Below are 113,642 nucleotides of genomic sequence, written 5' to 3'. Positions count from 1 at the left end.
GTCAGGCCGGGCAGGCTGTAAGGCGCAACGGTGAAGTCGGCCTCGACGCCCTTGATCTCCGCATTGGCCGCATTGGCCGAGAAGAACAGGTTCGTGATCGACGGATCGAAGATCGTCGTCTGGAGGTTGGTAATGTCGACATAGAACGCGCTACCATTGAAGCGCAGTTGACCGTCGAGCAGGTCCATCTTCCAGCCGAGTTCGTAATTCACCACTTCGTCGGTTTGCAGTTCGAACGGAACCGTGAAGCCAGCGCCATTCGTGGCACCGCCCGGACGGTTCAGCAGACCCGGACGGAAACCTTCCGAATAGGTTGCATAGAAGAGCAGGTCTTCGGTCGGGGTGACGTTCAGCGTACCCTTGTAGATGACGCCCTCGGCCTTGGCTTCATCGGGTGCGCGCACCGAATTGAAAACCTGCCGTGCCTGTGTCGCGCTGAGACCGGCGGCCTGGATGTCGGCAAGCGAATCGTCGAGCGTGAATGTCTGGCGGAGGTCCGAGTTGCACGACCCGATGAAAGTGAAGCTTCCATCGCCGTCATACAGATCGTTGATGTTGGTGCCGAACGCGTTCGCGTCTTCAGCCGCGCCGCTGTTGCAGAACGAGCCGTTGGCACTGCCTTCGATATCCACGCGGACATTGTAATAGCGGATGCCGCCCGTGATCGAGAATAGGTCCGGCACGATGTCGACGGTGGTTTCACCGAAGATCCCGAACTGCTTGTCCGTCCGGCGAATGTCGTTGCGGAAGATTGTCTCGGCCGGGAACGGACCCGCATCGGTGTTGAAGCCGGGGTACGGGAAGTTGGGTGCAAACGCGCCAAACGGGTTGGCCAGGGTGTTGCCCGGATACGCGAAATCGTTGCGCTCTTCCAGTTCGAGATCGGAGAAGAACAGGCCGCCCGTGGTCCGGACGCGCGCATCTGCATCGGTGCTGAAGCGGAATTCGTTGGTGAATACCTTGGTGTTGCTCAGCGAGCTGACATACAGGTTCGGGGCCTGGCAGGTTCCGCTAGGGTCGGATGCGCCCGGATAGGATACGCCGCCGTCGCAGATGTAGTATGGCAGGTACTGACCCACGAACAGGTAATCGGTGTAATCGACGCGCTGTTCGGTCGAACGGTCGGTATAGGCGCCGGTGTAGACAACATCGAGCATCGCGAGACGACCCTCGATGGTCCAGCTCGTGTTCGAGAAATCATCTTCGAGGCGATCTTCTTCGAAGCGCTGAATTTCAAGATCGTCGAGGCCGCCGAGTTCCGGATCGGCGAAGAACACACCGTCGCTTTCGACGCTCTGACGCGAATGGGCGAGGGTTACGGTCCAGTCCGGGTTGAATTCATAAAGGCCGGTAAGCCGGAAGCCGGAATAGGTGGTGTCGTTGAAATCTTCTTCGACCAGTGCGGAGTTTTCCGCTTCGAGGAAGGTGACGTCGGAAAGGTCTGCGCCGGCCTGGAAGCCGCCGCGAAGCGGGCTGACCGGGACGCCGTTCGAGCGGACGGTTCCCGCAGGACGGAAGCGAGCGCTTTCGCTGGCATCACGCGTGCCGAGCACATTGTCGACATAGCCGCCCTGATCGTCCCAGAATGCCACGCCGCGTAAGGCAAAGCTGTCGGTCACGGGCAGGTTGACCATGACCTCGCCCTTGTAGCTGGCTTCGCCGCCCTTGGTGAAGGACAGACCGCCAGCCGCACGAGCGCCATATCCGGCGAGGTCGGGCTTGGCTGTGATGAGGCGAACCACGCCTGCCTGCGAACTCGCGCCGAACAGGGTACCCTGCGGCCCTGACAGGACTTCGATACGCTCAAGATCGGCTGCATAAACGTCGAGGTTACGGCCGGGCTGTGCCAGCGGCTGTTCGTCGAGGTAGAGCGCGACGTTGGGGGCGAGGCCGGCAACGCCAGCAGTCGTAAGGTTGGGCGTGGTCGAGGCGAGGCCGCGAATGTAAATCGTGCTCTGCCCGGGACCGCTGCCGCCCGCCGTGACGGTGGGGAGCTGTTCGAGATAATCTTCGAACGTGTCGATGTTGAGTTCATCGAGGGCTTCCGCGCCGATCGCGGACACCGATACCGGCACGTCCTGCAGATCTTCGCTGCGCTTCTGCGCTGTAACGATGATGACGCCAACACCGCCTTCACGCTGTGCCGCGGGTGCCTGTGCTGCGCCGTCTTGTGCATGCGCCGGTGCTGCGATGGCAATGGCGATGGCGCCGACAGATGCGCCGGCTACAAACTTATTCATGACTGGATAGCCCCTCTTGGATTGCGAAATCCGGTTATCTCGATTGAACACCAAAGGTGGCGTCAAAACATTCGCGCTTCGGTTTTACGTATAGCGCGCGTTGCGCACGCCCTAGCGACCGAACTGGTCGATCACCACAGCGCACACCGTAAGATACAAGGGAAACGTTTTTCACTGTTGCATTAGAACAACACCGAGAGATGCTGATTTAATTTATATTGGAAGGTATCACGTATATTCAAATATATACCGGAATTTATGAGAGTATACTCAAAAGAAGCGGTTTTATCGTAATCTAAAGCCAAGTACGGTCAAGAAGTAACGTCGGCGGGTCATGCCGCCTGAGATGATTACATAAACCTATGCTTGCTTCGTTACTTGGCTGGTGCGTGCTCTGCGCATGCCTCGGCAGTAGTGGGCACGCCGTACCGCTTGCGCACGATATCAAACGCAATTGCCTTGAGGATGCTGACTGCCATCAGGGCCACCACGAAGGAGAAGGGCAGCGCCCCGATAATCATGGTGATCCGGATGGCATCGATACCCCCAAGGATCAGCATGCTGCCGACGACGAAGGCCAGTGCCGCGCCCCAGAAGACAATGTGGCGATTGCGTTCGCCAGTAGTTTCGCCTGCGCCGTTGATCGTGTTCACGATCAGGATTGCGCTGTCCGCAGAGGTTACGAGATACGTCATCAGCAGGATCACGACGAGGCCGGAAACCAGAGAGGCGACCCCGGGACTGAGCATGACCGCCAGCGTCGCGTAAAGCTGGTCCGAAATGCCTGTCTCGACGATTGCGCCCTGTGCGACGCCGCTCAGTTCCAGGTCGATCGCTGTTCCCCCGACGATAGTCATCCAGACAAAGCACATCAGCGAAGGGACAAGAACCACACCAAGCACATATTCGCGCACGGTCCGGCCGCGAGAAATGCGGGCGATGAACATGCCGACAAAGGGCGCAAAGGCGATCCACCACGCCCAATAAAACACCGACCAGTCGAGTTGCCACTGCACTAATGCAGCGCTGACTTCAGTGCCAGTGTCCGAGAACAGCGAAAGCGAGTTCGGGATCAGAGTCCGGAAGTAATCGTATAGCCCCACGCCAAGCAGCTTCAGGCCGAAGATGCCTGAACCGACAATCGCGAACAGAGCAACCAGCATGATTGAAAGAGCCATGTTGATGTTCGACAGCCACTTGATCCCGCGGCCCACGCCGGACAGCGCGCTGATTGTCGAAGCGCCGACGAGGATCACGAGCGCGAGGACAATCGCGATTGCGGAGGATGAGCCATCCGTATCAAGCAGCCATTCGCCCATGCCCAGCCTTGCGAGACCGGCGATGAACTGTTCGACCCCCAGACCCATAGTCACGGCGACCCCCAGAATGGTTGCCACGACAGCGACGATGTCCACGATATGGCCAGCAAAGCCGGACATCCATTTGCCGAACAGCGGTGCCAATGCTGACCGAATGGTCAGCGGAAGACCGCGCCGATAGGAAACATAGCCGATCGACAGACCAACCAGGGCATAGGTGCCCCATGCTGCAAAACCCCAGTGCAGGAATGTATACTCGTAAGCGGGCCGGACGGCCTCGGCAGTAAGCGGCGCGATCGTGCCGCGGATGATGTCCGGATTGTTGGCGAAATGCGCCATTGGTTCGCCGGTAGAGTACGTCAGCATCCCGATGCCGATGCCGGCACCGAAGAGCATCGCGAACCACGAGAAGCGGGAAAATTCAGGACCCTCTTCCGCCGCTCCGATCCTAAGGCGCCCTGTTTGCGGCAACACTGCCACGACCAGGCAACACAGCATCAGGAATGCCACGAGATAGACGTACCAGCCGGAGAAAGACGAAATGATGCTGGAGTTGGCAGCTGTCAGTGTCTTGTTGGCGCTCACCGGGAAGAAGATCGCCCACATGATGATCAGCGATACAATGATCTTGGACGGTATGGTGACCGCTCGGCTGAACCCGTCGTAAAAGCCTTTGTCGTGAGTGTTGATTGGCAGGTCGACGAGTGGAGGCGCTATCGGTGCGTCTGTAGGATTCATTGTGATGGAGATGCTCTCAGGCTTGGTTTGCGACCCGGATTTTCGGCCCTAGTGTGCGCCGCGTTCGGCGGCGTCAGAAGCGGCCAAGCATAGGTAGAGCGCCAGACAATGCAAATCGGGCGGCTGGAACTGTCTCGTTCCAGCCGCCCGCGCAGCCTTTGAAAATCAAAGAACTTGCCGTAATTTATCCCAGCGCGGCGCGTGCCTCGCCAAAGACCGTGAGGGCCTGATCAATTTGATCACGCGAAACAGCCGAAGACATCTGCGTGCGGATGCGCGCCTGTTCTTTGGGGACCACCGGGAAAGAAAACGCGGTGACGAACACGCCTGCTGCGCGTGAATGCGCGGCAAATTGCGATGCGACCTTGGCATCATAGAGCATGATCGGGATGATCGGATGTTCGCCGGGCAGGACGTCGAACCCTTCTTCTTCCAAACGCTCGCGGAAATAGCGCGTGTTATCCCACAGCTTGGCGCGCTGTTCGCCACGGCGGGCCAGTTCGAGCGCCTTGATGGATCCGGCAACCACGGGCGGTGCGACCGAATTCGAGAACAGGTAGGGCCGCGAACGCTGGCGCAGGATGGAAACGATTTCGGGACGCGCGCTGGTATAGCCGCCGCTGGCTCCGCCAAGCGCTTTGCCAAGCGTGCCGGTGGTGATGTCGACCCGGTCCATGCAGCCGCGATATTCATGCGTGCCGCGTCCGTTTTCGCCAAGGAAGCCGGTGGCGTGGCAATCGTCGAAATGGACGAGAGCGTCATACTTTTCTGCCAGGTCGCAGATCTCGTCGAGGCGCGAGATGAAGCCGTCCATCGAGAACACGCCGTCGGTGGTGATGAGCTTGAAGCGCGCACCAGCGGCGTCGGCTTCTTTCAGCCGCTCTTCCAGCTCGCCCATGTCATTATTGGCGTAGCGGTAACGCTTGGCCTTGCAGAGGCGAACGCCGTCGATGATGCTGGCGTGGTTGAGAGCATCGGAAATGACCGCGTCTTCTGCCGTCAGCAGTGTTTCGAACAGGCCTGCATTGGCATCGAAACATGACGGGTAGAGGATGGTGTCCTCAAAACCGACGAAATCCGAAATGCTCTGTTCCAGCTGCTTGTGAATGTCCTGAGTGCCGCAGATGAAGCGGACAGACGCCATGCCGAAACCATGCGTGTCGATGCCTTCGCGCGCCGCCGCGCAGATTTCCTCGTTATCGGCCAGGCCAAGGTAATTGTTCGCGCACAGGTTGATTACAGTGCGATCGCCCAGCTCGACAGTGCCGCTTTGCGCGGAGGTGATGTTCTGTTCTGACTTGAGCAGGCCCTGTTCCTCAATGGAATCCAGTTCATGCGCGAGATGTTCGTAAAAACGCTGGTTCATCAGTAGTCTCTCAGCTTTCCCAGTTCAGCACGACCTTGCACGCTTCGCCCGAGGCCATGGCGGCGAAGCCTTCCTCGAAGCGGTCGACCGGCAGGCGGTGAGTGATAATCGGCGAGAGATCGAGGCCGGACTGGATGAAAACGGACATCTTGTACCAAGTCTCGAAAATCTCGCGGCCATAGACGCCCTTCAGCGTCAGCATGTTGAAGATGACCTTGTCCATGTCGATCGTCGGGGCTTCAGCCGGAAGGCCAAGAATGGCGACCTTGCCGCCATGCGCCATGTTGTCGATCAGCGAAGCAAAGCCGGGGTGCGAGCCCGACATCTCGAGGCCGACATCGAAGCCCTCGTTCATGCCGAGCTCTTTCTGCACGTCTTCGATCTTACGCTTGGTCGGATTGACCGTGGCTGTCGCGCCCATCTGGGCGGCCAGCTTCAGGCGGTCTTCGTTGAGGTCGCTCACCACGACGTGGCGCGCACCGGCATGGCGGCAGACGGCGGCGGCCATAATGCCGATGGGGCCCGCGCCGACCACCAGAACATCTTCGCCAAGCACATCGAATTGCAGTGCCGTATGGACAGCGTTGCCATAGGGGTCGAAGATCGAGGCGATGTCGAGGTCGATGTCTTGATCATGCACCCAGATATTGGCCGCGGGCAGGACGAGGTATTCGGCAAATGCACCTGACCGATTAACGCCGATCCCCTGGGCGTCGGCGCACATGTGGCGGCGGCCTGCCATGCAATTGCGGCAGCGACCGCATACGACGTGGCCTTCGCCCGATACGATCTGGCCAACTTCGAAGCCTGAGACATTGTCGCCGAATTCCACGATCCGGCCGGCAAATTCGTGGCCCACGGTCATCGGCACGGGAATGGTGCGCTGGGCCCATTCGTCCCAGTTCCAGATGTGCATGTCGGTGCCGCAGATTGCCGTGCGGAGGATTTTCACCTTCACATCATTGGGACCGACCTCGGGCTCGGCTACATCCTTGAGCCAGAGGCCCTTTTCCGCTTTCGCTTTGACCAGCGCCTTCACTTGCATGCTCCGATGAATTGAGTTGCGCGCCGCTATAGTGAAAGGCACGCCTCGCGCAAGGAAAGCCTATGCCGTAGCGTCGCGTTTGGGACCGAGATAGCCGAACAGGTAAGCCGCGACCTTGCGCATCTGGATTTCCTCCGCGCCTTCGGTGATCCGGTAGCGGCGGTGATGACGATAGATATGCTCGAACGGCTTGTGCCGTGAATACCCGATGCCCCCGTGCACCTGCATCGCCCTGTCTGCAGCTTCGCACACCAGCCGGTTCGCCCAGTAATTGCACATGCTCACCTTGTCGGAGATCGTTCGCTCGATCTGCTCATGCGGCATATTGTCCATTTCCCATGCCGTCTTGTAGATCAACAGGCGCAGCATTTCGCACTGGGTGGCAAGCTCGACGAGCGGGAACTGGATTGCCTGGTTGCGCGCCAGTTCTTCGCCAAACGGCTTGCGCTGGCGGGCGTATTTGACGCTCTCCTCGATGCAGTATTGCGCTGCGCCGAGGCTTGATGCCGCCTGCCGGATGCGGTTCTGGTGGACAAAACTCTGCGCCAGAGAGAGACCCTTGCCTTTCTGGCCCAGTACTGCGCTGTCAGGCACCCAGACATTGGTGAACGACAGGCGGGGGTGATCTGTGGGCATGTTGAAAGTCCACATCCACTCTTCGATTTTCAGACCGTCGGTCGGATTGGGCACGAGGAAGCAGGTGATGCCGCGCGCATTGCCGTCTTCTCCGTCTGTGCGGGCGAAGAGCGCGCAATGAGTGGCCACATGCATGCCGGTGATCCACATTTTCTCGCCGTCGATCCGCCAGCCTTCGACGCCATCGCGCGTTTCGCGCACCGCGCGCGTTTCCATATGTGTCGCGTCGCTGCCATGGTCAGGTTCGGTCAGGCCGAAGGCGACCCGGCGCGTGCCCTCAAATCCGCCGAGGATAAACTCCTGCTTCTGTTCTTCGGTGCCGAAAGTTTCGAACATGGCGACAAACGGGAAATTGCCGACAATCGAGTGTTCGTTCTGGAGGTCATTGTGGAGGCCAAGACCGCGCTGGGCAAACCGGTCACGGATCACTGCCATCCAGAGGTTCGACCCATCCTTGCCGCCAAATTTCTTCGGGGCGGAGAACCGCCAGTGCCCGGCCTCGTCCGCTGCCTTGCGCGCTTGGCGAAGCAGGTCTTCCCATTCATGGTTGGGCAGTCCTTCGCGGTCCCAATCTGTTCGTGCGTTCTCGCGCCGGTGATCGAAGAACCGGATGTTGTCGTCCTTGGCCACTAGCGGCTCTATCGCGGCTTCGATGAAGCGCTCGAGCTCGGCGTAATATTCTTCCAGCGGCTGCGGAATAGTGAAGTCCATCAGTGTTCTCCGATCCATTTCTGACGAGCGGCCCGAAGCGCGGGGTACTTCGGGACGTCAGCGCTGAGTTTCTCGATCGCCATCGCCTTGAGTTCGGCCAACAGTTGCGGCGACGCCAAAGACTTTTCTCCTGCCAGCAAGGCTTCTGCGAGCAAGAGATCACGCGATGCAGGCAGCAGGTCCGCCTCTCTCGCGATCATCCCGAGCGCATTGCGGGCGACGGCTAGCTGGAAGCGATCATGCCCGGTCAGCTTGTCCTTGAGGGTATCGAGCCATTCGGCGATTGCCGTCGCCATTTCCGGCTGGCTGGCCTCGCCCAGATAAATGCAGGACATGTCTGGCAGGATTACCCTGCGCGCGCGCTCTTCCTCGGGGGCATCTTGCTCCAGCAGCATCAGCAGGTCGAGTTCCTGTTCACTGGTCCGGCGGGAAATCACCACCCGTTCCAGCATCCGGTCCTCACCGCTGCGCCAATATGCCGCCATTTTCAGGCAACCGAGGGCCCACCAAATTGTCCTGTAGATGGTCCAGAATCGGAAGCGCGCCGGGTCGACTTTGCGCCCGCTTTCAGTTTCATAAGCGGCGAAATAATCATCAAGGCTTCCCAGCCCCAATGCCGGGCGGTCGTAGCGCGCAAAGCGCCACACAGCCATGCAGCCGAACGCCAGATCTTCGTGGGGATCGCCGAAATGCGCCAGCTCCCAATCGAGAACGCCGGTCAGGTGGCTGTCTTCGCACAGGATGTTGCCGAGCCGGTAGTCTCCGTGATTGAGGACAGGCTCTTCCCGCTGCGGAATATTGTCCAGCAACCAGCGTAGACCCAGGGCAATGATCGGGCGGTCACCGCCCGCTTCCTCGAACTGTAGACGCAGGGCATTTACGCCTTCGCGATAGTCGATTTCCGGCACATCCGGCGGAACATCGCCACGTCCTAGCGAATGGATGCGGGCCAAATCGCGCGCCACCTCGGTCAGAATGCGGCCGGGCTGCTCCATCGCAAGAATTGCTCGCGGATCGGGTGTCCCTGGAAGGGCGCGCATGACAAAGCCGCTGCCGATCCCGTCAGACGCCTCAAGGTTCAGGATCACTTCCGGAGCGGTGACGCCGGCTTGGCGTGCAGCCCGGATTATTGCGGCCTCGGTGCCATGACCGAATGGCCGGTCTTTCATGAAATCGAGGCTCGGTGCACGGCGAAGGACGAACACTTCACCAGCGGTTGAAAACCGCCAGCTTTCCATCGTCGCGCCGCCCGTCAGCCGCGTGATCTCTTCGGGTCCGGGCAAGCCAATTCGTGCCAGCGCCCTGGCCAAGCCCTGCTCGATGCTTCCTGCCTTGTCTCCATCACCCATAAGGGTGAGTTGTGAACCAACTGGCATGCACCCTCAAGCCTGACCGAACAAATACGGAAAATTGTATAGAACCGGCAGAAATTCTTTCGGGAAATGAGAACGTTATCCAAAGGCAACGACTCGGCGGCAGACTTCCTCAAAAATTTTACATTTACCGAGAAATTGCTGTCCCATTTTGGGACGAGCGCGGCCCTCGGCGCGAATTTTGATTATAAAAAAACCTCATATTAACCAACGGTTTGATGCAGTATTCGCGGGCCGTTGGGCTGAAGGGGATTCGACAAGATTGCAGGCCGGTGGTATCAAAATGGGGAAGCGCGACCGAGTTGGATCAACCGCCGGCGTCGTTTCATATACAAAATGATAAATAGGTCGCATTGTCCAAAACTCTATTGGGGGGTGCTGACAATGCACGTCGAACTGCCGATCAATATTTCACTTGTTTGTGCGAATTCCATAGTAAGCCAAGGCCTTAAAAGAATTCTCGACGAAGATAACTTCGTTGTTGAAGGCCTGCATCACGATACGCGAGCGTTTCTCGCCTCGTCTCCGCATGATAAGCCCGACGAATGTGAACTCATCCTCATCGATGTAAGCGCTGCGCGCAACTTGACTGAAGAGGTCACAGAGCTGCGCGAACTGCTGCCGCATTCACGGCTCGTACTGCTTCACGACGACCTCGAGATGGAATGCCTGATCGAGGCGTTTCAAGCCGGTGCGGATGGCTACATCCTGAAAGAAATCGCCTGCGAATCGCTGCTCAGCAGCCTGCGTCTGGTGGCGCTCGGCGAGAAGGTGGTGCCCGGCAAGCTGGTCGAACAATTGTCCAGCGTGGCGATGGCCGCAAACAATCATGCGCGCGCCGAAACCGAGATCAGCAAAATCCTGTCCGAGCGCGAGATCGAGACGTTGCATTGCCTGGTGAAGGGTTATCCAAACAAGATCATCGCCCGCCGCCTTGAAATCGGCGAAGCCACCGTGAAGGTTCACGTGAAGGCGATCTTGCGTAAGCTGATGGTCCAGAACCGCACGCAAGCAGCGATCTGGGCCGTCAACAGAGGTGTTTCGGCCACGGGAACAGCAAACTCGCCAATCATTGCGGCATCAAGCGCCGAGGAATCGTCCCGCGCGTCGAACAAGCCGCAGGCCGTGCTCGTAGGCTCGCAGGCGGCCTGACCAAGGCTTATCCGATGGCCCGGGCGATTACCTCCCGCCCGGGCCGACCGGCCCCTCTTCCCGCTAGCTGCTGCTTGCGTCCACCCGATCTCCTGTGACATCACCGAAGCTTGTGAGAGCCACGGCGAGGATTGATGATGAGCGATGCACACGGCCACGATGAATGGGTCGTCCGCCCGGCAAGTGCGCAGGACGGCGCTAACTGCAGCGCAGAGGATTACGCTGCTCTTTATTCCAGGAGCCTGGACGATACCGACGCCTTCTGGGCCGAGCAGGCCGAGCGTCTCGACTGGATCACCGTTCCCTCCACTATCGCCGACTGGAGCTTTGACCCGGTCCGGATCAAGTGGTTCGAAGATGGCGCTCTCAACATCTGTCACAATGCAGTCGATCGTCATGTCGAGGCCGGGCGCGGTGATGCGCTGGCGCTGATATTCGAGCCGGACGATCCTGCGGGCGAGGTAAGGCGCATCACCTATGCCGAGCTGAAGGCCGAAGTCATCCGCATGGCGAATACGCTGAAAAAGCTCGGCGTGGGCAAGGGCGACCGGGTTACCATCTATATGCCGATGGTGCCTGAAGGTGCCTATGCCATGCTCGCCTGCGCCCGTATCGGCGCGATCCATTCGGTCATCTTCGGTGGGTTCTCACCCGAAGCGATTGCCGGCCGGGTCGAAGATTGCCGCAGCGACTGGATTGTCACGGCCGACGAGGGCCTGCGCGGCGGCAAGCGCATACCGCTCAAGGCGAATGTCGATGCTGCCCTGGAGAAAGTGCCGGCGAAAGGCGTGCTCGTCCTGCGGCATACCGGCGGCGACATCACCATGCGCGAAGGACGCGACCATTGGTATCACGAGCTTTCGGACGGCGTTTCAGCCGAATGCCCGTGCGAGGAAATGAATGCGGAAGACCCGCTTTTCATCCTTTATACTTCGGGATCGACCGGCAAGCCAAAGGGCGTGCTGCACACGACCGGCGGCTATGCCGTGTGGACGGAAACAACGTTCCGCTACGTCTTCGATTACCGGCCCGGCGAAGTCTATTGGTGCACCGCCGATATCGGCTGGGTCACAGGCCACAGCTATATCGTCTACGGCCCCCTGCTGAACGGGGCGACGGCGCTGATGTTCGAAGGGGTGCCGAACTACCCCGACCATGACCGCTTCTGGGCCGTGTGCGAGAAGCACAAGGTCAACATCTTCTACACTGCACCCACCGCGATCCGGGCGCTCATGCGCGAGGGCGACAGCCATGTGACCAAGCATGATCTGTCCAGTTTGCGCCTGCTCGGCAGCGTGGGCGAGCCGATCAATCCCGAGGCGTGGCGCTGGTATCATGACACGGTCGGCAAGGGTGCGATTCCCGTGATCGACACCTGGTGGCAGACTGAAACGGGCGGAGTGATGATCACTACGCTTCCCGGCGCGCACGATATGAAACCGGGTAGCGCCGGCAAGCCGTTCTTCGGCGTCTGCCCTCAGCTGGTCGGCAATGAGGGAGAGGTTCTGGAAGGCGCAGCAGCTGGCAATTTGTGCATCACGCGCAGCTGGCCCGGGCAGGCTCGCACGGTTTACGGCGATCATGACCGGTTCGTGCAAACCTATTTCAGCACCTACAAGGGCAAGTATTTCACCGGCGATGGCTGCCGCCGCGATAGCGATGGCTACTACTGGATCACCGGGCGAGTGGACGATGTCATCAATGTCTCGGGTCACCGGATGGGCACCGCAGAAGTCGAAAGCGCACTCGTGCTGCACCCTAAGGTGAGCGAGGCGGCCGTGGTCGGCTATCCGCACGACATCAAGGGGCAGGGCATCTACTGCTACGTCACGCTGATGGAAGGTGATGAGCCCTCCGACGATCTCTACTCCGAACTGCGCCAATGGGTGCGCAAGGAAATTGGCCCGATTGCCACGCCCGACCATCTGCATTTCACGCCTGCCCTGCCCAAGACGCGCAGCGGCAAGATCATGCGCCGCATCCTGCGCAAGATTGCAGAGGACGATTACGGCGCGCTGGGCGATACCTCGACGCTGGCCGACCCCGGCGTGGTCGAAAGCCTGATCGATGGCCGCCAGAACCGCTAGCAGTGTGATCACTTTCGACGAGGCAAGCGCGATATTGCGCGGCGCGGCGCGGCCGCTGGAAGCGGTGGAGATATCGCTGGCAGAGGCGTCTGGCCACCGGTTGGCGGGGGATGTGGCGGCCCGCATCGATGCGCCGCGAAGCGATGTTTCCGCGATGGACGGCTATGCGGTTCGGAACGGTGATCTGCACGCACCCCTGTCAGTTGTAGGCACATCCTATGCCGGGTCACCGCCCGGACTATCCGTCGAGGAAGGCGAGGCCGTTCGTATCTTCACTGGCGCGCCCGTACCCCAAGGTGCCGACTGGGTCATCGTGCAGGAAATTGTCGAGCGGGAAGGCGATATCATGCGCCTCACGGGAGAGTTCAGTGAGGCGCGGCACATCAGGCCGCGCGGTTCCGATTTCAGCGAAGGTGATATCCTGCTCGAACGGGGCGCCATGCTCGGTCCGCGCCAGATGGTCGCGGCCGCAGCAGCGGGGCAGGCCAGCCTGAGCGTGTGGGGAAAACCGCGCGTCGCTATCCTTGCCACCGGAGACGAGCTGGTTGCGCCGGGGAAGTCCCCCGACATCGAGGGCAGCATCCCCGACAGCATCTCACTGGCTCTTGCCGCGCTTTCCAGGAACTATGGTGCAGAGATCGCGGGGCATGAAATCTGCGCCGACGACCCGGCAAAAATTGCGCAGGCGGCTGGCAGTTTGCTGTCCTCATGCGATGTGCTGGTCATGGTTGGCGGCGCGTCTGTCGGCGAACGTGACTTTGCTTCGTCCAGCATCGCGGGCGGAGGTTTTGAAACGCTGTTTGCCAAGGTGGCAATGCGTCCTGGCAAGCCGGTCTGGTGCGCAAAGGACGCGAAGGGCCGGTTTGTACTGGGCCTGCCGGGAAATCCGACGTCTGCAATGGTCACAGCGCGCCTGTTCCTGGCTCCCCTGCTGACTGCCCTGGCAGGTGGGGAATATGATGACGCGCTGGTCTGGAAGGAACTTGAGCTCCTGTCTTCGATGCCCGCGCCCGGGCCGCGCGAACATTTTGGCAGGGGCAGGCTCGTCGACCGCAAAGCCGAACCCTTTGCGAACCAGCAATCGGGTGCGCAGGCGGCACTGGCAGCGGCGGACGTGTTGCTGCGTCAGCCGGGCGGATCGGTGGAAGCGGGCAAGGGAGAGACGATCGCTGCGCTCGACTTTTGAAGCGGCGTCATTAAAGGTCGGGGTATGTCCGAAACCGCCCCGATGATCGACGCCCATGGCCGCACGATCGACTATGTCCGGATTTCGGTAACGGACCGCTGCAATCTTCGCTGCACCTATTGCATGGCCGAGGATATGCAGTTCCTTCCGCGCCGCGATTTGCTGACGCTGGAAGAAATTGCCGACCTTGCCCGCCACCTTGTCGCGCGCGGGGTCAGGCGCATCCGCCTGACGGGGGGCGAGCCGCTGGTCAGGCGAGGGTTTGCAGGTCTGGCGCATATGCTCGGATCGCTGCGAAGCGAGGGGTTGGGCGAACTCACGCTGACGACCAACGGTGTCTTGCTGCCGGGCATGGCAGGCGAACTGCGCCGCGCCGGTATCGAACGCATCAATGTCAGCATGGACACGCTCGACGCGGAAAAATTTGCGGCCATCACTCGCGGCGGGAATGTGGGCAAAGTGATCGCCGGGATCGATGCGGCCCGCGCTGCCGGCATGTCAGTGAAGATCAACATGGTCGCCATGCGCGGTGTGAATGATGGCGAGTTTGCCGATATGGCGCGCTGGTGCGGTGCGCGAGGGTGTGATCTTTCGCTGATCGAGACCATGCCGCTTGGCCAGGTCGAGGGCGACCGGGCCGATACCTATCTCCCACTGGCCGCCGCACGCGATGTGCTTGAGCGTGAGCTGACACTGCTGCCTTCGCTGCACCGCACAGGCGGACCTTCACGCTACTTCGATATTGCCGAAACCGGCGCGCGCGTTGGCTTCATCACCCCTCTCAGCGACAATTTCTGTGCGTCCTGCAACCGCATCCGGATTGCCGCGACGGGCACGGTTTATGGCTGCCTGGGCCACGACCAGAAGGTCGAACTGCGCGATGTCATGCGCACCGGTACGCCCGGTGCTCTCGATGAAGCCTTGGACCAGCTGCTTGGCGGCAAGCCCAAACGGCACGATTTCGACATCGCCCGCGCAGAGCCAGCCACCGCCCGCCACATGAGCGTAACCGGCGGCTGAGCCAAAAAGCGTTGCAATTGCGAACCGTTTCCCCTTGTTTCGCGGGCGAGAAACAGGAGAGAGAATCATGGGCCATCAGGCTGCAAACGGACCGCTGACAGGGCTCAAGGTCGTCGAATTTCAAGGTATCGGCCCCGGACCGCACGTCGCGATGATGCTGGCCGACCTCGGCGCCGAGGTGGTGCGTATCGAACGCCCCGGCCATCAGCCGATGAACCCCGTAGTCGAACGCGCCCGTCACCGCGCGGCAGTCGACCTGAAAAGCGACGAGGGGAAGAAGTTCGTCCTCGAAGCGCTGAAGCACGCCGATGTGCTGGTCGAAGGCTTTCGGCCCGGTGTGATGGAGCGGCTTGGGCTGGGGCCTGACGACGTACTCGCTGCCAATCCGCGGCTGATCTATGCGCGCATGACCGGCTGGGGGCAGGACGGCCCGCTGGCGCAGGCTGCCGGCCACGATCTCAATTATATCGCCATCACCGGCGCGCTCGATTCCATTGGCGCAAAGGGCGAATTGCCTATCCCGCCGCAAAATCTCGTGGGCGATTTCGGCGGCGGCTCGATGTATTGCGCGATGGGTATCCTCGCCGCGCTGTTCGAGCGTCAGTCGAGCGGTAAGGGGCAGGTGGTCGACGCCGCAATCGTTGACGGCGTCACCAGCCTGATGAGCTTTTTCTACGGACAGCCGCACAGCGCCTTGCGCACTACCCAGCGCGGCGCGGGCCTGCTTGGCGGCGCAGCGCATTTCTACCGCTGTTACGCCTGCAAGGACGGCAAGGACATCAGCGTCGGCGCAATCGAGCCGCAGTTCTATGCCGAGCTTCTGGAGCGGGCTGACGCTCCCGCCGAACTGCGCGAGGGTCAGATGAACCCTGCGAACTGGGACGATTATACCGAGCGTCTGGCCAAGCTGTTTGCCACGAAAACGCAGGCCGAATGGACCGAATTGCTCGAAGGCACCGATGCCTGTTACGCGCCCGTCGTCCCGCTCGACGAAGCGAAGGATCACCCGCACATGAAGGCGCGCGAAGCCTTCGTCGAACATGGCGGCAGGTGGCACACTGCACCTGCTCCGCGTTTCGACCGCACACCGGGCGTAATCCGTGACAGTGCACAGGACGGTGAAGAGGTGGTGGCGCGCTGGGCCGAAGGGAGTTAATGGCTTCGCGCAAAGGAGAGATACCGATGCGCGATTGCACCAAATTTTACATCGACGGCCAGTGGGTCGATCCGGTCGAAGCCAATACGGTCGAGGTCGAGAACCCCGCGACCGAGGAAACGATCGGCCACATTAGCTTCGGCACCAAGGCCGATGTCGACAAGGCGGTGGTGGCTGCTCGCCGCGCATTCGAAACCTTCAGCCAGACCAGCAAGGAAGAGCGGCTGACCCTGCTGCGCGCTATCCAGGCGGAAATCGAAAACCGCAAGGAGGACCTCGCCCTGGCCGTCAGCGATGAAATGGGCGCGCCGATGAGCCTGGCAAACGGCCCCCATGTCGGGCTGCTGGCTGGTCATTGCCAGAAGGCTATCGAAGTTCTCGAAGCTTTCGATTTCGAACGTCAGGACGGTCCGACACTGCACGTGTGGGAGCCGATCGGCGTGGTGGGAATGATCACCCCGTGGAACTGGCCGCTCAACCAGATTGCCTGCAAGGTTTTCCCGGCGCTGGCGACTGGCTGTACGATGGTGCTCAAGCCTTCGGAAATCGCGCCGTTCGATGCTTATATTTTTGCCGAGATCATGGATGCCGCAGGCGTGCCCGCGGGTGTCTTCAATCTCATCAACGGCGATGGTCCGGGCGTGGGTGAGGCAATTTCGGGCCATCCCGATATCGACATGGTCAGCTTCACCGGATCGACGCGTGCCGGTATCGCAATTGCGCAGAATGCCGCGCCCACGGTCAAGCGTGTGGCGCAGGAACTGGGCGGCAAGAGCCCGAACATCGTGCTCGACGACAGCGTGTTCACGCAGTCGGTAATGAAGGGCACTACCGCGATGATGGGCAATTCGGGCCAGACCTGCACCGCGCCCAGCCGGATGCTGGTGCCCCATGCCCGCATGGAAGAAGCCAAGGCAGCGGCGAAAGAAGCCGCCGAAGGCGTCATCCCCGGCGATCCCAAGGGCAATGCCACGATCGGTCCGGTCGTATCGAAGGCGCAGTGGGACAAGATCCAGGGCCTGATCGAGAAGGGTATCGAAGAAGGTGCCACGCTGGTCGCTGGCGGACCCGGAAAGCCGGACGGGCTGGAAACCGGACACTATGTGAAGCCGACGGTATTTGCCGATGTCGACAACGACATGACCATCGCCCGCGAAGAGATCTTCGGCCCCGTGCTCTGCATCCTTGGCTATGATGATTATGACGATGCAATCCGCATCGCGAACGACACTCCATATGGTCTGGCCAGTGCGATCACCGGCGAAGACATCGAGCTTGCCCGCGGCCTTGCCAAGCGCATTCGAGCTGGCCGGGTCGCGATCAACGGCGGCTATGATCTCAACGCGGCATTCGGCGGTTACAAGCAATCGGGCAATGGCCGCGAATGGGGCGAATGGGGCTTCCACGACTTCCTCGAAGTGAAAGCGGTCATGGGGCACGGCTGATGGCAGGCAGACATTTCGACGAATGGGAAATCGGCGACAAGCTGACCCATGAAATCCGCCGCACGGTGACAGAAGCGGACAATTTGTTCTTCACCGTGATGACCCACAACCCCCAGCCGCTCCACCTCGACGTGGAAGCGGCGAAGGCAAGCGAGTTCGGCCAGATCCTGGTCAACGGGACCTTCACGTTTTCGCTGATGGTGGGGCTTAGCGTCGGGGACACCACGCTCGGTACGCTCGTGGCCAATCTCGGCTATGACAAGCTGGTGATGCCCAAGCCGGTTTTCATCGGCGATACGCTGCATGCGACAAGCGAGGTGATCGGCCTGCGTGAAAGCAAATCGCGGCCCGATACCGGCATCGTCACCTTCCTTCATGAAGCTGTGAACCAGCGCGGCGAAGTGGTGTGCCGGTGCGAGCGTTCTGCCCTGCTGAAGAAGGCAACTGCTTCCGCCGCATAGCCTTTTTTCGCTTCCGTGCGTTGATCCCGATTGGGGAGAAGGCATGCGCAATCACGAACCCGAAGGCGTTGAAGACGTACTTGGCGAGCTCGACGATCTGGCCGCAAAGGGCGACCACGTCCGGATTGGCGATGTTCTCGACGATTTCGGCGGGCGCAGCTTCGGGCCGTTCATCATGCTTCCCGCGCTGCTGGAGATAACCCCGGTCGGCGGGATTCCCGGCGTGCCGACCTTTCTCGCAGTCGTCATCGCGCTGGTCGCAGTGCAACTCCTGTTCGGCACGGACCACATCTGGATGCCGCAGTTCCTCCAGAACCGCGCCGTCACGAGCAAGAAGCTGCACAAGGGTATCGCCAAGCTACGCGGCCTTGCGCACTGGCTGGATGAACACAGCCATGGGCGTCTTGAGTTCATTACAGAAGGCGTGTGGGTCAAGGTCGCTGCAGCAGTGGTGATCCTGCTGTGCTGCACCGTGCCGCCGCTGGAAGTGCTGCCTTTTGCCAGCAGCGCGCCGATGCTGGCGATCGCTGCCATCGGACTTGCGCTGATCGTGCGCGACGGGTTCGTGATGCTGGCGGCTTTCGTGCTGGCCATGGCCGCGCTGGGCGGGGGCACATATTACTATTATTCGTCCGGTGAAGAAGGCGGCTCGGGCGGTATGGCTGCCATCGGAACCATTCATTATCGAGCAGTAGCTTGACCTGATCGGAGTTTGTCCGGCACATCTCCCGCAGAGGCGAGGGGAAATGCCATGGATTACCGGATCGGACTGATTGCCGCGGCATTTGCATTGGCGGGCTGCGACGTGGCCGGAGCGGGCGACGCTAGCGAGGCGCAGCGCGGTGATGGCGCCGATACGATCGAACTCGCTGAATTTCCTGATCGGCCGTACTGGGGCGATACGCACCTCCACACTGATGTCTCGGTAGATGCGTTTGGTTTCGGCGTCCGCCTGGGTCCGGAAGATGCGTTGAAATTCGCTCGGGGTGAGGAGGTAACCGCAACCACCGGGATGAGCGCGAAGCTCGCCCGGCCGCTCGACTTTCTCGTAATCGCCGATCACTCCGACGCGATGGGCGCCACCCGGCGGCTATATGACGCGCCGCGCATGATGGTGCGCGATCCCACGTTGCGGCGCTGGCGCGACATGATGCACGAAAGCCCGGACCAGTCGACGCGGGCGGTTGGCGAACTGATTACCGCCGCTGCGAATAACGAAATACCCGAAGCATTTCGCGACCCGGTCCGGCAGGCAAAAGCCACGCGCGACCTGTGGGATCGGCATCTTGGCCTGCTCGACCGTTATAACGAGCCAGGCACCTTCACCGCTTTCGCAGGATTTGAATGGACCCTCATGCCGGGCGGCAACAATCTGCACCGCGTCGTGATGTTCCGCGATGGCAGTGCCAAGACCGGAAAGGTGCTTCCCTATCCTGGCATCGACAATGATGTGTCCTCGCTATGGGATTACATGGACGGCTACGAAGAAAGCACGGGCGGAAAAGTGCTCGCCATTCCGCATAATTCCAACCTGTCGAACGGCATGATGTTCGAGCTGACCGGACCCGATGGCGGCGCGATGAGCGCGGAGTATGCGCGGCGCCGTGCGCGCCTCGAGCCGGTGGTGGAGGCCACCCAGATCAAGGGTGACAGTGAAACGCACCCCTTCCTCTCGCCGAACGATGAATTTGCCGGATACGGGGATGCTGGCTGGGATCTGGGCAATCTTCCGCTCACCGCGAAAACGAGCCCTGATATGTTTGCCGGAAGTTACGTGCGTTCTGCCCTGCTTCGCGGGCTTACGCTGGAACAGCAATTGGGCGTGAATCCCTATGCGTTCGGCATGATCGGCTCGACTGACAGCCACACTGCCCTGGCCACGGGCGACGAAGATAACTTCTTCGGCAAGCACACTGGCAATGAACCCCGCGCTGATCGCGCAATGAGGCCGCAAAACCTCGGCACGCGTGAAGGACGTTTCGGCTGGCACTACCTTGCCGGCGGCTACGCGGCAGCATGGGCGCGCGGCAACACTCGGGCGGAAATCTTCGATGCCTTCATGCGGCGAGAAGTCTATGCAACCACCGGGCCGCGCATGACCGTGCGCCTGTTCGCCGGCTTCGACTTTTCCGATGGCGATTGGGCAGGTGACTGGGTGCGTGCCGGCTATGGCCGGGGCGTGCCCATGGGCGGCGAGCTGGAAGATCAGGGCACGGCGCCCACTTTCCTCGTCAGCGCCTTGAAGGATCCTGACGGGGCGAACCTCGACCGGGTGCAAATCGTCAAAGGCTGGGTCGATGGCAGCGGCAACGCCCAGGAAAAAGTCTACGACATCGCCTGGAGCGAGCGCGAGATGGACGGTGCGTCCAATTCGCCGGTCCCATTCGTTGGCGATACGGTAAACCGCGCCGAAGCGACGTATGAAAATTCGATCGGTGCGGCCGAGCTGCGCAAAGCCTGGACCGATCCCGATTATCGCCCCGGACAGCGCGCTTTCTATTATGTCAGGGTGCTCGAAATCCCGACTCCGACCTGGGTGCTTTACGATGCGAAGCGTTTCGGCCTGAGCCTGCCTGATGACGTGATCGAGGCCAATGTGGTGCAGGAACGCGCCTATTCCTCGCCCGTGTGGCTGCGGCCACGCAGCGAAGCGGGCGGCGGGCCTGCAACCATGCAGTGATGCGAAAAATACTGCGCGATCCGCTCGCGCATTTCCTTCTGGCAGGGGCCGCGATCTGGGCCGCGTTTGCCGCCATGGGCGATCCTGTTGACCCGGCGAACCGCTCGATTGTCCTGACTCAGGAACAGCAAGCGGCGCTGGCGCTCGGTTTCGAACGGACAATGAGCCGCCCACCCACCGATGCGGAACTGGACGCACAGATTGACCGCTGGGTGCGCGAAGAGGTGCTCTACCGCGAGGCGCTGAGGCTTGGCCTCGACCAGAGTGATCCGGTGGTCCGCCGCCGCCTAGCCAGCAAGATGGATGAACTGGCGAGTGCCCAGGCCGAGGTTGCACAGCCATCCGAAGAAATCCTGCGCAAATGGCTGTCTGATCATCCCGGCCACTTCGAGACGGGCGGTGTCCTGAATTTCGAACAGGTCTATTTCGAGGATGAACAGGCCGCCCTTGCAGCGTCCGCCAAGTCTGATCCTCGCGGTCAGCCGATCAGCCTGCCCGGCAATGCCGAGCGGATGCCAGTGGCGGAAGTCGAGAAAGTGTTCGGCAGGCAGTTCGCCGATGAGATCGCCTCATTAGCCGCTGGCCCGGGATGGCAGGGTCCTGTCCCATCCGGATTTGGCTGGCATCTGGTGCGCCTCACGCTGCGGGAAGAGGGATCGGCGCCGCCCTTCGAGGAGATCCGCGAAAAGGTGGAAGCAGACTGGCGCAGCACCACGATGCAGGCGCGCCGCGAACAGGCATTCCAGGTCTTGAGGGACGCCTACTCGGTCGAAATCGAATGATGCGCCTGCTGGCGTTGGCGCTATTTGCGTTGTGGGCGTCGCCGGCACTGGCTGACGAACTACGTCCGGTATCGATCCAGTTTGAGCAGGTCGATGAAAGCCGCTGGTCGCTTGGTTGGCGCCAACCGCTCAGCTCGCCGGCAGCGGACCGTACAGACATTCCGCAAATCCCTGACAGCTGCGAAATCCTCGGCCAGCCCAGCTTCGACAACGCACCGCTTGCAGTCACCGGCAGGGCGCAGGTTCAGTGCAGCGGCAATGTCGCCGGCCAATCGATCGGATGGCCCATGCTGACCGGACAGGGCGATGCGATTGTGCGCATCGTGCCCCTTGGCCGGCCGTTGCAGGTTTACCGCGTCACAGCCGCCGACCCATCCGTTATCATCGCTGCAAAGCCGCAAAGTGCGCAGGTCTGGCGCAGCTATTTCGTGATCGGCACCGAACATATCCTGATGGGCTGGGACCACCTGCTGTTCGTGATTGCACTGGTCTTGCTGGTCAGGCGCAGCTGGGGCGTGGTGAAAGCGGCGACAGCGTTTACGGCCGCGCATTCCATTACACTCGCCACGACGACCTTGGGGTTCGCCGGTCTGCCGCAGCGTCCCGTCGAAGCCTTGATCGCGCTTTCAATCGTGTTCCTGGCCGTGGAAATAGCGCGCGGCACACGGGAAACGCTGACCCGCCGCCTGCCGTGGCTGGTCGCATTCCTGTTCGGCCTGCTTCACGGGTTCGGATTTGCCGGAGCCTTGGTCGAAATCGGCCTGCCCGAAGGCGAGGTTCCGGCAGCTCTCATAAGCTTCAATCTGGGCGTCGAGGCAGGTCAGTTGCTGGTCATTGCGGCGGTGATGGCGGCCTTGGCCCTGCTCCGGCGGATACGTGCTGGCGCTGAAACGCCGACGATACGTTTCGCATCCTATTTCATCGGCATCACCGGGGCCTATTGGCTGGTCGACCGCATGATCGGCTGAGTATCGCCGCCTAGCGCCTGCCACAGCAGCACCCGTGCACGTTTGGCGCGGCCGAGCGCAGCGGCAGCGCGCTCTCCGCTTGCATCAGCGGCCCGGCGCGCTTCGAGAACGGTGAGGAAGTCGGCAAGCCCGGCACGCTGGCGCGTTTCGGCAAGCGATGCCGCACGTTGCAGGCTGGCGGCTTCGGCTGCTGCTGCTGCGGCTTCGCGGTAAGCTGCCGCTACGAGGCCGTATGCGCCCTCGGCATCGCCCAGCGCGGTGAAGACTGCGCCGCGATAGGCCTCGAAGGCCGCGCGCTTACCCGCAGCCGCCGCGCCGATTTCCGCCTCTATCCTTCCGAAATCCAGCAGCGGGCCGGCGACGGTAGCGGCCAGCGTTCCGACGATGGAATCCTCGTCGAACAGATCGCCTGGACTGAATGCCAGAAGTCCCACGATCCCCGAAAGGCTGAAGTTGGGAAAGCGGCTGCGCGCAGCGGCGGCGAGTTCCGCGTCCTGCGCTGCAAGGTTTGCCGCTGCGGCGGCAACGTCTGGCCGGTTGGCGAGCAATGCGCTGGGCAGGGTCGTTGGCGGCACTGGCAGGCCATCGTCTGCCGTCCCGAGCGCCAAGGCTGAACGCACCTGCGCTCCGCCCTGCGCGGTAAGGGTGACCAGCCTGCCGATCAGCCGTGCGCGCTCGCTTTCCAGGGCGGCGAGGCGGCTGCGTGATGCGTTGGCAGCACCTTCCGCGCGCACGCGGTCGAAGCCGGGCGCGATCCCGGCTTCTTCGCGCACCTTTGCCAGCCGGGCGAGTTCTTCGGCAGCGGTAATGTCGTTTTCGATCGCACTGCGCCGGGCATCGAGAGTGCGCCAGTCAATGACGCTGGCGGCGATCTCGGCCAGCAGAGCATTGCGAACCCCACGAGCGGAAGCGGTGGCGGCATCGACCCGCGCCAGTGCGGCACGTTCCTGCGCGCGCAAAGTGCCGAAGATGTCGGGATCCCAGCGAGCTGTCAGATTGGCCGAATAAGCGATCTGCTCGGTGTCGAAGGATGCGCCGGGCGGGAGCGCGCCGCCAAATTGCGCAGGGTTGGTTCGCTGGCCTGTGACGGAGCCATTCGCACCGATATTCGGCAGTCTCTCCGCGCCCGCGCGGTCGGCACCTGCACGGGCCTGATCAATGCGCGCCAGCGCTTCGCCCAATGTCGGGGAGCCGGCGAGAGCCTGGGCGGCTAGCGTTTCGTAGGCAGGGTCGGATGCAGGCAGCAATGCGGCCAATGCGTTTCCAGTCTGGGCACTTGGCGCAAACAGGAACTCGTCGGGCAACACCGGTACCGGGGTGGCAATTTCGGGCGGCGGACCGGCGGCGCAGCCTGCCAGTGCCAGCGCGCAGCTGGAGGTCAGGAGCAGGCGCATCATTCGCTGCCCTTGGCAGGGATATAGGCGTCAACTTGCTGGCCGACACGGAACATGGCCTCGTTCTGCGAGGGCGCTTCGGGAAGCTCGTAAAGCACCTGCAGCACGCGCACATCGACTCGTTCTGCTGCCGAATTGGTCAGCGACCTCTTCGGCACTACGAGGGGTTCAGCGCGTACGAAGCTCGCCTCCACGCGCTGATTTGCTGCGCCGCGCGGGCTGACCGTGGCGGGTGCGCCCATGTCGAGGCGCGGTGCCTGTTCTTCGTCGATATCGATCCGCACATAGAGTGGCTGGGTCTGGCCCATCTCGATGAACGGCTGCGACCCGCCTCCGCCCATCGTGCTGACATATTCGCCCTTCCGGATATTCACGGAAAGGATTTCGCCCGCAATCGGCGCGCGCACTGTCAGGCGGCCGATTTCAGTCCTCGCGCTGGCGGCGCGGGCTTGCGCGGCCTGCAAACGGGCGCGGGCGAGCGAAAGGCGCTGGTTCGCTGCACTGGCTTCGCCTTCGGCGCGGATGACTTCGGCGCGGCTGACAGCAGCGGGATCGTCAACATTGCGGTACAGCGCCAATTGCTGCGCTGCGATGGAGCGTGCGGTTTCTGCTTCCGCAATCGCTGCACGCGCTTCGCCGATGGCTGCCTCTGCTTCGCGCAGCCCTGATTGGGCAGCGCGGGCGTCGACCGTGAACAGTGTCTGTCCTTCAGTAACGCGGTCGCCCGGCTGGACGAACAGTCCGGTGACCAGCCCCGACAGTGCCGAGCCGATCTGGACCACCTCACTGGAAGGTTCGACCACGCCTGACCCGGCAACGCGCGGCGCGTCGGCCAGTTGTTCGGGCGCACGCGGAGGTTCGTTCTCAGGCGCGGAAAGCTCGCGGTCCGGAAGGCCGGTGACGATAAAGATCACCGCCAGGATCAGCGCGGCACCCGCGATGACGGGCAGGATTTGCCGGGAGAAACTGAAATTACGTAGATTGAAAGCCATGTCAGTGGTCCTCGGGCATGGTGGCGCCGTCATGGATAATCCTGCCGTCCTCGAGCACGAGGATGCGGTCGGCGAGATCGAAAATGCGGTTGTCGTGGGTAACGATGATGCAGGCACGGTCTTCTGCCACGGCGACATCACGCAGCAGGTCCATGACCCGGCGGCCGGATGCGGCATCAAGCGCGGCGGTGGGTTCATCACACACTACCAGGCGGGGTTCGTGGACGAGGGCGCGCGCAATCGCGACACGTTGCTGCTGGCCCCCCGAAAGCTGGTTGGGCAGTTTATCCGCCTGGTCACGGATATTGAGCTTGGCCATCATTTCGACCGCCCGTTCGCGTGCTTCATGCCGATCCATCCCCTGCGCTATAAGCGGGACGGCGGCATTGCTGGCGGCATCGATCGAAGGAATCAGATTGTACTGCTGGAAAATGAAGCCGATGTTCTTGAGACGAAACTCAACCAGCGCGGTATCCTGCAGGTCATAGATGTCGGTTCCGAAGACCTCCACGTCGCCTTCGGTCGGCCAGAGGATGCCGCACATGATCGAGATCAGCGTCGTCTTGCCCGATCCGCTTTCGCCGACGAGATAGGTGAGTTCACCAGCTCGAATGTCGAGATCGATCCCGTGGAGCACGGTTATCGTCTGCTGGCCGGCAGTGAAATCGCGCGTAACACCGCGCGTGCAGATGGCAGGGCTACCGCTCACCGGAACACCGCCGCCGGTTCTGTCTTCAGAACATTGCGCAGCGCCAGCCAGCCGGTGAGCGCCAGGATCAACGTCACAGCGACCAGGCTGAATACGGGTATCTCCCACGGAATATAGAAGCCCTTGAAGGTGGGATTGGCGGCAAAGCTCCAGATAAAGGCTAGCGTGCCGAGGATACCCAGCCCGTAACCGATGAAGCCGACGAGCGCCGCCTGTGCGGCGACCATCTTGCGGATTTTTCCATTGGTCACGCCAATCGCCTTGAGGGCGCCGAACTGCTTGATGTTGTCACGGATGAAAAGGCTGAAGGTCAGCCCGACGATGGCCACGCCCACGATGAAACCCAGCGCCACGGTGATCCCGAAATTGAACGGGATGCCGGTGTTTTCGATGATGAAATCCACCCCGTCACGGGCAAATTCGTCGCGTGTCCGGGCCCTGAGGCCGGTCTGCTCCGAAATCCGGGTTGCAAGCGCCTTGGCTTCCTCGGGGTTTTCCGCACCGACCAGCACGAAGGAAAGGCGGTTTCGCGTGCCGGGCACGTAATTCAGGGCCTGGCTGTACTTGGTATAGAGCACCACCGTACTCGTGAAACTGGGCGTTGCATCGGCGATGCCGCGGATGACTGCGCGCTGGTCATTAAGTTCGAGCCGTTCGCCAAGAGGGGACTGATCGGGAAACATTCTCTGGGCCCCAACATCGTCGATAATCACGCTGTCAGGTGTGTTGAGAATGTCGGGCGCGCCTTCGAGCATGGTCTTGGGCAGGCCGATAAGCGTGGCATCGTCCACCCCGATCACGGCCACGCCTTCGAGGTCGCCCGTCTTGGTGCGCACGCTGGCCTGTGCCCGGATGTGGGGGACGGCCCATTCGACCCCAGGGACGCCGCGCACCTTGTCGAGCGCGGTCGACGGCATGGCATAGGCCACGTCGGTCGTCCGGCTGACCGGATCCATTACCCAGACATCGGCGCTGGAGACATTGTAGACACCGCTGGCCCCGCGTTCGAGCAGGTTCACGAAAATCGTCAGCTGCTGCGTTATGAGCAGGGTGGAGAACGCGATGCCGAAAACCAGCCCGTAAAACTTCTGGGCGTCCCCTGTCAGCATGCGGATTGCGATCCAGATCACGGCGCTTGCTTGCCTTCCTGCTGCGATTCGTCCATTAATGAACGCTGGCGTTCAACTGAACGGGACCGTTCACTTTGTCAACCGACACCGAAAAAAAGGCTGGTCGTCCGGTCAACACGGCCAAGCGCGAGGCGATCCTCGCCGCTGCGACGCGCGCGTTTTTCGAGCATGGTTTTGCCTCGACCGCGATCGAGCAGGTGGCCGCCGATGCGGGCGTGTCCAAGGTCACGGTGTACAACCATTTTGGCGGCAAGCGCGACCTGTTCACGGCAACGGTTGAGGCCGAATGCGCCCGGATGCGCGAACATTTCGAAGTGCGCCCAGAGCTCGGCGGCACCTTGCGCCAGCGTCTGACTGCTATCGGCGAGGCCATGATGGCATTCCTGTCGCGACCTGAAATGGTGCAGTTTGAACGCCGGATCGCCGCTGAAACCGAACATGAGCCCGCAATCGGCGCAGCATTCCTGGCTGCCGGTCCGCACCGTATGAAAAAGGCGTTCTCTGCCTTGTTGCAGGCGATGAAAGATGCCGGAGAAGTCGACATCGAGGATGTCGATCTGGCGGTCGAACAGTTCGCTTCCATGTGCAAGGGAATGGGCGATCTGGAACGGCGTTTCGGACATCCCGCCGACCCCAAACGCGACCGCGAACGGATCGAGGGCGCTGTCGACGTTTTCTGCAGTGCTTACGCCGTCGAAGAGTGTGATCGAAAATAGACGCCATCTGCGCGCCGTCTAAACTTGCCATTCACCTGCGCGACCCTACATTCTGGACATATTGAAAGGAATGCCCGCCAATGCGCGATCAGAATCAAGACCAGCAGCCCGAACCTGAAGGTGGCGGCCCCAATCCGTGGATGAAAACTCTGCTCGTATGGGGCGGTATTTTCCTCGGTTTGCTTCTGGTCGTCTCCATGTTCGGGAATTCGGGTCAGGGCGCGGGCACACCGCTGCTCTATTCCGACTTCAAGGAACGTGTCGCTGCAGGTGATGTAAAGTCGGTCGAGATTTCCGAAGAACAGATCATCGGGATGACGAATGACAACGAGGCGTTCTCTACCATTCCGGTGGCCAACGACACTTCGCTGCCCAAGCTGCTCGAAGAAAACGGCGTGAAGTATTCAGGCAAGGATGCAGGCAGTCAGAACATCCTGCTTTATGCCCTGATCCAGATGCTGCCATTCGTGCTGATCCTTGGCATTGCGATCTTCGCCCTGCGCCAGGTCCAGAAGGGCGGCGGAGCAGGCGGTGCGATGGGCTTCGGCAAATCCAAGGCCAAGATGCTCACCGAAAAGCAGGGCCGCGTGACGTTCGAAGACGTCGCCGGTATCGACGAAGCCCGCGAAGAGCTGGAGGAAATCGTCGAATTCCTCAAAGACCCCTCACGCTTCTCCAAGCTTGGCGGCCAGATCCCCAAGGGTGCACTGCTCGTCGGCTCGCCCGGTACCGGTAAAACGCTGCTTGCCCGCGCTATTGCGGGCGAGGCGGGCGTGCCGTTCTTCACCATTTCAGGCTCGGATTTTGTCGAAATGTTCGTCGGCGTTGGCGCAAGCCGCGTGCGCGACATGTTCGAACAGGCCAAGAAGAACGCGCCTTGCATCGTCTTCATCGACGAAATCGACGCCGTCGGACGTAGCCGTGGCCACGGCCTCGGCAATTCCAACGACGAACGCGAGCAGACGCTGAACCAGCTGCTGGTGGAAATGGACGGCTTCGAAGCCAATGAAGGAATCATTATCATCGCGGCGACAAACCGCCCCGATGTGCTTGACCCTGCCTTGCTGCGCCCGGGTCGTTTCGACCGCCAGGTCGTGGTGCCGATCCCCGACATCGATGGCCGCGAGAAGATTCTTGCCGTCCACATGAAGAAGCTCCCGCTCGCACCCGATGTGAACCCGCGCACTATTGCGCGCGGCACGCCGGGCTTCTCGGGCGCGGATCTTGCGAACTTGTGCAACGAAGCGGCATTGCTTGCGGCCCGCCGTAACAAGCGTCTCGTGGCGATGCAGGAGTTCGAGGACGCCAAGGACAAGGTCATGATGGGCGCGGAACGCCGCTCCATGGTCATGACGGACGACGAGAAGAAGATGACCGCCTATCACGAGGCTGGCCATGCGCTGGTTTCGATCAATGAACCGGCATCGGACCCCATTCACAAGGCAACGATCATCCCGCGCGGCCGTGCGCTGGGCATGGTGATGCGCCTGCCGGAGCGGGACAATTACTCGTATCACCGCGACAAGATGCACGCGAACCTTGCTGTCGCCATGGGCGGCCGCGTGGCGGAAGAAATCATCTTCGGCCATGACAAGGTTTCGAGCGGCGCATCGGGCGACATCCAGTATGCCACCGATCTTGCACGGAACATGGTCACCAAGTGGGGCATGAGCGACAAGCTTGGCCCGCTGCAATACGAGGAAAGCCAGGAAGGCTATCTGGGTATGGGCCAGACCGCGCGCACGATGGGCGGTGCCGAGACAAACAAGTTGATCGACGCCGAAATCAAGGAACTCGTCGAAGGCGGCCTGAAGCGTGCAACCGAAGTGCTGACCGATCAACAAGACAAGCTCCACCTGCTTGCCCAGGCTCTGCTTGAATTCGAAACCCTGACGGGTGAAGAAATCGATACGCTTATGAAGGACGGGAAGATTGATCGTCCCGATGCGCCCAGCGGCCCCGTAACCGTCCAGCCGGTGGGGGGCAGTACCGTGCCCAAGTCCGGCAAGAAGTTCGGTGGCAGCGGCGAAGGTGCTCCGGCCGGAGCCTGAGGCCTGTCTTGAATGATGTCATCAGGGGCGCCGCCGGGAAACCGTCGGCGCCCTTTATGCATTGTAGTGACGAGTGACCCGGACCGGGGTCCGGCTGTTCAAGGACTTGTTGATATGAAACGTTCGTTTGCCACCGCGCTAATCGCTGTCTCGGCTGTCGCGCTGGGCGCGTGTTCCGAGCAGACGCAGAGCGACGCATCGCAGACTGCCGAACTGGCCGGCGATGACATCGAGGCGAATGCCGCCGTCGTGGGCGAGGTCATCGAAGAGGGTGCGAAGAATGCAGCCGGCGCCATCAGCGAAGGTGCTTCTAACATCGAAAGCCATATCGAGGAAAACGACAAGACCGCGCCCGACAGCGCGCCGATCCTCGGCGACAATCTCAACAAGGATCAGGAAAATCCCGTCGACTGACCCTGCGCCTTGCGCCTAGAATGCTCCAAGCACCAGTAGCAGTTGCAGGAACAGCACCAGGATCACCACGATGAATACGGCCATGATCGCGAGACGCCAGATGGCCGAGAAGCGTGACAGGCCGTAAGCCCCGCGCAAATGCTTGTAGAGGTGGATAGGCGGTATGACGAGGCTCGTCAGAACCACGAGGTCCGTAGTCATTCCCAGTAGCCCTGCGACTGTGACGGTCAGGGTGAGTAAAGTCATGAAGCTGAGCGAGTAGGTTACGAATATCGCGTGGTCGTAGGCTTTGAAGCGCCGCTTCCACGCGAACAACAGCCATACGAACGGAATCGATAGCGGGATCAGCAGCCAGCTGAATTTGTAGAAATTGGTCTGCAGTTTGTAGAGCATGAGGCCGGGGTTCTTGCGCCACTTGTCTATCGCGGTATCGACCCATTCGATGTTGGAGCTGCCGACCTTCATTGTCGCACCGTCAGAACCCTCGAGTGGGATGACCACGTCACCGTCCCCGTCCGCCTGCGCATCGGCTTCACCTTCCCGCAGGAACGGTATGTTCTCCTGAGCCTGACGCAGCGCCGTGACCTGGTCCGCTAGCTCGCGCTGGCGGGTTTCGAGAACCTCTCTCCTGTCGGACCCAAGATCGGGTTCGGCGAGCGCTTCTTCCGTTTCCCGAAGGCGCTTCTCGGTCCGGTCGAGCTCGGTCGCTGCGAGTTCAACAAGTCCCTCGCCGGCGTCACCTCGAATATCGGTGGGCGCGCTGATGCCTGCCAGCTGGAACACTGCGAACATCAGGAAGATCGAGAACAGGAACAGCGCCATCGGGGAAACGAACCGCGCGCGCTCCCCTGCAATATAGCGGCGCGTCAATTCACCTGGTTTGCCCACCAACATCGGCAAAGTGCGCCAGGTCTTTCCGTCAAAATGGAGCGCACCATGCAGCAGATCGTGAAGGAAAGCGCCGATCGTGCGGTGGAGATGCGCCTGCTGGCCGCAGGCGTGGCAGTGCGCGCCGACCAGTTCAGTCCCGCAGTTAAGGCAGGTGCTCTCGGCAAAATGCCCTTTGTCGAGCGGCTGGTTGTCCTGCAGCCCGCCGCCTTTTTCGCCGCTGACCGCGCGCGCGATCAGTCCGCCCTCAACGGCCGTCCCCATGGCTTCGCCAAATTCGCTCATGTACCCTCCTGCCGAGAGGATTCTATGCCTCGATTGTCTAAGCCGCAACGCAAAAGGCCGCCCAGCAGGGCGGCCTTTCAACCAATATCAGCGATTTTGAGGCGCTTAGCCTTCGTAATCGCCACCGATCGATGTCGAACGGGTCGGAGCAGATGCGGTGATCCGCAGCGCTTCGGCCGACTGGCTGAGCGAACCGATTTCGTCCATCTCGTCATCGTCGTCGGGCAGGATTTTCTGCAGGTTGGTAACCGCAGCTTCCTTCAGATCCTTGGGCTTGACCGTCTGTTCGGCGATTTCGCGCAGGGCCACAACCGGGTTCTTGTCGCGATCGCGTTCGATAGTGAGTTCCGCACCGCCCGAAATTTCACGTGCGCGCTGGGCAGCCAGTAACACGAGATCGAAACGATTGGGGATCTTGTCTACGCAGTCTTCGACGGTAACGCGCGCCATTGGGCACTCCGATTTAAATCAAGTGATTCCGGGAAAGCGCGCTAAATAGGATACCGGACGCAAAAGGTCAAGAATTTGCGCTTGCCGCGCAGCGCGCTAAGGCTGTTCCTGAATGGCCGACGCTCAAACACAGCCAGAACCGCCCGGATATGCCGATCCGCCCCCTTTTTCGTGCGAGGCGCAGGGCCAGTCTCTGACCTTTTATCCGGCAGGCGAAGACCGGCGGCAGGCGCTGCTGGACCTCGTGGCGTCTGCACAAAAGACGCTGGATGTGTGTTTCTATATTTTCAGCGAAGACGGGATCAGCACGGCCCTGCGGGATGCGCTTTGCGAAGCTGCCGGGCGGGGGGTCGATGTCACGCTGATCATCGACCGGTTCGGCGCTTCGGCTGGAGACGAATTCCTCAAGCCGCTGGTCGAAGGCGGCGGACGCTATCTCTTCTTTAGCCCGCGGCTGGGCTTTCGCTATCTTATCCGCAACCATCAAAAGATGGTCATCGCCGATGGCGAGCGCGCGATGTTTGGCGGTTTCAATATCGAAGACGACTACTTCGCTCCGCCGGAAAGCAATGGTTGGAACGACCTCGCCATCCTTCTCGAAGGGGACGCGGTGACCGGCCTGTGCGAATGGTTCGCCAAACTGCGGGCCTGGACAGAAGATGACCGCGCGCGTTTCAAGGCAATTCGCAAGGCGGTCCAGGATTGGTCCTGGAATTCCGAACATGGGGAGGCCCGGTGGCTGGTTGGGGGCCCGACGCGCGGCCTGTCGAGCTGGGCGCGCTGCGTGACGCGCGACCTGAAGGAAGGAGAGAAACTGGACATCTTCATGGCCTATTTCTCGCCGCCCTATACCTTGTTGCGGCGTATCGCGCGGGTGGCGCGCAAGGGACAGACGCGGTTGTTGATGGCGGCGAAAAGCGACAATGGCGCAACGATCGGCGCGACCCGCTCGCTGTATAATTACCTGCTCAAGCGCGGCGCGAAGATCTGGGAATTTTCACCCTGCAAGCTGCACACCAAGCTGCTGGTGCTGGACGATGCCGTTTATGTGGGTAGTGCCAATTTCGACATGCGCAGCCTTTACCTCAATCTCGAGATCATGCTGCGCATCGAAGACAAGGCACTGGCCGACCGGATGCGCGAATTCATGGACACGCACATCGCCGCCTCGCTCGAAATTACGCCGGAACTCCACGCCAAGCGTGCGACGGTGTGGAACCGCATACGCTGGTACGCGGGATGGGTGCTCGTATCCGTTCTGGACTATACGGTTTCCCGCCGCCTCAACCTCGGCATCTGAAGCCTATTCGTAATCCTCGTATCCGCCGCGCATTTCAGGCGAGGTGAACTTCGTGAACTCGCTCTGGAAGAGCAGCGGGACGTTACCGGTCGAGCCGTGACGCTGCTTGGCCACGATCAGCGTGGCACGGTTGACCAATTCCAGGTGGCGCGCTTCCCAATCGGCATATTTCTGCCGCACATCCTCGCTGCTGGTTTCGTCCGGCGTGTCCGGCTTGAGCGAGTTGTGATAATATTCGCCGCGGAAAATGAACCACACCATGTCGGCGTCCTGCTCGATCGAGCCGGATTCGCGCAAATCGGATAGCTGGGGACGCTTGTCCTCGCGCTGCTCCACCGCACGGCTGAGCTGCGAGAGCGCGATCACCGGCACGTTCAGTTCCTTCGCCAGCGTCTTCAGGCCGCGGCTGATTTCCGAAATTTCGTTCACGCGGTTGTCGCTTGCGCGGCCCGATCCCTGCAGCAACTGCAGGTAATCGACGATGACGAGCCCGATATCGTGCCGCCGCTTGAGCCGCCGTGCACGGGTGCGCAGCGCGCCGATCGTGAGACCCGGCGTGTCGTCGATATACAGCGGAAGCTCGTTCAATTCCTGACTGGCAAACGACAGGCGCTGGAATTCTTCGCGGCTCAGTTTGCCCGAACGCAGCTTCTCGCTCGAAATTTCTGCCGTTTCGGCAAGAATACGCGTGGCGAGCTGGTCCGCGCTCATTTCCAGGCTGAAGAAGGCAGTGCCTGCTCCGGGAGATTCGCTGCGGTCGATGCCGATCTTCTGGTCGTCCATCAGGCGGCGTGCCGCGTTGAAGGCGATATTGGTCGCCAGCGAGGTCTTACCCATGCCCGGGCGGCCCGCGAGGATGATAAGGTCGGAATTGTGCAGGCCGGACGTCTTGTCGTTGATCGTATCGAGCCCGGTCGTCTTGCCCGAGAAGCGGCCGCCCGAATTGATCGCGGCTTCCACCATCTTGAGAGCGCCGAGTGCAGCGGTCCGGAAATCCTGCGCTTCATTGCCCGATGTCGCGCCTTCGGCGACCTTGTAGAGATCGGCCTCGGCCTGGCTGATCCGGTCCATCGGCGCGACTTCGTCTGATGTGTCGAGCGCGCCTTCCACCAGGTTGCGGCCCACGGTGACGAGTTCGCGCAGCAGGGCGAGGTCGTAGATTTGCTCGGCCAGCTTGCCAACCGCCAGAAGGCCTTGCCCGTCCTGCGTCAGCTTGGCGAGATAGGTTACGCCGCCCAGTTCCTTGAGCGCTTCGTCAGTCTCGAAATACGGCTTGAGCGTAACCGGCGTCGCAATCGAATTGCGATCGAGCAGCTTGTGGACCCGTTCATAAATGCGCTGGTGCACCGGTTCATAGAAATGGTGCGCCATCAGCGGCGTATTCAGTTCCTGCACGACCTGGTTGTCGATCAGCACCGCGCCAAGGAATGCGGCCTCGGCTTCGATATTGCTGGGCAGGGTCTGACCCTGCTTGTCGGGTACGGGCATCGAATCAGCGCGCGGAATAAGAAGATTGGTTTCAGCCATGCCAGCCTAATGGGACATTGAACCAGCTCTCTCAAGGGCGCGACAAATCGGCATCGCGGACAGCCCTGTGGATGGCACTGGATAAGAACACCTTGCCCCGATGTGCTGCGCTTGCGAAAGCGGTTCCTGCAAACATGACCGAATCCACTTCGCCTCCTCCCGATTACCGTATCGCCCATGTCGATCTCGATGATGAGACGATCATCTGGCGCAATGCGGATATCGAACAGGAACGCCGGATCGCGATTTTCGACCTGATCGAGGAAAATACCTTCAAGCCGCTCCGGGCTGTGGAGCGCGGGGCGAACGGCCCCTATCACCTGACCCTTGCCGTACAGGATGGCCGCTTGCTGATGACCATCGCCAATTCCGACGGCGAAATGGTGGAGCAATTGCTGCTCGGCCTGGCGCGTTTCCGCCGGCCGATTCGCGAATATTTCGCCATCTGCGACAGTTATTACCAGGCTATCCGCAAGGCGACCGCTGCCGAAATCGAAACCATCGATATGGCCCGGCGCGGCGTACACAACCGCGCGGCAGAATTGCTGGTGGAACGGCTGGAGGGCAAGATCGATACCGATTTCGCCACCGCGCGGCGGCTCTTCACGCTGATTTGCGTACTGCACATCAAGGGCTGACGGATGGCGCGGCGCAAGAAAAAGAGCAGCGGCGGCTGGATCGTCAAGCTTGTGATCCTGGCCGCTGTCATTGCGGGTGCATCTGCGATCTGGCTGTGGAACGAGAAACGCGGCTGGCGGCCGGACGAAACCGCTTATCCCGACCAGGGCGCCTTGATCGGCGAGCGGGACGAGGGCGTGAACTTCGAAGTGCTCAAGGGGTTGGGTGCCAGCTTCGTCTATCTCGAAGCCAGCAAGGGTGCGCACGGCAAGGACGGGGCATTTTCAGGCAATCTCGCCGCCTCACGCGAGATGGGCCTGCAGGTCGGCGCAGTCCATGAATTCGATCCTTGCGAAACAGCCGACGGGCAAAGCGCGAATTACGTCACCATCGTTCCGCGAGACGCGCAGCTCCTGCCGCCCGCTATACGGCTGGAACGCACAGCTGACGATTGCCCGAGCCGCGTTTCCGATGCCGCCGTGCAGAGCGAATTGCTGACACTGGTCAATCAGATCGAGGCCCATGCAGGCTCGCCCGTAATCCTCGCGCCGAGCGAAAGTTTCGAGGATCGCTACCGACCCGCAGCGCGGCTGGAGCGGGCACTGTGGCTTGAAGGCGATCTCGACGAACCGGGCTATGCCGGGCGGCCGTGGACCTTGTGGACCGCCAACAGCGCCTATGCGAACGAGGCTGCCGATACACCGCTGCGCTGGCTGGTCGTGAGGCCCTGAGCGCGCTAGGCAGCTGCTGATGACTGACCTAGACCTTATCGATGCCGCCCGCCAAGCTGCCAGCTATTCCTATTCGCCCTATTCTAATTTTGCAGTCGGAGCGGCCCTGCGCTTCGCCGATGGAACGGTCGTGACCGGGACGAACATCGAAAACGCCAGCTACGGACTTGCCCTGTGCGCAGAGACGGTGGCGGTCTCGAAGGCGATGGCGGACGGTGTGCGCGGCGGCCTGGAAGCGGTTGCAGTCACCGGTCCCGGCGATATGCCGATTACGCCGTGTGGCCGTTGCCGCCAGGTGCTGAACGAACTGGCCCAATTGGGCGGCACGGACCCCGTGATCTTGTGCGTGGGCCCCGATGAAGTGCGGCGCACTACGTTGAGCGCCTTGCTTCCCGACGCATTCGGACCGGCGAGCCTGACTTGACCACCCGCCGCGGCGCGCTGGGCGGCATGACCGCTTCGCTTGCCGCGTTGGCAATTCCCTCACTTGCATCGGCCAGGACAGCTACGCTGGCCCCGCGATTGCGACTGGGCGACACCGTTGCCTTGGTGGCTCCCGCCAGCGCAGTGTCGGAACGCCAGCTGTTCAACGCCGAATTCACCGTGAGCGGTATGGGCCTGGTGCCGAAATTCGGCGCCCATGTCGGTCAGCGGTTCGGCTATCTTGCCGGCACCGACGATCAGCGAGCCAGCGATCTCAATGCAGCCTTCGAAGACGAAACCGTCCGCGCAATCTTTGCCATACGCGGCGGATACGGCGCGGCCCGCATTCTGCCGCTGATCGACTGGCAGGCCGTGCGCCGTAATCCCAAACTGCTCATCGGATATAGCGACACCACCGCCTTGCATCTCGCGGTCGCTCGCGAAGGGGGTTTTCCAACCTTGCATGCCCCCAATGCGGCAAGCCGGTGGGAGAAGGACAGCTGGGAGAGTCTGTGGCGGCTCGCCTTTACGGGCGAGACCCCGTCATTGAAGCTTGATGCGTCCCGGGTGCTAATTGCGGGAATTGGCGAGGGCAGGTTGCTTGGCGGCAATCTCACTATTCTCTCGACCCTGATGGGATCAGGCCGTTTGCCCGACATGACTGGCGCGATCCTGTTTCTGGAGGATATCAACGAGGAGCCATACCGGGTGGACCGCATGCTCCAGCAGCTCAAACTGGCCGGAATACTGGACGCAGCAGCCGGGATCATCGTGGGCAATTGCACCCGCTGCGATGCTCAGGGAGAGAACCAGGAAACATTCGCGGTAGACGATGTTTACGGCCAGCTTCTCGGCTCGCTCGGGTGCCCTGTCGTGACGGGGGCCAACATTGGCCATATCAGTAATCAACTCGCGCTTCCGCACGGCGCACGGGTCCGGTTCGACACTGCCGCGGATACGCTTACGCTGCTGGCACCTATGGTCGAATAAGAAGCGCGTGTTAACCAGTCCGAGAGAGTGCGCGGCTTATGGGCGTCTCGTCAGGAGACACCCACTTTATGAAATTCGTTAAACTCGAATCGCGCGGCGGAAATTATCTCGTCGTCGCAAGCAACGTCGCTTGGCTTCGCATCGGCGAAAACGGCCAGACCCAGGTTGGCATCGTGGGCAGCAGTTCGCTGCTGGTCACAGGTACCATGGAAGAAGTTGCCGCGAAGCTGACGGCACCCTGAGACAGGGCGCGCGGGGATCAGTCCTCGCGCGCTTCCAGCCATTCGAGCAGGCTGGCGAGGCAATCGCGCGCCAGCATTTTGCAACGTTCCGGGCTCCAGCCCTGTTCGGGTTCCGGATTCGCCTTGTTGTCCTTGTAAGGCATTTCCAGCGTCATCGCCGTCGCACCGAAGCGTTCGGCTACCTGGTTCGTGCTCATGGACAAATTGGCCTTGCCCGGCGCAGCTTTCGTATAGCCAAGTTCGGTCTGGAAATCGGGGGTGCGGCGGTTGAGGATCGCTTCGTAGCTGTAATATCGCTCGCCATGCTCGTCGGTCCAGCTCGGGATGCCTTCGTAACCCGCCAGGAAGCTGACCGGGATCGCTTCGTCCCCGTGCACATCCATCGCAAAATCGACCCCGGTTTCGTCCATCCGGTTACGAATGGCGAGCACTTCGGGGCTCTTCTCTGCAGTTGGATTGTCCCATTCGCGGTTGAGATTGATGCCGGCCGCATTCACGCGCAGGTTTCCGCGCTTCGATCCATCGGGATTGCAGTTCGGCACTACGTGCAGGCGGCAGCGCTTGCGCAGTTCGCGCCCGACCGTGTCGGCGGGATCGGTCAGCACTTCCAGCGCGCCTTCCATCCACCATTCGGCCTGAGTTTCGCCGGGATGCTGGCGGGCATAAAGCCAGACCTTGAATTCGCCTTCGCCCATTTCGAGGCTGTCGATCGGCTGTCCGTCCAGCGTGGTGCCGAGATGCACGTAATCGGCGCCTTCCGAAGCCGCAGCTTCCGATACTAGATCGTGATGGCGCTCCATCGAATAGGGCGCGAAATAGGCGAACCACGCGATGTCGCTTGCCGGAGTATAACGGATAGTCAGCGTTCCGCCGTCTTCATCCTTGTCATAGCTGGCGGCCGCGCGGCCCCAATAGTCGCGATCTTCCGACACGCATGCCGAATAATCGGGCCATCCGCCGGGAAAGGCGCTGGTTTCCAGATCGGTGATCTTCAGTTCCAGTTCGCGGCCTGCCGCGCCCGCGACGCGGAAGTGGAACCACTGCTTGAATTCGCTGCTGGTGTCCTGCGGAATGGCGAGTTTCGCGCCTGCACCGCTGACGGACAGGACTTCGATGTTGCCGCTGTCGAAAGCTGCGTCGATCCGGATATCGTTCACTTAGGGAACCTCTACTTGTATCGTTTCGCCATTGTTGCCGGGAAAGTCGCTGAACAGCGCGGCGGCGAGGGTTTGTGCGTTTGCCTGCGGCTGCGCAAGGGGGGAATTGTCGGGCACGCGGAAATCGGCCCGGCCTTCCCACAGATTGATCTCGGTGTCCGCGGCGCGGATGGTTACAGCCAGCTCGCTGCCCAGTTTGTCGCGCTCTCCGCCGCCCAGGTTGATGCCGATCCCGACGCCTACTCCCGAGCCGTATGAGCCGGTGCGCCCGCCAACGCCGACACTGACCGGCGAGCGGTTGCCCTGCGCGGTCTGGACGTAACGTTCGAGCCGGACGGTCGCGATCTGCGATGCGGCCGAGCGGTCGGTTTCGGTATAGCCAAGCTGGCTGAGCTCAGCAGCGACGGCCGATTTGTAGGGCAGCATGGCCAGGCTATCGCCGCCGGCTTCCCCGGCACTTTCCACGAATATGGTGCCCTGACCAAGGCGCTGCTGCGCATCTGCCGCGACGAAGCGGGTAACCTCGACCGGGCCCGGCGAGGTGGCGCAAGCTGACAGCGCGGCGGCGGACAGTGCGGCGAATGCGATTGATGTGCGACTCATTTGCAGGGCTCTTTCATACAAGGGCGTTAAAGAAAGAAGAACGCGCAGCTTGCCGCATTGCTCCGAGATTGCACCTTGCGCAGTGTATGCTAGGCGCGCGGCATGACTATTGAGAACAAGGTGCCGGTGCTCGTGACCGGCGGTGCAGGGTATATCGGAAGCCATGCCGTGCTGGCCCTTCGCGATGCAGGCTGGCCGGTTGCAGTGATCGACAATCTTTCGACCGGCTTCGCATTCGCCGTGCCGGACGATGTGCCTTTATACGAAGGCGACATCGTAGATGCAGTCCTGCTCGAGCAGATTTTCCTCGAGCAGGGCACCAAGGCGATCATGCATTTTGCCGGATCGGTTGTGGTCCCTGAATCGGTCGAAGACCCGCTCAAGTATTACGACAATAACACCGTAAAGAGCCGCGCCCTCATGGAAGCCGCCGTGCGCGGCGGGATCGAGCATTTCATCTTTTCCTCGACCGCGGCGACCTACGGCACGCCAGAGGTTTCGCCGGTCACGGAAGACAGCCCGAAGCAGCCGATCAATCCCTATGGCTGGTCCAAGCTGATGACCGAGCAGATGCTTGCCGATGCCAGCGTGGCGCACGGCTTCAATTACTGCGCGCTCAGGTACTTCAATGTTGCCGGTGCCGATCCGCAGGCGCGCACCGGCCAATCGACCGCCGGTGCCACGCATCTGATCAAGGTCGCCTGCGAGGCTGCCACCGGCAAGCGCGACAGCGTGGCGGTGTTCGGCACGGATTTCGACACGCAGGACGGGACCGGCGTGCGGGATTACATCCATGTGAGCGATCTGGCTGCCGCCCATGTGCTGGCTCTTGAAGCCCTGATCGCGAGGCCCGACCAGTCCATGACCATGAACTGCGGCTATGGCCGCGGGTTCTCGGTGCTGGAGGTGCTGGACGCAGTCGACCGCGTAACCAACGCCAAAATCGTGCGGCACATGGAACCTCGCCGGGCCGGAGATCCGGGCGAACTGGTGTCCGACCCATCGCGCATCAGGGCAACCCTGCCGTGGGAGCCAAAGCATGCCGATCTCGACGAGATTATCGGCCATGCGGTCCAATGGGAACGAAAGCTTGCCGAAATGCGCACAGACGGTTGACGAGAATCACCCCGCCCTTTAACGGGCGCGATTGAAATCGGCGCGTCGGGGCACCATCTCCGGCGCGTAATTATTTTAGAACGAGATTTATCATGAAGATCCGCAACAGCCTCAAGTCGCTCAAGAGCCGGCACCGCGATTGCCGCGTGATCCGTCGCCGTGGGCGGACCTACGTCATCAACAAGACCAACCGCCGCTTCAAGGCCCGCCAGGGCTAAGCAGCGATGCGGGGCGTTATCGCCCTGCAAGCGTCATGGACCGGCCCGGCTCCCGAAGGGGAGCGCGGGCCGTTCGTGTTTGGGAGCGCGCAATGAGCGATCGGACGGTTGAAGCAGTCGTATTCGACGTGGGGCGTGTGCTCTACCAATGGCAGCTATCCTCCCTCTTCGAGAAGATCATCGACGATCCGGCCCGCTTGCGGAAGGTGCTGGACGAAGTTGTGACGGAAGAATGGCATTTCGAACATGACCAGGGCCGCGAACTTGCGGACATGGTGCCGGAGCGCATCGCACTCTATCCTGATTACGCCGACGAAATTCATGCTTACGCCACGCGGTTCAATGAAACGATCCCGGGGCCGGTTCCGGGCAGTCATGCCCTTGTTGAACGGCTCGATGCCAATGACGTCCCGCTCTTCGCCATAACCAATTTCGGTGCAGAGTTCTGGGCGGGTTTCCGCCCGCATGAGCGGATTTTTGACCGGTTCCGCGATATCGTCGTATCCGGCGAGGAATGTTTGGCAAAACCCGGTGAGGCCATTTTTGCGCTGGCCGAGAAGCGCTTTGGCCTTCCCGCATCCGCCATGCTCTTCATCGACGATAACCGGGACAATATCGACGCAGCGCGCACTTTCGGCTGGCAGGTGCATCATTTCAACGATGCCGGTTCGCTTGAAAGCGACCTTTCAGTGCGCGGGCTTATCTGAACAAAAAAGGCCCCGACGAATGCCGGGGCCCTTAAGTGCCACCCTATGGAGAGGGGGTGGGGGATCGAATGTGTGCGGCCTTAGCCGTTGCACTTCGCCAGGCGAGCAGCTTCGAGCGCTTCACCCTTGGTGGTGAACGACTTCACTTCGCCAAGATCGCGCTGCAGTTCGCGGCAAATACGCAGCGGGCGCGACGAGCCCTTGGGTGCGATGCACGTGGTATCGGCGCAGGTCCAGGCGACGCCGCCTGCGATGACCGTACGTTCAGCTGCCGGCTCGGCCAGTTCTGCGGTGTAGAAGGGGGCGTTGCTGCGTGCTTCGGCCGGGGTCGGTGCTGTAAGAGCGCCGAATGTCAGGGCGGTGTAGGCAAAAGCGGAGACGAGAACGCTGAGGTTCGCCGAACGGCGGAGAGAGGGGGACATGGAGAGGTTCCTTTTAGCACTTGCAATTTTCGCAACAGGCTTTGCAAAAATTGCAATGTAAGTTTCGATTTGCAACCAGTTGCGAATCGGTACCTACTTAGATAGGTTGTGTTTCGCAACCCTTTTTTCGAAAAATTTGGCTTTATGGAAAAGCGCGCTAAATAGGTTGCACCGGAAGGACTGATTTTATGGGCGACATTAGAGAACCACTACGCGAATTGACCGAATGCGGCCTGCCGCAAGCCTTGGAGGTCATGGGCGAGCGGTGGAGCTTCATGATCCTGCGCGCCAGTTTCAACGGGTTGCATCACTTCGAAGAGTTTCTCAGCGAGCTGGGTATCGCGCGGAATATCCTGTCGAACAGGCTGGCCAAGCTGGTTGAGCATGGAATTTTGAAACGTGATCCCTGTCCCGACGATCGCCGGAAGATCGAATATCGCCTGACCGACAAGGGTTTCGACCTGCTTCCCGCAATGGTCGCCTTGCGCCAGTGGGGCCAGAAATACGGTGCAGAAGTGGTCGAGAACCCCGTGCTCGTCGATGAACTGGACCGTCTGCCGATCGGGCCGACATCCATTCTGAGTCATGACGGCCGTATCCTGGGGCCTGCGGACCTCGCACTGGTCGAACGCAAAAACCTTGGCGTGCGCGCCGATGGCTCGAAAGCCGAACCGCATGAGGCCATGGACAAGGGTTCGGTAGTTGACATCGCATCGGCCCGAAAAGCGAAAGACGCGGCCTGAACGAAGAAACCCAGCGCACGCCGGATGGCCGCTACATTATCGTGCGCGGCCGATTATGGCGGGCTTCCAATCCAAATCTCCCCAAGGCCGAGCGTGAGCGCCTGGTCAATATGCTGATGGATGCGCGGCGCGCAGTCGGCGCGGCTTTGCAGGCGGGAGATCACGCAGCGGAAAAGCAGGCACGGCGCAATGTGCATTCAGCGAAGGTCGCGCTGGGAGAACGCGGTCCGGTGTGGTGGGATGACGCCGCTCCGGACTTCAATCGCTTTCTTCTAAAGAACACCCCATACGCCGAGAAGTGACGTCACCTTTTTCCGTGGTCCCGTGACGTCACCGTTAAAGTGATCTCAACAGATCGCCGTCATGGCCAAACCTCAGCAGGGGCATTCCCCCTTTTCAGAGCCGGGCCGGATAGTGATAGAAATCGAACTACAAAACGAAACGCACCAAACCGTCTTCCGGATAAAGACGATGGCGGTGCCGCGCATTGGCGAAGGCATCCGCTTGCGGGAGCCAAGCGGCCAGTTCGCATCGTATGACGTGCTCGACGTGTGGTACCAGCAAGCCGAATACGGCGAGGTCTGGATCCCCTATGTCCACGTTCGCATGACGCCGGATGAATTGCGCGCCGTAGAAATGGCCAAATCCAATCCGATGGTCGACAAGGCTCAGGCTGTCCCGATCGAGGATTTCCTCAAGAAATTCGAAGGCGACCGCGAACATGAACCGGTCAGGCTGAACCTGGATATGGGCGAAAAATAGGCGGTTACGCCCGTCAGGCCCTCGGAGGCTGGCGCCTGTAACTTAGCGCCTCTGCCACATGAAGCCGGCCGATCTGTTCGGACCCGCCCAGGTCCGCAATGGTACGCGCAACGCGCAGCATCCTGGTATAGGCGCGGGCCGAAAGCCGCATGGCGCTGGCGGCCTGCATCAGGAGCTTGCGCCCTTCCTCGTCCGGCGATGCATATTGCTCCAAGGCATCGCCCTGTAATTCTGCATTCGTGCGCACGCCGCTCTGGCTTTCGCGCGCCGTCTGGAGCGCGCGTGCCTGCGCCACCCTGGCGGCAACTTCGGCGCTGCCTTCGCTGGGCGGCGGCATTGCCAGATCCATCGCGCTGACCGGATCGACTTCCACGTGGAGATCGATCCGGTCCAGCATCGGACCCGATACCTTGCTCTGATAGTCGGCGGCGCATTTCGGTGCGCGCGAACAAGCCAATGCAGGATCGCCCAGATGGCCGCAGCGGCACGGGTTCATCGCCGCGATCAGCTGGACATTGGCGGGAAACGTCACATGCGCATTGGCCCGCGCCACATCGACTTTGTTGGTTTCGAGCGGCTGGCGAAGCGAATCCAGAACCGCGCGCTGGAATTCGGGCAATTCGTCAAGAAACAGCACGCCGAGGTGGGCCAGGCTGACTTCTCCCGGCTTCACCCGCAGGCCGCCGCCTGTCAGCGCGGCCATGCTCGCCGAATGATGCGGTGCGCGGAATGGCCGGGCGCGGCTGATCCGCCCCTCCTCCAAGGTGCCTGCAACTGATTGCACCATGCTCACTTCCAGCGCTTCGGGCGGGGTGAGCGGCGGCAGGATGCCGGGAAGGCAGCTGGCGAGCAGCGATTTGCCAGCCCCCGGAGGTCCGATCATCAGCACCTAAGGAACCTGTGGACCCAATTAACCCACACCAGCGGAGAGGGAACCGATTTTCCCTCACCCTCGGCAATGAACACAAGGATTCCCCAATGAGCTTCTATGAACCGATCAACACAGTAACCCCGCGAGTTTACAGCTACACTCGCTTCTCAACACCGGAGCAGGCAGCTGGAGATAGTTACAGGCGGCAAGCGGAAGGCGCGAAGCGATGGCTTCAAGCAAAGAACCATGAGCGCGAGCGGCAGTCGCTTCCTTTGCTCACGATTGACGACCGATTGAAGCTCTCGGACCTTGGCGTGTCGGCCTATCGTGGAGCCAATACTGAGCAAGACGCGGGCCTTGGGGGCTTCCTCACCGCATGCCGTGAGGGCCTTGTAGTGCCCGGCTCCTATCTTCTTGTCGAAAGCCTCGACCGTGTAAGCAGAATGACTCCGCGGAAGGTCCAGAGGCTGCTCGATGATATTGTAGATGCAGGCGTTACTATCGCGACACTCAGTGACGGCCAAGAATACGATAGCTACCGACTGGATAGCGACCCCACCGCACTCCTCATCGCCCTAATGGTTTCGTGGCGCGCTCACGAGGAAAGCAAGATCAAGGGACAGCGCCTCTCAGCTGTGTGGAAGGAAAAGCGGCGAGATGTGAGAGATGGAACGTCCGCGAAGCTGACAGCGAAAGGTCCAGCTTGGCTCTGTTGGACGCCCGATGGCTGGAAGGAACGAGAGGGCCACTCAGATAGTGTGCGCCGGATCTTCAGCCTCACATTGGCGGGTCAAGGTGAGAACAAGATTGCTTCGACGCTCAACCGAGAAGGCGTGTCCGTTATGGGCCGCGGTAAGATGTGGCATCGGTCAACGGTCTCAAAGATCCTACGAAACCCGGCAGTGATTGGTCATTTGATACCGGGACATATGGACTACTCTAGCGGAAGACGTGTCCGGGTTCTCGAGGATCCGATCCCCGGCGTCTTCCCAGAGGTGATCTCGCGAACCGATTGGCAAGCTGTAAGGGCGCTCAAAGATGGCCGCACTCGTGCCGTTCGTGGCCGTGGAGCGGCAGCGCCAATCGCAAACGTTTTTGCAGGGCTGGCGCGGTGCCCAGAATGTGGTGCAGCAATGACCCGAGTTATGAAAGGAAGCGGTGTCCGAGCGGGGAAACCGAAGCTAGTTTGTACAGCGGCAAAAGTGGGCAAGGCGGATCACTTATATCGATCTGTTCCACTCGGCCTGCTTGAAGCTGCTCTCGTCAGCAGTTGGCAAGCATTGGTGGCCAACGTTCCAGCTGGTGATGCTGGTGGGCACTTCGACGCGGACTATGAAAACTTAAGGGCAGCCATCGATGCAACTGAGCAGCAGTATGATGAAGCAGAGCAACGGCTGGTGAGAAACCCATCTGCTACTACGGCTTCTCAACTTCGCGCTTTGGGTGCGACGCTCAATTCCTATCGCAGTGACCTGTCCAACATCGAGCAAGAACGGGCCTTCATGGACCATGGCATCGTATCGACGCTCGTCGAAACACTCTTCGGCTGTTTTGAAGCGGATGGGGAAACTTTGGCTGAAATTGACACTGCAAAAACCAACGCCACTTTGCGCACATTGTTTGAAGCAGTTTGCGTTGATTATCGTACGGGCCTGCTCCGATTTCAGTGGAAGCAAGGCGGCGAAAGCAGCATCCGCTATGAATGGGTTGAATAACCCTCACCCTCGGGGGAAAGACACGGAAAGTGTATCTACAGGATTACCTTTGGTTCTCCGATGGATGTCCGACCGATGCACAAGGCTGGTAGATCGAGCGACCTCCAACACATTAGGGATCGATTGACCCTCACCATTGGTGAAGGAACACTTTCTCTAAGCAGTGGCTTGGCAGACCAACCAATTAACCCACCCCCTTGGAGAATGGAGCAAAAGTTCACCTATAGGTTTTCCTTTAGGTGATCCTTCCAAGGTTCCATGAAAGGATAGCTGTAGGAGTATTACCTACAGGCAACCCTTAGTAGCTTGGGCGCTCTGCTCCAGCTTCATTCTCCCTGACCGCCTCGGCACCTCATACGAGGTCTCGGGGCTTTTCTTTGTCCAAGGTGGACGCAAATCTAGCACAAGGCGCACGCGGCAATGATCGCGTGTGAAACAATCAATATGACTGATCTTTCTAACCCCGCCTCTGGCGGCGATGACTCACGTCCAGACATCACGATGAACCCGGGGAGCATGCTCGCTCCCGCAAACATCCCGACGGAACACCAGCCGTACGCCCAGCGCATCCTCGCAATGGATGCGATTGATGACGTGCCGGGATCCGCAGTGGTGCCTGAAGGCGTGAAGCTCTCCCCAATGAAGGTTCACTCGCTTGCGCCTGAAATGCGTGCAGAGGTGGAAGCCCAGCTGCACGCTCTGCCTCCTGAGCAGCGCGAGGCTGCTGAGCACGAGCTGGTAGCAGCAAGGGTGCGGGAGGAGCTTCCCTCGATCCGTCTGAAGGGTGGCCACGGCGAGGGCGCTCTGCCGTTCCACCGGGAGATGCTCAACGTCACTCGGAGGCATGAGGACTTGCGCCGCGTGCGCGACCAATATGCGGCATACCTTGCCGAGGTGAGCGGCTTTGAAACTACTGTAGACCCGGAGACGGGCGAAGCAGTTCCTCAAGAGGTGTTGGCCATCCAGAACCCTGTTCGCCGACGTGCGTATGCGGTGCATATTGCCGACGTCGAGCGCCAGATGCGCCTACTGATCGCGCCAGACGGAGGCTTCGGGCTGGAAGGTAAGAAGCTGGTCGATAAGGCCCTCGCGCAATCGGCGGCACTGCTCCACCGACGCGACCAAGAGGCCGCTGACCTCGCCGAAGTGAGACGTCGCGCCGCGCACATCAATCGCGAGAAGAGCATTGAGGAGCGTGCCCAGTCATTGGCGCGTGTCCAGCGAAACGGTGCTGACTGATGCGCGGTCGGCCACGGCGCTACATCAAGCCGCGTCCTGATCGCCAACAGCAGACCTACGTCGATCCCAACAAGCCCGGCTCGCCTGACTACGCCTTCCGTCACCAGCAGGTCTCCCGCGAGATCATGCCGGGGATGAAGCGCATCGACATCGGCGCACCTGACTAACTCAACCCCAATCTCGGAGACCAGCCGTGCAAAGCCATGCCGCACAGATACCGCAGTCAACTGCAGTTCCCCTGTGGGAGGACATACAGGCCGCGCTTGCGCTGGTCTCCACAGCGAAAGCAAACTCATGTCACGATCATTCCAAGTCATATCTTCCGCGTCCCTGAAGGGGCGCTGGGGGCATGCATGAGCGAACCCCGCCAGTCGCTGCGCGGCGCAATCGACGCTCACTGCAAGTCATGCATCTTCGATCCCCAGGAGCCGGGACGGTGGCGACAGCAAGTAGGCGACTGCACAGTTACGCGCTGCAAGCTCTATCCTGTGCGCCCTATGCCCCGGCAGCGCTCCTAGTGGCCTCCGTAGGGTTCTGAATGACGCTGTAGGGGCGGCTTTCCGGCATCTGTCGGGGCCGCCCTATGGCTCTGCTCCCAAACATCAATCGATCCTCAGGAAAGCCCGCGTAACGCTGGCCTTGGAGACCTGTATGCCAAGAAAGAACATTCCTGCCCCAGTGCCTGCCGGTTCGAAGTTCTGCCACACCTGCCAGACAGTGCACCTGATAAGCGGCTTCCACAGGAACCGTAGCCAGCCCGACGGGCTGACCTCGCAGTGTAAGCGATGCGCTTGCCTTTCAACCAAGGAGAGTGCCGCCATACAGGCAGCTGTCAGGGCAACGGCAGGTAGGCTCAGCGCGACAGCTTCTCCTAGGATCGATCTTCCAGAACTGGAACTCGACTTATGAAACGATTTGTTATCGCGGCATTTGCCGCAACTCTCCCCTATGGACCCCAGCGGGATGCCTTTGCGCAGTTCGCAAGGGACAAGCCGCAAAACTATCTCGAAGCCTTCATTGCTGGGCAAGAGAACCGCAGGCGAAACGGTGAACCCGTCCAGCCCGCACCCCGGCGGTATGCCGGTTAGTTTTCGGGCAAAAATCTGAAGCGGGTCTAACGCTAGCGACAACCGGGCCTACCCCCCATAGGGGTGAGCCAGCCCAAGCCACTTTTCGCCTACGACATCTCTCGCCCTCCTTGGATAGACAAAAGTCACATGCGCGGTAGGGTGTTGTTGCAATTGAGGGGAGGGGTTGATGTCGGGAAAAGGGCCGAGCGGGGGAGCGCTATTACTTACGTTAAGTGGGTGCTTCGTGTTCGCTTTGATTGTGGTCAGAGGCTCTCTAAGCCTTCTCCCCGATTCCATTCGGTACGACGAATACGGCGACAGCCGCAATGTTGTGGTGATCGCAGCGTACCTGTTGGGCGTTATTGCGTTTGGGGGCGCATTGCGGTGGGTTGATAACCGGTGGTCGGTCAGCTCTGAAGAAGACGACAACCAAGCATGAACCGTCGCGGGTTGGGCTTAGTTCACTCCCTAATCGATCCCTCCTGTCCAATGGGATGCGCCCTCTCAACCATGGTTAGGTCCCTGTGAAGATGTGCTTCCGTTAGGTTGAGGGGTCTGAGTCCAGCCGAGTCCAAATCACGACGAGGCGAGTCAGAGGGGGCTAGCGCCTCGGGTTCATTGACCTTACAAAATGGCCTAACGACCGTTTGATTATTTTGTAAAAGGGCTGACCATGTGCCGAGTTGCTGCCTACTATCGAGTTTCCACCGACAAGCAGGGCCGCTCTGGCCTCGGGCTTGAGGCTCAGCGCCAGTCCGTTCGCGCCCTGTGCGAGGCGAGGGGCTGGGAGATTGTCTCAGAGTTTACCGAGGTGGAAAGCGGCAAGCGCAACGACAGGCCGGAACTGAACGCGGCGCTAGACCGTGCCCGGCTGACAGGGGCCAAGCTGGTAGTGGCGAAGCTCGACAGGCTCAGCCGCGATGCAGCATTCACCCTCCAGTTGCGTAACAGCGGAGTGGACTTCACCTGCGCGGACAACCCGGACGTCAATCGACTTACCATCGGGCTTCTGGCGGTTATCAATGAGGACGAGCGCGAGCGTATCTCAGAGCGGACCAAGGCCGCGCTTGCGGCTGCAAAGGCGCGGGGGGTGAAGCTGGGCAATCCCAACGGTGTGGCTTCGCTGAAGAGAGCGGGAAAGGGCAACACAGCTTCCGTCTCCGCTATTAAAGCAAATGCTGACGCTTTCGCGGAGAGCCTTCGGGGCACTTTCGATCTCATCCGCAGTGCCGGAGTTACAAGCCTAGCGGGTATCGCCAGAGAGCTGAATGAGCGCCACATGAAAACCTCGAGGGGCGGAAAGTGGCACGCATCCTCAGTGCGGAATCTGATAGCGCGGCTCTAATCGTCCTCTGCCCTGCTTTTTTAGCCTCTTAGGTTCCTAAGCTGCTCGGACGCGCTGGGCCCAGCCGCGTCTAATAACGTCTCGACAAACGGCTGCGCCTCGTCAGCCGGCATCTCTGAAAGAAACTTTTTCAGGCGATGACACGCGAGGCGGGTGCGCGGCGTATCACTGAAAATATCAACTAAGAGACGGCCAAGCTCCTCCTTTGAGGCTTCTGTAAGAGCTGAGAGGGACCCTACCCATTCTCTTGCGGCGGCCCTCGCTGCTTCAGCCCAAGGATATGGACTACCGCAATCAGGACAGATCTTGCCCACCGAGACTGTGGCAAGCACGACCACCCCGGGGATGTGTCGATGACCGCGGAGATCTGTATTGCACTTAGGGCACGCCATAAGCGTAACTTCACCGCAATCAGGGCAATGCTTGCGCTTCGTGCTGGGCTGACTCACCGCATATTCGGTGATCAGATGACCATTAAGGCATACCTGTTGAATGTCAGTCCATTCAGAGTCTTCGTATAAATCCCGGTATCTATCCATCGATCAAACTCATGCGCTCCTAAACAGAATGACATCCTTGCCCTTGCGCTCAGGGACGTAGTTCCATCGCTGCGCTGCCTGTTCGATATGCTTTTTCGCAGAACCCGGGACAAGTCCAAGACTCTTGTCTACCTCGGCGTACCGGATCGCCCCTTTGTTCGCACCAGTAGGACGTTGACCCATCCAAGACTGAATAAGGGAGATTATATCATTTTCATCCGAAACCAGTTCGACGTCATCTTCAGAAATAGCATCTGTATGATCAACCGGCTTGAAGCGGCCTAAGCGCTCTACGGCCCTCCTGACCTTATTCGCGGAAGGCCCGATAGAAGCCACAAGGTTTCCATCTGTACGGTCAGCCTCATAGGTCAGCGGAGTGATGCCCAGAAGGTCGCTGGGCAGGTGTAACTCCTTGTTGCTTCGAGGGACGAGAATAAAGCAGCGTTCTCTCCCAAGCCTACCAATGAAAAGACCAAGCTCGAAAATCACATTGTCGCGAGCGGTACGATGTTCCTCTCCGCGGATAATCGTAACGTCTTCTGGCGCGAGCACAAAGATCGCGAAATCGGATTCCTCAAGCTGGCTCGCCAAGTCGTCCATCGCATAACGCGACGGCTCAAACACCCCCTGAGTCCAGACGGTGATTTCGGTATCATGCTCAAGGTTTTCTTGAACAGCGTAGGACGTATCTAAGCTTTCGGTGGACGACGCGATAAAGATGCGGGGCTTGGTCAATCAATCTTCCTTTTTCGACAGTTTCTTGGAGCGTGAGGCAGCTACGCGTTGTTCGAGCGTTGCGAGATCGTGAAGAGGCGACTCTTCGAACCCTTCGAGCCATTCGATCTGCCCATCATTCAGTACGGCGTTACTGCGGGCAAGTGGGGCTGTTTCTAAGTGCCCTGGTTTGGATGGTGCGGCCCCTTCAAGGTTCGGATGAATTGCGTTGATTTTGAATCTCCACACCTCAGCGGGGAAGAAAAACCTGTCTGCCGCTGAAGTATGAAGGCAAAGATTAAAGGCGGCTCTATCCGCGGCAATGCTCGGATAAAGCATGCCTGTCGTCTGAGCCATTTCCATCAGAACTCGGCCAATCTCTCTTGTCAGCTTAAAAAGGCCGGGACGCTTCTCTTCCTCCATTCCTGTTGCTGTGGAGAGAAATCTTTCCACTCGATTCCATTTCCTATCCAGCGCCATAGAGCGGAGCAGCGATCTGAAACTCGCGTCCGAAGTGATGTCGGGAAAGTCGCTTGCACCTCGACGGTTTCCTCGGAAGTTTTGTAGCCCAATATGAGCTACTTCTAGTTCCGCGTGTGGGCCAAGCGTGGCGCAGACAAGAGCTTCTATAGTATCGCCCGGCTTTGGCCTGCATTCCCAAAGTGCGGCATTAAGGGTGGATGCTGCATAGAATACCGGCTTTCCCGGATAGTTGAATCTACCCGCTCCGGCGACTTCAGGCGGCGGATACCAAAGCTCACTTGCTTTGGAGAATGGCCTGGCCTCAGTCTCAATTCGCGCCCTAAACACTCTCTCGGTAGCGAAATTGACAGGCCTCAGAGCAAAGCCATCGAGGATCCTCCCAAGGCGTTCGCCGACTTGCGCTTGCGAAAGGCGCGCTAGGTCTAACTCCTCCAACCTGCGGATGCGCCCGGACAACTTAGCGGAGTTCTCCCGGCGCAGCCGTTGAAAGGCGCGTGGAGCTTTGTGCGATTTCAGACGTCTCATTGAATCGGCAAGCTAACGCCATTGCCTTGATTGGGTCTAGACGTTCCGCAAGCTAGGAGATTATGTCCGCCAGCAGCGGCAATTTCCAAAGCGCGCTTGGCCGTTTCCTGCCCTTTGACCTGCTTGAGATCCGCGAATGTATCCTGCTCCTCCACCAACCCGGGCTCGGGATCCGCCAGCTTGGTCGTGCCCTTGAGATGGTTGAGGAGGCTGGAGAGATCGGGCGCGGCCAGCACCGGCACATCACTCGCCCATTTCGCTTCCGACCCTTGTGCAGCCGGGCAAATCAGACCCTTTTCGGACGCGCTGGCATGCATGGCCGCCAGCAGGACACCGGGCGAGGGTGCGATGCGGGCATCGAGCGAAAGCTCGCCGACCACGATCCAGTCTTCCAGTTGCTCGGCATCGGTGATGCCCATCGCGGCCAAGACGGCCAAGGCGACCGGCAGATCGTAATGCGATCCTTCCTTGGGCAAGTCCGCAGGTGAAAGGTTGATCGTGATCCGCTTGGGCGGGAGCGCCAGCCCCATCGACGACAGGGCCGCGCGAACGCGCTCCTTGCTCTCGCCCACGGCCTTGTCCGCCAGGCCGACGATGTTGAAGTTGGGCAGACCCGGGGCGAGCGAGCACTGCACCTCGACGCCGCGCGCCTCCAGCCCGAGATAGGCAACCGTTCGGACCAGTGCGACCACGCTTAACCCCTACCCTAGTAATCAAGCGGAGGCGGTGCCAAGAAAGCCAATGCTTGTCGAGGCTTGCGTGCCAGAAAACATAGGAAAGACGAGCAGTTAAGGGTTTGTTGACCATGCCCATTGGCGGCTCGGAAAGGTGGCGGGCGCATTGCAGTTCGCATGCTTCGCGCCGCCCTCCTGTTGCTCGCCCTACTGGCTCCCGCTTTCGCCTCGCCCGCGGCTGCGCAGTCGCTGGGTCTCGTGAAATTGCCGGCCGTATTTGTCAGCCAGCCGGTGGTGCAGCAGATGCATGGCGGCGCGGCAATCGCTCCGATCAATCGCGCCGTAGCAGCGCCGACTATCGCGGCCGGCCCAATCGCTTCGCCGAGCGTCTATGCGCCAGCGCCAGCGCCAGCCGCGCCGAAGTTCGTGCCGCGTCCGGTGCCGCAGCCGCAGTCGTACTCTGCCATTCCTGCTCGCTTTCCCATCATCGACACCAGCCTGCGCAATTACAGCAATGGTATCGCGCAGTACGGTCCGTTCCGGGTGATTGACGATAACCGCGTTGCCCTGATCGGCGAAACCGATGCGGCGAGCCCGCGCTGGTTCAGCGTCATGCTGCGCCGCCATCCCGAAATCAGCCAGCTCGACATGGTGGAATGCCCCGGTACGCGCGATGATATTGCGAACTTGAAGGTTGGCCGGATGATCCGCGCAGCGGGCATCGCCACCCATGTGCCGCGCCGCGGATCGGTGCGGTCCGGTGCGGTTGAACTCTTCCTCGCCGGCGCCGTGCGCGATATCGCCGACGGTGCCGAATTTGCCGTGCACAGCTGGATGGACGAGCATGGCCGCGAGGCGATGGATTTCGGTGCGGACGCACCGCAGAACCGCCGTTACCTTGCATATTACCGCGAAATGGGCATGAGCGAACGGGACGCGCGTGAATTCTACAATTTCACCAATTCGGTGCCGCATCGCGATGCCCGCTGGCTGGGCGCTCGGGAGATGCGCCGCTGGACCGGTGACGGCGCATCCGAACGTGGTCAGCCGCAGCGCGCTCGGCAAATTGCTTATGCCGGCGTTTGAGCGCCCTTGAGGGCTTGACCGGCACCGGCCTTTCGCTTAAGCGCGCCTCCACCAATGCGGTCGCCGGAAGCGGCGGCCCTTTTTGTTGGCGCGATTCGCCTTTGAGTGCTTCGCCCGACTAACAACGATTTTTTTGAAGGACTATCCGATGAAGCGGACTTTCCAGCCCTCGAACCTCGTGCGCGCCCGTCGCCACGGTTTCTTCGCACGCAAGGCTACCCCCGGTGGCCGCAAGGTGCTTCGTGCTCGCCGTAGCCGCGGCCGCAAGAACCTCTGCGCGTAATCGCATGATCGGCTGCACTTCGGTGCGGTCAGGATCGCGATAGTTAAACGGGCTCCCATCGGGGGCCCGTTTTGCGTATCTGATACCCATGCCCGGCGCGCTCTCCGTTATCCGCAAGCGCAGTGATTTTCTCGCTGCCAACAAGGGGCTGCGCAATGCCAGGCCAGGCTTCGTCCTGCTGACGTTCCCGAACGAGGGCAAGGGCAAGCGTTACGGGATCACCGTGACCAAGAAGGTCGGCAATGCCGTGGTCCGCAACCGGATCAAGCGCCGCTTTCGCGAAATGCTGCGCGCGGCCTTGCCCGAACTTGGGATGGCCGATCACGATCACATTCTTATCGGACGCGACGGCGCGATCGAGCGCGACTTTGCCAAGATGTCCGCCGAGCTCGCCTCTGCCCTGCAGCGGGCGGCGCTGGGCCAAGGCGAACGCGGGCGCGGCCCCCGAAAGCCGCGGAGCAAGCGCGCATGAAGCATGTCCTCATCCTGATTGCGCGCGGCTGGCAGCTCGGTCCGAGCCGGATCCTGCCACCCACTTGCCGCTTCAGTCCCTCGTGCAGCCAGTATGCAATCGAGGCGCTGGGAAAATACGGTGCGATCAAGGGTGGATGGCTGGCGTTGAAGCGGCTATTGCGCTGCCAACCGTGGGGGGGCTGCGGACATGACCCTGTGCCATGACCCGGGGCCTTGACCGCCAGCCACTGTCTTGAATAACTAATACACCACTCCCATCTGAACCGAAATCAAACCCGGGATCGACCTTGGAAAATTCGCGCAATATCATTCTCGTCGTCGTGCTTTCGCTGGCCCTTTTGCTCGGCTGGGAAGCGGCGATGAACTATCTCTACCCGCAGCCGGACGAACCGCCGGTAACGGCGGAGGCCTCGATGGCTCCGGTTGATGGGGCCGAGGTAGAGCATTCGCGCACGGGCGGCCTGACCGACCCGGCTGCGGTCGCCAAGGAAGTGGCCGACCTCGAAACGGCATTGGCATCGCCTGCGCGCGTTCAAATCGATTCGCCGAAGATCGCAGGTTCGATCAATCTGACCGGCGCGGTGATCGACGATGTCGTGCTCAAGGATTATGCCGAGACGACGGACAAGGACAGCGGCCCGGTCCGCCTGTTCTCGCCGCGCGGAACTCCGGCACAGCATTTTGCGCAGTATGGTTTCCTGGTGAACGGCCAGAAGGTGTCGGACGATGCCGTATGGAGCGCCGATGGCGACCAGCTCGCAGTCGGTACACCGGTCACGCTGACCTATGACGCAGGCAATGGCCTGGAGTTGCAGCAGCGTTATTCGATCGACGAAAACTACATGATCACGGTCGAACAGAGCATCGCCAACCGTTCTGCCGTGCCCTCTGTCGTTCAGCCTTACGGCCTCGTCAGCCGTACCTCGGACACGGCCAGCGCCGACTTCTTTATCGCGCATTCCGGCCCGATCGGCGTGTTCGGCGACGGCGCGAATTACGACTATGATTACGATGACCTCGACGACGATGGTCCCGCCAGCCCTCAGGGCCGCGCCGAATGGCTCGGCTTCACCGACATTTACTGGCTGTCCGCGCTCATCCCGCAAGATGGCGCAGCCCCCGACGCGACTTTCCGTGCGCTGGGCGGCAAGACGTACCGCGCCGACATGATCTACGATCCGGTGACCGTACCTGCCGGGCGCAAGTACACCACGACTTCGCGCCTCTATGCCGGCGCCAAGGATTCGACCATTCTTGATGCTTACGAAGACGCTGGCCTCCAGCAATTCGGCCTCGCGATCGATTGGGGCTGGTTCCGCTGGTTCGAAAAGCCGCTGCTATGGCTGCTCAAGACGATCCACGGTCTGGTGGGCAATTTCGGTGTCGCGATTATCGGCCTGACGATCATCGTGCGCGGCCTGATGTTCCCCATTGCGCAGAAGGGCTTTGCCTCCATGGCGGCCATGAAGGCCATCCAGCCGCGCATGAAGGAACTGCAGGAAAAGCATAAGGACGACCGCGTCAAACAGCAGCAGGAAATGCAGAAGCTGTTCAAGGAAGAAAAGGTCAACCCGCTGTCCGGCTGCCTGCCGATGCTGCTGCAGATCCCGATCTTCTTCGCGCTCTACAAGGTGCTCTACCTCGCGATCGAGATGCGTCACCGCAACTTCCTGTGGATCGACGATTTGTCCGCGCCCGATCCGGCGACGATCCTCAACCTGTTCGGCCTGCTCCCGTTCACTCCGCCCAGCTTCCTGGCGATCGGCATCCTGGCCGTCCTGCTGGGCGTGACGATGTGGCTGACCTTCCGGCTCAATCCGTCTGCGATGGATCCGGTCCAGCAGCAGGTCTTTGCGATCATGCCCTGGGTCCTGATGTTCATCATGGCACCGTTTGCGGCAGGCTTGCTGCTCTACTGGGTAACCTCCAACATTCTGACGCTGGCACAGCAGAAATATCTCTATTCCAAGCATCCCCAATTGAGGGCCGCTGCGGAGAAGGAGAAAGCCGATAAGGCTGCTGCTGCCGAGGCTGCAAAGGCAAAATCGTGACCGAAGAAGAAGCCGCTGAACTGGCCAAGCTGGAAAGGCGCGCGAACAAGCTGTTTTCGGGCCGGGTGGATTTCCTCCTCTCGGCTCCGCAGCTCAAGTTCCTGCCTGAACCGACCGTTCCGGAGATCGCCTTTGCCGGCCGCTCCAACGTCGGCAAGAGCTCGCTCCTGAACGCGCTGACGGGCCGCAAATCCATCGCGCGCGCATCAGTGACGCCGGGCCGCACACAGGAACTCAACTTCTTCGAGGTAGGCGATCCCACGCTGTTCCGGTTGGTCGACATGCCGGGCTACGGCTTTGCCAAGGCGCCGATAAAGGTCGTCGATAAATGGAAGAGCCTGGTGAAGACCTATCTGCGGGGCCGGCAGGTGCTCGTCCGCAATTTGGTGCTGGTCGACAGCCGCCACGGGCTCAAGGATGTCGACCGCGACATGATGAAAATGCTCGACGAAGCAGCCGTGGGCTACCGCGTCGTGCTGACGAAAGCGGACAAGATCAAGGCCAGCGAACTGGAAAAAACCATCGCCGCAGTCGAGGCCGAGACGAAGAAACACATTGCCGCCTACCCCAAGCTCCATGTCACGAGCGCGGAGAAGGGCATGGGCATAGCCGAATTGCGCGCCGCCGTGCTGAGCGACGTCGGCGTCTAGCTATACGTCTGTTTGCGGGTGATCCAAGCGGCGTGCTGAGTGTCCGGAATTGGGTGGAAAGCGGACATCTCTGCCCATGAGAAGCACCTCTGATGCGGCAAGTTCTCAACTGGCATAGCTGGCAATTCCGACGATGGTCGCTTAAGCTCCACCAACTAGGGGAAAGGCGTGTGACCAAATCGAGGCTCGATGGAGCTGATGGATTGCGAGCGTTTGCATGTTTTCTCGTGGTCTTTCACCATATTTCGCACCAAAGTAGCGTTCCGGGAGTGGGGCCTGGACCTGATTGGCTTGTCCCATTTGTTTCCAACGGTGGCTATGGAGTGGTTATCTTCTTCGTCCTTTCGGGGTTCCTGCTCGGGCGCCCCTTCTGGGTGGCGTTAGATGCAGGTGATAGATACCCCTCGATCAGAACATACTTGCTGCGACGGTTCGCCCGCATCACTCCGGGTTTTCTTGTCGCGCTTACAGGCTCGCTCATTATTGCGCTGCTTTACGGTCAGACCACGGCAAGCCCCGACACTGCCCTGCGCTTCTTTTTGGGAGCGACCTATCTAAGCGCTTTCGTACCTTTTGCGATCTTTCCAGTTGAGGTGAACGGGCCCCTTTGGTCGATCTCATATGAGGTCTGGGCATACTTGTTCATGCCATTGGCCTTTCTGCTTATCTTCGCCACTCCGACTGTAAGGTCGAAAACGGTTGGACGTTGGGCGCTCTGGCTAGCGGTCATTTTAGCAGCAGTGCTTCTGCACATAGCTTACATGCATTTTGTGCCGAAGCCCGATCGGCCAGATTTTCTTCTCGAAGAGTTTACCCTGAGGCGTCTCGGTGATGGGTGGGCACAACGATTCAGCGTTTTTGGAATGTTCGCCATTTTCGCTATTGGTGTGCTCGCGGCGGCAATTCAGTTCCAATGCTCCGAATTCAAAGGCATGTGGGCGGATGTGGTGGCTCTGGCCTGTTTGACAGTGGCAATTTGGATTTGCTTTGATTTCGGACGCCCAGGCAATCCCACAGCCACCATGGATGGGGTATTCGGCTTACCCTACAACCAGTTCCCCTTGTTTCCTGCATTGGTAGGCGGGTTCCTGGCGACCGCGCCATCCTCCCGCTTCGTTGGATCTTTGCTCGACATCCAGCCGATGCGCTATCTGTCGACGATCAGCTTTGGCATCTACATTTATCACATGCCCCTACTGTTCATCGTGAGCCACGCACTTTTTGGGCCGGACCAGATAGCTCAAACGGACGCTGATATTGCGATGATGACTGGCATCCTTCTCGCAGCCACCATAGCAGTGGCCCACCTGTCCTGGCACCGTCTTGAAAAGCCAGCGATCGAATGGGCGAGGCAACTTGAGCGACGCAAACCGCGCGAAGGCGCTCGAAAAGAGGCTTTTTGAAGAGGCCATGTTCGCCCGGTTGCCATTTCCGTAATCGGGTCGTTAGCAGCCCGTCTGCTTCTGGCACTTCGCTAGCTCGGTGAGAGCGTCGTCAGTTGGGCGGTTAGCCGCCCGCCCACATTTAGGATAATCCGCGCTCTGTCGCTGAGTCACTAACTGAGTGGAAAGCGGGCGCCAGGCTGAACTGTTTTTGGCGACTCGTCTTTATTCAGCACTCGGCGGCAACATCAATTTACCTGTCTCGCTCTATGTGTTCAGACCCATCATCGGGGCGGATCCTGCTGGACAACCACTGGTATATTCCAAGACAGATCAAGCTGAACATTGCCACGAAGAATATGGCAGCTGCATAGACCGCATTCGAGACGTCAAGTCTGGTCGCAGAGAAGATCATCACCAATGCCTCGAGACTTGAAGCGATAACGATGATCGTGACGAACCCCGTCAAAGATTGGCGGGATTCGGACGAAGACCGCAGCTCTCGTTTGCTGAAAATCTCTTCTTCCGCGATGAACGCTGCTGTTTCGACTATTGCAAATCCGATGATGAGAAGCCCGACGCTTTGAAGCGCGATCGTTGAAATAGCTTGATACGAGGTCAGTGCGTTCACCACATCTATAACCGCAGTGACAAGCATGAGGATGGCAAGCAGCAGCAAGCTGATAGTCGCTGTGACAAAATAGATCTGCGAAACGGCATCATATATTGGCTTGAGCCTCAGCTTCATTTTCTCCTCCTGTGCTCTATCCCGCGTTAGCGGAAAGCGCAGAGAAAGCGTCACAGTCCGCCTATTGACCGAAGCTTCCGCAGCTGTGGCGCCGGGCAGTCGCCCTTGTTCACCTTGATCCCAAAGTCCCCCGGCAGACTTTTGGCAGAACGTCGCCAATAGTACGTGCCCCGTCTTCTTCCTCTCCGCACCCCTTCGCGGGCGAGAGGATAAGATGATCAGTATGGCGATGTCGCTACGGTAACTTCCGTAAGGCGATGAAGTTTTAAGGGATGCAGCCGACACATGGCAGGTAGCTCAATACCCGCCTGGCGGATCGCTGGCCGGGAAGCTTTCGTCCAGATCTTCGTCTGTTTCCGTCCACTCGCGCTGCAGTTCATCTCGCATTGCGGCAGGACCGGAATCTCGAACATCCATATGGCTGTCGTGGGGCTGGTCCGGCGCAAATCCCGCGTTACGCTGCTGCGATTTCCGGAAGTAAGAAGCAGCCGCGAGCAAGGAAGCGGCTATTCCTGCAATGAGGGCAACCAACTTGAACACAGTCGATCTACCTTTCTCCCTACCCATGTGAGGCACCGTGAATGCGCCTTTCTCCAATAGCCGAGTATATCGGAAGCAGTGCTCGCGGAGATTGATCTTCGTCAATCAGCGACGAAGATCACTTTGCTGCAATCGGGTCGTTAGCTGACAGTCCGCTTTTAGGATAATTCGCGCTGGGCAATAACGTCATCAGATGGGTGGAAAGCGGGCATCAAAGATATACCTAGCATCAATGAGCCTTGAGCTTTCCGGGACAGATTCTCATAGAAATCTTAGGGTGCTGTCGATCTAGGACTGAAAGACTGTCCACGCGCTCGTCCCTTTTATGCAAGACATGGCCAGGTCCATTCGCTACCATTCGATTAGGTCGCCTGGAATTGCTTGGGGGCGATCCTAATGAAATTTGTTGTTCCTGCACTTGTTGCATATTGCGCTGCCGCGCCATTGGCGCTGTCGGCGGAAGTTGACGCGCAATCAACTTCACCGCGCTATGAATTATCTGTCGAGCGGATCAGCAGCGAGGTCTACAATCCTTGGACCCAAAAGCTGGACGAGGTCGAGGTGCGCGCATTTCAGGGCGAAAGCGGAGAGGGATTGGTGGCTCCGGTGATGCGCGTTTCGCCGGGCAAGGTTCTCAGCTTGAGGGTAAACAACAAGCTTCAACCGTGTTCAGCGGACCAGATCGCAGAATCTAAATGCTATAACTCGACCAATATCCACACGCATGGCCTGTGGATTTCGCCCAGCGGAAACAGCGATAACGTGATGCTGTCGATCGATCCGGGCGAACGGTTCGAATATGAGTTTGTAATCCCGCCCGACCATCCTGCCGGCACATTCTGGTATCATCCGCACATGCATGGTGCGACGAGCATTCAGCTTGGCTCCGGCATGGCTGGCGCACTGATTATCGATGGCGACCGGGTTCCCACAAAAACCTCCCCTGGCGACATCGATATCCTATTTCGTGATGCGGGAGGCAATCCGTTTGGCGAACAGATCATGGTCTTTTCCCAGATCCAGTATGGCTGTTTTGAAGAGGGCGAAGAAAGGCCGCGTTTCAACAGGGACATTCCGCCTTGGGATATGCCGCCATGGGAATGCGAGGACGGTGAGGTTGGCACAGTCGACAGTTTCAGATTGTTCAATCCGTTTCCGGAAATGGCATCGGGTCGCCTGACGGGGGTCAACGGCAAAGTCCAACCCACCATCTCCGGCTTCGAAACGGGCCAATTTCAACGCCTGCGGATGATACATGCTGGCCTACGCCGCCCAGTGGACATGAGCATTCGCAAACTGGCGAAGGATGCGCCCAATCTGAGGGATGTTCCCGGGAGCGACCACATTCAGTGGATCAACGATTATTGCATCGGTGATCCGGTCGAGCAGTTTCATTTCGCTGACGATGGGCTGACGCGATATTCGATGCGGCGAGTTGACAGTTCCCGCCTCACCGCCGGCTCGCGGTATGATGCCTTGGCCTATTTCGAGGAGCCGGGTGAGTATTGTGTCATCAACAACAGCGTTTGGGGTGGAAATGAAGAGCAGAAGCGCATTCTTTCCATTTTTGAAGTCAGCGGGAAACCGGCTCCGGTCGACAGGGTGTCTGACCTGCTGTCTGAAACCTTGATTGCAGCAGCCGCGCAAAGGATCGGCGACGAACGCGTTCGGGACAAAGTTGTCGCTGACCTGAAGGATGATTTTTCGCTTTTTGCCTTTGCCTGGCGCAAACCCGTCCGCGATGAAGAGCTGACCGGCAAACAGGATGCCACCTTCAGCATCGTCGTGCATGAAGATGGCGGTGCAACCTTGAGCATCGATGGCACCCCCTACAAGCACGAACGTATCGACAGGACACTCACCTTGGGTGACGTGGAGGAGTGGGAAATCACCTCCAACCTCGGCTTGCACCCGTTTCACATCCACGTAAATCCGTTCCAGATCGTCGGGATTGTCGATGACCAAGGGCGCGATGTAACAGTTGAGGGGACGGAGGCGTACGATCCTGACTATGCCGGGATGCTGGGAGGCTGGCGTGATACGGTTCTGGTCAAGCGAAACTACCGTATAACCATGCGCACGCGGTACAGGCGCTATGTCGGGGACTTCGTGATGCACTGCCATTTCGCTTCGCATGGCGACGAAGGCATGATGCAGAATATCAGGATACAGACGCGAGGTGATCGAGCCGCGTCGATGACGCGCCATTAGGCTACATTAGAGACCCCGATCGCGGTCGAGAGAATACGAAATTGGCGTTAGAGAGATCATCAAAAATGGTAGGAGAGCATGGATCTGCAATCGGGTCGTAAGCGGTCTGGCCGCTTTTGTGATCATCCGATCCTTTGCAGACTATCTCGCAAACAACATCGCGTCATCCGCGAAGGCTTTCATCTCCAGCGCATTGCCGCTTGGGTCGCGGAAGAACATGGTGGCTTGCTCGCCCGGCTGGCCCTTGAAGCGGATCGTGGGTTCGATGGCGAATTTCACGTCTGCTGCTGTCAGCCTGTCGGCCAGTGCCTGCCAGTCCTCCATCGTCAGCACGACGCCGAAATGCGGGACGGGGACGTCATGGCCGTCGACAGCATTGCTGGCGCGGTCGCCGCTTTCGCCGCCGGTATGGGCCACGATCTGGTGGCCGTAGAAATCGAAATCGATCCACTCGTCGGATGACCGGCCCTCGGCGCAGCCCATCAGGCCGCCATAAAACGCGCGGGCCTCCGCCAGGTCGCGGACGGGAAAGGCGAGGTGGAAAGGGCGCAATGTCATAGGTGCGTGGATAGCCTGCCAGCTCGTGTTTTCCTACTCCTATCGCGATGTGCCAGGCCCGCGGAATGCTTGAACCGGTCACTTCGCAAAACGCACGGGCAGTGCTCGAGGAATACCTTGCAGGACTGTGTTCCATCCGTTCCACCATTCAGCATCGACAGCGCGTTGATGAACGATTAGGGCGCAAGGAAGACGGCAAGGGTGGAGCCTGCATGAAGATCATCATCGGTAACAAGAACTACTCCAGCTGGTCGCTGCGCGGCTGGCTCGCTGCGAAGCAGTCGGGCCTCGCGTTCGAGGAAATCGTGGTTCCGCTATTCGGCGAGAACTGGGAACAGACCAAGCATGACGGCGAAATCCAGCCTTCCAGCGGCAAGGTGCCGATCCTGTGGGACGACGAGACCGTCGTGTGGGACAGCCTCGCGATTCTCGAATACCTGTCCGACAAGGTAGGCCGCGACCGCTTCTGGCCGAAGGACGATACCGCGCGCGGCATGGCGCGTTCAATGGTCGCGGAAATGCACTCGTCGTTTCAGGCGCTGCGCAGCGAATGCCCGATGAATGTCCGCAAGCGCTTCGACGGGTTTGAGCCAACCGAGGCGTGCCGGCAGGACATCCTGCGCATCCTCGGCCTCTGGGCGGAAGCTCGCTCGCGCTTCGGTAGCGGCGGCCCCTTCCTTTTCGGCACGTTCGGGGCGGCAGACATCTTCTTTGCCCCCGTCGTGTCACGTTTCATCAGCTACCAGATCGCAGTCCCGGGCTTCGCCGCATCTTATATGCAGGCGGTTTGGGAACACGAATGGATGCAAGCCTGGATTTCAGCATCGGAAAGCGAAGAATGGGTCATCGAGCAATACGACACCGTTTCCTGATCGCATTGGCGGCGGTTCTAACGCTGCTGCCCGTACAAGTGAGCGCCTGGGGCTTCTATGCCCACCGGACCACGGCCGAAATCGCGAACGAGAACATCCGTCCTGAAACACGCGCCGGGATTGCCAAGCTGCTTCGTGCTGCGCCACAGCTTGGCGAACCCGACTGCGATCTCGCCAGCTTGGAAGACGCCAGCGTCTGGCCCGATTGCCTGCGCAAGGATTACTGGCGCTGGGGCTATACCTTTGCGTGGCACTATCGCACCGCGCCAGTGTGCTCGGCGTATGAGCCTCGCCGCAAATGTTCGGGCCAGAACTGTATCCTTGCCCAGATCGAGCGCAACCAGCGCATTCTGGCCGACGAGGGGCTGCCGGCCAATGTCCGGCTGGAGGCGCTGGCGTTCCTCGTCCACTTCATCGGCGATGTGCACATGCCGCTGCATTCGGGCGATCACGAAGACCGCGGCGGCAACGATATCGAGACGGCATACGGGATTGCGCCTGGCCTCAATCTGCACTGGATCTGGGACGGGCCGCTGGCCGAACGTGCAATAACTTCGTCACCTGTCCCGCTGGTGCGCCGGTATTCGCCGGAAGAGCGCGCTGAACTTGGCGGCGGAACTCCTGCGGACTGGGGCCGGGAAAGCTGGGAGACAAGCCGCGATTTTGTCTATCCCAATGCGTTCGACCGCCCGCCTTGCGAAGGTGAGGATCTGCCGGACGAAGCTGCCCTGACGCAGGAAGATATCGAGCGGGCTATTCCTGTCTCGCAGCGCCGGATCCAGCAGGCCGGTATCCGGATGGCGGAGTATCTCGATGCGGCCTTTGCACCGGGGCCGCTGCCAGCGCCTGAACGGGATTAGGGTACGCGCGCGGTGTCGTAAGGAGTGCCGTCCTTGCGGAAATAGCCTTCGGGTCCGAACACCATGTCGATATCGGGATATTCACCCCGATCCTCGTCCCGCTCGCCGCCGCTGATCGCGATGAATACGCAAGGCTTGTCGGAGCGGTTGTGCAGGCGGTGGCCGTTCGTGTTTCCTGCGGGCCATGCCAGCACGTCGCCTGACCGAACGGGGATTTCACCCTGGTCTTCGATCAGTATCGCCTCGCCCAACAGCATTATGACCAACTCATCCTGAGCGCTGTGCCAGTGCCGCTGCGACGAATAGGCCCCAGGCTGCAAGGTGACGTGGCTTGCCCCCAGCTTGGTCAGACCTGCGGCAGGTGCAAGGCGGCGGTAGTAGCGGCCTTGCACGTCCTCGTCATAGGGTGGCGGATAGCCCGTGGCATTGGTTTGGGGGATGTCTTCCAGTTCAAGCTTGGGCATTCTCGCACACTCCTGCTAGCGGGTGGATCATGACCGATGTTCTCGATCTCGCCAAGCGGCTGATGGCCGCACCCAGCGTCACCCCGGCAACGGGTTCCGTCTTCGATGAAATGGAAGCGATGCTCAGCCCCCTGGGGTTCGAAGTGACCCGATTCACCCGGGGCGAGGGCGAGCCGCGTTCGCCGGAGGCACCGGTCGAAAACCTGTTCGCCATCCGCCGAGGACCGGAAGGATCGAAGCATTTCTCCTTCGCCGGGCATCTCGATGTCGTCCCGCCGGGCGGCGGCTGGGCCAGCGATGCGTTCGAACCGGAAGTGCGCGGCGAGATGCTGTATGGACGCGGTGCCGTGGACATGAAGGGCTCAATCGCCTGCATGGTGGAAGCGGTGGCCCACGTCCCGCAAGATGCCGGCACGATTAGCTTTATCATCACTGGCGATGAAGAAGGCCCGGCGCTCCACGGGACGCGCGCGCTGATCGATTTCATGCGCGAACATGACCATCAGCCGGACCTCTGCCTGGTCGGAGAGCCGACCAGCGTGAACCGGCTCGGCGACATGATGAAAATCGGGCGGCGCGGCTCGGTCAATATCTGGCTCGAGGTCGAAGGCACACAGGGCCACGTGGCCTATCCGCACCTGGCCGATAACCCAATTCCCAAGCTGGTCGCGATGCTGGCAGAACTGGATGCGCTGGTGCTGGACGAAGGGACCGACTGGTTCCAGCCCTCCAATCTCGAAATTACCGAGATCGATGTGCCCAACGATGCGCACAATGTCATACCGGCGGCAGCAAGGGCGCGCATCTCGATCCGCTTCAACGATACGCACTCCGGTGCCTCGCTGTCGGAAAAGATCGGCGCAATCGCGGAAAAGCACGGCGGCTCGGCATTGCCGATCATATCGGGCGAGCCTTTTCTCACTCCGCCCGGCGAATTTTCCGACATTATCGCCCGCGCAGTAAAGGCGGAAACGGGTGTCGATCCAGAGCCATCGACCACTGGGGGGACATCGGACGCCCGCTTTCTGCGCAGCGTGTGCCCGGTCATCGAATTCGGCCTGTGCAACGCGACGATGCACAAGCGCGACGAAGCTGTGGCCATCGAGGACCTTTCCACGCTAAGCCGCATCTACACGGCCATCGCGAAAGATGCGCTGACACGATAATTGACGACAAGAATACTAGGGACGCGAGGGGATACGCATGCTGAGGGTCTGGTTCGAAATTCCGCTATGGCAGCGCGTCCTGACGGCGCTCATCCTGGGGGTCCTGACCGGCTATAGCTGGGGCCCGGATGCCGAAAGCATCAAGTGGATCGGCGATTTCTTCATCAAGTCGATCAAGATGCTGGTCGTCCCGCTCATTTTCTTCAGCCTTGTTTCCGGCGTTGCCGCCATTGGCGATTTGCGCAAGCTGGGTGCGGTCGGCGGGCGGGCGATGCTGCTGTTTATCGTGACGGGTCAGATAGCCGTGTGGCTGGGCTTGTTCCTTGGCACCGTGCTGGCACCGGGTGCAGGGGTCGATACCAGCGCGATTGCGCGCGGAGAAACACCCGTGCCGAACGAGACGACGGCAGTGGACATGATCCTGTCTATCGTGCCCGAAAGCCCGGTGCAGGTGATGGCGGATGTGGCCGTTTTGCCGCTCATCGTCTTCTCCATGCTGATTGGTATCGGCATCCTGATGGCAGGCAAGGACGGCGAACCGGTCCAGAAGATCTTCGATAGCGGCGCGATCGTGATGCAGAAGGTCACGATGATCGTGATGGAACTGACCCCCTTTGGTGTGTTCGCGCTCATGGCGTGGGTGGCCGGAACGCTAGGACTGGATGCCCTGTTCGCACTCGCCAAGCTGGTCGGCCTCAACTATCTCGGCTGCCTGCTGATCATCTTCGTGATGTATTCGGCCATGATCAAATTCATCGCCAAGCTGCCGGTGCGCGATTTCTTCCGCGGGATCGTGGATGCGATGGCGGTGAGCTATTCCACCGCTTCGTCCAACGCGACGCTGCCGGTGACGCTGCGCTGCGCGGAGCGTAACCTGGGTGTCTCGAACTCGGTCGCGGCCTTCGTGATCAGCCTCGGCGCGACGATCAACATGAACGGCACTGCGATGTATCTCGGCCTCGCCACGCTGTTCGGCGCGCAGGTCTTCGGCGTCGACCTGTCATGGGGCGATTACTTCCTGATCTCGATCCTCGCGACGCTTGGCGCGGTCGGTGCGGCGGGCATTCCGGGCGCAGGGCTGATTATGATGGCGCTGGTTTTCGGCGCAGTCGGAGTGCCGCTCGAAACCATCGCTTTCGTGGCGGGTGTGGACCGCATCATGGACATGATGCGCACCACGACCAACGTCAGCGGCGATGCCGCCGTGGCGACGACAGTGGCGGTGATGACGGGTGAGATCGACCGGACCGAGATGGTCTCGGCGGATGACGTCTGAGGCTTAGCCTACGCGCCTGAACACGAGGACGCTCGTGCCGTTGAGCAGAAGATATTTGCCATCGTCACTGATTGTCGCTGGCGGCTGAGCAAACAGTGTTGTCTCGGCTCGCTCGACCAGTCGCGGTTCGGCATCGAAGCGAGGATGGCAACCCGCAGCAGTGATGATGGCATTGCCAAGCTCGATTGCTTGTTCGGATATTGTGTAGTCGGTCAGGAAGGTGTTGCACTCGATTGCGCCCCTGACCTGACCGTTTGCCATGAAATCCAGAGAGATCGCATTAGCGATCTTTTTGCGATCGATACGCTCAAGCTCCCATCGACCAAGAACGCTTGCTTCATCAACCGGCGTCACGGTGGCGGGTAGCGGCGTCATGCATCCACCCGCCAAAATCGTGCACAGAATAGCTGCTGCGTGAAGTGGTCTCATCTTGGGAGAACGCACGTCTCCGCCCTGCGATCCGAGGCTGTTCTCACCTCCCCTTGGGCTTTTCCAGCACCTTCTTCCGGTAGCTGCACAGATCCACCACCTTGCACCGCCAGCATTCCGGCGTCCTTGCCTTGCAGACATAGCGGCCGTGCAGGATCAGCCAGTGATGTGCGCCTAGCCGGAAAGGTTGGGGCACGCGCTTTTCCAGCTTCGCCTCGACCTGCTCGGGCGTCTTGCCCTTGGCGAGGCCGGTGCGGTTGCCGACGCGGAAGATGTGTGTGTCGACCGCGAAGGTCTCGTGCCCGAACCAGCAGTTGAGCACGACGTTCGCGGTCTTGCGGCCCACGCCGGGCAGGCGGACGAGATCTTCGCGCGTGTCGGGAACCTCGCCGCCATATTCGTCGACCAGCAACTGGCTGAGCGCGATGACGTTCTTCGCCTTGGAGTTGAACAGGCCGATGGTCTTGATGTGCTCTTTCAGGCCATCTTCGCCCAGCTCCAGCATTTGCTCCGGCGTTTTCACCTCGCGAAACAGGGCCCGGGTGGCCTTGTTCACGCCGACGTCTGTCGCCTGCGCGGAAAGCGCCACGGCCACCACCAGCTGGTAGCAATTGCCGTATTCAAGCTCAGTTTCGGGCGAAGGATTGTCTTCCGCAAGCCGGCGGAAGAACTCGAAAATCTGGTCTTTCGTCACGTGATGTCGCCAGTCTCGTCACCGGGCAATTCGCCGCGTTCTTTCGCCTTTTTCAACGCTTTTTCGATTTCCTCGCGGCGGTGCTGCATCGCATCGCTGAAGGCTGCGGCGACGATGCCGGTGGGCAGCGCCACCAGCAGCACACCGATGATGGCAACCGCTGATCCGATTAAGCGGCCAAGCGAAGTAACCGGATAGACATCGCCATAGCCCACGGTCGTGAATGTAATCACCGCCCACCACAGCGCGCGCGGAATGCTTCCGAAAGCCTCGGGCTGCAATTCGCCTTCGATGAAATAAAGCAGGGTCGCTCCGGTGAGCAGCAGGACGAAAGCCAGCGCGAGGCAGACCAGCAGGTCATAGCTGCGTTCGCGGATCGCCATCGCCATTTCCCGTGTGGCCACGGTAAAGCGGCCAAACTTCATGATCGAGATGACGCGCAGCAAACGTACAATGCGAAGCGCTGCGGCATGGGAGACGAAGAACGGAGCGAAGGTTATGAGCACCACGGCCAGGTCGATCAGCCCGAGCGGCGAGACAATGAAGCGCAATCGCTTGGCAGCGGCGCTGCCTGGACCCGGATGTTCCGGAGCAGCAAAAATGCGGGCTGCATATTCGGCTAGGAAGACGACGCCAAAGCCCAGCTCGGCCATCAGGATTTCATCATGCCATTGCCGGTCGAACTCGACCTCGGTCGACATGATGCCGGTCACGACTGCAGCGATGATGACCCATACCAGAAGGATGTTGAGCGGCGTCAGCCTGCCGTCGGGTTTCGCACCGATATGCAGCTGGTGATAGAGGAACTGGCGCGCGCTCATCGTGTCAAAGTCCCAGGACTTCCTCCATCGTGTAGCGGCCTGCTTCGCGGTCTTGCAGCCATTCAGCTGCCTTAACGGCACCGCGCGCGAAAATGTCGCGATTTTCCGCACTGTGCGACAGGGTGATCCGTTCTTCGTCGCCGGCAAGTATGACGCTGTGTTCGCCGGTGACCGTGCCTCCGCGCAAGGCGGCGAAGCCAATAGCGCCCTGTTTGCGGGCGCCCGTGTGACCATCGCGGCCGCTTTCGCTGGCCTGGCTCAGTTCGACGCCGCGACCTTTCGCAGCAGCCTCGCCCAGCAAGAGGGCGGTGCCGGAAGGCGCATCGACCTTGCGGCGATGGTGCATCTCGACGATCTCGATATCCCAGTCATCGCCAAGGCGCTGCGCGGCTTCGTTCACCAAATGGGCCAGCAGCGTCACGCCGAGCGAGGTATTGCCGGTTTGCAGCACGGGGATTGCCCGCGCCGCTTCGTCGATAGCCTGGTGGTGGCCGGGTTCCAGCCCGGTGGTCCCGACGACGATCGGCACCCCGGCGCCGATTGCAGCGTGAAGGTTAGTCTTCAGCGCAGCGGGCGCCGAAAAATCGATCAGCGCATCGCTGGCATCGGCGAGGCCGGCTGCATCGCCGCCCTTGTCGATGCCGCCGGCATAGGTGTGGCCCGACGCCTCGATGACCCGCTTGAGCGCCTCGCCCATCGCGCCATTGCTGCCGATTACTCCGAAATTCGCCAAGTCCGTCCCCTATTGCGGCGCGTGTGCGTCCAGAACTAGCCGTGCACCGGCGAGCGTCAAATGGTGAGAGTCGAAATACAGCAATTTGTCCTCCGAAGTAATCCGGCTGCTGGGGCCGTCGAACAGGACGGTTGCCGGATCGATGATGGTCACGCCGCTCTCGCGCCAGCCATCGAAGCGGCGCGTGATCCAGCCTGCCTTGGCCTCGTATTCAGCTAGTGAGGTGGTTTCCGGCAGATCCCCGCCGAATGCCGCAGCGCGCGACAATGCTCGCGGAACAGAGCGCGGCTGCGGAGTGACCGCCCCTATCAACACGACGCGGCGCCCCATTTTCTGGAGGTGCACAATCGTTGCTGCCAGCTGCGATGCTCGCTTGTCATAAGCGCCATTAGCCCAGAACCCGGCAAGATAGATCGTCTCCAATTCGGGACGCCGCGCTATTTCACCGAGAACCTCGGCGTTGAATATCGCGCAATTTGAAGATGCCGGGGTATCGATAGCGGCCACAGGAGCGCAGCTGCCGAGGGTTCGTTGCTCGATCGAACGGCCGCTTGCTGCTGCCCGTTCTCCCAGCACCCATGCAAACTCGGCCCCATGGCTGTCCCCCCACAACAAGGCGTCTGCCACAGCTTCGCTTCCCAAGGTGCAGGCCGGATCAGGCGGTGCATAGGATGTTCTGAGGCATTCAGCGCGCAAGGGACTGACGTCATTTGCGGCGGCGGTGTATTTCTGCACCTCGGGCGCGAAGCGTGATGTCCAACCGCCAAGGGAAATCATGAAGAGACAGGCTGCGCCGAGAGCGGCCATCCCCAATCCGCTCGCCTTGAAGATTGCGCTGCGAGAATAGCGTGTCCGATTGCGGAACGGTGTCTCGGCCCACCGCAGGCTGATCCAGGCGGCAAGGACGGATGCGGCGATCACGGCGGCCGACTGGGCATAGCCAAGCGGGGCATCCTGCCAGTATTCGGCAAACACGATCAGCGGCCAATGCCACAGATAGAGCGAGTAGCTGAGCAGGCCGATCCATACGGCGGGCTTCCATGAAAGGACCCGTCCCGCGCTAGTTCCCGGTGCGCAGTGGATCAGGAGGGCCGCGCCCAGCACGGGCGGGACGGCGGCAAGGCCCGGGAAGGTGGTTGCCTTGTCATATGTGAAGACGGCGTAGGCAATCATTCCGATTCCAGCCCAGCTCGACACTTCGCGCAAAGCTCGGCCCTCGACCGCGCGCACTGCGCCGAGAGCGAGAAGCGATCCCGCGAGCAATTCCCATGCGCGGGCAGGCAGCAGGTAGAACGCGAAGCCGTCGCCATTATCTGCAGTTGCAAGCGCAAGGAGCAGACTTGCCGCTGCCAGCACCCAGACCATGGCCGTCCGCCAGCTGGATGCGAATTTTCCGATGAGGATCAGGGCGAGCGGGAAGACGATATAGAACTGCTCTTCCACACCGAGCGACCAGGTATGCAACAACGGCATGGTCTCTGCTGCGCCCTGGAAATAACCGGATTGGCTGAAAAACCAGATGTTGGCCACGAAACCGAGCGCGGCGAGGGCCGATCGCGGCACGCCTTCGAAATCGCCGGGCAGGAAGATGAGGCTGGCAGCCACCAGCACGGCAGCGACCAGTACGAACAGCGCAGGCAAGATGCGGCGTGCCCGGCGTTCGTAGAAATGCCAGATCGAAAAATGGCCTTCGTCCACTTCGCGGGCGATGATCCCGGTAATCAGGAAACCGGATATGACGAAGAATATGTCCACCCCGACATAGCCGCCGGAAAATCCCGGTACGCCCGCGTGGTAAAGCACGACCGGGAGTACGGCGAGCGCACGCAGCCCGTCGATGTCGGGCCGGTAGGCAGGCTTTGCCATAGGCTCCATAAGTGTTGACCTGCCCCCCGTGTCCGTCAAACAGTCGCTTGCATGGCAGACATTACCAACATCGTCATCCTTACTGGCGCAGGTGTCTCGGCAGAGAGCGGAATTGATACATTCCGCGATGCCGGCGGGCTGTGGGAACAGCACCGGGTCGAAGATGTCGCCACGCCCGAAGGCTTTGCGCGGGATCCGCAGCTTGTGCAGCGTTTCTACGATGCGCGCAGAGCTGCCGTCCAGAAAGCTGCCCCGAACCCGGCACACGAGGCGCTGGCGCGGCTGGATCAGCAGTGGGGAGGCGATCTGCTCATCGTTACCCAGAACGTCGACGATCTGCACGAACGTGCCGGTGCTCGCCGCGTGCTGCATATGCACGGCGAGCTGCTCAGCGCCCTATGCCCCATGTGCGACAGCCGGCACCGCTGGACCGGGCCGCTCATCGGCCGCCCCGAATGCCCGACCTGCGAGGCGCGGTCCCTGCGCCCCGATGTCGTGTGGTTCGGCGAGATGCCGTATCAGCTGGAGCGCATCCATGCGGCGCTTCGGAATGCCGACCTGTTCGTGTCGATCGGCACTAGCGGCGCGGTCTACCCGGCGGCAGGCTTCGTCCGCGATGCGCGCGAGCTCGGCGTGCACACGCTCGAACTCAATCTAGAGCGCAGCGAAGGCTCGCACTGGTTCCACGCAGCGCGACAGGGGGCTGCAGGGCAGTTGGTGCCGGAGTGGGTGGCGGAAATGCTGGGTCGTTAATGGCAGGAAATGGGTGAGAAGCGGACTGACAATATCACGACGAGACAGATAGTCCCCGCCCCTGCGTTGAAGTAGAGGATTGGGATATCAGCCTTGCTCATTCAGCCCCTTTGATTTGACAGCACCTTCGCGAGCCATCCCCTGAACCGTCAGGCCGGGCTCGCTTTTGCTGGGGCCCGCGCTGGCGAAAGGCCCCTTGTCCAGCCTAGGTAGCCTGCCAGCCCGCCCGCGATCAGACCCAGTAATACGGTCAAACTCGGCGGTATCTGACTATAGGCGGCAAAGAGCCCGTCCAGTCCCGCCATATCGGGCGCAAACCACATCACGACCGCCTGAAGGATGACGAAAAATGTCGCGACCAGCCACGGGGCGCCATTCTTGCGATCTAAAAAATACAGGGCCATCGCGAAGGTCGCGACCATGGCGTCGCTAATTGCTATCGTATCGAGAACCTGCCGGGGACCCTCGCTGCCAATCACATTCATCCAAGGGAACGCTTGATCCATCAGGCGGCTGAAAGGCGATTCGAACAGGATCATCGGTGTCGCTAGCATATATCCAGCGTGGAGTTTGATATTGCGCCGATTGCGCAAGGCCAGATAAAATAGGGTCAGGTAGGCGGTAATGGCGATGGCCATGCCGATTCCGAATGCTGGTCCCAGAACCGCGATGAAGGGGCTTTCAAGCGTCGCGAAGCGCGCAGCCGAGACATTGATAATCATCACGAAGCCAACGATGAGCAATGGGAACAAAGCGAAGCTCGCCTTGCCCAACGTCTTATGAAACGTATTCATGCGGCGGTGAATAGCGAGGCTTTGGACGAAAAGCAGCAGCAGCCAGCTTGTCGCGGTAACGGCATGGACGTGGAATGCGAGCGGGACGTTGCCGATCATCGTGAAATAGCTCGCCCAAAAGCCGGTCACAGTAACCAGCAGCACGAAACCCACGAAATAGTGGCCGTATTTGTATGGCATCGCTCCATCCCCCAATGAGCCGACCCAAAGAAATACTAGCACGCAAATAGCGTAGGGCAAAGCTGCTGCTAAATTTCCCTTAAACGCGAGGCATCCTTTTGCCTCAAACAGCCTACAGGCTTAGTCCGCAAACGGGTCGTTAGCCGACCTTACCCACCGCACCCTTTGCAAGCGGGGTCCTTGGCAATCGTGAAGGCGCGCATGCCCGGGTCCATTCCGTCGAGCAGGTGGACGCGGCTCCAGTCGGAGCGGCCGTAGGCACTGGTTCCGTCCAGCAGCACGCGGATGGCCTGCATCGCGGCAAAGGTTCCGATCCAGCCTGCCATCGCGCCAAGCATGCCGTCTTCCGCGCACGTGTCACAGTCCTCTGCATCGAAGGCATCGCCCACGAAACAGCGATAACAGGATTCACTTTCAAAATGACCTGCAAAGGCCCCGACCTGGCCCTGGAAGCGGCCCACAGCAGCCGACAGCAGGGGGACGCCAGCGCGCACGCACGCATCGGAAACCGCGAGGCGCGTTGCGAAATTGTCGGTGCCATCGAGCACGAGGTCCGCTCCTGAAACAAGCGCATCGACATTGCCTGCATCGATCCGGCGGTCACTGATCTCCACATCCAGCCTGGGGTCGAACAGCGTGACCCAGCGCTTGGCGCATGGCGCCTTCCCGTGACCGACATCGCGTTCATTATACAGCGTCTGGCGTTGCAGGTTGCTGGGGTCGACCTTGTCGTCATCGACCAGCGTGAGATGGCCGATACCCGATGCCGCCAGATATTGCAGCGCGGGCGAGCCGATGCCGCCCAGTCCGATCAGCACCAGGTGCTTGCCCGCCAGCGCCATCTGACCCGCGCCGCCGATTTCAGGCAGCACGATATGGCGGGCGAAACGATCAAGTCTCTCTGGTGACAAGCTCATGGAAAGCCTGTTGGCATCATGTGGGGAAGCTGTCGACAGGCCTCTGCGAGGGGCCTGTCGTTCAGCAAGGTTTTCGTGCCTTGAAGTGCGAACCGAAGGGCGCGAAAAGTCTGGTCAGCTTTCGAGCTGACGCAGCAGACTGCGGACATCACCGTCCATGTCGGCATCGCGTTCGCGCAGGTCTTCGATCAGGCGCACAGCGTGGATCACGGTCGAATGATCGCGTCCGCCGAACTTGCGTCCGATTTCCGGATAGCTGCGCGGCGTAAGCACCTTGGACAGGTACATTGCCACCTGACGCGGGCGGACCACGGCGCGGGCGCGCCGCTTGGATGACATTTCGCTGCGATCGATCCGGTAGAACTGGCAGACCGTGCGCTGGATCTCGTCGATCGTGATGCGGCGGCGGTTGGCCGACAGGATATCGGTCAGCTGTTCTTCTGCCAGCTGGAGCGAGACTTCCTGCCCCGTCAGCTGTGCGTAGGCGATCAGTTTGTTGAGACCGCCGACCAGCTCGCGAACGTTGCGGGTGATGGTCCGGGCGAGAAATTCGAGCACGTCTTCAGGCACGGAAAGCGGAGCAAACTTGCTCAGCTTGGAGTGCAGGATCTTCTTACGCAGCTCGATATCGGCGGGCTGGATGTCGGCAACGAGGCCCATCGACAGGCGGCTGAGCAAACGTGGCTCCACCCCGTCCAGCGCCTGAGGCGCGCGGTCGGCGGCAAACACCAGTCGCTTGCCTTCGTTCAGCAGCGCATCGATCGTGTAGAGCAGTTCTTCCTGTGCGGAAGCCTTGCCGATGATGAACTGGATGTCGTCTACCAGCAGCAGGTCGAAGCTGCGCAGGCGCGCCTTGAATTCCATCATCCGGTTTGCCTTCAGGGCCTGGACGAATTCGACCATGAAACGCTCGGCGCTGCAGTAGAAGATACGGCTGCGCGTATGCGTCTTGAGGAAGGTGTGCCCGATGGCATGCAGGAGGTGCGTCTTGCCCTGGCCGGTGGCACCCTTGAGATAGAGCGGGCTGAATTGCGGCTTTTCTGTCGCGGACATGCGCTGTGCCGCGTTGAAAGCGAGGATGTTCGCTTCGCCGGTTACGAAAGCGGCAAAGCTGAGCGAGGCGTCGAGGCCGACGCTGGAAGTGAAGCCATGATCGCCCAGCGTATCTGCGCCGATTGCCATCATCGAATGGTCGGCATCATTGGCGGGGCGGCGGCCATCGCCATGGAGGCGCAGGTCGGCAACCTGGCGGCGGCCCGGGTGAACCGAAATGTTGACCTTGCGAACTTCGCTACGGGCGATTTTCCAAGCCAGGCTCAGGCGATCGGCAAAGCGGTCCTTGACCCAATTGGCACTGAATTCGGTCGGCAGGAAAAGGTCGAGCGTACCGCTTTCGTTGTCGATTTTGCCGAGCTGGATCGGCTTGATCCACTGGCTGTGCAATTGATGCCCGAGATCCTTGCGGAGCCCCTGGCTGATGTCAGCCCAATCGGCTGCCAGGTTAACCGCCTCCAGATCCTCCATGTCGTCTTTTGCCTTCCGCTTGTTCGCGAGGTCACCCGATTTGACCATTATGATTTCCAACCCCCAAGAGTCCGGCAGTCCAGCCAGCTTATTGTTATGTTGGCAAAAGGAGGTCGGCATGGCTCTGCCCTTGCCCGGAATCGTGCGATTCACGGGCTTTCCCCCAATTACCATCGATGTGAGAACCCAGGCTGTCCCCCCCGGGCATGACCATTTGATAAGGCCCAGACGCGATGAGTCGCAAGGGGGATAACTGTAAAAAACTTGAAATAAACTTGTTGACTCGCGCTATGCCGCAGCCTGCCGTTCAACCAATTGATTTTGCGCGCTTATGGCCGTTTTTGGCACGCGAATCGTGGGAAACATTGGGTTTTAATTTCGGCTCCCTCAGACGGCGGTGTCAATCAACCGAAAGAATAGCCCAGACGTGTCAAAGGGGCCGACACTTCTGGTGTCGACCCCTTTGAGAAAATCGAGCCCGGCGTGTGCCGGAGCCAGCGAATCAGAGCGCTGCGACGCGCTTCGAAAGGCGGCTCATCTTACGAGCGACCGTGTTCTTGTGCATTACGCCGCGAGCAACACCGCGAGCCAGTTCCGGCTGGGCTGCCTGGAGGGCGGTCTTGGCCGCATCCTTGTCGCCACCTTCGATGGCGAGCTCGACCCGCTTCACGAAATTGCGAATGCGGCTCATGCGGGCACCGTTGATCTCGGCGCGGCTGTTGTTGCGACGGATGCGCTTTTTGGCTTGCGGCGTATTGGCCATGTTTGTCCTCGGTCGGGCCGCACGTTGGCGCGGCGAAAATCTAATCTGGTCGTGTCGAAAAAGGCGGAAGTTCCGCCGGAAAGCGGCGCACTTAGCGTTGAGTGCCCGAATCGTCAAGCACATCATCGCACTTGGGGTTACAATCGAGGAACCGCGTGCACTGGCTCCTGTTGCCCTTATATGGGAAGCGTATGCGAAAGGACAATGTGTGACTGACAAGCTTGAGAAGAGCGATGCCGAATGGCGCGAGAAGCTCACCCCTGAACAATATCACGTCCTGCGCGAAAAGGGGACGGAACGCGCCTTTACCGGCAAATACGACAAGAACAGCCAGGAAGGCGAATATCACTGCGCTGCCTGCGGCCAGCTTCTGTTCGAAAGCGGCGAGAAATATGACAGCGGCTGCGGGTGGCCGGCATTCACTGCGCCTGCAGAAGGCGATGCGGTGGAGGAGCACCGCGATACCAGTCACGGGATGATCCGCACCGAAGTCACGTGCTCCAGATGCAGTGGCCACTTGGGCCATGTGTTTCCTGACGGTCCGGGCGATACCGGCCTGCGCTATTGCATCAATTCCGCCGCGCTTGATTTCGAACCCGAAGATTGAGCTCTGCCTGTGCGCAATAATTCCGGTGCGTTCAGCCGGGGTTGAGGCTCGCCATGCAAGATTGTGGCATCTATAGGGCAATGCTGGCCGCATGAAGGGTTTTGCGAAGAATGGATAAAAGAGGCAGCCGGCGCAAGAAAGCGACGCGCGCGCAGCGTGCATCGCGCGCCGAGGCCGAAGGCCGCAAACCGCCGAGTAGGTTCTGGCATTGGTCCAAACGCCTCATTGTGTGGGGCGGGGCGCTGGCCCTTCTCGGCGCGCTTTTCCTCGCCATCGCGGTCGGGTTCGCTTCCCGCTCACTGCCGAGTTTCTACCAGCTGAAAGCCACGCAAAACGCGCAGACCATTGTAGTGCGCGCGCGTGACGGAACGGAGATTGTCGAGCTTGGTCCCAGCTACGGAAAATGGCTGGCTTCGGACGAAATTCCCCAGGTCATGAAGGACGCGATGATTTCGGTCGAGGACCGGCGCTTCTATTCTCATCCGGGCGTCGACCCCTATGGCTTGACCCGCGCCGTCTATGTCTGGGCGACGGGCGAAGACCGGCTTGGTGCGACCTCGACGATTACTCAGCAGCTGGCGCGTAATGTATTCCTTAATTCCAATCGCACAGTTGATCGTAAAGTGCGCGAAGCCGTGCTCGCGATGGCGCTGGAGTGGAAGTTCTCCAAGGAACAGATTCTCGAGCTTTATCTCAACAAGGTCTATTTCGGCGGCGGCGCATACGGCGTGGATTCGGCCAGTCGCAAATTTTTCAGCCATCCCGCAAATGAACTTTCCGTAGGTGAAGCGGCGATCATCGCAGGTCTCGTCAAGGCGCCGAGCCGCTATTCGCCGACCGCCGACGTTGATGCTGCAGTTGCCCGTGCGAGTGTTGTACTCAGCCTGATGCGCGAGCAGGGCCGGATCAGCGCAGACGAGGCGAATGTCGATATCTCGGCAGTCAATCTCAAGGAAGAGATCGGTCAGAATTCGGTCCGCTACTTCACGGACTGGGCGCTGCCGCAACTCGACCTGCTGCTACCCGAGACGTTCGAGCCGATCGAGGTTTGGACAACCCTCGATGTCGGGATGCAGCGCGCTGCGACTGCCGCGGTACAGGCCAATGTTCCCGAGGGCACGCAAGGTGCTCTGGTCAGCCTCGACCGGGACGGGGCCATCCTCGCGCTTGTCGGCGGCACAGATTATGTCGAGACCAATTACAACCGCGCGACCAACGCCCTGCGCCAGCCGGGATCGAGCTGGAAGCTGTTCGTATACCTCGCCGCGCTCGAGGCCGGATACACGCCGGACGACCGGGTCGTTGATACGCCGGTCAAGATTGGCGACTGGAGCCCGCGCAATTCCAATGGCCGGAACATAGGCGAGACCGATTTGCGCACTGCCTTCGCTTATTCGGTGAACACGGTTGCCGCACAGCTCGGCAATGAAGTGGGCTTTGGGCAAGTGGCATCGATGGCGCGCCGATTCGGGATCAGCACGCCGATTAATTCTTACCCGGCGATGGTCTTGGGTTCGAACGAGGTGCGCCTCCTCGACATGACGCGTGCATTTGCCGCGATCTCGGCAAAGGGCGCTTCGGTGGAGCCTTTCGGTATCGTCAAGGTGACGACCGCCGATGGCGAAAAACTCTACGAGCATGAGCGTGCCCGCAGCACTCAGCTGGTTCCGGATCATGTCGCCGCCGGGATTACCGATCTGCTGCAGGCAGCTGTGCAGACCGGCACTGGCCGTGCCGCCCAGATCGGCCGTCCGGTCGCAGGCAAGACCGGAACCACCAGTTCCAACAAGGACGGATATTTCGTCGGCTTTTCTTCCGGCATCACCACTGGTGTCTGGATGGGCCGGGACGACAACAAGCGCGTTGGCGGCTTGCAAGGCGGCCGTGCGCCGGCCCAGGCGTTCGCAGCGTTCATGCGTTATGCCGTGAAGGACCGCCCGGTTGAGGAATTCGATACCGATCTGAAGCTGCCCGAATGGCAGCTCGAAGAAGATGACGAGTATTTCTTCGGCGATCCGGACGACTATTATTACATCGACGAGCAAGGCAATCTGATCGAGCCGGGCCGCGCGCCTGAAGGCAGGGTCGATGAAATGCCGTTCCCTGTCGAAGGCGAAGTGCCCCGTCCCCAGCCGACCGACCCGACCCGGCCTCCGGTGACCCAGCCGCCTACAGGCCGGGGGGCCGACGGTGCACCGCAGGCCATCGGTGACGATTTTCTCGACCGCGCAACCGGACGCGGCGAACGTCCTCAGCGGCCAGAACGCCCCAGACAGTAGCCAAAGAAAAAGGCCCTCCCGGCGATGAACCGGAAGGGCCTTTTTCTTTGCTTTGCTGAGGGCTTAGCGGGTCAGGCGAACAGCCACGTATTGGGCCGGGCGACCGCGGCGCTGCACGCGTAGCAGGACTGCCTCGCGATTATCGGCTTCGGCACTGCGCACTGCCGCTTCCAGATCGCTGACGCCGCTTAGCGGACGATAATTCGCGGTGAGAATGATGTCGCCGCGCTGGAGGCCCTTGCGAGCAGCATCCGAGTTGCGGTTTACCGAGGCCACGACAAGACCGTCCGTATCGCTATCGGCACCCAGTTGGCGCGCGATCTGCGGCGTCAGTTCGAGGACCTGCAGGCCGAGGCGTTCCTCGATAACCTCATTGTCGCTCGGCTCCATGTCCTCTTCTTGCTCGGCATCGGGATCGAACATCTGGCTCTGGCGAAGTTCCTCTTCGCTGGGCCGCTTGCCAACGGTGATGTTGATATTCCGTCGTTCGCCATCGCGGTAGACCATGAGCGGAATGGTGGTGCCCGGAGCGATGTTCGCCACGAGATAGGACAGCGTCGTTTCCGGCGTCACTGCGCGGTTGTTGACCGACAGGACGATATCGCCTGGCTGAAGACCGGCGCGCTCGGCAGGCTGGCCCGGCTGGACCGACTGCACGAATTCGCCGCGATTGCGTTCCAGGCCGAGCGATGCGGCGACATCTTCCGTCACCGGCTGGATCTGAACACCCAGATAACCGCGCTCGATCTCAACGCCGTCACGCAGCTGCGCGACGATTGGTTCGGCGATCTCTGCGGGAATGGCGAAACCAATGCCGACGCTGCCGCCGGAAGGCGAATAGATCGCATTGTTGATGCCGATCACGTTGCCCTGCATATCGAAAAGCGGCCCACCCGAATTGCCGCGATTTATCGCAGCGTCGGTTTGGATGTAGCGGTCATATGCGCCTGCGCCTGTATTACGCAGGACGCTCGAGACAATGCCGCTCGTCACGGTTCCGCCAAGCCCGAACGGGTTGCCGATCGCGACGACCCAATCGCCCACGCGGGCCTGACGTGAATCGCCAAAGCGAACAAAGGGGAAGGGCTCGGAGCGGCTGACCTTGAGTACGGCGAGATCCGATTGCGCGTCGGTGCCGACCAGCTCAGCTTCGTATTCGGTGCCGTCGGGCAGGGTAACAGTAATTTCTTCAACCGTACCGCGGCCAGATGGCGCGACGACATGGTTGTTGGTCACTACATAGCCGTCTGCCGAAATGAAGAAGCCCGAGCCGAGCGACTGGCCTTCGCGGAATTGCGGTTCTTGCTGCTGCTGATCGCCATTGCGGCGATTGAACAGTTCTTCGAACGGCGTGCCTTCGAACGGATTGCCGCCGTTGCGGTTGGCAACTTCGATGCGCTGGCGGGTCGAGATGTTAACCACGGCAGGCTGCAATTGTTCGGTGAGGTCGGCGAAGCTGGCCGGTGCGCCTGCGCGCGGGACCACATTGGCCATTTGCGCATCGTCATTCTGGGCGACTTGAGCGCCGGCGGGATATCCGGCGATGGAAAGGGCAGCGCCACCGGCTAGCAGGGCGGCGGTTACGGAATATGCATATCGCACTGGCTTCACGTCCTTCATTTCCTCTTCGATACTGTCTGCGCGCAGCTCGCACTTCCTCTATGCGGGCCCCGGCAAGGAGTTCCGCTGCGCAGAGTGCAAAAGGGCGCTGAATGCCCCTTGAACGCTAATCGATCCGTTCGACGAACCGTCAACGGCGTCCGCGGAACTGCCGCAGATACTCATTGTTCGGCGAAAGGATGATGCTGCTTTCTGCGTTGCTGTTCTCAGGCGAGAAGGTCGCATCATAGCTCTGCATGGCGCGGTAGAAGTCATAGAACTGCGCATCCTTGCCGAACGCTTCGGCATAGATACGGGCGCTTTCTGCATCCGCTTCTGCGCGAATGATCCGCGCATCACGGCCGCCCTGGGCACGGATCGTGCGAGCCTCACGCTCACGATCCGATTCCATCCGGCGGAACGCCGATTGAAGCGGTGCGTCGGGAAGATCGGTGCGCTTGATCTGCACATCGACCACTTCCGCGCCGTATTGGCGCGCCTGGCGGTCAAGGTTCGCACGCACGTTGGCCAGGGCGTTGCCGCGCTCTGCCGTCAGCATCGACTGGAAAGTTCTACGGCCCAATTCCTGGCGCAGGACCGAATTGAGGATCGGCTCGAGCGCATTTCGTACACCGTCCGTCGACCCGGCACGTTCCACCATCCGGACAGGATCCGTAATGCGGAAGCGCGCATAGGCGTTGACGAGCAGGCGCTGCTGGTCATTCGAGAGAACTTCCTCGTCATTCATTTCGAGATCGAGCAGGCGCTTTTCGACGCGCACGACCCGGTCGAGAAATGGGACGCGGAGGTAGGGGCCAGCTTCGGTGGTGCCGTTCGGAGTGTTGACGACACCGACCGGATTACCCGTGCGGATAATAACGACCTGCTCTTCTTCCGGCACGATATAGACGCTCATCATGAGGCCTACGATGGCGATGGCGAGCACGACGACTGTCGCTTTGTGGTCTTCCCAGATGCGTTGCATGTTCATGGCCATGTTACTGGCCCTCCTGCGCGGTCACGGTGGTGGTAGGCGCGTTCTGCTGAGCGCGGCGCCGGATTTCCGGCAGCGGCAAGTATGTCGTCACGCCTTCGGTTTCGACGATCGTCTTGTCGGTTTCTGACAGGACCCGCTCCATCGTCTCGTAGTAGAGGCGCTGGCGCGTAACTTCCGGAGCAAGGCGGTACTGTTCGTAGACCTTGTCGAAGGCCTCAGCTTCACCTTCGGCGCGGGCCAGCACCTGTTGTGCGTAACCGCGTGCCTGGTTGCGGGCTGCGTCGGCGTTCTGCTCGGCCACTTGGACATCGCGGAAAGCGTCGACCACTTCTGCGGGCGGATCGGCTTTCTCGATTTCGACACCCAGGACGCGGATGCCGGCACCGTAGGAATCGAGGGTGCGCTGCATACGCTCACGCACATCGAGTTCGATGGCGGCACGCCCCTGACCCGAGAATGTTTCATCCAAGGCCTTTTCGGCAACCGCAGCGCGCATTGCGGCCTCGGCTACTTCGTTCACCGTTTCAATCGGGTCGACGAGGCGGAACTTGAAACTTTCAAGGTCGCTGATGTTCCAGCGCACGATATAGCTGAGGTCGACCAGGTTCTGGTCGCCTGTCAGGATCAACTTCACCTGTTGTCCGGATTCGGGGATCTGTACGGTGCGGACACCCTGCACGTCTTCGACATCCACAGTCTCAATGGGGAAGGGCGCAGAAAACTGCAGTCCCGAATCCATCGTGCGCGAATAATTGCCGAGCGTTTTGACCACTGCCTGCTGCTGCGGGCCGATGAGGTGGACGCTGGTGGCAAGCAGTCCGATCACGAGGATCGCGACAATCGCGACCGGGAACCAACTCTTGCCGCCCGGGCGCTGAGGGAAGCTGAAGTTGGGGCCGCCAGGGCCGCCAGTACGGCGCGGGCCTTCCGGGCCGCGGCTTTTGAAGATGTCTTCTATGTTCGGGCCGCGGCGACCGCCGTCCCCGCCGCCGCTGGGCGGAAGCCAGGGATTTTTGGGGCCACCGGATTTGCCGCCCTTGGGCGCATCCCTGTCACCGCCGTCACCTGAGGAATCTCCTTTGGAGCCCCAGGGATTTTTACCGTCAGCCATTGCGAGGCCGATCCTCTTTCCAAACCCGTCAAAAATTCTCATGAATGTCTTATAGGTAGCCTTCGGCGGAAAAACAGGGGTTGCGGCCTGTAATTCGATGCTACAGCAGCGCGCAGCATGGCGATTAGCGATTTAACCGACGATCTTCCCCCCGAATTTGCCGATCGAGTGAGCGGTGCAACGCTCAAGAACGGGCGTGCAACCCTGGTTCTCGACGCAAGCGGGCTTGAAGAAGCAGAGCGAGAAGCTCTCGAGCGCGATATCACCGGGCGGCTGACTGCCCGCGATGATGTCGATGAAGTGCGCGTGGTGATGACGGCTGAAAAAAGCGGTCCGCTGCTGATTGCAATCGGATCGGGCAAGGGCGGGGTCGGCAAATCGACCCTGACCGCAAATCTGGCAATCGCGCTTTCCCGCCAAGGTATGAAGGTCGGGCTGGTCGATGCGGATATCTATGGTCCGTCCCAGCAGGTCATCTTCGGCACGCAGGATGCCAAGCCCGAAGCGCGCGACAACAAGCTAGTGCCGGTCGAAAGCCGGTTCGGCATTCCCATGTTGTCGATGGGACACCTGGTGCAGCCGGGCCGGGCAATCGCCTGGCGCGGCCCGATGGTCGGCAACGCCCTGTCGCAGATGATCGACGCGCACTGGGGTAACCGCGAGGTCATCCTGATCGACCTTCCGCCGGGAACAGGCGATGTGCAGCTGACCATGCTCCAGAAATACAAGCCTGCTGGCGCAGTGCTGATCTCCACCCCGCAGGACCTAGCGCTGATCGATGCCGCTCGCGCCGGACAGCTGTTCGAAGCGGCCGGAGTTCCGATTATCGGCCTTGTCGAGAACATGGCCGGGTATGCGTGCCCCCATTGCGGTGAAGTGTCCGATCCCTTCGGTTCGGGCGGTGTCGAAGCCGCTTCCGAGCGGCTCGAGCTCCCGTTCCTGGGACGCATCCCGCTCGACCTAGCGATCCGGCAGGGCAGTGACGCAGGCGATCCGCCAGCTGCCGGTGACGGTGATCTGGCTCAACCCTTCAATGCTATCGCCGGAAAGCTCGCCGAATGGATCTCCGCGAAGAGCTGAAAAACCTTGGCGAGCGGGTAAACCTGCCCGCAGTGTCGCGCCGCCAATTGCTGGTGGGCGCGGCGGCAACAGGCGGCTTGCTGGTGGCATGGACGCTATGGCCGCGCAATTATCGCAGTCCGATGCTGGCCGAAGAAGGCGAGGCGGAGTTCGGCGGATGGTTGACCATCGGCCGTGACGGGGTGGTGACGGTTGCCATCCCGCAGCTGGAGATGGGGCAGGGCATCACGACCTTGCTGGCGCAGGTCGCAGCTGTCGAACTGGGGGCCGACTGGCGGCAGGTCGGTGCCGAGCCGGTACCGCCATCGGGGCATTTCCCCAACCTTCCCCTGGCCGCGCACTGGGCGCCGATGTGGGCAAATTTCCCGTCGCTTGCGGATGAGCCGGACGATTGGCTGGTCGAACGCTTTGCTGCCTCGCACAGCTTCAACGCGACAGCAGGCGGAACCGGCCTGGCCGCTTATGAGGGGCCCTTGCGGATTGCCGCGGCCAGCGCGCGCGACATGATGGTGCGGGCAGCCGCCGAGAGGTGGGAGGTTTCTGCCGAAGAGTGCGAGGTCAGCGAGGGGTTCGTGCGGCATTCCGCCCACGAGGCGCTGAGGTTCGGCGAGTTGGTCGATGAGGCGCGCGAACTCGATCCGCCCGATCTCGCTCCGCTGAGACCGCAAGCCGCATTCGAAGAACCGGTGTTCGGCGAAGCGGACGCGCAAACCAGCTTCCCGCGCATAGACCTGCCATCCAAGGTCGATGGCAGTCATTTGTTCGCCGGAGATATTCGCCTGCCGGGCATGGTCTTCGCCTCGATCCGCCATGGGCCGGTCGGACTGCCCGAACTGTTTCGGTTCGATGAGAGCGCAGTCGCTGGAATGCGCGGCATTGTCGGCGTCATCAAGTCGAAGCGCTGGCTGGCCGCCGTGGCTCAGAGCTGGTGGATTGCCGATCAGGCGCTTTCCCGGATGCGCGCGCACTTCACCGGTCCGGGCGCGCTCGAACAGGCGGTACTCGATACGGAGCTGGAGCGTGCTTCGGAGCAGCGCGAGGACAATTTTGAGCGGATTGCCGAATTCGGTGACCCCGATACCGCACTCGCCCAGCCATCATTTGTCCGGCGATACGACATTGCCCCGGCAGTCCACGTCCCGCTGGAAACGGCGAGCGCGACTGCACGCTATGCGGACGGCAGGCTGGAACTGTGGATGGCGTCACAGGCCCCGTCCGCAGCGCAGGCGGCGGCAGCCAAGGCGATCGGGATCAGCGTTGATGATGTGGTCTTCTATCCCGTTGCTGCAGGCGGCAGCTTCGATGCGCGCCTCGAAAAACAGCACGCGATCGAAATTGCGCAGATCGCGGCAGAGATCGGTAGGCCGGTCCAGCTGACATGGTCGCGCGTGCAGGATTTGCAGGCGACGCCCCCGCGCGCGCCCGCGACTGCGGAGATGGCTGCGCGTATCGGCGGTGACGGACAGCCGGTGGCATGGCGTGCGCGGGTCACTACTCCACCAGCGATGCGCGAAATGGGGCATCGCCTGTTCGATAACCTTACGCCGGAAGCGGCACGTGCCGAAAGCCGAGGCAAGGCTGACCCCCTGGCGGTTGCAGGCGGCGTCCCACCCTACGGGATCGCCGATGTGGCCTTAGATCATGTTCCTGCGAGCATCCGCCTGCCGGTCACCAGGATGCGCGGAGGGGCGGAGGCCATCACGGGCTTCTTCACTGAATGCTTCATGGACGAGCTGGCTTTCGAGGCCAAGCGCGACCCGTTTCTATATCGCATGGCCCTGCTTGGCGGGGCTCCGCGCATGGCGGAATGCCTGCGCCGCGCGTCGCGGCTGGGCGATTGGGATGGCGGTCGGCCAGGAAGCGGGCAGGGGATCGCAATGGTGCGCATGGGCGACACGCCGGAAAACGCCGGGCACATTGCCTGCGTTGCGCAAGCCGGATTGGGCAGCGGCGGCGCGCGTGTGACCAAGCTGACTGCCGCCGTCGACATCGGCCGCATCGTCAATCTCGATATTGCGCGCCAGCAGATCGAAGGTGGGCTGATCTTCGGCCTGTCGCTTGCCCTTGGCTCTGCCGTCCGCTTCGAGAATGGCCACCCGGTGCCGCGCAATATCGGTGATCTGGGCTTGCCGCGACTGGCCGATTGTCCGGAGATCGTGGTGGACTTCATTCCCAGCGAGGCGGAACCCTTCGACGCGGGAGAGCTTGGTGTAGCCGTGGCGGCACCAGCGATCGCCAACGCACTTTTTGCAGCGACCGGCCTACGAATGCGCAGGTTGCCGCTCCTTTCCGAAGGTCTGTGAGGCTTATAAATTGACTTGGCAGGAACAACAGCTCCCCGGTGATCACCCTCCCGTAAAATCGGGCAAGATCGGGGTGCTTGTCGTGAATCTCGGAACGCCCGAAGCTCCGGAAAAAGGGCCGGTCAAACGCTATCTGGCAGAATTCCTGTCCGATCGGCGTGTCGTCGAAATTCCGCCGATTGCATGGCAGCCGATCCTGCGGGGCATCATCCTCAACACGCGCCCCAAGAAAAGTGCGCACGCCTATGCCCAGGTCTGGACCGATGAAGGATCGCCGCTTGCCGTAATTACGCGCAAGCAGGCCGAGGCCATGCAGGCGCGGCTGGGCGACGATGTGAACGTCGACTGGGCGATGCGGTACGGCAATCCGTCGATCCCGGACCAGATGCAGAAGCTGATGGATGCCGGCTGTGACCGCATTCTGCTGGCACCGCTCTATCCACAATACAGCGGCGCGACGACGGCAACGGTTGTGGACAAGGCTGCGGATAAGCTGCGGGAAATGCGTTGGCAGACGAGCTTGCGGACCCTGCCGCCGTATCATGACGATCCCGCTTACATCGATGCCTTGGCCAAAGATCTGACCAGCCAGCTTGGTGCGCTCGATTTTGAACCCGAGGTGCTCATTCTGAGCTTTCATGGGATGCCGAAGCGTACGCTGGAGCTGGGCGATCCCTATCATTGCCATTGCCAGAAGACTTCGCGCCTTTTGCAGGAAAGGATGGCGGATAGCGGCCTGCGCTTTCGCACGGCCTTCCAGTCGCGCTTCGGCCCGGCGAAATGGCTGGAGCCGGCAACCGATACGGTGCTGGAAGAAGAAGCAAGGGCAGGGACAAAGCGCTTGGCTATTGCTGCGCCAGGATTTTCTGCCGACTGTCTGGAAACGCTTGAGGAGCTCGCGATCCAGGGCAAGGAACAGTTTACCGAGGCGGGCGGCGAGCAGTTTGCGGCCCTTTCCTGCCTCAACACGTCAGACGCTGGTCTGGACATGCTGGAGCAGATATTGCGCCGGGAATTGTCGGGCTGGATTTAAGTCTCAGGATTACTTACAACGAGGTAAGTAGTCAGGAGCAACTGAATTCATGGCCAGCATCGCCGCGCATCAACCCGCTGAAATCGAGCCCAAACATTGGGCCGAGGGCAATCCGTCCTTGCAGGATCTGGCGCATATTCCGGGCGAAGGCGGCCTGCCGGTCGTGGGCAATACATTCAAGATGCTTGCCGATCCGCACGGCTTCACGCGCAGGGCGGTCGAGAAGTTTGGCCGGGTCTACAAGAACAAGGCTTTTGGCGGCTGGAACGTCGCGCTGATCGGCGCCGATGCGAATGAGCTGGTGCTGTTCGACCGGCAAAAACTGTTCAGCAGCGAGCAGGGTTGGGGGCCCATTCTGGACCAACTTTTCCCGCGCGGGTTGATGCTGATGGATTTCGATCATCACCGCGTCGACCGCCGCGCCCTTTCGATTGCATTCAAGCCCGGACCGATGCGGCACTATTCGGACAGCCTCAATCGGGGCATTGCCACGCGGATGGACGAGTGGGGCGCGGGCGACATGCAGTTTTACCCTGCGATCAAGGAGCTGACGCTCGATCTCGCGGCTGACAGCTTCATCGGCATTCCTTGGGGCCCCGAAGCCGACCGGATCAACGAAGCTTTCGTATACATGGTTCAGGCATCGGTCGCGCCGGTGCGCAAGCCATTACCGTTCACGCTCATGCGCAAGGGCGTGAAGGGCCGGGAATTCCTGGTCGACTATTTTACCAAGGAAACGCACAAGCGCCGCGCAGAAGGCGGCGGGCAGGACATGTTCAGCCAGTTCGCGACAGCAGAATATGAAGACGGATCGCTCATGCCGGTCGACGAAGTTGTCGACCACATGAACTTCCTGATGATGGCTGCGCATGACACCATCACATCGAGCGCGACATCGCTGATCTGGCTGCTTGCGAAGAACCCCGAATGGCAGGAAAAACTGCGGCAGGAAATCGAGAGCGTGACCGGCGGGATCGACGCCTCAGGCCGCCCCCGCGATCTGGCTTACGAAGATCTCGGCAAGCTCGAACTGACCGAGATGGCCTTCAAGGAAGCATTGCGGATGGTGCCGCCAGTGCCCTCGACCCCGCGGCGTGCCCTGCGTTCTTTCGAATACGGCGGGTACCGCATCCCGGCAGGTACGCACGTGGGCATCAACGCTCACTACGTCCATCACGAGGAACAGCATTGGGAAACGCCGCACACGTTCAATCCGATGCATTTCACGCCCGAAGCGGTAAAGGCCCGTCACAAATATGCGTGGGTGCCGTTTGGCGGCGGTGCGCACATGTGCCTAGGGCTGCACTTCGCGTATATGCAGGTGAAAATCCTGCTGGCGCAGATGCTTCCGCGTTACCGGATCGAATTGGCTGACGGCGATCCCGATTGGCAGGCATGGCCGATCCCCAAGCCCAAGGACGGGCTGAAGATCAAGCTGACCGCCATCTAGAAATCGATAGCGATGCCATCCTTGACCCAGTCGCCATAGCGAGTGGGGCTGAGGTCTTCGTCGACCTGCCCCTTTTTCGGCTTTGGCGGCGGTTCACTGTTCCAGTGGTCGGGCTTCTCGAATTTCTCGGGCCGCTTGGTTGCGCGTTTGGTCATAAAGATGAAATGCGCAGGCTGGCGCGAGGTTTCAAGAGCGAGTAGGCGCTTCGCCCATGGCACAACCTCCCGGCATTCATGCGCGCAAGGCCGCGCTCAAGCTCCTCGATGCGATTCTTCGCAAGGGCGAAACCCTGGACGTCGCGTTCGCGGTAGCTACCAGGGAGGTGCGCAAATTCGAAGACAAAGCGCTTGCGCGGGCGATCGCAAGCGAAGGCCTGCGCTGGCTGGTCGATCTCGACAACGCGATCGACAGCGCGACGAAAAACAACCTTTCGCCCGATTCCAAGCCCCGCATGGTGCTGCGGATGATGCTGGCACAGTGGCTGCGGCTCGAAACGCCGCCTCATGCTGTGCTGGCAACTGGATTGCCGCTGCTGGCTGGCGGCCCTCGCCGGTTGGCGCACGGCGTATTCTCGACGCTCAACAAGCAGGAAATTTCGCTGCCCGAAGCTCCGACGCTGCCATCAAATGTTGCAGCGCGCTGGGGCGACAAGGCCGACGCTATCGCCCGCGGCCTGTCCGAACCACCGCCGCTCGACCTGACCCTGCGCAATCCGGCAGAGACCGAGCAATGGAAAGCCAAGCTCGCCGCCGATAGCCTCATGCCGGGTCATCTGCGCCTGCCGCGCGGAGAGAATGTCGAAAAGCTGGCAGGGTTCGATGACGGCGCGTGGTGGGTGCAGGATATCGCTGCTTCGCTTCCGGCGAGGCTGCTGGGCGAGGGAGAGGGGCGCCAAGTCCTCGACTTGTGCGCCGCGCCGGGCGGCAAGACGCTGCAACTGGCGGCGCAGGGCTGGAAAGTCACGGCGCTGGATATCTCCAAGCGGCGGCTCGACCTGCTGAAACAGAATTTGAAGCGGACGAACCTCAAGGCCGGCACCGTGCGAGCCGATGCCTTGATCTGGGAGCCAAAGCATCAGTTCGATGCGATACTGCTCGATGCGCCCTGCACGGCAACGGGCACCGCAAGGCGGCATCCGGATGTGCTGCACCGGATCGGTCAGGCGCAGATCGAGGAAATGACAAAGCTGCAGGATGCCTTGCTGGAGCGGGCGCAGACCTGGCTGAAACCCGGCGGCGTGCTGGTCTATGCTGTCTGCTCGCTCGAAGCTGAAGAGGGTGAGGCGAGGGCGCAGAAGGTTACGCTGTCCCCGCAGCCTATCACCGCTGCGGAATTGCCGGACGGGGTCGAGCCTACGGCTGAGGGGTGGCTGAAGACCGATCCGAGCATGCTGAACGAACACGGCGGGATGGACGGGTTCTTCTTCGCGCGCTGGCAGGCAGGGGCCTAGTTTACCTCAAGCACAGCTTCCGCGAGCATTCGGCCCGATACCCAGGCCGATTCCACTCGCGGAGCAATCAGCCAATCGCCGCAGACGCCAATCGCGTTGGCCTTGTCCCACATGTAATCCTTGCCCGCAGAGCCGGAGCGCGCATAGCGCCAGCGATGAGCGCTCGATGCCACGCGCGGGGGCAATGAGGTTTCAATAGCCTGTTCCAGATGCCCGAGCAGCGCGCTTTCAATCGTCGCGGCATCATCTTCGAGGTGATTGCGGGACCATTCGGGCTCTGCCTGGATAACCCAGCATTCTTGGCTTTCTCTGCCGGGCTTTGAATTGTTGCGCGCCGCCCAGCCTATAGGACCTTGGTCGCGCAAAGTGTTGGGCGTGAAATCAAGTGGCTGCGCAAATGCAGCCATCACGGTCCAGCACGGATCTGCCTCCGTCGTATCCGCGATCCGGGCCATGCTCTGGTCATGCGGTGCCAGCATTGGTGCAGCCTGTTCCGCGGGCAGGGCAATCACGACCGCATCATAGTTTTTTGTCGGAGCGCCATCACCATGAAGCTGCCAGCCGCCGCTTTGTTTCGAGATGCTTTCGATCCGCACGCTGAACGCGGGATCAAGCGCCTCTGCCATGTGGCGCAAAGGGGCATTCATCGCCGGCGTTCCGACCCAAGCCTCTGGTCCAGCCGAAGGCCACCTGCCTACGATGCCGAGGTCTGCCCAGTGCCGTACCTGCTCTGTGAACCCGGGGTCGCGGGCGGTGAAGTACTGGGCACCGTGATCGAAGCGCAGGGTCTCGCCCTGCGCTTCCATCCGGCGGGTCGACATGCGGCCGCCTGCCGCGCGGCCCTTGTCGAAGAGTTCAACCTCGTGCCCGCCCTCGGCAAGACGCTGTCCGCAGCTGAGGCCGGCCATACCGGCCCCGATGATCGCAATCCGCATGCGCCCGGTGCCTTCAATCAGGCTTCAGGCTTCAGATATTTCTGGAAGCTCTTGCGCAGCTTCATTAGCTTCGGCGGGATCACTGCCTGGCAATAGGGGTTTCTCTGCCCTTCGCCGTCCCAGTATTCCTGATGGTAATCTTCTGCAGGAAACCATTCCCCTGTTTCGATTGTGGTCACGGCGTTTTGACCGGCATGATCATCGTTCCAGCGCGCGATGGCTGCTTCGGCCTCGGTACGCTGCGCGTCATCGAGTGCAAAGATTGCGCTGCGATATTGCGTGCCAACATCGCCGCCCTGACGGTTCAACTGGGTCGGATCATGCGTGCCGAGGAACACATCGTACAGGTCGGCAAGCGATAGTTTCTCGTCGTCGAACGTGACGCGCACACCTTCTGCATGGCCGGTCGTGCCGGTGCAGACTTCCTTGTAAGTCGGATCGGGTTTGTCGCCGCCGATATATCCGCTTTCGACTTCGCTGACGCCGATTACGTCCTTCATAACCGCTTCTGTGCACCAGAAGCATCCGCCTGCGACAATTGCCTGTTGCTGCGCCATGTATGCTTTCTCCTTGTTGGCCACGCAGATAGGAAGCCGGCAGGCGCTTGTCATCCACCCGGCTTGCCGCCAGAAGGGCGACAGAAAATAATCCGCTTCACAATACCCCAGGAGAGTTTGTCCATGCGTATACTACTAGCAGCAGCCGCAACTGCGCTTGTCGCAACCCCGCTTGCCGCTGACCACCACGCCACATCAGGTGACCTGGAGGCAGTTCTTGCCGATGGATCGCGCGATGCGGACCGCGCCCGCGACCAATATCGCCATCCTGCCGAGACGCTGGAGTTTTTCCAGGTCGAGCCGGACATGACCGTGGTCGAGTGGGGCCCGGGCGGCGGGTGGTACACGCGTGTCCTTGCGCCCTATCTGATGGGCAGCGGCACCTACATCGCCTTGAATGGCGACAGCGATGCGCGCAGCTATCCCGATCGTGCCGCCGAGGCGCGCAGCAAGGGCTGGGTCGAAAGCTTCAAGGAAGGCATGGCCAAAGCGATGAAGATCGATGCAGCCGATGTGAAGGCCTATGAAATCGACGAGGTGCCGGACGAAGTGAAAGGCACTGCCGACCGCGTAATGATCATCCGTTCGATCCACGGTCTGTGGAACGGCAACGAAGCTGACACAGTGCTGAAGGGCGCATACGACATCCTCAAGGCTGACGGCATGGTCGGCGTCGTCCAGCACCGCGCACCGGCCGATGCCGCATATTCTGCAGTGAACCCGGCACGCGGTTACATGCGCCAGGAAGACGTGATCAAACTGTTCGAACTCCACGGGTTCGAACTTGCCGCGAGCTCCGAAATCAACGCCAATCCCAAGGATCCCGCAAACTGGGAAGGCGGCGTCTGGACGCTGCCACCGGCACTTCGTTACGGTGACCAGGACCGCGCAAAATATGAAGCGATCGGCGAAAGCGACCGCATGACCTTGCTGTTCCGCAAACGGAGCTAAACGGCCTGACTGTCAGCTACGGTTAATCCCGATAGGGGCAATCCCCTCGATGTTATAGTATTACATCGAGGGGATTATTCCATGTTCAAAGTACGTTACCTGCCGCTCGCCACTGCTGCGCTTGCGCTGACGGCTTGCAGCGACCGTGCCGACGAGGTGCGCGGTGTCGACCATGAAGAAACGCTCTTGTCGGTCAGCGCAACCGGCCAGGCAGAATCGCGGCCCGACCAGGCGCAATTCCAGGCTGGCATCGAGACATTCTCGCGCAGTGCTAAAGCCGCGAGCGAAGCCAATGGCGAGAAAATCGCTGAGATTGTCGCAGCGCTCCAGGAATTCGGTATCGAGGAAAAGGACATCCAGACCCGTGCGGTCAGTGTGAGCCGGATCGATTGGGGTGATCGCAAGGGGCAGTACCAGGCCAGCAACATCATCGAGGTCACGATGAGATCTCCGGAGCGTGCCGGGGATGCGGTGAGCCTCGTGACGGAGGCAGGGGCCAACATCCTGAGCGGACCCAATCTGTCGATGACCGACCCCGAGAAGACTGCCAATCTCGCCTATGCCGATGCTTACGAAGCGGCCATGTCACGGGCGGAAGCCTACGCCGATGCAGCCGGAATGGAAGTCTCCCGCGTCCTTTATATCCGCGATGCAGGAGGCCAGCAGGGCCAGACTTATTTTCAAGGCGCCCAGGCCATGAACGAGGCCATGGTCCAGCGAACCGCACCGGCTGCACCGCCTCCTCCGCCCCTCGCAATTGCTCCGCGCCCGCAAAGCGGAGCCAGCATGATGATTGGCACAACCCGGTCCAACGTACATATCCAGGTAGACTTCGCCCTGCGTCCGAAATAACCCCCTCGACATGAGAGAATTGACCTTAGCCGTATTGCAGCTGGCTCTCGCCCGTGAGGACGAAGCCGAGAATATTGCTGCCGTGTCCGCCTTGGTGGAAGAGGCAGCCAATAAGGGTGCGCAGGTCATTCTGCCGCCGGAGCTTTTCGCCGGCGAATATTTCTGCCGCGAGGAAGACGAAGCGCTGTTCGCCCGCGCGCGCCCGGCAGCCGAGCATCCGTCGGTACTCGCGATGCAGGATCTGGCGGCGAAGCATTCGGTTGCCATTCCCACCAGCTTCTTCGAGCGTGATGGGCACCACTATTACAATACGCTGGCCATGATCGGGCCGGATGGGGCGGTCATGGGGACCTACCGCAAGAGCCATATTCCCGACGGCCCGGGATATGAGGAAAAGTACTATTTCCGGCCCGGCAATGACGGTTTCAAGGTTTGGGATGTGCCGTGCACCGGTGGATCCGCGCGGATCGGCGTGGGCGTTTGCTGGGACCAATGGTATCCTGAATGCGCCCGCGTGATGGCCCTGAAAGGCGCTGAGGTACTCCTCTACCCGACTGCAATCGGGTCAGAACCCTACGATGCCGATCTCGACACCAGCCGTATGTGGCGGCGCGCAATGATCGGCCACGCAGTGTCCAACTGCATGCCGGTCGCTGCAGCCAACCGCATCGGGCACGAAGGTCCGGCCGACCGCCAGCAGAGCTTTTATGGGCACAGCTTCATCTCGGACGAGTGGGGCGATTTGGCGCAGGAGTACGGTCACGAGGAATCCGGCGTCCTGATCAGCACTCTCGATCTCGACCGAGCAGCCACGCACCGGGCAGGGATGGGCTTCTTTCGTGATCGAAGACCCCAGCTTTACGGGCGCATCTGCGAAGATATCTGACGATGGACCGGGGGGCGATCGATCAGGGGCAACTGGACCAGCTCTTCACCGCTTCACTCGAGGCGGCGATCGCGCGGATCGAAAAGGATGGGCATTTCTTCCCGCTGGTATTCGAATTGCGCGCGAACGGGATAATCCATAATCTCGCAGTGCTCGAACTCGCACCGATCAACACCAACGCCGGTGTGCTGGACCGGCTCGCCGAATTGCTGAAGTCGCGCGCCGATGTCGGCAAGATCAAGGCCGCCGCAATCGTGATCAACCGGACAGAGGACCAGAGCTTCATGGTTCATGTGCGCGCGCCCAATTACAGCAAGGACGTCGCCATTCCGTTCGAGATTACGTACAAAGGCATGATCAGGCGCCGCCGCCGCGTCTCGCTTGGAGAATTCGCGGCAAGCGAAGCGCCCAACGCCATCTTCTAGTTGCCAGCCAGTTCCTTCAGGATGACCGACCAATGGTCGAGCCCGGCGTAGAACTGATCGACACGCATACGTTCGTTGAGACCATGTGCATAGATATCCTGCGGCCTGCTGGCGCCGGCGCCAATGGCCACCGTGTCATAGCCAAGCGCCCGGTAATGCATCCCGTCCGTGCCGCCTGATGACATGGTCGGGATCATGGGAATCGCTGTTCCATAGCGTTTGGCCAATGCCTTCGACAGGGCGCTGCGGACTTCATCGGGAAATGCGCTCATTTCGCTTTCGGTGGCCTCGGCGCGCTGGACGACCTTGATGTCCGGATTGCCGATAACCTCTTCCAAAGTGCTCTTCACGCTGTCCACGCCCTCGCCAGGGAAAACGCGGCAATTCACCGCCGCGCTGGCCGATTGCGGCAAGGCGTTCTCTGCGTGCCCGGCGCGAACCATGGTGGCGACGCAAGTGGTCCCCAATGTGCCCACATAGGCAGGGTCGGCGCGGATGATATCGATGGCGCCAGCATCGCTGGGATCTTCAGCGAAACGGCGCATGGCATCGCCAAGCTTGCCCGGCACGCTCTGACCAAGCGCACCAAAATACGTGCGGGTCAGCGCGCTTTCGCGGACAGGGAACTGGTGCTGCGAAATTTTCGTCAGCGCCGATGCCAGATCATAGATCGCATTGTCGCTTCTCGGACGGGATGAATGACCGCCCTGATTGGTCGCGGTAATATCGAATGTGACGAAGGTTTTCTCCGCCATTTGGACCTGCTGCGCGAGGGGTGAGAAATCGTCGGCCAGGCCAATTCCGCCTGCATCCGAATTGAGGACGTAGGCAGGATCGACATTTTCGGCGACCCACTTCGCCTGTGCACGGGTCGATATCATGCCGGTTTCTTCATCGCCCGAGAACACCAGGTACAGGTCCCTGCTCGGCGTCCAGCCCTCTGCCTTCAGGCGGATGAAGGTGCTGGTAAGGTTCATGACCCCGTATTTGTTGTCCTGCGTGCCGCGGCCGAACAAATATCCTTCATCTTCGGTCAGGGTGAAAGGGTCACGGACCCAGTCTTCCGGCAACGCATCCACGACATCCATATGGGCCAGGAGGGCAATGGGTTTGTCTTGAGAAGATCCATCGCCGCGGTAACGGACGATCAGCCCCTGGGTCGGGTCGCCTTCGCTGTCGTAATCGGTAACCATGATGTCTTCATCGGCGAACCCGGCGGCGCTCAACCGGCCTGCCAGATAGGCCAACATGTCATCGACCTGGCCATGACCCTTGGCCGTGCGGAAGGCGATGATGTCGCGGTAGATTTCGTAGCTGCGCTGCTCATGCTCGGTGCGTTCCTGCGCCTGCACTGCCAATGGCGCGCTCGCCACCATCAATGCCACTGCGGCTGCTGCTACGAATTTCCCCATCACAATCTCCCTTTGCGTTCGCTGCGCGCGAGGCTAGTCGCGTGGCATGGGGCAAGCAAGCCAACACTGCTATCTAATCGGATTGGGATCGAACATGCGGGTTCCCGGGATTGGCGGGCCTGCAAAAGTTCTCGCAGCAGCTGTCAAAGCCATGGCGGCCGCTGGCCTCGTGATCGACGAGGTTTCGCGCATCAGGCCCAGCAGTCCGGTCGGACCCTCGCAGCGCAGTTATGCCAATTCGACCGCCCTGATAAGTTGCGCGGATGAACCTGCCGATCTGCTGGCCAAGCTACAGGCTATCGAAACCAGCTTCGGCCGCCGCCGGAGGGGCGCGCGGTGGCGGGCGCGGCCGCTCGACCTCGACATTATCCTGTGGAGCGGCGGCGTCTGGTTGTCACCCGGGCTGGTTATTCCCCATCCGCTATTTCGCGTGCGTGATTTCGTCCTTGGACCCGGCGCAGAAGTAGCGCCGCAGTGGCGCGATCCGCTTACGTCGCTGACGCTTCGGCAGCTCGCAGCTCGCGTTTCCTGACCTTGGCTGCGGGATTGCCGCGGTAGATGGTGAAAGGTTCGGCATCTTCGAACAGCGCGCCTCGTGCTGCCAGCACTGATCCCTCTTCCATCGTCACTCCGGGCCCGACAAACGCTTCGGCGGCGATCCAGCAGGATTTTGCAATGCGAACAGGGCGCAGGACGAGCTGGAAATGGGGGTCTTGAACATCGTGCGTGCTGGCGCACAGGTGGGCGCGCTGGGAAATGACGCAATCACTCCCGATTGAAATATCCCCCTGATTATACAGCCTCGCACCCGGTCCGATCAGTACGTTATCGCCAAGCTCAAGATTGCCTGGCCACCATATCCGGGCGCTCGCATGAACCCGGCAGCCTTTACCTGCGCGCGCGCCGAATGCCCTGAGGATCGCCACGCGCCAACCATGCATGGGAGGCGGCGTCCAGCGTGCCAGCAAGATCCAACTCAGGGTCCAGAGCGCTCTGGCCATGCGCGATCCAAGCGAGAAGCTTGGCCCCCCGCTCTGGCTTTCAGCGCTTCTTGCATCGAGCGGTTTCACATAGCGCTCCCCGATTTGCGTCCCAAAACCCACCTAAATTGCTGCTATGTCCATTGGCAAACCAAACCACGCTTGACCACCCGCGATCACGTGCCTAGGTGGCCCTCGTGGTCGGGCCCTTAGCTCAGTCGGTAGAGCAACTGACTTTTAATCAGTAGGTCGCTGGTTCGAACCCAGCAGGGCTCACCACGCTTTTCCTTACATAATCGACGAGACGATCAGGCAGCGCGCATCGGCGCTGAAGGATATGTCCGCGATGCTTTCAGCGCATGCTGACGCGCCTGGCTGGATTTCCCGGCCCGCAACTGCTGCGCTGCCGGAAAGTGGCATGATCTGGACCGCTGCACCGAACCTTTCAATGATCGCCGCCGAGGGATCGCCCTTGATCTGGGCGAGCACAAAGCGCGGGCCATCCACCAGCATGGCTTCTTCGCCCGGTTCGATCCGGCACTTGAATTTCGGCGGGTGCGAATCGCCTATCGCGACTGCCAACGCCTGACCGAGATGCAGGTCGCGCGGGCGGCCATAATCGAAGAGGCGATACGTGATGTCAGTATTTTCCTGCACCTCGATCAGGGTCAATCCGCCACCAATCGCATGGACCGTGCCTGCGGGAATGTAGAAGAAGTCGCCTGGCACAGCTTCATACCAGTCGAGCAGGTTTTCGATTGATCCATCCAGCGCAGCGCTGTGCATTTCCTCGCGCGAAACCGGCTCGCGAAAACCGAGCGCCAGTTTTGCGCCGGGATCCGCCTCGAGAACAAGCCAGCATTCTTCTTTCCCGCGCCCTGTCGGGCTGGCGCTGGCAGGAGGGTGCACCTGGACGGACAGCTTGTCGCTGGTGAACAGGTATTTCACCAGCACGTCAGAAAGGCATTCATCAGGTTCGAACCAGATTTCGCCAATCGGTTCGGACTGACCTTCAACGCCGAATGGCGCGGGCAGCGGCTGACGGCCCCAAACCTTATTGATTGTCCTCGTGGAAAGCCGTGAATTCAATTGCCCGATGCCCCATCCAGTTTGCCCACGGCCTGCGTGTGATTGCGGCCGACCACCAATATTTCGTCACCGTCGACGACCACGATCACATCATCGATACCGACAACGGAAACTCGCGGACCGTCGGTATCGACCATGACGCCGGAGCAATCGCTGAGATCGGCAACGCCGCGCACCACATTACCATTCTGATCGGCCCCGCGGGCTACCATTAAGGATGACCAATCACCGATATCGGACCAACCCATTTCGGCTGAAATGACGGCGGCATGAGAGGTATTCTCCATGACGGCATAGTCGACGCTCTCGGCCGACAGGGCCGCAAAGCTCTCTGCGTCCGGAAGGAACTGGTTGCCGTCCCACACGCCTTCGCTTGCCGCTTGGGCAACCGCTTTCGCCATATCGGGACGGTGCGCTGCCAGCTCGTCGAGGAGGGCGCCGACCGGGAACGCGAAGATACCGCCGTTCCAGACGAAGCCGCCATCGGCAAGAAACTGCTGCGCGCGGGCGAGATCGGGCTTTTCGACGAAGCGGACAACGCGGTGCCCATGCGCCAGCTTTTCGCCGCGCTCTATATAACCGTACCCCGTCGCGGGGCGATCTGGCGATATCCCGAAGGATACCAGGTGACCTTGGCTGGCGAGTGCCGCGGCATCGCGGGCCCCTGCCTTGAATGCTGCTTCGTCCGCGATGTGATGATCGCTGGGGCAGACCAGCATGATCGCATCGCGCGGCAGAAGGTGTGCAGCCAAGGCAATGGCGGGCGCAGTGTTCCTGGCAGCAGGTTCTACGATCAGGCGGTGTTCGCCAGCTTGCGCTGCGATTAGGCCGGTATGCTCCTGTCCCGCGACAATCAGTGGTTCTGCGAACATGGCCGGATCGGCGACGCGGTCCAGCGCCTGCTGGAACAATGTGCGATCACCGAGCAATGGGAGGAACGGTTTGGGATGAGCGCGGCGGCTGCGCGGCCAAAGACGTGTTCCGCTGCCGCCGCAAAGAATGACCGGATAGATCGCGCTCATAGTCCCTCGTTTCAGTTTGCAGCCAGCACCATAGCATCAAGGATTGCTTGCGCCTGAGTGTTACGAACCTTTACTGCGCTCGTCATGTCTTCTGTGCGCCTGTCTGTTTTCGCCCGGCTTCCTATACCCGGCAAGGTTAAGACGCGCCTTATACCCGCGCTGGGCGAAGAGGGTGCGGCGCGCCTCTATGCACGGATGTTGGCGCACACGGTGGACGTCGCCCAGCAAAGCGGGCTCGATTTCGAACTTAGGGTGACAGGCGGCGAGGTGGCCGCTTTTCACGATCTCTTCGGTCACGATATCCGCGTGGTGGAGCAATGCGAGGGCGATCTGGGCGCGCGAATGGCCGCTGTCGAACCGCCATGCCTGATAATTGGTACCGATTGCCCCGCGATGTCCGTGCCGGTGTTGCAGGCTGCTGCAGGCGCGTTGGAGGACCGCAGGGTCGTCCTTGGTCCTGCCAATGACGGCGGGTATTATCTGATCGGCTTTCGCGAGGAGATGCCATTCCTGTTCGATGATATGGAATGGAGTACGGCCAAGGTTTTTCCTGAAACGCTCGCCCGCCTTGCTGCGCGGCAGATCGGGCCGGCGATATTGCCAGAGCTAGCGGATATCGACACCGCGGAAGACCTTGCTGCGTGGCCGGAATTCGAATGAGCGTTACACTGCTCGTTCCTGTGCTCGATGAAGCCAAAGCACTGCCGGCTTTGGTCGAACGCTTTGGCGCGCTCGATCCGGCACCTGCCGAGATAATGCTGGTTGATGGCGGCAGCACCGACGACACGGTCGCAATCGCGCGCACTGCCGGCTGGCGTATCCTGGAAAGCGAGCGAGGCCGGGCTAAGCAGATCAATGCGGGGGTTAAGGCCGCGGCAGGCAAACTCGTCTGCGTTGTCCATGCCGACACGCTGCCACCCGTGGATATGGTCGCGGTGATCGAGGAAACGCTTGCCGACCAGTCTATCGCTCTAGCCAGTTTTACGCCCGTCATTCGCGGCCCCGAGAAGACCCGCTGGGGGACCACGATCCACAATTGGGCCAAGACCTGGTACGCGCCGCTGATAACCCGTCCGCACCTGTTCTTCCGCGGGGTGCGCTTGTTGTTCGGCGATCACGCGATGTTCTTCAGGCGCGAGGAGTTTCTATCCATCGGAGGCTGCACTCCGGGCGATGCAGTGATGGAAGAGGCCGACCTGTGCGTGAAATTCGCGCGGCTGGGCAAAGTAAAGATGGTGCCGCGGCGGGTTTACACCTCTGACCGGCGTATTACCGAATGGGGCGCGCTCAAGGCGAACTGGATCTATTTCAAGGTCGGCATATACTGGGCCTTGGGTCTGCGCTCTCGCATGGCCAGGCACTATCCCGACGTGCGCTAGGCCCCGGGCAGGAAGCCCACCTTGATGCAGTGATCGATGAGGCGCCTGATATAGGCCTGGCCGGTGACCGGACAGGCCATGCCGGTCAATGTCCGGAAACCTTCATCGGAAAAATGCGGGTCGCGCTGAAAGTAGCTCGCGTAGAGGCCTGCCACGCGTTTGAATAACCGCCTCTCAAGCGCTGGAAGATGCGCAGGCTCGAACTTGTCCGGCTCCACCAGCTCAGGCTCGTGAAACTGCGGATAGGCACCGATGGCACCGGTGAAGCTTTCAACCGGTAGCGGCTGGGCGGAAACAAGATGGAAGGTTCCCCCTGCTGCATCCGCCATTCTTTCTGCGATGGCGACGATCCCCGCTGCAACGTGGTCGATTGGCACGAAGTCCAGCGTTGCCCCGCGTTTCGCCGGCATGTGGCGGACCCGTCCTTCCGCAATCAGTTTGAACGCGGCGTAAGTGGTATCGAATTGCCGGATGGTCCCGTCCGACGATGCGCCGACGACGATCGAGGGCCTCGCGATGGCCCAGCGGCCAGCGCTGGCTCTGACCCGGCGCTCGCCCGAAGCTTTGCTTGCTTCGTAACCGTTGGCAAAACCTTGTACCGGCAGCGGGTCTGCCTCGCGGATAGGGCCGTCGCGTGTGCCGCAGACATAGGCGGTCGAGACATGGAGGAAATCCATCCCGCCTGCTTCCGCCAGATCCAGCGCGTGCTGAGTGCCGCCGACATTGACGGCGCGGTAATCCGCTTCCTCGAGGTCGAAACGAACCGTCGCTGCGCAGTGGATGAGCAAGTCGTGCTGCGCGGCGACTTTTGCGAAGTCGCCGTCGCTCCATCCGAACTGCGGCAGGGAAACGTCCCCGGCGATAGTCGGTATGACGACGGGGGATCCATCGTTCGCGCGGATTTCGTGATTGCGATGGACGAGACCGGTTACCTCGTGACCTTGCGCCAGCATTCGGGCGCTGACCTCTCCGCCCAGCAAACCTGCCGCACCCGTGATCAAAACCTTCACGCGCCGAACTTCCTTGTTATGTAACCGATGAGACCTGTCCGACGAATGGCGGGGCAATGCGAGAATGTTCGCATCTCTCGCAAATTCGGTTACGGGACAAGCAATGAAATTCACTCATGACGTTATCGTAATCGGCGGAGGTGCCGCTGGCCTTACCGCTGCAGGGGGCTGCGCACTGTTCGGCCTGGATGTCGCGCTTATCGAAGCGCGCAAGATGGGCGGCGAATGTCTCAATGACGGGTGCGTGCCATCAAAGGCGCTCATCACGGCCGCCAAGCGGGCTGCCGAAGCGCGCGAGCAGGTCCGTTACGGGGTCACTTTGCAAGAACCGCAGGTCGAGTGGAGCGGTGTGCAGCAGCATATTCGCGGCGCGATCGCGGCGATCGAGCCGCATGACAGCGAAGAGCGTTTCGAAGAAATGGGCTGCGAGGTCATTCGCGACTGGGCCAAGGTCACAGGTCCGCAATCGGTTGAAGTAGGCGGCCGGGTGCTGACTGCACCCCGCATTGTGATCGCCACCGGATCCAAGCCTGCGATCCCGCCCATCGAAGGCGTTGACGGCGTTCCCTATCTTACCAACGAGAACATCTTCGACATCGAAGCGCTGCCAGGTCACCTGCTGATCGTGGGCGGGGGCGTGATCGGCATGGAGATGGCGCAGAGCTTCCGCCGCCTCGGCAGCGAAGTCACTGTGGTCGAACCGGGCGAACTCATGGGCCGCGACGACCCTGACAGTGTGGCAGTCGTGCGCGAGACCATGGAGAGCGAAGGCGTGCGTTTCATGAAAGGCCTCGCCAAAGCGGTTTCCGGCAAGGAAGGCACCATCACTCTGCAAGTGGGCGATGAAACGATTACCGGTTCGCACCTGCTCATCGCGACCGGCCGCAAGGCAAACTGCGAAGGTTTCGGGCTTGAAGATATCGGCGTGAAGATGGGGCGGGGCGGTATTGAAACCGATGACCGCCGCCGCACTTCGGTCAAGGGTATCTACGCCATCGGTGATTGCCGCGATGGCCCGCGTCTGACGCATGTGTCAGGGTATGAAGGTTCGAATGCCGCACTGGAAATCACGCTGGGCGTCCCTGCCAAGGTGGATTACTCGGCCCTGCCGTGGTGCACCTACACCGAACCGGAAGTCGCACAGATCGGCCTGACCGAAAAGGAAGCGCGAGAGAAGTTCGGCGACAAGCTGCGCGTAGTCACGGAAAGCTTTCACGACAACGAGCGCGCGCTCACCGAAGGCAATGACAAGGGCCAGGTGAAAGTCATGTTCAAGGGCAAGAAAGTCGTCGGCGCCAGCCTCGTGGGCAAGAATGCCGGCGAGCTGTTGTTGCCTTTCACGCAGACCATGACCGGCAAGAGCAGCACCTTTGCACTGGGCTCGGCCATTATCGCCTATCCCACCCGCAGCGAAATCACCAAGGCAACGGCCTTCGCTGCGTGGGAGCCGACGGTATTCGGCAAGTACCCGAAGAAATGGGCCGGGTTTGTCGCGTCCATGAGGCGCCGTTTCTCGTGAATTCGCGCACAGCTTCCCGCAATGCGCCCGCCGGCCCTTCGCCATTCGCCGTGGAAGCGAAGGCATTGCCGCGTGAGAAGTTCTCTGACCCCGCATTAACGGCCAAAGGCGAACCGCGCGCCTCCGTGCCGCTTGTTGGCCTCGACACGCTGTGGCTCAATACCGGCACGCTCTGCAATCTCGCGTGCGCGACCTGCTATATCGAAAGCAGCCCCACCAATGATGCGCTGATCTATCTCGGCGCCAAGGACGCAAGGCGTTTCCTTGCCGAAGCCGAGCAAGCCAGGGTCCGCGAGATCGGATTTACCGGGGGCGAACCGTTCATGAACCCTGCCATGATCCCCATGCTCGAAGATAGCCTCGCCAGAGGCTTCGAGGTTCTGGTCCTCACCAACGCCATGCGTCCCATGCGCCGGCGCGAAGCGGCATTGCTGGCGCTCCGCGAAGAACACGGCGCGCGCCTCACCATGCGTGTGAGCCTCGATCATCACTCGAAGGCGGTCCACGAGGCCGAGCGAGGGCCGCGTAGCTGGGAGCCTGCCATGGAAGGTTTGCAATGGCTGTCACGGTATGACTTCTCGGTAGCCGTTGCCGGACGACTGCTTCCCGGTGAAGGCGAGAATGATGCGCGGGAATGCTATGCCAGGCTCTTTAAAGATGAGGGTATCGGGATCGATGCGTTTGATCCTGCGCGTCTGGTGCTTTTCCCGGAAATGGATGCGGACAAGGACATCGCTGAAATCACCACGGCGTGCTGGAGCATCCTCGGCAAGTCTCCGAAGGATATCATGTGTGCATCAAGCCGCATGGTGGTCCACCGCAAAGGCGAAGCGGCGCCGCGCGTTGTCGCCTGCACCTTGATCCCGCACGATCCGGGATTCGATATGGGTGCAACCCTGGCCGAGGCTGCGGGGGATGTCGCTCTGAACCACCCGCATTGCGCCCGCTTTTGTGTTCTCGGCGGCGCGAGTTGTTCGGCCTGACGCGAATTTTTCGGGAAGCAATCGGACACCCGCACGTTAGGCGGTCATGTTCTTTGATGAAAAATGGCTCGACATTATAGCACGCGGTTCAATCCTGACGGCGCTCGCGCTCGTCTGGATAGTGCTGATGATCCGGATAGTCGGCCTCAGGTCGCTATCGAAAATGACCAATTTCGATTTTGTCATGACGGTTGCGCTGGGCTCTCTGCTCGCAGGCGCCAGCCAGGTTACGAAATGGGGCGATTTCGCTCAGATCGGGGTAGGGATTGTGGCCCTGTTTGCCATGCAGGTTGCTGCGGCACTGCTGCGCCGAAGTTCCGACAAGGTGGAGGCCGCCATCCAGAATACGCCGGTTTATCTCATGCGAGACGGCGTAATCGATGAAGATGCACTGTCGAAAACACGGGTTGCCCGCAGCGACCTGATCGCGAAACTTCGCGAAGCGAATGTCCTTCATTTCGACGAGGTGCGGGCAGTCGTGCTCGAGGCGACTGGTGACGTCTCGGTGCTACACGGAGATTCGCTGGACGAACGCCTCACCCAGGATGTCGAGAAAGCCTAGAGCGTTTTCTTGTCCAGCCAACGGGCAAGCGCGACACCGCCGGTGATCAGGAATGGTACCAGCACGATACTGAGCGTGACCTTGGCGATGACCTGGCCAATCAGCAGCGGTGTGATGTCAAACTCGCCATAGAATGCGAGCGTCACGAAAATCACCGAATCGATTGCCTGGCTGAGTGCACTGGCAATTGCCCCGCGCGCCATCAGGCCGAGTGTATTGGTTTCTCCGGAGCCGCGCAGGCGCGAGAATATCCAGACATTAAGCAACAGCGAAACGATATAGGCAGCAGGACCTGCGGCCATGATCCGCGGGGTCTGTCCAAGGACGGTGTTGAAAGCGTCGAGGTCAGTACCCCGATATTCCAGCATCTCGGGCGAGGCGGGCAGGGACATCACCAGGAAGATCAGCACCGCCGACACCGCGAGCGGAACAAACCCCCACCAGACCAGCCTGCGGGCCAGTTTCTCGCCGTAAAGCTGCGTAATCGTGCTGGAAATTACCACCAGGCCGAGAAACGCGAAAATGCCCGATTCGACCGCAAGGCTCGTCGGCCAGAGTTGCACCTGCTTAAATGCCAGTACGCCGGCGATAACCGTGAGCCCGCCATAAAGGATGAGAAAAACAAACAGCCCAAGCGGGATAGCCATGGCTGCGAGGCGAGTTTCATTGGCCGGATGTTCGGTCATGGTCAGGAAGGGCCGATCTATTCAAACTGGTGACAGCGCGTGCTGGCGGAGCGCGCGAAAATTGACTAAGCGGACCCGCCGCGCAAGGTAGCGGCTGATTTCATCCGCAACTTGTCGCATCGCGAAGGGGTCCGCATGCCGCCTTTCATTATCAATATCGTCGGTATTCTTGCGATCCTGATGATCGCCTTCCTGCTTTCCACCGGCAAGCGCCGCATCAAATTGCGCGTCGTGGGCGCGGCGTTCGCGCTGCAGGCGGTAATGGCATTGCTGGTCCTGCGCACCCCTTGGGGGGTCGAGGCCATCCAGGCTATGTCGAACGGCGTGATTGCCCTGCTGGATTATTCCAAGGCCGGCATCACGGCAATTTTTGGGCCAATGGAATCCAATCCGTTCACCAACACCTTCGTCATCGCGGCTCTGCCGGTGATCATCTTCTTCGCGGCCCTGGTGTCGATCCTCTATCACTGGGGTATCATGCAGCGACTGGTTCGCTGGGTTGGCGGCGGCATCGGCTGGATCACCGGGATCAGCAAGGTCGAGGCGCTCGGTAGCGCTGCCAATATTTTCGTAGGCCAGTCTGAAAGCCCGCTGGTCGTACGCCCCTATCTTGCTTCGCTGACGCCTAGCCGCCTGTTTACGCTCATGAGCGTCGGCATGGCCGGTGTCGCCGGTACGATCCTTGCCGCTTACGCCAGCTTCATCGGGGCAGAGGCCGTACCGTTCCTGCTGGCGGCAGCCTTCATGTCTGCGCCCGGCGGCATCCTGATGGCCAAGATCATCATGCCGGACGACGAGAGTGATCTGGCCCGTGATGCTGCCGAGCTTTCAGGCGTCGATGCCGAGGAAATCAAGCTCCCCCAGACGCGCATCAGCGGTGATGGACCCGCCGCACTGACCGAAAGCGGCAAGCCTCACGAGGTCGAGGTCGCCGAAACTTTCGAAGGAGGCCACAGGCCTGCAAATGTGATCGAAGCCGCTGCGCAGGGCACTCAGACCGGCGTCAAGCTGGCGGTGGCCGTAGGTGCGATGGTCATGGTTTTCGTCGCTCTGGTAGCTCTCGCCAACGGAATCCTGGGCGGCATCGGCGGATGGTTCGGTTATCCGGACATCAGCTTCCAGCAAATTATCGGATATGTGTTCGCCCCGGTGATGTACCTTATCGGTATCCCTTGGGAGCAGGCAGGCGCTGCAGGCGGGCTGTTTGGCACCAAGATCGTGCTCAACGAATTCGTAGCGTTCATCCAGCTGGGCTCAATGGACGCCAGCCAGCTTACCGACCGCAGCCGCGCCATCGTGACCTTCGCGCTGTGCGGCTTTGCCAATTTCAGTTCGATTGCAATCCAGATGGCTGTTACCGGCGGCCTTGCGCCGAACCAACGACCGGTCATCGCCAAGCTGGGTCTCCGCGCGCTTGCCGCCGGTAGCCTTGCCAATCTGATGAGCGCAGCACTGGCGGGCCTCTTCTTGCCGTATTAAAGGCTGCATCTATTATGACCGAATCGAAAACCGATATCGCGGTTGTGTCTCTGGCACAGCCGCTTGACACGATTGCCGACGACCTTGGCCGCAGCTTTCAGGAGTATGGCTTTGCCGTAATCCGCGATCACGGCATCCCGCAGGAATTGATCGACCGTGCGGAAGAACTCTCCAAGGCATTTTTCTCGCTGCCGGATGAGGTCAAGAAGGCCTATCACATCCCCGGCGGCGGCGGTGCTCGCGGTTACACTCCATTTGGCACCGAGAAGGCCAAGGACGCCAACGTCCATGACCTGAAAGAATTCTGGCACGTAGGCCGCGAGCTGCCCGAGGGGCATCCGCTATCAGAATTCATGGCGGACAACGTCTGGCCAAGCGAAGTCGAAGGTTTCCGTGAGACTTTCAGCGATCTGTATGCCGCTTTCGAAGTCGCTGGCGGGCGCGTCCTGGAAGCGATCGCCTTGCATCTTGGATTGCCGCGCGATTTCTTCGTTCCGACTGTTGCAGACGGCAATTCGGTCATGCGTCTGCTGCGCTACCCTCCGCTTGAAGGCAAGGAAGCGGAAGGCGCGATCCGCGCGGCGGCACACGGCGATATCAACACGATCACCTTGCTGCTTGGCGCCGAAGAGGCTGGCCTGGAACTGCTGACAAAGCAGGATGAATGGAAAGCGGTCGAGGTGCCCGAAGGGGCGCTGGTCATCAATGTTGGCGACATGCTCGACCGGCTGACCAACGGCAAGCTGCGTTCGACGACCCACAGGGTGGTGAACCCGCGCGGTGAAGCAGCCTACCGTGCACGATATTCGATGCCGTTTTTCCTGCACTTCCGCCCGGACTATGTGATCGAAACGCTGGATAGCTGCATCGATCCGGAACGTCCTGAAGACCACCCGGCACCGATTTCAAGCCATGAGTATCTCTTGCAGAGGCTGCGTGAAATCAATCTCGCCTGATTGCTGCGCTGCAGCATTATCTGGCAGCGGAGTCGCCGCCGAGAGTCCCAATTCGCAAAAAAATTGCGATTGGTGCAAATTTGCAACTCATTTAAGGCGCTGAATAAACGGCATTTTTCGGTAAATGTTGCTACATTCATTCACAGGCCCCGGTGCCTGTCTTGACTCTGTAACAAAACCACCGCTTTGCCGAAACGTGCCCGGCCTAGCGCGGCTGTGCTTCCAATAAGCAGTTTTTCCTCACCCGAAGAGACGAAGGGGTCTTCTCGATGAAGTTCAAATATCTCCTGGCCACCTCAGTGGCCGGTATCGCTGCTGCAGGCGCAATGCCCGCCGCAGCCCAGTCAACCGGTTCGATCGAATTCGACGACGAAGTAATCGTCGTGACCGGTCGCGGCGATGACGGCGTCGGCGGCGTCGAAATCCCGAACACGACCAAGGCGAAGCAGGTTCTCAACGAAGAGATCATTCGTCGCCAGCGTCCCGGCCAGACTGTCAACGACATCGTGAACCTGGTTCCCGGCGTCAGCTTCCAGAACAACGATCCCTGGGGTTCTTCGGGCGGTGGCTTCACCATCCGCGGTTTCAGCTCCGACCGCGTTTCGCAGACCCTCGACGGCCTGCCGCTGAACGATTCGGGCAACTACGCTCTCTACACCAACCAGCAGGTCGATCCTGAAGTTCTGGAATCGGTCAACGTCAACCTCGGCACCACCGACGTCGACAGCCCGACTGCTTCGGCAACCGGTGGTACGATCAACATCCGTACACGTGAGCCTGGCGATGACGCCGGCATCGTAGCAACCATGACCTTCGGTGACGTGCTTGCAGAAGGCGCTGAAGACACCGTCTACACCCGCGGCTTCATCATGTTCGACAGCGGCGACATCACGGGCATGGGCACGAAGATGTTCGGCTCGGTCAGCTACACGACCTACGGCGTGCCGTACAACCCGTATGGCCGCATCAACAAGACGCAGTTCAACGGCCGTGTATGGCAGGACCTCGGTTCGAATGGCGATTTCATCGCTGTTTCGGGTCACTTCAACCAGAACCGCAACAACTTTGCCGGTTCGGAAAGCCTCGAAAACCTTCTCCCGCTCGCACAGGACGGCGAAGTCGAAGTTGACGGCGTAGTTTACAACGATCGCGAAGGTCGCTTCCAGATCTACGAAACCAACGGCGAATTTCCTTGCCGAGTCGATCCACGTACGACGTTCTTCGGTCAGGGCAGCCCAGGCGACAGTGTTGACTACAGCGACCGTGACGGTTGTGGCGCAGCATTCTACCGTCGCTACAACCCGTCCGACACGGGCAACATTCGCGGCGCATCGCGCTTTACACTTGGCGACAAGCTGACTTTCACCTTCGACCCGAGCTACCAGTACGTCAAAGCAAACGGCGGCGGTCCCGACGATCTTCGTGAATCGTTCTTCAGCGTGAATGGCGGCAATTACACCGGCGCGTTCAACGGCGGCTACTACTTCGGCCGCGATCTGAACAACGATGGCGATCTCGACGATGAAATCGCAGGTAACGATCCCAGCCAGACGATTACAAACCGTTACGGCGTGATCACCAACCTGATCTATGACATTGCTGACGATCACCGCGTCCGCCTGACCTACACGTATGACCGTGCGCGTCACCGTCAGACCGGTCAGATCACTGCGATGCTCGGCAACGGCGAACCGTTCAATGTCTTCGCAATCGATGCTCCGCTGCTCGATGTCTACGGCAATGAGGTCAACAAGCGTGACCGCCTTTCCTATGCCATCCTGCACCAGGTATCGGGTGAATATGTCGGCCGCTTCGGCGACCTGACCGCGAAGCTCGCTCTGCGCGCTCCGTTCTTCACTCGCGAACTGAACCAGAACTGCTTCACGACTTCGGCTGGCGGCTTCGTCGACTGTCCGAACCCGGGTGCGGATCTGTCGAACTATGTCGATGCATCGTTCAACGACGATCACGCTGCACCGCAGTCGCGTGAATACAAGTACGACAAGCTGCTGCCGAACGTTGGTTTCACCTACGATCTGACCGCTGAAATGTCGGTGTTCGCAAACTATGCGAAGGGCCTCTCGGTCCCCGGTACCGACCCGCTGTACGATTCGCTCTACTTCGCGGACAATGAACTGGCCCGTCCGGTTCCTGAAACCACCGACAGCTTCGACCTCGGCATGCGTTTCCAGAACGGTGACATCGAAGCTCAGCTCGGCGCGTACTACACCAAGTACAAGAACCGTCTGGCAGTTGCGTTCGATCCTGAAGCCAACGACGGCGAAGGTGAATACGTCTTCCGTAACCTCGGCGATGTCGACAAGTGGGGCCTAGATGGCTCGATCGCATGGCGTCCGACCCGCACTTCGCTGCTCTATGTTTTCGGTTCGTATAACGACTCGGAAATCGCTGACGACGTTCTCGGCGGTGTCTGTGAACTGAGCCGCGGCAATGTCGTTGACACGCGTTACGGCTGTACTGCTGACAATCTCGGTACGGATTACTTCCTGCCGACTGGTGGCAAGTCAGAGTCGGGCACTCCCCAGTACTCGTTCGGAGCTCGCGGCCAGCTCTCGTTTGGCGACCTCGAGTTGGGTGCACAGGTCAAGCACACTGGCCCGCGCTTCATCTCGGACATTAACGTTCAGCTCGACGACGACGGCAGCATCATCGACGATAGCTTCCAGGCTCCGTCCTACACGACCGTCGACCTCGACGCTCGTTTCGTGATCGGTGAATTCGCGACAGGCGGTGACGCAGCTATCCAGCTCAACTTCACGAACATCTTCGATGAATATTACATCGGCTTCTTCGGCGGTTCGCTGGACGACTTCGGCTTCGCTCAGATCGGCGCTCCGCGCGCTGGCAGCATCTCGCTGATCATCGGTTACTAAGCCCGATCAGACAGTGACAAGAAGAGGGCGGCTCCCACGCGGGGGCCGCCCTTTTTGTTTGTCCAATGCGCGGCAGTCAGGCCGCCGCGAGCAGTTCTTCGGCCAGCTTGCGCCGAACCTCAGCCTCGACCCCGGATCGCAATGCACGCTCGAGCGCAGCGGCCTTTTCGCCGAGTTCTTCTTCCCCGAACATTCCGGCAGTGCCTGCAAGCTTGTGAACAGTGCGGGCGAGATCCTCGATGCGCACGCCTTCGAGTTTGTCCTGCTGTACGGCAATCGTGACCGCACCGATCGCTTCCGCCCTGCGGCTATTCCAAAGTTCGATCATCTGGGGGGAATGGCGCCCCTCGCTCCGGGTCCGGGCTGGTTTGGTCAAACCGCTTGTCTGACCCGACACGATGGTCACCGGCAGCCAGCGCGCCAGCACCGCGGCCAGTGCCTCGAACACCAATGGTTTGGCGAGGTGGCCCTGCATCCCTGCATCCCGGGCCGCGGCGATGTCTTCGGGAAACGCGTTTGCCGTGAGCGCGATGATTGGCAAGGCACTGGCCGAAAGTCCGCCGCGTCTGATTGCCTGCGATGCCGCATAGCCGTCGCAGCCTGGCATCTGGATATCCATCAGGACAAGGTCGAAGGGCTGCCCATTCGCGGCGCCCTCAAGGGCTGCGCTGATAGCCTGCGTGCCGTCATGGACTATGGTGACTTCCTGGCCGAGCTCTTCGAGCATCGCGGTTACGAGCAACCGGTTCACGTCGTGGTCTTCTGCCAAAAGGACGCGCGCTGATGGCGGCGGTGCTGCTGGCTGACTGGCCCGCCGGTCCAAGGGGCCGCCATCCGGGTCGCGGTGGAGCACTTCTTCCAGCGGTATACGAAGCGAGAAACGCGAGCCGACGCCCGGCATGGAATCTACAGTCAGTTTGCCGCCGAGAAGTTCGGCTAGCTGCCGCGAGATGGACAGACCCAAACCCGTTCCCCCGAACCGCCGCGTGGTGCTCGCTTCTTCCTGAATGAATGGATCGAAGATGTGCTCGATACGGTCCGGATCGATACCGATACCGCTATCCTCGACGGAAATCGCAAGCTGCTCATTCTCGCGCATTACCGAAATTTCCACTTGCCCATGTTCGGTGAATTTGACCGCATTACCGATCAGGTTGAGCAGGATTTGCCGCAGGCGAAGAGGATCACTTAGGATCCTTTCAGGAACGTCGGATGCGCAAGTCAGCGCCAGGCCGACGCCCTTGCGCTCGGCCCCCGCCATGTGAAGCCTGACGCAATCTTCGGCCAAGCGCGGCAGTTCGAATGATTCCTCGCTGATCACCAACTGACCGGATTCGATTTTCGAGATGTCCAGAATGTCGTTGAGGAGCATCATCATCGAATGTCCCGATCGAGAGATGAGCTCGGCATAGCGCGCAGCTTCGGGGTCGAGGTCCATCCTCGCGAGGAGGTCGGCGAAGCCCAGCACGCCGTTCATGGGTGTGCGGATTTCGTGGCTCATGTTGGCCAGGAATTGCGCCTTTGCGCGGGCTGCATTTTCGGCGTGATTCGTGGCGGATTTCAACTTGCGTTCGAGCATTACCCTGTTCGTCACATCACGCGCGGAAACCACGATCCCTTCTCGGTCCCCGGTCACCGTATCGAAGGCCAGTGCGCAGTCGGCTTCAATGTAGACCGGTCTGCCCTCGCTATCATCAAGGAACCGGCGATAGGTAAACCGCTCGCTCTGGCTCTTTCCTGACAGCAAGCGGTCTTCGCATGAGGCGATGGCTTCGCGCGATTCCGGGTGCACGCGTTCCCCGGTCGTCATGCCGATAAGGTCCGATGGATCGCAGCCAAGCACGCGCTCGACCGAGGGCGAGGCGTAGGTGCACACGCCGTGGAGATCGTAGCGCAACACAGCGTCGGTAATATTCTCCGCGAGGAGCGCGAACTGCTTCTTTGCCATGCTCACTTCACGCGCCATCCTGTCGCGGGTCGAAAGGATGGCTGCTACGGGCAGGCCGACCAGCATCGACGAAGCCAGGAACGCTTCCAGAACCAGCAATTGTTCGTCAGTCGGGAGGGGATTAAGATTGACCGGGCCGAAGCCCATCTGAGTGCACACAAGTGCGATGATGGCGACCTTCAGAACCGAAAATGCCGTCCCCAAAGTACCAAGCCGGAATGCATGGCAAACGACCAGCGGCGGGATCAGGAATAGAAACGGATAATCGTTCTGCAGGAACACGAAGAGGACGGTTGCTGTACCCGCCACCGTGAGCACCGCCCATTCGAAAAGCCTTCGCTTCTTGGGCAGGCGAGGGGCAGCCAAGGCGTCCCAGAAGACAAGCATACTCGGAGCGAGGATAACCATCGACAACGAATCCGACACGGCCCAGTTCAGCACGCCTTGAAGGGTAGCGCCGGCGGTGTGCAAGGCGAGCGAGGCGATCGTGGCCGAGGCAAGTGGTGCAACCAATCCGGCACTCAGGAAGAATTGCAGCAGATCGCGCGACTCCTCCATCCGTGGGCGAGGACCGGCAAATTTACGGACGAGAAACACCGCCAGCGCAATTTCGGTGAGGTTTGCGACCGAAAGAATTATCCCGGTCACAGCAGCATCGCCAACTGCCAGATTGGCAGTGAGATTGCCCGCGAAAAGTCCCGCCAGCAGCACCCATTCGCGCTGGATACTTATGCGCAGCATGGCCGCGACAGCAATTGCATTGGGCAGCCAGACAACCGCGATGCGCCCAGCACCGCGCGTCAGTTCAATGCTGAGGTAGGCGAGGATCCCAAACGCTGCGAAACCCGTCACAGCGGCTAAAAGGCTGCGCTTGTCCGGGAGTGCATTGGCCCAATTTCCAGAGGGCATTGCAGGCAGCAATCGGGTTGCCATTCGTCGTCGTCCTTTGTTTGGTCCTTTGGGGACTTTCACTCGGGCCTTGGAA

At 60.6% G+C, this 113,642-nt stretch carries 108 protein-coding genes, 1 tRNA gene and 2 pseudogenes (1 of these 111 only partly in view); 65 read left to right on the top strand and 46 right to left on the bottom strand.

Annotated features, from left to right (window positions below; genetic code table 11):
* The 6 genes from K3166_RS10960 to K3166_RS10935 form a co-directional block, all read right to left on the bottom strand.
* Positions 1-2,240: the 5' portion of a TonB-dependent receptor gene (locus K3166_RS10960; protein ID WP_221422259.1), read on the bottom strand. 415 nt of this gene lie to the left of the window's left edge; the window shows 2,240 of its 2,655 coding nt (coding positions 1-2,240); the start codon lies at positions 2,238-2,240; its stop codon lies beyond the left edge, outside the window.
* A 374-nt stretch (positions 2,241-2,614) separates the two neighbouring features.
* Positions 2,615-4,297, bottom strand: coding sequence for a BCCT family transporter (locus tag K3166_RS10955; RefSeq protein WP_221422258.1), 1,683 nt, complete (start codon positions 4,295-4,297; stop codon positions 2,615-2,617).
* 184 nt (positions 4,298-4,481) lie between these two features.
* The gene (locus tag K3166_RS10950; RefSeq protein ID WP_221422257.1) at positions 4,482-5,663 is read right to left on the bottom strand and encodes a glycine C-acetyltransferase; all 1,182 of its coding nucleotides are present in this window, start codon (positions 5,661-5,663) and stop codon (positions 4,482-4,484) included.
* Positions 5,664-5,673: 10 nt separating this feature from the next.
* Complete coding sequence (gene tdh / locus K3166_RS10945) at positions 5,674-6,708, bottom strand: L-threonine 3-dehydrogenase (protein WP_221422256.1); 1,035 nt, start codon at positions 6,706-6,708, stop codon at positions 5,674-5,676.
* A 60-nt stretch (positions 6,709-6,768) separates the two neighbouring features.
* Entirely contained in the window at positions 6,769-8,055 is a 1,287-nt protein-coding gene (locus K3166_RS10940; protein ID WP_221422255.1) for an acyl-CoA dehydrogenase family protein, read from the bottom strand.
* Complete coding sequence (locus tag K3166_RS10935) at positions 8,055-9,404, bottom strand: phosphotransferase (protein ID WP_221422254.1); 1,350 nt, start codon at positions 9,402-9,404, stop codon at positions 8,055-8,057. The genes K3166_RS10940 and K3166_RS10935 overlap by 1 nt, the downstream gene beginning before the upstream one ends.
* Before the next feature lie 408 nt (positions 9,405-9,812).
* Between K3166_RS10935 and K3166_RS10930 the strand changes: the two genes are divergently transcribed.
* The 11 genes from K3166_RS10930 (at position 9,813) to K3166_RS10880 (ending at position 22,365) form a co-directional block, all read left to right on the top strand.
* The gene (locus tag K3166_RS10930) at positions 9,813-10,580 is read left to right on the top strand and encodes a LuxR C-terminal-related transcriptional regulator (protein ID WP_221422253.1); all 768 of its coding nucleotides are present in this window, start codon (positions 9,813-9,815) and stop codon (positions 10,578-10,580) included.
* Between the two features lie 137 nt (positions 10,581-10,717).
* A complete protein-coding gene (gene acs, locus K3166_RS10925) occupies positions 10,718-12,667 on the top strand; it encodes an acetate--CoA ligase (RefSeq protein ID WP_221422252.1) in 1,950 nt (649 codons plus the stop codon).
* A 4-nt stretch (positions 12,668-12,671) separates the two neighbouring features.
* Complete coding sequence (locus K3166_RS10920) at positions 12,672-13,853, top strand: molybdopterin molybdotransferase MoeA (RefSeq protein WP_221422251.1); 1,182 nt, start codon at positions 12,672-12,674, stop codon at positions 13,851-13,853.
* 24 nt (positions 13,854-13,877) lie between these two features.
* A complete protein-coding gene (gene moaA / locus K3166_RS10915; RefSeq protein WP_247714623.1) occupies positions 13,878-14,873 on the top strand; it encodes a GTP 3',8-cyclase MoaA in 996 nt (331 codons plus the stop codon).
* A gap of 67 nt (positions 14,874-14,940) precedes the next feature.
* Entirely contained in the window at positions 14,941-16,029 is a 1,089-nt protein-coding gene (locus K3166_RS10910; RefSeq protein ID WP_221422250.1) for a CaiB/BaiF CoA transferase family protein, read from the top strand.
* A gap of 26 nt (positions 16,030-16,055) precedes the next feature.
* A complete protein-coding gene (locus K3166_RS10905; RefSeq protein WP_221424079.1) occupies positions 16,056-17,474 on the top strand; it encodes an aldehyde dehydrogenase family protein in 1,419 nt (472 codons plus the stop codon).
* A complete protein-coding gene (locus K3166_RS10900; RefSeq protein ID WP_221422249.1) occupies positions 17,474-17,935 on the top strand; it encodes a MaoC family dehydratase in 462 nt (153 codons plus the stop codon). Before K3166_RS10905 ends, K3166_RS10900 begins: the two co-directional genes overlap by 1 nt.
* Positions 17,936-17,978: 43 nt before the next feature.
* Positions 17,979-18,635 (top strand): exopolysaccharide biosynthesis protein, encoded by a 657-nt coding sequence (locus K3166_RS10895; RefSeq protein WP_221422248.1) that lies wholly within the window; start codon positions 17,979-17,981, stop codon positions 18,633-18,635.
* 51 nt (positions 18,636-18,686) lie between these two features.
* Positions 18,687-20,615, top strand: a complete 1,929-nt coding sequence (locus tag K3166_RS10890; protein WP_221422247.1) for a DUF3604 domain-containing protein — start codon at positions 18,687-18,689, stop codon at positions 20,613-20,615.
* Positions 20,615-21,397: a peptidyl-prolyl cis-trans isomerase gene (locus K3166_RS10885; RefSeq protein ID WP_221422246.1), complete on the top strand. Its 783-nt coding sequence runs from the start codon at positions 20,615-20,617 to the stop codon at positions 21,395-21,397. Before K3166_RS10890 ends, K3166_RS10885 begins: the two co-directional genes overlap by 1 nt.
* Positions 21,394-22,365: a HupE/UreJ family protein gene (locus K3166_RS10880; RefSeq protein ID WP_221422245.1), complete on the top strand. Its 972-nt coding sequence runs from the start codon at positions 21,394-21,396 to the stop codon at positions 22,363-22,365. The genes K3166_RS10885 and K3166_RS10880 overlap by 4 nt, the downstream gene beginning before the upstream one ends.
* On the opposite strand, the gene K3166_RS10875 is transcribed toward K3166_RS10880, so the two are convergent.
* The 4 genes from K3166_RS10875 to K3166_RS10860 are packed head-to-tail and all read right to left on the bottom strand — an operon-like array spanning position 22,335 to position 26,590.
* Positions 22,335-23,762: an efflux transporter outer membrane subunit gene (locus K3166_RS10875; RefSeq protein ID WP_247714622.1), complete on the bottom strand. Its 1,428-nt coding sequence runs from the start codon at positions 23,760-23,762 to the stop codon at positions 22,335-22,337. The genes K3166_RS10880 and K3166_RS10875 overlap by 31 nt on opposite strands.
* A complete protein-coding gene (locus tag K3166_RS10870; RefSeq protein WP_221422244.1) occupies positions 23,759-24,751 on the bottom strand; it encodes an efflux RND transporter periplasmic adaptor subunit in 993 nt (330 codons plus the stop codon). The genes K3166_RS10875 and K3166_RS10870 overlap by 4 nt, the downstream gene beginning before the upstream one ends.
* A 1-nt stretch (position 24,752) precedes the next feature.
* Positions 24,753-25,460, bottom strand: coding sequence for an ABC transporter ATP-binding protein (locus K3166_RS10865; protein ID WP_221422243.1), 708 nt, complete (start codon positions 25,458-25,460; stop codon positions 24,753-24,755).
* Positions 25,457-26,590 (bottom strand): ABC transporter permease, encoded by a 1,134-nt coding sequence (locus K3166_RS10860; protein ID WP_221422242.1) that lies wholly within the window; start codon positions 26,588-26,590, stop codon positions 25,457-25,459. The genes K3166_RS10865 and K3166_RS10860 overlap by 4 nt, the downstream gene beginning before the upstream one ends.
* Before the next feature lie 74 nt (positions 26,591-26,664).
* On the opposite strand from K3166_RS10860, the gene K3166_RS10855 reads away from it, so the two are divergent.
* From K3166_RS10855 to K3166_RS10845, 3 genes are all read left to right on the top strand, one after another.
* Positions 26,665-27,306, top strand: a complete 642-nt coding sequence (locus K3166_RS10855) for a TetR/AcrR family transcriptional regulator (RefSeq protein ID WP_221422241.1) — start codon at positions 26,665-26,667, stop codon at positions 27,304-27,306.
* Between the two features lie 80 nt (positions 27,307-27,386).
* On the top strand, positions 27,387-29,357 hold the full coding sequence (gene ftsH / locus K3166_RS10850) for an ATP-dependent zinc metalloprotease FtsH (protein WP_247714621.1): 1,971 nt from the start codon (positions 27,387-27,389) through the stop codon (positions 29,355-29,357).
* A gap of 114 nt (positions 29,358-29,471) precedes the next feature.
* Positions 29,472-29,771 (top strand): hypothetical protein, encoded by a 300-nt coding sequence (locus K3166_RS10845; RefSeq protein ID WP_221422240.1) that lies wholly within the window; start codon positions 29,472-29,474, stop codon positions 29,769-29,771.
* A 15-nt stretch (positions 29,772-29,786) separates the two neighbouring features.
* On the opposite strand, the gene K3166_RS10840 is transcribed toward K3166_RS10845, so the two are convergent.
* Both K3166_RS10840 and rpoZ read right to left on the bottom strand, forming a co-directional pair.
* Positions 29,787-30,944 carry a DUF3667 domain-containing protein gene (locus K3166_RS10840; RefSeq protein WP_221422239.1) on the bottom strand — a complete coding sequence of 386 codons (1,158 nt, stop codon included), beginning with the start codon at positions 30,942-30,944 and terminating at the stop codon, positions 29,787-29,789.
* A 105-nt stretch (positions 30,945-31,049) separates the two neighbouring features.
* On the bottom strand, positions 31,050-31,394 hold the full coding sequence (rpoZ, locus tag K3166_RS10835; RefSeq protein ID WP_221422238.1) for a DNA-directed RNA polymerase subunit omega: 345 nt from the start codon (positions 31,392-31,394) through the stop codon (positions 31,050-31,052).
* A 112-nt stretch (positions 31,395-31,506) separates the two neighbouring features.
* On the opposite strand from rpoZ, the gene K3166_RS10830 reads away from it, so the two are divergent.
* Positions 31,507-32,694 carry a phospholipase D-like domain-containing protein gene (locus K3166_RS10830; RefSeq protein ID WP_221422237.1) on the top strand — a complete coding sequence of 396 codons (1,188 nt, stop codon included), beginning with the start codon at positions 31,507-31,509 and terminating at the stop codon, positions 32,692-32,694.
* A 3-nt stretch (positions 32,695-32,697) separates the two neighbouring features.
* On the opposite strand, the gene K3166_RS10825 is transcribed toward K3166_RS10830, so the two are convergent.
* Positions 32,698-34,221 (bottom strand): replicative DNA helicase, encoded by a 1,524-nt coding sequence (locus K3166_RS10825; protein ID WP_221422236.1) that lies wholly within the window; start codon positions 34,219-34,221, stop codon positions 32,698-32,700.
* 134 nt (positions 34,222-34,355) lie between these two features.
* On the opposite strand from K3166_RS10825, the gene K3166_RS10820 reads away from it, so the two are divergent.
* From K3166_RS10820 to K3166_RS10800, 5 genes are all read left to right on the top strand, one after another.
* Complete coding sequence (locus K3166_RS10820) at positions 34,356-34,859, top strand: UPF0262 family protein (protein WP_221422235.1); 504 nt, start codon at positions 34,356-34,358, stop codon at positions 34,857-34,859.
* 3 nt (positions 34,860-34,862) lie between these two features.
* A complete protein-coding gene (locus K3166_RS10815; RefSeq protein WP_221422234.1) occupies positions 34,863-35,570 on the top strand; it encodes a glycoside hydrolase family 25 protein in 708 nt (235 codons plus the stop codon).
* 19 nt (positions 35,571-35,589) lie between these two features.
* Positions 35,590-35,994, top strand: coding sequence for a cytidine deaminase (locus K3166_RS10810; RefSeq protein ID WP_221422233.1), 405 nt, complete (start codon positions 35,590-35,592; stop codon positions 35,992-35,994).
* A complete protein-coding gene (locus tag K3166_RS10805; protein WP_247714620.1) occupies positions 35,991-36,983 on the top strand; it encodes a S66 peptidase family protein in 993 nt (330 codons plus the stop codon). Before K3166_RS10810 ends, K3166_RS10805 begins: the two co-directional genes overlap by 4 nt.
* A gap of 68 nt (positions 36,984-37,051) precedes the next feature.
* Positions 37,052-37,225, top strand: a complete 174-nt coding sequence (locus tag K3166_RS10800; RefSeq protein ID WP_221422232.1) for a hypothetical protein — start codon at positions 37,052-37,054, stop codon at positions 37,223-37,225.
* Between the two features lie 17 nt (positions 37,226-37,242).
* Here K3166_RS10800 and K3166_RS10795 read toward each other — a convergent pair whose 3' ends face one another.
* Together K3166_RS10795 and K3166_RS10790 are read right to left on the bottom strand one after the other, a co-directional pair.
* Positions 37,243-38,382 carry a M14 family metallopeptidase gene (locus tag K3166_RS10795; RefSeq protein WP_221422231.1) on the bottom strand — a complete coding sequence of 380 codons (1,140 nt, stop codon included), beginning with the start codon at positions 38,380-38,382 and terminating at the stop codon, positions 37,243-37,245.
* A complete protein-coding gene (locus K3166_RS10790) occupies positions 38,383-38,985 on the bottom strand; it encodes a DUF4136 domain-containing protein (RefSeq protein ID WP_221422230.1) in 603 nt (200 codons plus the stop codon).
* A gap of 102 nt (positions 38,986-39,087) precedes the next feature.
* Here K3166_RS10790 and galE point away from each other — a divergent pair, with 102 nt between their 5' ends.
* The 3 genes from galE (at position 39,088) to K3166_RS10775 (ending at position 41,026) form a co-directional block, all read left to right on the top strand.
* The gene (gene galE, locus K3166_RS10785) at positions 39,088-40,101 is read left to right on the top strand and encodes a UDP-glucose 4-epimerase GalE (RefSeq protein ID WP_221422229.1); all 1,014 of its coding nucleotides are present in this window, start codon (positions 39,088-39,090) and stop codon (positions 40,099-40,101) included.
* Positions 40,102-40,193: 92 nt separating this feature from the next.
* A complete protein-coding gene (ykgO, locus tag K3166_RS10780; RefSeq protein WP_006833921.1) occupies positions 40,194-40,319 on the top strand; it encodes a type B 50S ribosomal protein L36 in 126 nt (41 codons plus the stop codon).
* 92 nt (positions 40,320-40,411) lie between these two features.
* Positions 40,412-41,026: an HAD family hydrolase gene (locus K3166_RS10775; protein ID WP_221422228.1), complete on the top strand. Its 615-nt coding sequence runs from the start codon at positions 40,412-40,414 to the stop codon at positions 41,024-41,026.
* Between the two features lie 80 nt (positions 41,027-41,106).
* On the opposite strand, the gene K3166_RS10770 is transcribed toward K3166_RS10775, so the two are convergent.
* The gene (locus K3166_RS10770) at positions 41,107-41,448 is read right to left on the bottom strand and encodes a DUF8200 family protein (RefSeq protein WP_221422227.1); all 342 of its coding nucleotides are present in this window, start codon (positions 41,446-41,448) and stop codon (positions 41,107-41,109) included.
* A gap of 188 nt (positions 41,449-41,636) precedes the next feature.
* On the opposite strand from K3166_RS10770, the gene K3166_RS10765 reads away from it, so the two are divergent.
* From K3166_RS10765 to K3166_RS13460, 3 genes are all read left to right on the top strand, one after another.
* Positions 41,637-42,191, top strand: coding sequence for a winged helix-turn-helix transcriptional regulator (locus tag K3166_RS10765; RefSeq protein WP_221422226.1), 555 nt, complete (start codon positions 41,637-41,639; stop codon positions 42,189-42,191).
* A gap of 41 nt (positions 42,192-42,232) precedes the next feature.
* Complete coding sequence (locus K3166_RS10760; protein WP_247714619.1) at positions 42,233-42,493, top strand: hypothetical protein; 261 nt, start codon at positions 42,233-42,235, stop codon at positions 42,491-42,493.
* Between the two features lie 61 nt (positions 42,494-42,554).
* On the top strand, positions 42,555-42,953 hold the full coding sequence (locus K3166_RS13460; protein WP_247714618.1) for a hypothetical protein: 399 nt from the start codon (positions 42,555-42,557) through the stop codon (positions 42,951-42,953).
* Positions 42,954-42,966: 13 nt separating this feature from the next.
* On the opposite strand, the pseudogene K3166_RS10750 reads toward K3166_RS13460, so the two are convergent.
* Positions 42,967-43,842, bottom strand: a pseudogene (locus tag K3166_RS10750) (YifB family Mg chelatase-like AAA ATPase); the annotation flags it as partial.
* 89 nt (positions 43,843-43,931) lie between these two features.
* On the opposite strand from K3166_RS10750, the gene K3166_RS10745 reads away from it, so the two are divergent.
* The 5 genes from K3166_RS10745 (at position 43,932) to K3166_RS10725 (ending at position 49,193) form a co-directional block, all read left to right on the top strand.
* On the top strand, positions 43,932-45,539 hold the full coding sequence (locus K3166_RS10745; RefSeq protein WP_221422225.1) for a recombinase family protein: 1,608 nt from the start codon (positions 43,932-43,934) through the stop codon (positions 45,537-45,539).
* 444 nt (positions 45,540-45,983) lie between these two features.
* Positions 45,984-46,778, top strand: coding sequence for a hypothetical protein (locus tag K3166_RS10740; protein ID WP_221422224.1), 795 nt, complete (start codon positions 45,984-45,986; stop codon positions 46,776-46,778).
* Positions 46,778-46,945 carry a hypothetical protein gene (locus K3166_RS10735; RefSeq protein ID WP_221422223.1) on the top strand — a complete coding sequence of 56 codons (168 nt, stop codon included), beginning with the start codon at positions 46,778-46,780 and terminating at the stop codon, positions 46,943-46,945. Before K3166_RS10740 ends, K3166_RS10735 begins: the two co-directional genes overlap by 1 nt.
* A 738-nt stretch (positions 46,946-47,683) precedes the next feature.
* Positions 47,684-47,866 carry a hypothetical protein gene (locus K3166_RS10730; RefSeq protein ID WP_221422222.1) on the top strand — a complete coding sequence of 61 codons (183 nt, stop codon included), beginning with the start codon at positions 47,684-47,686 and terminating at the stop codon, positions 47,864-47,866.
* A gap of 655 nt (positions 47,867-48,521) precedes the next feature.
* Complete coding sequence (locus K3166_RS10725; protein ID WP_221422221.1) at positions 48,522-49,193, top strand: recombinase family protein; 672 nt, start codon at positions 48,522-48,524, stop codon at positions 49,191-49,193.
* A gap of 20 nt (positions 49,194-49,213) precedes the next feature.
* Here the strand turns inward: K3166_RS10725 and K3166_RS13560 are convergent, their stop codons facing one another.
* The 4 genes and pseudogenes from K3166_RS13560 to K3166_RS10705 all read right to left on the bottom strand — a co-directional run.
* On the bottom strand, positions 49,214-49,732 hold the full coding sequence (locus K3166_RS13560) for a DUF2321 domain-containing protein (RefSeq protein WP_221422220.1): 519 nt from the start codon (positions 49,730-49,732) through the stop codon (positions 49,214-49,216).
* 9 nt (positions 49,733-49,741) lie between these two features.
* Positions 49,742-50,467, bottom strand: coding sequence for a TIR domain-containing protein (locus K3166_RS10715; RefSeq protein ID WP_221422219.1), 726 nt, complete (start codon positions 50,465-50,467; stop codon positions 49,742-49,744).
* The gene (locus tag K3166_RS10710) at positions 50,468-51,454 is read right to left on the bottom strand and encodes an RES family NAD+ phosphorylase (protein ID WP_221422218.1); all 987 of its coding nucleotides are present in this window, start codon (positions 51,452-51,454) and stop codon (positions 50,468-50,470) included.
* Positions 51,455-51,498: 44 nt separating this feature from the next.
* A pseudogene (locus K3166_RS10705) lies at positions 51,499-52,146 on the bottom strand (magnesium chelatase domain-containing protein); the annotation flags it as partial.
* Positions 52,147-52,305: 159 nt separating this feature from the next.
* Here K3166_RS10705 and K3166_RS10700 point away from each other — a divergent pair.
* The 7 genes from K3166_RS10700 (at position 52,306) to K3166_RS10670 (ending at position 58,075) form a co-directional block, all read left to right on the top strand.
* Entirely contained in the window at positions 52,306-53,214 is a 909-nt protein-coding gene (locus tag K3166_RS10700) for an alpha/beta hydrolase (RefSeq protein WP_221422216.1), read from the top strand.
* Between the two features lie 148 nt (positions 53,215-53,362).
* The gene (gene rpmH, locus K3166_RS10695) at positions 53,363-53,497 is read left to right on the top strand and encodes a 50S ribosomal protein L34 (RefSeq protein ID WP_067468613.1); all 135 of its coding nucleotides are present in this window, start codon (positions 53,363-53,365) and stop codon (positions 53,495-53,497) included.
* A gap of 88 nt (positions 53,498-53,585) precedes the next feature.
* Entirely contained in the window at positions 53,586-53,969 is a 384-nt protein-coding gene (rnpA, locus tag K3166_RS10690; protein WP_221422215.1) for a ribonuclease P protein component, read from the top strand.
* Positions 53,966-54,175, top strand: a complete 210-nt coding sequence (yidD, locus tag K3166_RS10685) for a membrane protein insertion efficiency factor YidD (RefSeq protein ID WP_221422214.1) — start codon at positions 53,966-53,968, stop codon at positions 54,173-54,175. Before rnpA ends, yidD begins: the two co-directional genes overlap by 4 nt.
* Positions 54,176-54,258: 83 nt before the next feature.
* Complete coding sequence (gene yidC / locus K3166_RS10680; RefSeq protein WP_221422213.1) at positions 54,259-56,022, top strand: membrane protein insertase YidC; 1,764 nt, start codon at positions 54,259-54,261, stop codon at positions 56,020-56,022.
* Complete coding sequence (gene yihA / locus K3166_RS10675; RefSeq protein WP_221422212.1) at positions 56,019-56,672, top strand: ribosome biogenesis GTP-binding protein YihA/YsxC; 654 nt, start codon at positions 56,019-56,021, stop codon at positions 56,670-56,672. Before yidC ends, yihA begins: the two co-directional genes overlap by 4 nt.
* 92 nt (positions 56,673-56,764) lie before the next feature.
* The gene (locus tag K3166_RS10670; protein WP_247714617.1) at positions 56,765-58,075 is read left to right on the top strand and encodes an acyltransferase family protein; all 1,311 of its coding nucleotides are present in this window, start codon (positions 56,765-56,767) and stop codon (positions 58,073-58,075) included.
* A gap of 232 nt (positions 58,076-58,307) precedes the next feature.
* Here the strand turns inward: K3166_RS10670 and K3166_RS10665 are convergent, their stop codons facing one another.
* Positions 58,308-58,802 carry a hypothetical protein gene (locus K3166_RS10665; RefSeq protein WP_221422210.1) on the bottom strand — a complete coding sequence of 165 codons (495 nt, stop codon included), beginning with the start codon at positions 58,800-58,802 and terminating at the stop codon, positions 58,308-58,310.
* A 936-nt stretch (positions 58,803-59,738) separates the two neighbouring features.
* Between K3166_RS10665 and K3166_RS10660 the strand changes: the two genes are divergently transcribed.
* Complete coding sequence (locus K3166_RS10660) at positions 59,739-61,553, top strand: multicopper oxidase family protein (protein ID WP_221422209.1); 1,815 nt, start codon at positions 59,739-59,741, stop codon at positions 61,551-61,553.
* 141 nt (positions 61,554-61,694) lie between these two features.
* Here K3166_RS10660 and K3166_RS10655 read toward each other — a convergent pair whose 3' ends face one another.
* Complete coding sequence (locus K3166_RS10655; protein WP_221422208.1) at positions 61,695-62,111, bottom strand: VOC family protein; 417 nt, start codon at positions 62,109-62,111, stop codon at positions 61,695-61,697.
* 212 nt (positions 62,112-62,323) lie between these two features.
* Between K3166_RS10655 and K3166_RS10650 the strand changes: the two genes are divergently transcribed.
* Both K3166_RS10650 and K3166_RS10645 read left to right on the top strand, forming a co-directional pair.
* Positions 62,324-62,983, top strand: a complete 660-nt coding sequence (locus K3166_RS10650) for a glutathione S-transferase family protein (protein ID WP_221424074.1) — start codon at positions 62,324-62,326, stop codon at positions 62,981-62,983.
* 38 nt (positions 62,984-63,021) lie between these two features.
* Positions 63,022-63,843 (top strand): S1/P1 nuclease, encoded by an 822-nt coding sequence (locus K3166_RS10645; protein WP_345719129.1) that lies wholly within the window; start codon positions 63,022-63,024, stop codon positions 63,841-63,843.
* Here the strand turns inward: K3166_RS10645 and K3166_RS10640 are convergent.
* A complete protein-coding gene (locus tag K3166_RS10640) occupies positions 63,840-64,307 on the bottom strand; it encodes a cupin domain-containing protein (protein ID WP_221422206.1) in 468 nt (155 codons plus the stop codon). The genes K3166_RS10645 and K3166_RS10640 overlap by 4 nt on opposite strands.
* 29 nt (positions 64,308-64,336) lie before the next feature.
* Here K3166_RS10640 and dapE point away from each other — a divergent pair, with 29 nt between their 5' ends.
* Positions 64,337-65,473, top strand: a complete 1,137-nt coding sequence (gene dapE, locus K3166_RS10635; protein ID WP_221422205.1) for a succinyl-diaminopimelate desuccinylase — start codon at positions 64,337-64,339, stop codon at positions 65,471-65,473.
* Positions 65,474-65,510: 37 nt separating this feature from the next.
* Complete coding sequence (locus K3166_RS10630) at positions 65,511-66,749, top strand: dicarboxylate/amino acid:cation symporter (RefSeq protein ID WP_221422204.1); 1,239 nt, start codon at positions 65,511-65,513, stop codon at positions 66,747-66,749.
* Positions 66,750-66,752: 3 nt separating this feature from the next.
* Here K3166_RS10630 and K3166_RS10625 read toward each other — a convergent pair whose 3' ends face one another.
* The 5 genes from K3166_RS10625 to K3166_RS10605 form a co-directional block, all read right to left on the bottom strand.
* A complete protein-coding gene (locus tag K3166_RS10625; RefSeq protein ID WP_221422203.1) occupies positions 66,753-67,124 on the bottom strand; it encodes an META domain-containing protein in 372 nt (123 codons plus the stop codon).
* Between the two features lie 97 nt (positions 67,125-67,221).
* Positions 67,222-67,872 carry an endonuclease III gene (gene nth, locus K3166_RS10620; protein ID WP_221422202.1) on the bottom strand — a complete coding sequence of 217 codons (651 nt, stop codon included), beginning with the start codon at positions 67,870-67,872 and terminating at the stop codon, positions 67,222-67,224.
* Positions 67,869-68,693 (bottom strand): ion transporter, encoded by an 825-nt coding sequence (locus tag K3166_RS10615; protein WP_221422201.1) that lies wholly within the window; start codon positions 68,691-68,693, stop codon positions 67,869-67,871. Before K3166_RS10615 ends, nth begins: the two co-directional genes overlap by 4 nt.
* Positions 68,694-68,697: 4 nt before the next feature.
* A complete protein-coding gene (gene dapB / locus K3166_RS10610) occupies positions 68,698-69,426 on the bottom strand; it encodes a 4-hydroxy-tetrahydrodipicolinate reductase (protein WP_221422200.1) in 729 nt (242 codons plus the stop codon).
* Between the two features lie 9 nt (positions 69,427-69,435).
* The gene (locus K3166_RS10605) at positions 69,436-71,292 is read right to left on the bottom strand and encodes an acyltransferase family protein (RefSeq protein WP_221422199.1); all 1,857 of its coding nucleotides are present in this window, start codon (positions 71,290-71,292) and stop codon (positions 69,436-69,438) included.
* Positions 71,293-71,343: 51 nt separating this feature from the next.
* Between K3166_RS10605 and K3166_RS10600 the strand changes: the two genes are divergently transcribed.
* A complete protein-coding gene (locus K3166_RS10600; RefSeq protein ID WP_221422198.1) occupies positions 71,344-72,045 on the top strand; it encodes an NAD-dependent deacylase in 702 nt (233 codons plus the stop codon).
* A gap of 149 nt (positions 72,046-72,194) precedes the next feature.
* On the opposite strand, the gene K3166_RS10595 is transcribed toward K3166_RS10600, so the two are convergent.
* The 4 genes from K3166_RS10595 to rpsT all read right to left on the bottom strand — a co-directional run bounded on the left by K3166_RS10595 (position 72,195) and on the right by rpsT (position 76,223).
* On the bottom strand, positions 72,195-73,019 hold the full coding sequence (locus tag K3166_RS10595; protein ID WP_221422197.1) for a hypothetical protein: 825 nt from the start codon (positions 73,017-73,019) through the stop codon (positions 72,195-72,197).
* A 149-nt stretch (positions 73,020-73,168) separates the two neighbouring features.
* The gene (locus tag K3166_RS10590) at positions 73,169-73,936 is read right to left on the bottom strand and encodes a HesA/MoeB/ThiF family protein (RefSeq protein ID WP_221422196.1); all 768 of its coding nucleotides are present in this window, start codon (positions 73,934-73,936) and stop codon (positions 73,169-73,171) included.
* A gap of 114 nt (positions 73,937-74,050) precedes the next feature.
* Positions 74,051-75,508 (bottom strand): chromosomal replication initiator protein DnaA, encoded by a 1,458-nt coding sequence (dnaA, locus tag K3166_RS10585; protein WP_221422195.1) that lies wholly within the window; start codon positions 75,506-75,508, stop codon positions 74,051-74,053.
* 454 nt (positions 75,509-75,962) lie between these two features.
* On the bottom strand, positions 75,963-76,223 hold the full coding sequence (rpsT, locus tag K3166_RS10580; protein ID WP_221422194.1) for a 30S ribosomal protein S20: 261 nt from the start codon (positions 76,221-76,223) through the stop codon (positions 75,963-75,965).
* A gap of 208 nt (positions 76,224-76,431) precedes the next feature.
* On the opposite strand from rpsT, the gene msrB reads away from it, so the two are divergent.
* Together msrB and K3166_RS10570 are read left to right on the top strand one after the other, a co-directional pair.
* Positions 76,432-76,830: a peptide-methionine (R)-S-oxide reductase MsrB gene (msrB, locus tag K3166_RS10575; protein WP_221422193.1), complete on the top strand. Its 399-nt coding sequence runs from the start codon at positions 76,432-76,434 to the stop codon at positions 76,828-76,830.
* 110 nt (positions 76,831-76,940) lie between these two features.
* Complete coding sequence (locus tag K3166_RS10570) at positions 76,941-79,109, top strand: transglycosylase domain-containing protein (RefSeq protein ID WP_221422192.1); 2,169 nt, start codon at positions 76,941-76,943, stop codon at positions 79,107-79,109.
* A gap of 63 nt (positions 79,110-79,172) precedes the next feature.
* Here the strand turns inward: K3166_RS10570 and K3166_RS10565 are convergent, their stop codons facing one another.
* From K3166_RS10565 to hflK, 3 genes are all read right to left on the bottom strand, one after another.
* Positions 79,173-80,729, bottom strand: a complete 1,557-nt coding sequence (locus tag K3166_RS10565; RefSeq protein WP_221422191.1) for a DegQ family serine endoprotease — start codon at positions 80,727-80,729, stop codon at positions 79,173-79,175.
* A 130-nt stretch (positions 80,730-80,859) separates the two neighbouring features.
* Complete coding sequence (hflC, locus tag K3166_RS10560) at positions 80,860-81,693, bottom strand: protease modulator HflC (protein ID WP_221424073.1); 834 nt, start codon at positions 81,691-81,693, stop codon at positions 80,860-80,862.
* Positions 81,694-81,706: 13 nt separating this feature from the next.
* On the bottom strand, positions 81,707-82,816 hold the full coding sequence (hflK, locus tag K3166_RS10555) for a protease modulator HflK (RefSeq protein WP_247714616.1): 1,110 nt from the start codon (positions 82,814-82,816) through the stop codon (positions 81,707-81,709).
* Between the two features lie 117 nt (positions 82,817-82,933).
* Here hflK and K3166_RS10550 point away from each other — a divergent pair, with 117 nt between their 5' ends.
* Genes K3166_RS10550 through K3166_RS10535 form a run of 4 tightly spaced genes read left to right on the top strand, consistent with a single transcriptional unit; the run spans position 82,934 to position 88,682 of the window.
* Complete coding sequence (locus K3166_RS10550; protein ID WP_221422189.1) at positions 82,934-83,896, top strand: Mrp/NBP35 family ATP-binding protein; 963 nt, start codon at positions 82,934-82,936, stop codon at positions 83,894-83,896.
* Positions 83,875-86,199, top strand: a complete 2,325-nt coding sequence (locus K3166_RS10545; protein ID WP_221422188.1) for a molybdopterin cofactor-binding domain-containing protein — start codon at positions 83,875-83,877, stop codon at positions 86,197-86,199. Before K3166_RS10550 ends, K3166_RS10545 begins: the two co-directional genes overlap by 22 nt.
* 10 nt (positions 86,200-86,209) lie before the next feature.
* Positions 86,210-87,232 carry a ferrochelatase gene (gene hemH, locus K3166_RS10540; RefSeq protein ID WP_221422187.1) on the top strand — a complete coding sequence of 341 codons (1,023 nt, stop codon included), beginning with the start codon at positions 86,210-86,212 and terminating at the stop codon, positions 87,230-87,232.
* A 49-nt stretch (positions 87,233-87,281) separates the two neighbouring features.
* On the top strand, positions 87,282-88,682 hold the full coding sequence (locus K3166_RS10535) for a cytochrome P450 (protein ID WP_221422186.1): 1,401 nt from the start codon (positions 87,282-87,284) through the stop codon (positions 88,680-88,682).
* Here the strand turns inward: K3166_RS10535 and K3166_RS10530 are convergent.
* A complete protein-coding gene (locus tag K3166_RS10530; protein WP_221422185.1) occupies positions 88,679-88,837 on the bottom strand; it encodes a DUF1674 domain-containing protein in 159 nt (52 codons plus the stop codon). The genes K3166_RS10535 and K3166_RS10530 overlap by 4 nt on opposite strands.
* 56 nt (positions 88,838-88,893) lie before the next feature.
* Here K3166_RS10530 and K3166_RS10525 point away from each other — a divergent pair, with 56 nt between their 5' ends.
* Complete coding sequence (locus K3166_RS10525) at positions 88,894-90,132, top strand: RsmB/NOP family class I SAM-dependent RNA methyltransferase (protein WP_221422184.1); 1,239 nt, start codon at positions 88,894-88,896, stop codon at positions 90,130-90,132.
* On the opposite strand, the gene K3166_RS10520 is transcribed toward K3166_RS10525, so the two are convergent.
* Together K3166_RS10520 and msrA are read right to left on the bottom strand one after the other, a co-directional pair.
* On the bottom strand, positions 90,129-91,067 hold the full coding sequence (locus K3166_RS10520) for an NAD(P)/FAD-dependent oxidoreductase (protein ID WP_221422183.1): 939 nt from the start codon (positions 91,065-91,067) through the stop codon (positions 90,129-90,131). The two genes, K3166_RS10525 and K3166_RS10520, sit on opposite strands and share 4 nt — an antisense overlap.
* A 17-nt stretch (positions 91,068-91,084) precedes the next feature.
* The gene (gene msrA / locus K3166_RS10515; protein ID WP_221422182.1) at positions 91,085-91,624 is read right to left on the bottom strand and encodes a peptide-methionine (S)-S-oxide reductase MsrA; all 540 of its coding nucleotides are present in this window, start codon (positions 91,622-91,624) and stop codon (positions 91,085-91,087) included.
* A gap of 123 nt (positions 91,625-91,747) precedes the next feature.
* Here msrA and K3166_RS10510 point away from each other — a divergent pair, with 123 nt between their 5' ends.
* The 4 genes from K3166_RS10510 (at position 91,748) to K3166_RS10495 (ending at position 94,738) form a co-directional block, all read left to right on the top strand.
* Positions 91,748-92,575, top strand: a complete 828-nt coding sequence (locus tag K3166_RS10510) for a class I SAM-dependent methyltransferase (protein ID WP_221422181.1) — start codon at positions 91,748-91,750, stop codon at positions 92,573-92,575.
* Between the two features lie 81 nt (positions 92,576-92,656).
* Positions 92,657-93,427, top strand: a complete 771-nt coding sequence (locus K3166_RS10505) for an SIMPL domain-containing protein (protein ID WP_221422180.1) — start codon at positions 92,657-92,659, stop codon at positions 93,425-93,427.
* 10 nt (positions 93,428-93,437) lie between these two features.
* On the top strand, positions 93,438-94,313 hold the full coding sequence (aguB, locus tag K3166_RS10500) for an N-carbamoylputrescine amidase (RefSeq protein WP_221422179.1): 876 nt from the start codon (positions 93,438-93,440) through the stop codon (positions 94,311-94,313).
* 2 nt (positions 94,314-94,315) lie between these two features.
* On the top strand, positions 94,316-94,738 hold the full coding sequence (locus tag K3166_RS10495; RefSeq protein ID WP_221422178.1) for a hypothetical protein: 423 nt from the start codon (positions 94,316-94,318) through the stop codon (positions 94,736-94,738).
* Here the strand turns inward: K3166_RS10495 and K3166_RS10490 are convergent.
* Positions 94,735-96,150, bottom strand: a complete 1,416-nt coding sequence (locus K3166_RS10490; RefSeq protein WP_221422177.1) for a M20/M25/M40 family metallo-hydrolase — start codon at positions 96,148-96,150, stop codon at positions 94,735-94,737. The genes K3166_RS10495 and K3166_RS10490 overlap by 4 nt on opposite strands.
* A 46-nt stretch (positions 96,151-96,196) precedes the next feature.
* Between K3166_RS10490 and folK the strand changes: the two genes are divergently transcribed.
* On the top strand, positions 96,197-96,682 hold the full coding sequence (gene folK / locus K3166_RS10485) for a 2-amino-4-hydroxy-6-hydroxymethyldihydropteridine diphosphokinase (protein ID WP_221422176.1): 486 nt from the start codon (positions 96,197-96,199) through the stop codon (positions 96,680-96,682).
* On the opposite strand, the gene K3166_RS10480 is transcribed toward folK, so the two are convergent.
* The gene (locus K3166_RS10480) at positions 96,639-97,220 is read right to left on the bottom strand and encodes an LbetaH domain-containing protein (protein WP_247714615.1); all 582 of its coding nucleotides are present in this window, start codon (positions 97,218-97,220) and stop codon (positions 96,639-96,641) included. The two genes, folK and K3166_RS10480, sit on opposite strands and share 44 nt — an antisense overlap.
* A gap of 113 nt (positions 97,221-97,333) precedes the next feature.
* On the opposite strand from K3166_RS10480, the gene K3166_RS10475 reads away from it, so the two are divergent.
* Positions 97,334-97,409: transfer RNA gene (locus tag K3166_RS10475), tRNA-Lys, on the top strand.
* Between the two features lie 9 nt (positions 97,410-97,418).
* Here the strand turns inward: K3166_RS10475 and K3166_RS10470 are convergent.
* Positions 97,419-98,219 (bottom strand): class I mannose-6-phosphate isomerase, encoded by an 801-nt coding sequence (locus K3166_RS10470; RefSeq protein ID WP_221422175.1) that lies wholly within the window; start codon positions 98,217-98,219, stop codon positions 97,419-97,421.
* Positions 98,216-99,241: a mannose-1-phosphate guanylyltransferase gene (locus K3166_RS10465; RefSeq protein WP_221422174.1), complete on the bottom strand. Its 1,026-nt coding sequence runs from the start codon at positions 99,239-99,241 to the stop codon at positions 98,216-98,218. The genes K3166_RS10470 and K3166_RS10465 overlap by 4 nt, the downstream gene beginning before the upstream one ends.
* Before the next feature lie 84 nt (positions 99,242-99,325).
* On the opposite strand from K3166_RS10465, the gene K3166_RS10460 reads away from it, so the two are divergent.
* Both K3166_RS10460 and K3166_RS10455 read left to right on the top strand, forming a co-directional pair.
* Positions 99,326-99,901, top strand: a complete 576-nt coding sequence (locus K3166_RS10460) for a TIGR04282 family arsenosugar biosynthesis glycosyltransferase (RefSeq protein WP_221422173.1) — start codon at positions 99,326-99,328, stop codon at positions 99,899-99,901.
* Positions 99,898-100,620, top strand: coding sequence for a glycosyltransferase (locus tag K3166_RS10455; protein ID WP_221422172.1), 723 nt, complete (start codon positions 99,898-99,900; stop codon positions 100,618-100,620). Before K3166_RS10460 ends, K3166_RS10455 begins: the two co-directional genes overlap by 4 nt.
* Here K3166_RS10455 and K3166_RS10450 read toward each other — a convergent pair.
* Positions 100,617-101,630 carry an SDR family oxidoreductase gene (locus K3166_RS10450; protein ID WP_221422171.1) on the bottom strand — a complete coding sequence of 338 codons (1,014 nt, stop codon included), beginning with the start codon at positions 101,628-101,630 and terminating at the stop codon, positions 100,617-100,619. The genes K3166_RS10455 and K3166_RS10450 overlap by 4 nt on opposite strands.
* Positions 101,631-101,733: 103 nt before the next feature.
* Between K3166_RS10450 and K3166_RS10445 the strand changes: the two genes are divergently transcribed.
* The 3 genes from K3166_RS10445 to K3166_RS10435 are packed head-to-tail and all read left to right on the top strand — an operon-like array spanning position 101,734 to position 104,694.
* Positions 101,734-103,149 (top strand): dihydrolipoyl dehydrogenase family protein, encoded by a 1,416-nt coding sequence (locus K3166_RS10445; RefSeq protein WP_221422170.1) that lies wholly within the window; start codon positions 101,734-101,736, stop codon positions 103,147-103,149.
* On the top strand, positions 103,146-104,132 hold the full coding sequence (locus K3166_RS10440) for a radical SAM protein (protein ID WP_247714614.1): 987 nt from the start codon (positions 103,146-103,148) through the stop codon (positions 104,130-104,132). The genes K3166_RS10445 and K3166_RS10440 overlap by 4 nt, the downstream gene beginning before the upstream one ends.
* A gap of 46 nt (positions 104,133-104,178) precedes the next feature.
* Positions 104,179-104,694, top strand: coding sequence for a DUF421 domain-containing protein (locus K3166_RS10435; protein WP_221422168.1), 516 nt, complete (start codon positions 104,179-104,181; stop codon positions 104,692-104,694).
* Here the strand turns inward: K3166_RS10435 and K3166_RS10430 are convergent.
* Entirely contained in the window at positions 104,691-105,380 is a 690-nt protein-coding gene (locus tag K3166_RS10430) for a queuosine precursor transporter (RefSeq protein ID WP_221422167.1), read from the bottom strand. The two genes, K3166_RS10435 and K3166_RS10430, sit on opposite strands and share 4 nt — an antisense overlap.
* Before the next feature lie 135 nt (positions 105,381-105,515).
* Here K3166_RS10430 and K3166_RS10425 point away from each other — a divergent pair, with 135 nt between their 5' ends.
* The 3 genes from K3166_RS10425 (at position 105,516) to K3166_RS10415 (ending at position 110,709) form a co-directional block, all read left to right on the top strand.
* Positions 105,516-106,859, top strand: a complete 1,344-nt coding sequence (locus K3166_RS10425) for a NupC/NupG family nucleoside CNT transporter (RefSeq protein ID WP_221422166.1) — start codon at positions 105,516-105,518, stop codon at positions 106,857-106,859.
* 14 nt (positions 106,860-106,873) lie between these two features.
* Complete coding sequence (locus K3166_RS10420) at positions 106,874-107,815, top strand: isopenicillin N synthase family dioxygenase (RefSeq protein ID WP_221422165.1); 942 nt, start codon at positions 106,874-106,876, stop codon at positions 107,813-107,815.
* Between the two features lie 269 nt (positions 107,816-108,084).
* Positions 108,085-110,709 carry a TonB-dependent receptor gene (locus K3166_RS10415; protein WP_221422164.1) on the top strand — a complete coding sequence of 875 codons (2,625 nt, stop codon included), beginning with the start codon at positions 108,085-108,087 and terminating at the stop codon, positions 110,707-110,709.
* A gap of 76 nt (positions 110,710-110,785) precedes the next feature.
* Here the strand turns inward: K3166_RS10415 and K3166_RS10410 are convergent, their stop codons facing one another.
* Positions 110,786-113,590 carry an ATP-binding protein gene (locus K3166_RS10410; RefSeq protein ID WP_221422163.1) on the bottom strand — a complete coding sequence of 935 codons (2,805 nt, stop codon included), beginning with the start codon at positions 113,588-113,590 and terminating at the stop codon, positions 110,786-110,788.
* Positions 113,591-113,642 lie beyond the last annotated feature (52 nt).

The organism is Qipengyuania psychrotolerans, from assembly GCF_019711355.1.
GTDB lineage: Bacteria > Pseudomonadota > Alphaproteobacteria > Sphingomonadales > Sphingomonadaceae > Qipengyuania > Qipengyuania psychrotolerans.
The sequence above is the reverse complement of the archived record's forward strand: the minus strand, read 5'-3'. Positions and strand labels throughout refer to the sequence as shown.

What these genes read in the sequence shown, in the direction of transcription:
- acs (WP_221422252.1), top strand. Translation starts at nt 10,718, where the DNA reads ATGAGCGATGCACACGGCCACGATGAATGGGTCGTCCGCCCGGCAAGT.
- K3166_RS10745 (WP_221422225.1), top strand. Translation starts at nt 43,932, where the DNA reads ATGAGCTTCTATGAACCGATCAACACAGTAACCCCGCGAGTTTACAGC.
- K3166_RS13460 (WP_247714618.1), top strand. Translation starts at nt 42,555, where the DNA reads ATGGCCAAACCTCAGCAGGGGCATTCCCCCTTTTCAGAGCCGGGCCGG.
- moaA (WP_247714623.1), top strand. Translation starts at nt 13,878, where the DNA reads ATGTCCGAAACCGCCCCGATGATCGACGCCCATGGCCGCACGATCGAC.
- K3166_RS10935 (WP_221422254.1), bottom strand. Translation starts at nt 9,404, where the DNA reads ATGGGTGATGGAGACAAGGCAGGAAGCATCGAGCAGGGCTTGGCCAGG.
- K3166_RS10615 (WP_221422201.1), bottom strand. Translation starts at nt 68,693, where the DNA reads ATGAGCGCGCGCCAGTTCCTCTATCACCAGCTGCATATCGGTGCGAAA.
- K3166_RS10820 (WP_221422235.1), top strand. Translation starts at nt 34,356, where the DNA reads ATGACCGAATCCACTTCGCCTCCTCCCGATTACCGTATCGCCCATGTC.
- K3166_RS10660 (WP_221422209.1), top strand. Translation starts at nt 59,739, where the DNA reads ATGAAATTTGTTGTTCCTGCACTTGTTGCATATTGCGCTGCCGCGCCA.
- K3166_RS10435 (WP_221422168.1), top strand. Translation starts at nt 104,179, where the DNA reads ATGTTCTTTGATGAAAAATGGCTCGACATTATAGCACGCGGTTCAATC.
- K3166_RS10840 (WP_221422239.1), bottom strand. Translation starts at nt 30,944, where the DNA reads ATGAGCGAATTTGGCGAAGCCATGGGGACGGCCGTTGAGGGCGGACTG.
- K3166_RS10570 (WP_221422192.1), top strand. Translation starts at nt 76,941, where the DNA reads ATGGATAAAAGAGGCAGCCGGCGCAAGAAAGCGACGCGCGCGCAGCGT.
- K3166_RS10460 (WP_221422173.1), top strand. Translation starts at nt 99,326, where the DNA reads ATGTCTTCTGTGCGCCTGTCTGTTTTCGCCCGGCTTCCTATACCCGGC.
- K3166_RS10505 (WP_221422180.1), top strand. Translation starts at nt 92,657, where the DNA reads ATGTTCAAAGTACGTTACCTGCCGCTCGCCACTGCTGCGCTTGCGCTG.
- K3166_RS13560 (WP_221422220.1), bottom strand. Translation starts at nt 49,732, where the DNA reads ATGGATAGATACCGGGATTTATACGAAGACTCTGAATGGACTGACATT.
- K3166_RS10770 (WP_221422227.1), bottom strand. Translation starts at nt 41,448, where the DNA reads ATGTCCCCCTCTCTCCGCCGTTCGGCGAACCTCAGCGTTCTCGTCTCC.
- K3166_RS10420 (WP_221422165.1), top strand. Translation starts at nt 106,874, where the DNA reads ATGACCGAATCGAAAACCGATATCGCGGTTGTGTCTCTGGCACAGCCG.
- yidD (WP_221422214.1), top strand. Translation starts at nt 53,966, where the DNA reads ATGAAGCATGTCCTCATCCTGATTGCGCGCGGCTGGCAGCTCGGTCCG.
- K3166_RS10765 (WP_221422226.1), top strand. Translation starts at nt 41,637, where the DNA reads ATGGGCGACATTAGAGAACCACTACGCGAATTGACCGAATGCGGCCTG.
- K3166_RS10890 (WP_221422247.1), top strand. Translation starts at nt 18,687, where the DNA reads ATGGATTACCGGATCGGACTGATTGCCGCGGCATTTGCATTGGCGGGC.
- K3166_RS10425 (WP_221422166.1), top strand. Translation starts at nt 105,516, where the DNA reads ATGCCGCCTTTCATTATCAATATCGTCGGTATTCTTGCGATCCTGATG.
- K3166_RS10510 (WP_221422181.1), top strand. Translation starts at nt 91,748, where the DNA reads ATGCGTATACTACTAGCAGCAGCCGCAACTGCGCTTGTCGCAACCCCG.
- dnaA (WP_221422195.1), bottom strand. Translation starts at nt 75,508, where the DNA reads ATGGTCAAATCGGGTGACCTCGCGAACAAGCGGAAGGCAAAAGACGAC.
- K3166_RS10670 (WP_247714617.1), top strand. Translation starts at nt 56,765, where the DNA reads ATGCGGCAAGTTCTCAACTGGCATAGCTGGCAATTCCGACGATGGTCG.
- K3166_RS10740 (WP_221422224.1), top strand. Translation starts at nt 45,984, where the DNA reads ATGACTGATCTTTCTAACCCCGCCTCTGGCGGCGATGACTCACGTCCA.
- K3166_RS10810 (WP_221422233.1), top strand. Translation starts at nt 35,590, where the DNA reads ATGACTGACCTAGACCTTATCGATGCCGCCCGCCAAGCTGCCAGCTAT.
- rpmH (WP_067468613.1), top strand. Translation starts at nt 53,363, where the DNA reads ATGAAGCGGACTTTCCAGCCCTCGAACCTCGTGCGCGCCCGTCGCCAC.
- K3166_RS10950 (WP_221422257.1), bottom strand. Translation starts at nt 5,663, where the DNA reads ATGAACCAGCGTTTTTACGAACATCTCGCGCATGAACTGGATTCCATT.
- K3166_RS10595 (WP_221422197.1), bottom strand. Translation starts at nt 73,019, where the DNA reads ATGCCATACAAATACGGCCACTATTTCGTGGGTTTCGTGCTGCTGGTT.
- ykgO (WP_006833921.1), top strand. Translation starts at nt 40,194, where the DNA reads ATGAAGATCCGCAACAGCCTCAAGTCGCTCAAGAGCCGGCACCGCGAT.
- K3166_RS10495 (WP_221422178.1), top strand. Translation starts at nt 94,316, where the DNA reads ATGGACCGGGGGGCGATCGATCAGGGGCAACTGGACCAGCTCTTCACC.
- dapE (WP_221422205.1), top strand. Translation starts at nt 64,337, where the DNA reads ATGACCGATGTTCTCGATCTCGCCAAGCGGCTGATGGCCGCACCCAGC.
- K3166_RS10870 (WP_221422244.1), bottom strand. Translation starts at nt 24,751, where the DNA reads ATGGCTTTCAATCTACGTAATTTCAGTTTCTCCCGGCAAATCCTGCCC.
- rpoZ (WP_221422238.1), bottom strand. Translation starts at nt 31,394, where the DNA reads ATGGCGCGCGTTACCGTCGAAGACTGCGTAGACAAGATCCCCAATCGT.
- K3166_RS10640 (WP_221422206.1), bottom strand. Translation starts at nt 64,307, where the DNA reads ATGCCCAAGCTTGAACTGGAAGACATCCCCCAAACCAATGCCACGGGC.
- K3166_RS10550 (WP_221422189.1), top strand. Translation starts at nt 82,934, where the DNA reads ATGGCGATTAGCGATTTAACCGACGATCTTCCCCCCGAATTTGCCGAT.
- K3166_RS10880 (WP_221422245.1), top strand. Translation starts at nt 21,394, where the DNA reads ATGATGCGCCTGCTGGCGTTGGCGCTATTTGCGTTGTGGGCGTCGCCG.
- msrA (WP_221422182.1), bottom strand. Translation starts at nt 91,624, where the DNA reads ATGGCGCAGCAACAGGCAATTGTCGCAGGCGGATGCTTCTGGTGCACA.
- K3166_RS10415 (WP_221422164.1), top strand. Translation starts at nt 108,085, where the DNA reads ATGAAGTTCAAATATCTCCTGGCCACCTCAGTGGCCGGTATCGCTGCT.
- ftsH (WP_247714621.1), top strand. Translation starts at nt 27,387, where the DNA reads ATGCGCGATCAGAATCAAGACCAGCAGCCCGAACCTGAAGGTGGCGGC.
- K3166_RS10650 (WP_221424074.1), top strand. Translation starts at nt 62,324, where the DNA reads ATGAAGATCATCATCGGTAACAAGAACTACTCCAGCTGGTCGCTGCGC.
- K3166_RS10605 (WP_221422199.1), bottom strand. Translation starts at nt 71,292, where the DNA reads ATGGCAAAGCCTGCCTACCGGCCCGACATCGACGGGCTGCGTGCGCTC.
- K3166_RS10625 (WP_221422203.1), bottom strand. Translation starts at nt 67,124, where the DNA reads ATGACGCCGCTACCCGCCACCGTGACGCCGGTTGATGAAGCAAGCGTT.
- K3166_RS10875 (WP_247714622.1), bottom strand. Translation starts at nt 23,762, where the DNA reads ATGATGCGCCTGCTCCTGACCTCCAGCTGCGCGCTGGCACTGGCAGGC.
- K3166_RS10430 (WP_221422167.1), bottom strand. Translation starts at nt 105,380, where the DNA reads ATGACCGAACATCCGGCCAATGAAACTCGCCTCGCAGCCATGGCTATC.
- K3166_RS10910 (WP_221422250.1), top strand. Translation starts at nt 14,941, where the DNA reads ATGGGCCATCAGGCTGCAAACGGACCGCTGACAGGGCTCAAGGTCGTC.
- K3166_RS10665 (WP_221422210.1), bottom strand. Translation starts at nt 58,802, where the DNA reads ATGAAGCTGAGGCTCAAGCCAATATATGATGCCGTTTCGCAGATCTAT.
- K3166_RS10535 (WP_221422186.1), top strand. Translation starts at nt 87,282, where the DNA reads ATGGCCAGCATCGCCGCGCATCAACCCGCTGAAATCGAGCCCAAACAT.
- K3166_RS10775 (WP_221422228.1), top strand. Translation starts at nt 40,412, where the DNA reads ATGAGCGATCGGACGGTTGAAGCAGTCGTATTCGACGTGGGGCGTGTG.
- K3166_RS10530 (WP_221422185.1), bottom strand. Translation starts at nt 88,837, where the DNA reads ATGACCAAACGCGCAACCAAGCGGCCCGAGAAATTCGAGAAGCCCGAC.
- K3166_RS10565 (WP_221422191.1), bottom strand. Translation starts at nt 80,729, where the DNA reads ATGAAGGACGTGAAGCCAGTGCGATATGCATATTCCGTAACCGCCGCC.
- K3166_RS10940 (WP_221422255.1), bottom strand. Translation starts at nt 8,055, where the DNA reads ATGGACTTCACTATTCCGCAGCCGCTGGAAGAATATTACGCCGAGCTC.
- K3166_RS10895 (WP_221422248.1), top strand. Translation starts at nt 17,979, where the DNA reads ATGCGCAATCACGAACCCGAAGGCGTTGAAGACGTACTTGGCGAGCTC.
- K3166_RS10410 (WP_221422163.1), bottom strand. Translation starts at nt 113,590, where the DNA reads ATGGCAACCCGATTGCTGCCTGCAATGCCCTCTGGAAATTGGGCCAAT.
- K3166_RS10885 (WP_221422246.1), top strand. Translation starts at nt 20,615, where the DNA reads ATGCGAAAAATACTGCGCGATCCGCTCGCGCATTTCCTTCTGGCAGGG.
- K3166_RS10815 (WP_221422234.1), top strand. Translation starts at nt 34,863, where the DNA reads ATGGCGCGGCGCAAGAAAAAGAGCAGCGGCGGCTGGATCGTCAAGCTT.
- K3166_RS10445 (WP_221422170.1), top strand. Translation starts at nt 101,734, where the DNA reads ATGAAATTCACTCATGACGTTATCGTAATCGGCGGAGGTGCCGCTGGC.
- K3166_RS10545 (WP_221422188.1), top strand. Translation starts at nt 83,875, where the DNA reads ATGGATCTCCGCGAAGAGCTGAAAAACCTTGGCGAGCGGGTAAACCTG.
- K3166_RS10490 (WP_221422177.1), bottom strand. Translation starts at nt 96,150, where the DNA reads ATGGGGAAATTCGTAGCAGCAGCCGCAGTGGCATTGATGGTGGCGAGC.
- K3166_RS10800 (WP_221422232.1), top strand. Translation starts at nt 37,052, where the DNA reads ATGAAATTCGTTAAACTCGAATCGCGCGGCGGAAATTATCTCGTCGTC.
- rnpA (WP_221422215.1), top strand. Translation starts at nt 53,586, where the DNA reads ATGCCCGGCGCGCTCTCCGTTATCCGCAAGCGCAGTGATTTTCTCGCT.
- K3166_RS10655 (WP_221422208.1), bottom strand. Translation starts at nt 62,111, where the DNA reads ATGACATTGCGCCCTTTCCACCTCGCCTTTCCCGTCCGCGACCTGGCG.
- K3166_RS10525 (WP_221422184.1), top strand. Translation starts at nt 88,894, where the DNA reads ATGGCACAACCTCCCGGCATTCATGCGCGCAAGGCCGCGCTCAAGCTC.
- K3166_RS10790 (WP_221422230.1), bottom strand. Translation starts at nt 38,985, where the DNA reads ATGAGTCGCACATCAATCGCATTCGCCGCACTGTCCGCCGCCGCGCTG.
- K3166_RS10725 (WP_221422221.1), top strand. Translation starts at nt 48,522, where the DNA reads ATGTGCCGAGTTGCTGCCTACTATCGAGTTTCCACCGACAAGCAGGGC.
- hflC (WP_221424073.1), bottom strand. Translation starts at nt 81,693, where the DNA reads ATGCAACGCATCTGGGAAGACCACAAAGCGACAGTCGTCGTGCTCGCC.
- K3166_RS10845 (WP_221422240.1), top strand. Translation starts at nt 29,472, where the DNA reads ATGAAACGTTCGTTTGCCACCGCGCTAATCGCTGTCTCGGCTGTCGCG.
- aguB (WP_221422179.1), top strand. Translation starts at nt 93,438, where the DNA reads ATGAGAGAATTGACCTTAGCCGTATTGCAGCTGGCTCTCGCCCGTGAG.
- K3166_RS10930 (WP_221422253.1), top strand. Translation starts at nt 9,813, where the DNA reads ATGCACGTCGAACTGCCGATCAATATTTCACTTGTTTGTGCGAATTCC.
- K3166_RS10900 (WP_221422249.1), top strand. Translation starts at nt 17,474, where the DNA reads ATGGCAGGCAGACATTTCGACGAATGGGAAATCGGCGACAAGCTGACC.
- K3166_RS10455 (WP_221422172.1), top strand. Translation starts at nt 99,898, where the DNA reads ATGAGCGTTACACTGCTCGTTCCTGTGCTCGATGAAGCCAAAGCACTG.
- K3166_RS10825 (WP_221422236.1), bottom strand. Translation starts at nt 34,221, where the DNA reads ATGGCTGAAACCAATCTTCTTATTCCGCGCGCTGATTCGATGCCCGTA.
- galE (WP_221422229.1), top strand. Translation starts at nt 39,088, where the DNA reads ATGACTATTGAGAACAAGGTGCCGGTGCTCGTGACCGGCGGTGCAGGG.
- rpsT (WP_221422194.1), bottom strand. Translation starts at nt 76,223, where the DNA reads ATGGCCAATACGCCGCAAGCCAAAAAGCGCATCCGTCGCAACAACAGC.
- K3166_RS10710 (WP_221422218.1), bottom strand. Translation starts at nt 51,454, where the DNA reads ATGAGACGTCTGAAATCGCACAAAGCTCCACGCGCCTTTCAACGGCTG.
- tdh (WP_221422256.1), bottom strand. Translation starts at nt 6,708, where the DNA reads ATGCAAGTGAAGGCGCTGGTCAAAGCGAAAGCGGAAAAGGGCCTCTGG.
- K3166_RS10700 (WP_221422216.1), top strand. Translation starts at nt 52,306, where the DNA reads ATGCTTCGCGCCGCCCTCCTGTTGCTCGCCCTACTGGCTCCCGCTTTC.
- K3166_RS10905 (WP_221424079.1), top strand. Translation starts at nt 16,056, where the DNA reads ATGCGCGATTGCACCAAATTTTACATCGACGGCCAGTGGGTCGATCCG.
- K3166_RS10955 (WP_221422258.1), bottom strand. Translation starts at nt 4,297, where the DNA reads ATGAATCCTACAGACGCACCGATAGCGCCTCCACTCGTCGACCTGCCA.
- hflK (WP_247714616.1), bottom strand. Translation starts at nt 82,816, where the DNA reads ATGGCTGACGGTAAAAATCCCTGGGGCTCCAAAGGAGATTCCTCAGGT.
- K3166_RS10730 (WP_221422222.1), top strand. Translation starts at nt 47,684, where the DNA reads ATGAAACGATTTGTTATCGCGGCATTTGCCGCAACTCTCCCCTATGGA.
- K3166_RS10630 (WP_221422204.1), top strand. Translation starts at nt 65,511, where the DNA reads ATGCTGAGGGTCTGGTTCGAAATTCCGCTATGGCAGCGCGTCCTGACG.
- K3166_RS10830 (WP_221422237.1), top strand. Translation starts at nt 31,507, where the DNA reads ATGGCCGACGCTCAAACACAGCCAGAACCGCCCGGATATGCCGATCCG.
- K3166_RS10590 (WP_221422196.1), bottom strand. Translation starts at nt 73,936, where the DNA reads ATGAGCTTGTCACCAGAGAGACTTGATCGTTTCGCCCGCCATATCGTG.
- K3166_RS10600 (WP_221422198.1), top strand. Translation starts at nt 71,344, where the DNA reads ATGGCAGACATTACCAACATCGTCATCCTTACTGGCGCAGGTGTCTCG.
- folK (WP_221422176.1), top strand. Translation starts at nt 96,197, where the DNA reads ATGGGGCAAGCAAGCCAACACTGCTATCTAATCGGATTGGGATCGAAC.
- K3166_RS10735 (WP_221422223.1), top strand. Translation starts at nt 46,778, where the DNA reads ATGCGCGGTCGGCCACGGCGCTACATCAAGCCGCGTCCTGATCGCCAA.
- K3166_RS10520 (WP_221422183.1), bottom strand. Translation starts at nt 91,067, where the DNA reads ATGCGGATTGCGATCATCGGGGCCGGTATGGCCGGCCTCAGCTGCGGA.
- K3166_RS10465 (WP_221422174.1), bottom strand. Translation starts at nt 99,241, where the DNA reads ATGAGCGCGATCTATCCGGTCATTCTTTGCGGCGGCAGCGGAACACGT.